The sequence below is a fragment of the Ascidiimonas aurantiaca genome (assembly GCF_037646345.1).
Classification (GTDB): Bacteria; Bacteroidota; Bacteroidia; order Flavobacteriales; family Flavobacteriaceae; genus Ascidiimonas; species Ascidiimonas aurantiaca.
Window position 1 is genome coordinate 1 of the sequence record NZ_JBBEWR010000013.1, and the last position, 115,343, is coordinate 115,343.

A 115,343-nucleotide genomic window follows, 5' to 3' on the forward strand; every position below is an offset into this window, starting at 1 on the left:
ATACGTTATTAAAAAGCTTTTGTAGGTGCCGTCTGCCTGCAGACTTACCAGAAGGTTTTCAAGCGCCCCGCTGCTACCCTCTCGCAGTACCTGAAAGGTATAGGAGTGGTAATGGCTGCCAACCGACAGATAGGTAACCTGGTCTGTTAAAACGGTAAACGAAGTGGTATCTCTGGCTATAGGGCTCTTTTTAAAGGTAGAAAGGGCAACGGTTACGGCTTCTTTTTCGGGTAAATTATCAAAGGTAAACTGTTGTACTTCCAGCCCCGGAAGGCCGGCAGCAGGCTGGGAAGTTTCCGGGGTTTCGGTCAATAAGGTATCTTGCTGGCATTGGGCAAACAGTAATACGGCTACCCAAAGCCCTAATAAACGGATTAGGAATTTAGTATGCATTCTTTTAATTTTTATGGTTAATGAATGCTTGTACCCGGATGCAAAGCAGGTGCAAAATAGAAAGAAAAAGTAGGAAAATAAAAATCTCTTAAAAAAACAGCTTCCCTAATTACTAGTGCTTTTTTAGCGAGTTTTTAGAGAATATTCTTAAAGCATTATTGCTGTTGGGATGAACGAATTTTCAAAAAAAATAAAAAAAATAACCGTTTTTTATAACATGTTAAGAAAGTATGCTATTTCACAGTAAAATTCAATGGCTAAGCCATAATAAAAGTAAAATATTCACATAATAAAAATTCAAATGGAATATTGATATACTTATGCATGGTAAAAAAAACAGAGCGAACTAACCTTTTGTAGTTGCTTTTTTATCGAATTGATGCCAAAACAGAATCCATTTTGACCTCCATCCTTCAACTGAGGTTAATATATGCAAAACCCTCACTTCACAGTAGTTTATCTATGCTAGTTAAAGCAACAAACGAAATAGGTTACTTCGGAATAGAACATTTTCCTTGGATAATCAGCATTTATGATTTAATAATAATTGCTGACTTATTTGATAATCCAATGTTATTATTTCACTACATCAAAAGAAGAAAACGATTTTTGAGTGAAAGGACATTTTCTACATTCGAAGAGTTGGACCTTATTGCCTATTTTCTTTTAAATGGACTATATATTGAACATACTGTTAAGGATGTAAAAAAAGAAAATGTAAACATGGTATATTTTGCTCCAGAAACGGATTATATAAATGATTATTATATGTTTAAATTTGGGCATAAAGAAAAGAATACGGTAAAACCTAGTAGTTTTTTGACAAAAGAATTCAATAACTTTTTAAAGCATATTGATGAATCAAATATTAAGTATAAGATAAAAATTAGTCTATTACTTTTAGAATTCAATAAAAAATCAATAGATCAATTGATGTCATATGTGGAAAAAGTAAAAAGGTAATTTAAAAAGATAAACAACCACATAATTGTGCTATTTATACTGAATCTCAAAAAGGAATAGGATTTACTTTATGGTAGGCACTGATAAACCTGAATTAGATTTTAGACTTTATAACTATTGTATGTATAAATTGAATCAACTGAATTCTAATATTTGGATCGGATTAGGAGATACGTCATTAGTCAAGGATAAATACAATTTTGAATGTATGTTTTTTGCTTCCAAAGGTCTTGATACAAAATGATGAGGCAAGTTGACAATAACGTATACAGTTAGTAGCTAATTTTGATCGCACAGCTTCCTTGGCAAATGCCTTCAACGAGATTACAGTTCTATTCCAGGACAAGATCCAAGTTGTTTTTATCATGTATTTAGGCGGCGTATTACTTCGATTGTAATAGTCAGGATGTAATATGATAATGATAGTTATTCCTTATCGGATGCTTAGAAAAGTACTTTTATGCTTATGGTATGCATACTTTTTCCCGTAACTCGCCGGAACCATATTCACATATCACCGGACGGATGATACGAAATGGTACTCACAGAGGCGACTTTGTAAACGGTATTTCTTAAATCAATACTCATTGTATCTAAAAATAAGGGATCGGGCCATTGCGAACCCCTGGAATGTAGTAACCCCCCGGGTTTTTTATCCAATATCCATAACCGGAAACCCACAAATATTTAAAAATATATTCGTACAGCCCCTGCTATGTAACGTTCATGTATTTTTTCTTTCCTTTGTTTAAAGGAATATGTTCTTTTACAAAGGCATGAATTTCAATAGTAAATCATCACAGGAAACCAAATCAACCTCCCTTTACTGGACCTGCCAGTTATTGGGGTGGGGCATCGTTTCCATGTATTGGGCTTATACCGTTTATACACGGGATAACTATAGTGTGTTATACACGTTTGTAAATTATATTTTAGATATAGGTATTGGTATTTCATTAACTCATTTTTACCGATGGCTCGCTATAAAATTCAGATGGAGCGAGTTAGTCATTAAAAAGTTATTGTTACGGGTAATTCCCATGATTAGCATCCTCTCCCTGCTTTATGCCTTTTTATGCAATGTAAAATGGTATATATACTGGACCTGGGTAGCAGGCGTATACAAAGATCTATGGAACGCTTTATTGTATTGGGATCCGGTTTTTATTACAGGTCTGCGATTAATGTCTATCTGGATCTTAGCATATCACCTATATCATTATTACCGCAAAGAAATACAAACCGCTAAAGAAAATGCACAGTTGTCTGTAATTGCGAAACAAATACAACTGGATAATTTATCTGCGCAATTAAATCCTCATTTTTTGTTCAATTCTTTAAATTCCATTAAATCTTTAGTAATCGAAAATCCAGATAAGGCCAGAAGAGCTATAGATCTGTTATCAGATCTATTGCGTTCATCATTGTATGAGAAAGATAAAGATGTAATTTCAATTGAAGAGGAACTGGCTCTGGTAAAAGATTATATAGAAATAGAAAAGCTGCGTTTTGAAGAACGATTAGCGATTGATATTCATGTAGATCCGGGTCTGAAACCATATAAGATCCCTGCTTTAATGATTCAATTACTTGTAGAGAATGCCATAAAACACGGTATTGATAAAATTATGGATGGCGGATTGATCAAAATGATCATTTCAAAAAATAAGGATCAGGTAAGTATTCAGGTTCAAAACCCTGGTAAACTAAGCACCGTAAATTCAAAAGGAGTGGGATTAAAAAATTTAAGAGAAAGATTGCATATTCAATATAAGGGCAAAGCTTCTTTTAATATCGGCATGTATGATGAGAACACCGTTTCAGCAAACCTTTTAATACCTTATCAAAGCAATGAAAACTTTTAAATCTATTATTGTAGATGATGAACGTCTGGCCCGTGAAGAAGTAAAACGAGCTTTGCAAAAGTTTCTGGAGTTTGCAATTGTGGGTGAAGCTACTAATGTAGATCATGCTATCGATTTAATTGAAAAGCAAAAACCCGATGTTATTTTTTTAGATATCCACATGCCGGAAAAATCAGGTTTTGATTTATTGGAAGAGTTGAGTACCGTTCCGGAAGTAGTGTTTACCACCGCTTACGATCAATATGCAGTTAAAGCATTTGAGTTAAATGCTTTAGACTATTTAGTAAAACCCCTGCGGGAAGAACGATTTGCCAAAACTATTGAAAAAGTAAAACAGGAATTACATAAGAAAACCGCAATACCGTTAGATGTTTTGCCTATGCACCGAAAAATATTTATCAGGGATGGCGAAAACTGTTATTTTATTCTATTGTCTGAAATTCGATTTATAGAATCTTTAGACAATTATGCCCGTTTGTATTTTGGCGATAAAAAAGCCATGATCAAAAGGTCACTAAATCTGTTAGAGAAAAGGTTAGATCCTGCCGTATTTTTTAGAGCAAACCGAAATCAAATTATCAATACGCAATATATTGCAGAGATCCATCCTCATTTTAATAACCGGCTTCACATCACCTTAACAAGCGGAGAAAAAATTGAAGTTTCAGGTCGGCAGTCAGTAAAATTTAAAAACCGGAACAGTTTGTAATTTATATTAATAGCTGTAAAATAACGCTTACCTCTGTTTTGGGGCACTCCTGTACTTTCTCTTTTTTTCCAATTAAAGATTTGGTTTTTTTACACCATCAATACTACGAGATAATTAAAAAGGTCAGTTTTATGAATAAATTAGTGCTTCTTATCATATTATTAATTGTGTTTTCCTGCGGAAATCACAGAAGTCAGGAAACCGGTAAACCCAACCTGAATGATTACAGTGTTGGAGAAAAATGGACCTGGAAATGGGAAAGCGCAGTTAATGGAGAAGTTCGGGGAGAGGGAAAGGATATACAGGAAGTTGTAAATTACAAGGGAGCTTTAGCACTTTGGAATGGTTTCGATACCGTCCGGATTTCTGATATTCTAAACAAAAAAACCAGTAGTACCCCTTTTAGAGACTGGCCTTTAAAGGTTGGCAAAAAATGGAAATACGAATCTGAATGGGTAAATGAATCAGGACAAAAAGGAATAACCAGTCAGCAGGCTGAGGTTGTATCAATTGAAGAACTGGAGGTAATAGCAGGAAAATTTATGACGTATAAAATTAAATACAACGGATTTATAGAAAATTATGAAGCGGGAGGAAAAGGAGAAGTTACCGATACTTTTTGGTATTGCCCGGAATTAAAAACGAGTATCAAACACATTCAAAAAGGGGCTAATAATTTTATGTACACAAGTGAGTTAATTGAATATGCAAAGGAAAAATAAACAGCTTTTGCAGGCAGCTTCCCGGAGTATTTATACCCCGGGTATCGGGTAAATTTTAGTTAGAAAAGAATCCTTATAAAACATGAAGCATATAATTTTAAAAATCAACATATTCAGTATTGTTTTTATTTTGTTTACGGGCTTAATACAGGCACAAAATAAACAGGCATATAGTATTGGAGAAGTTTATCAAATGGATTCAGAAATACTAAAGGAAAAAAGAGAATACATAGTTGAACTTCCGGATTCTTATTTTACTTCCACTAAAAAATACCCTTTGGTAGTACTATTGGATGGAGAATTTAATTATCATTCTCACTCCGGTATTTTAAAACATATGACACAGGCGCGTCAAATTCCTGAAATGATTCTTGTAGCCATAAAAAACGTTGACAGAGTACGAGATTATACACCCACAAAATATTTGGTGAATTTAAACGGTACTGACGGCACAGAAAGTAATAAAACAAGTGGTGGGAGTAAACAGTTTTTGGCGTTTCTGGAAAAAGAGTTGTTGCCAAAAATTGAAAATACGTATAGGGTCAATGCTTTTAAAATAGTAGTGGGCGTATCTCACGGAGGGTTATTAGTAGGGTCCTCTTTTTTATCAAAAGACACGTCATTTACCGGATTCATATCTATGGACCCCAGTTTTTGGTGGGATCATCAATATATTGTAAAGCAGTTAGAAAAAACAGATATAGAACAACTTCGCAACAAAAGATTGTATTTAACTACCGCAGATACATTTGAAAATTTTGAAGGCATAGAACATGTCTATCAGGCAAACCTCAATAGCCAGGAAAGATTTAATACCGAACTGAAAAGCAAGGGATTTTATCCGGGAAATATTGAATTTGAATATTTTAAAGAAGAGAATCACTGGACAGTAGCTTTATTGAGTCTTTATCACGGGATGCAGTTTATGTACAAAGATCTGATAATGAAAAATATGCGAACGAGCAGTTTAGAGGACATAAAAAAATACTATCAAACTCATTATAACGGCGCGTTTTTACCTCCCGAAAATGAAATTAACAGGATAGGTTATCATTACCTTAAGACCAACCCTGAAAAAGCCCTGGCATTCTTCAAATTTAATGTGGAAAACTACCCGGACTCCTGGAATGTTTTTGACAGCCTTGGCGAAGGGTATTTGGAAATGAATAATAAAAAAGAAGCTGTAAAAAATTACAAAAAGTCATTATTGTTAAACCCAAATAATGAAAATGCAAAAAATGCTATTTTAAAACTAAACAAGCAGTAACATATGTTTTGTCATAAATTAATGAAACAAAAAGTGAAGGATGGATTTGGTTCAGAATAACGTTTTTCTTTAAATCTCCTTAATTACCTACAGTTTTGTTTATACAGATCAGCCCATTATTGGCTATGGAAAAGCTAGTTATAAGTAATTCTTTAATTGTAAACTATATGCTACAAAGGTTTTTTTCCAAAAAAGGGCATGAATTTTGCAAACGTTATAATACAAAAAAAACCGCGTATCATGAAACCCTGCATACCATATAATACTCGTAAAACACGGGCATACAGAAGTATATTTTTTGGAGTGTTGCCTAATCGTATGTTCTTCGCAGGCGCAGAGGCTTTATAACTTCGCTACCCATCGCATTCTTTTGAATTTTTAGCACCCAAAGCTTTAAAAGGACCCTTGTTTTTGCCAGGCACCAAATAGAAAAATGCCCCGTCATAAACAAAATGTAAACAATACTTTACAAAAAAATGTATTTTGATAAAAAAATCCGTCGGTTGAGATGCCCGTGCCTGTGTGATAAGGCATAGTAAATGACCGGGTTTCTGGCCCGGTTTTGATTTCTGCTGTTAGCAAAACTCCCGGGTGTCTGGATGTATAGATTATGTGGCCATTTTTATAAAAAGCATATGGCTCTATACAGAAAACCACGGCTTTTATAATGATAGCTGTGGTGTTTAAAATTTGTAGAAAATGTAGCGCCGGTTTTTACTTTTCAGGCTTTCCGCTTTGGTTCATCGCCATATCACGATCGTACTTACAGCATTCCGGAAGCTCATTATACGCGTCTTCATTGCCTGTATATTCCTCGGTATCGTAACCGGATGAAGCAATAGCTTCGTGAATAGCGGCTACCGATACCAGGTTATTATCAAAAACCACTTCAATTCTCTTTTTATCCACATCCCATACAGCTGAGGAAACACCTTCTAGGGAAGCTGCTTTTTCTATAGTGGCCTTACACATGGTACAATTGCCCCTAACGCCAAAAGCAGTTTCTGTTATGGCTGCGGTTTTGGTTTCTTCAGATTGTTTCACCGCCGGGTCAGTTACCTGCTCTTTGCTTTCTTTTTTACAGCTAAAAACAGCTATTCCTGCTAATACAATAAGTAATAAGATTGTCTTTTTCATAGTATAGTGTAAGCGTTATTAAATGGTTTTTATGATTTTACCGAATTGCCAAAATACGGATTTTTTCATTTTTTTTGTTGCCTGACCAAGAGGCGTTTTTGGATTTTTGTAACAAAGATAATGCTGTGTTAAACACATTATATTGCAGTTATATATTCAAGAAGTATTCTGTTATCAAAAAACGTTTTTGTCGCTTCAATAGTTTCCATTTGAAAATTGAGTTTTAGTTCCAGAATTTCAAGGAGCTCCTGGAAATCTATTTTGGAAGTTTGATAGGTAGTTAAAAAAACGTTTTCCGCTTTTTCTGCCTGTTTTGTATTTTCTTTAAGGGTCATTATTTTCCGGTAAGCATTGGTCATAGCACTTATGGACTTGTCAAAAAGTACTTCCAGTTCGTTTTTTACATTGGTTTTTTTATTTTCCACAGCCTGTTGTTCCCATTGCAATTGCTTTTGTCTTGAAGAGTATTTCTTAGAAAACAGCGGTAAAGAGACGGAGACCATAGGCATAATAATATCCCTTCCGTTATCGGGAATATTACCTGCAGGTTGCTCATCTACCCAAATATAATCTAATCCTACCCCTATGGAAGGAAGCCCTTCTTTTTTGGATACGATCTCAGACTGGACCAGCGCTTCTTTGCGTGCATCCAGTTCCAGAAGTGCCGGATTATGGATAATATTCTCTTTTTTAAAATCTGGAGTTACCACAGCCAGTGAATCAGGAATGATAACCGGTAAAGTAATGTCGCGATTTAACAGAAGATTAAAAGCTTTGATGCCGGTTTGCAGGTTCTCTTCTGAGGTTTCAATAGTGTTTTTCAGGTTATTTAAACAAATACGTATCTTAAGTATATCGATCATAGAAGAACGTTTGTTTTCCAACTCTTTAAGAGCCAGTTCTTCATACGATTCCAATATTTTTAAGTGCTTTTTTTGAGTGGTAAGTGCAGTATTATCCAGAAAAAGAGCATAATAGTGTTGTTTTACATCTCTGGTCAGTACTTTTTCTGCTATTTGTACCTGTAAAGAAGTGGCCTGAGCGGCAGATCGGGCGCTTTGCTTTTTTGCATGAAGTGTGCCAAACCAGGGAAACTGTTGCTGTGCAGATATCCGGGCCCGCATGGGGCCTATGGGTGTTTCGGTTTCCTGAATAAAATACCCTGCCGAAAATGTGGTATTAGGCAGACTGCCCGCTTCATTAACGGCCTCACGGGAACTTTCGTAAAAATTTTGGGCAGTTTTTAATTTTGGGTTGTTAGACCGGGCGATGTATAAATAATGATCGAGATCCTGACTATAAAGCGAGGTGGTGATAAGGCATAGCAATAGGGAGGAAACTTTTTTGAAACCTTCCCTTAAAAAACGTTTTTCCATTTTAATCATATTTAGGTTAGCTTTTTTATTTGGGGGTACAACTATGTTGAAAGCCTGAATTTCTGGCAAAAAACCGGCTTTACAAAAATAGTAATCAAATTATAAGCATTACACCAAAAAAATAAAGAGCCTCAAAACTGCTTTATTTTCAAAAACAACTACCGATAGTAGGGTGAGCAGGTAAGTAACTGTTACCATTATTAAAATCACCGCACAAGCGTGGTAAAAAGTTCGTAACTTCACCGCATGATCCAAGAGCTTACAGATAGGTATGGTCATCTGTTTGAAGAAGACCTTCTTTACGAAATTAATCAGGTAGGTACGTATAAAGAAGTACCAGAAGGGTTTACGCTGATGGATATAGGAGAGTATATTCGGTCGATGCCTTTAATGGTTTCCGGAGCTATTAAAATATTACGTGAAGATCACGAGGGAGACGAGTTGCTTTTGTATTTTCTTGAACCGGGAGATACCTGTGCCATGACCCTTACCTGTTGTATGGGGCAAACTAAAAGTGAAATAAGAGCCATAGCCGAAACCAATACTACCTTAATAATGGTACCGGTACAGAAAATGGATGAGTGGATGGCAAAGTATAAGAGCTGGCGCAGTTTTGTAATGGAAAGTTATCAGGACCGGCTTAATGAAATGCTGGAAACCATAGACAGTATTGCCTTTTTAAAAATGGATGAAAGGTTACTTAAATATTTGGGAGAAAAGGCACGTATAAACAAGGATGCCATTATAAATACAACCCATCAACAAATAGCGTATGACCTGCATACTTCGAGAGTAGTAATTTCAAGATTGCTTAAATCTCTTGAAAAGATGAATAAAATAAAACTACACCGAAATCACATAGAAATTCTCAACCTGTAACTCCTCGAATTTGTACGGACCTGATAGACAGATTTGTAACTTTAGTTACGCTGTCATAAACTGGTTTGCCGTATTTTTGCGTCAATGATACAGCATATTTTATGAAAATAGAACAAATATATACAGGTTGTCTTGCCCAGGGGGCATATTACATAGAAAGTGAAGGAGAGGTAGCTATTATTGACCCTTTGCGGGAAGTAAAGCCCTATATAGAAAAAGCCCAAAAAGAAAACGCAACTATAAAATACGTGTTTGAAACACATTTTCATGCCGATTTTGTGAGCGGTCACCTTACGCTTTCTAAAGAAACCGGAGCCCCTATTGTGTACGGCCCAAATGCCAACCCCTCCTTTGAAACTATTATAGCGGAAGACGGAGAAGAGTTTGCCATAGGCAAAATAACACTGGTGGCCCTGCATACCCCGGGACATACTATGGAAAGTACCACTTACCTTTTACGAGATGAGAACGGCAAAGACCATGCTGTTTTTACCGGAGATACTCTTTTTCTGGGAGATGTGGGAAGGCCCGATCTGGCGCAAAAAGCGGCTGATATGACAAGGCAGGATCTGGCCGGGCTTTTGTATGACAGCCTTAGAAATAAAATTATGCCTTTGGCAGACGATGTAATTGTATATCCTGCCCACGGTGCGGGTTCGGCCTGTGGTAAGAATATGATGAAAGAGACCGTAGATACTCTGGGGAACCAGAAAAAAGTAAACTACGCACTTCGGAGTGATATGAGTAAGGAAGAGTTTGTGAAAGAGGTAACCGAAGGGCTGTTGCCACCACCTCAATATTTTCCTCTTAATGTTAAAATGAATAGAGAAGGATATGAAGATATTGATGAGGTACTAAAGCGCGGAGTGCGAGGTCTGTCGCCCAATGCTTTTGAAGCTATTGCTAATGAAACCGGAGCTATCGTGCTGGATGTGCGCAACCAGGAAGCATATGCAAAAGGGCACGTGCCCCGTTCTATATTTATTGGCCTTGGAGGTACTTTTGCACCGTGGGTAGGTGCTTTAATTGCCGATGTGAAACAGCCCATACTATTAATAGCACCCAAAGGGAAAGAAGAAGAAGCCATTACCCGACTCTCACGGGTAGGTTTTGACCACACACTCGGGTATCTGGAAGGAAGTTTTGAAGCCTGGAAAATGGCAGGTAAGGAATATGATACCGTAACATCTGTAGATGCTTTTGCGTTTAAAAAAGCTGTTGAAGAACACGACGCACTTGTTTTCGATGTGCGAAAAGAAGGAGAATATACGGCGGCCCACCTTGAAAATGCCCGACTTACTCCTCTGGATTTTATAAATGAGCACCTCACTGAATTCCCGTCAGATAAATTATTTTATATACACTGTGCCGGCGGTTACCGAAGTATGATAGCAGCCTCTATTCTTAAAAGCAGGGGAATACACAACCTTATAGATGTAGCCGGGGGCTTTAAGGCTATTAAAGAAGCAGGTATCCCGGTCACCAATTCCGTTTGTCCCGGTACATTGGGCTAGGTAGTACTGAAAATAAAGATAAGTTCCGGTTTTTAACCGGAATTTTTTTTTGATGCGTTTCTTCTTATTAAAAAAGAGCCTTTTAGAGCATTTCTTTTAACCTCCTGTTACCAGATAGGTATTTAAACCATTTACAGGACATACGTATCATCTAAGAATATTTTTATAGTATTGTAAGTAATTGTATAAACAAAAATACTATGAATAAGATTATGGAACCGTGGCCGTGGTACATAGCAGGCCCTTTAATAGCTCTGGTCATGTTTTTATTACTAATGATGGGGAATAGGTTTGGAATGTCTTCCAACCTAAGAACACTTTGTACTATTTGCGGTGCAGGTAAGACCAGTAGTTTTTTCAGATTTGACTGGAAACAGCAAAAATGGAACCTCCTGGTTATTGTGGGGGTAATTATTGGTGGAGGGATCGCCTCCTTTTTTATGACACCTTCTCCCGAGGTGGCCATTCACCAGGACAGTATTATGAGTTTACAGCAAATGGGTTTTGAAAGTGCAGGAAAAGCCTATTTACCTCAAAAGCTTTTTGCCGATGAAGCATTACTCAATGTAAACAGCTTACTTATTTTAATAGCAGGAGGGTTTCTGGTAGGTTTTGGAACACGTTATGCCGGGGGTTGTACTTCCGGACATGCTATTTCGGGGCTTAGTGAATGGCAACTGCCTTCACTTATAGCTGTTATTGGTTTTTTTATAGGTGGATTGATTATGGTACATGTTCTTTTTCCATTAATTTTTTAGTAATATGAAAAGTATAGGTTATTTAAGTATAGGCGTTTTTTTCGGGATCGTTTTGTTTAAGTCAGAAGCGGCTTCCTGGTTTCGCATTTTTGAAATGTTTCAGTTCAAATCGTTTCACATGTATGGCATTATAGGCAGTGCTTTACTAGTAGGCACTATGATGGTTCAACTTATAAAACGGTTAGGGATAACATCTTTTTTTGGAAAACCCATTGTGTTTATACCTAAACAAAAGGATTATACCGCGAATCTGGCAGGAGGTATTATTTTCGGGCTGGGCTGGGCACTGGCAGGCGCATGCCCGGGGCCTATGTTTGTGTTGTTGGGCTCTGGCTACGTATCATTACTTCTTGTTATTCTGGCAGCTATGCTGGGTACTTTTGTGTATGGATTGTTAAAAGACAAACTGCCACATTAAATTAACAATGGGATGCCATTTTTTCTCCAGGGAAAGGAGGTAATATGTATTATTTGCAATAACGGGATATTTTGAATACTCGTAAAGGCCAAAGGAAGCAGCGGTCAAAAAATAGAGACAAAACTTTGATTTATTGTAAATAATTTCTTAACTTTTAAGAAGTTATTAACCACTAAATAATAAATTATGAAGAAAAAAAGTTTTTCAAGCTTAAGCCTTGGTAAGAGTACCGTTTCAAAATTTGGCAAAGCGCATGTAAAAGGAGGTCGAAGCGTTGCCTGTACTTACGGAAGCCCGAGTTGTCAGTCTTTGGCGGGGGGATGTGGTACTCAGCCCACGCAGGGAGCAACCTGTGCAGATACCTGTACCGTTGATAGTGTGAATTTGTCTAATTGCGATTTAACAAACTGTTTATCTACCGGAGGTGCCTGCGCCTAAACAACCGTAAATTATGTAACCGGTATTTCTTTTCTATAGAAATACCGGTTCATTTTTTGGCAGGTGTTATGACAAAAGAGAGTCTTGTACTCAAGAGTACATGGCCCGCATGCTATATAACTTTTACGTTTAGACTGGAGAATAAGTTTTTGGTCTGGTCAAGTTCTTCTTCCTTTTTTAAACTGCTAAGATCTCTTATTTTACCGTTTTTTAATTGTAGGGAGAGCCTTTTCTGGCCTAATATGTTTTTTTGTTTTAGAGCCTCTATCTCATGTATAGATATGGTATTTGCCGATGTTTTCTTGAAAATAAGCATAAGCAGGACCACTAATGAAATAGCACCTAAAAACATCCATATATACTTAAAAAAATCACTTGTTTCGTTATTAAACCCTAAGGTAAATGCGATTCCGTTAAAAATATTTAAGATCATTAGAAATTTAATGACCAGGTAGTTTTTCTTTAGGGTATCTTCGATTTTTATCTTTTGGGAAGTCCCATCGTAAATAACTTTCATAAGCTTATTTTAATTGAAAATGGTGAAAACTATTGTATAGATCAAATATATAAATAAGAAAAATAGTCAAGAAAATCTTAATCATTTGGGTTAGGCAGGGAGTTCATTTTTATAAACCAGGTTCAAATCCTTAAGGTGTCTTTTTATATGCGCCGAGACAATTTCCAAATGTTCAAGTCTTGTATAAGCCCTTGATCCTTTTTTATATGGAATACTTTCTATTTCTGTATTTACTATATGCGTATCAATACATTGTTGCGCTCTTTGAAGCCTTTTTAGAAGTACCGAAACCGATTCTTGCCTGGTTGATTGAATACTCATAAGGTTTACTTCAGAAAGCTTTCCCTTTAATGGCGCAGGGGTATGCCCTAAAGAGAGGTCTTTAAGATTTCGGGCAAAACTTTCATGCCAAAATACAAGATGCCCTAAAACATCTTTTCCATCCCAATGTGTATATACTTTACGTGATGTATTAAGGGGTTTTTCAAAAAAACTGATCAGTTTTTGTACACTTTTGTGGAGTTCGGTGTATGCCAGATGTACTTTTAATTCGTATTCTGAACTTTTCATTTTTATATCTAATCGATAACTAATTGAAAACAGCTACCAATATACAAAAAGTTCGTTTTTAATAGAGTGAGTTTGAAGATAGCACTTTGATTAAAGCCAAAAGTGCTAACGCTCAGTATGGACATACTTTTTTTTATATGAGTTGTATTCGGCTATAAACATAATAGCAGTAATAAGGTACATGATTATCCATAGCGTTTCCAAATTAAAATCTATAGGCATAAAAGGGTTATAAAGTGTGGCCACAAGGGCAAATAGCACAACCCAGTGTGCTTTTTTGTCCAAACGCCTAAAAATGACCCATAAGGCACTGGCGAAAACTAATATTCTTAAAAAAAAATAATACGCTTCGGGAAGGTCAATAATGGCTGCCAGGATGAGCATACCTGAAGAGACAAAAGAAAGTATTTTTGTGCTTTGTTTAACTAGTGTGACATTCATTGGAACATTTTTTACAACCATTGGCATGTGTGTAGGTTTTTTTTGCTTTGAGGAGTGCTTGTTTACAATTGAGATGTTCTCCCAAATACGTTTTGCTCATAACCAACGAAAGCCAGAAACAGCCTTCTTTATGAACTTCGTGATCTCCATTGGGCTGAGCAGTCTGATTTACATAGTACTTAGGCATTACCTGTAATTGTCAAAAATTTTAGGTTACTTTAATACGCTTTCCCATTTTGGTTCCGCTCCGGTTATAATGCAGAGGCTTAAGAAGCGTAATGATAAAGAAAAGGAGGTGTAACAAATTTCATTATTAGCTGTTTTCGATTTAGCGGTGTAAACTTACTATACTTAATCCAAAAAACGTTACGGGTTTCCGTAAGGATACGTACTTTTTTGTAAAATAATACGCTAAATTAACCCGAGGTCCTTTACAATAGCAATGAGGTGTGTAGTGTTAACAGCGTTAAAATGTACTTTGAGCCGGTTAATTTTTTTCTCAACGGTGCTCAGGCTGTTAGGCACTTTATTGTTTTTTTTGAGGGCTTCTGAGATTTGTTCCTGGGTATATCCTTTAGCCAGATAATCAAGGAGAAGAATGTCATAAGGTTCTATCTGTAAACTATTGGTTCGGTTCACAGCACCGGCTACCTGAGAAGAAAAAAAAACCTTATTTTTTACTACTTTTTGCAATGCCTGTTGCAGGTCTCTTAACCCATTACGACCCTTACATACATAAGCATTAATATGGTAGAGCTTCATTAGTTTCTTAACGGTTTGGATACGATCTTCTACAGAATATACAATTACTTTAATGTTGGGTTGTTCTCGTTTAGCCGCCTCAATAAGTTCTACTCCAGATCTGAGCTTTTGATTTCTGTGGTCTTTGGTAAATGAGAGGTCACTTATTAAAAGATCATACGGAATATTATCCAATTGCGCTTTTCGAATTTTTAAATAAGCATCATCACAGTATTGTGCAAAATCAGGAGGATCAATACTGAGCTTTTCAAACATAGCTTTTATCCCTTCATTAATGTTGTCCACATCTTCGGCAATTAATATTTTTTGAAACATAATACTTGGTTTTATACAGGAAAAGACATCATTACTTTAAAGCCTTTTTCCTTATTTGTTTCAAAAGTAAGAGTTCCGTTTATGCCTTTAATACGGGTTTCCGCATTTTGCAATCCATTTGATAAAACCAGACGTCCCATTGACAATCCGTGTCCGTTGTCACTATAGAGTATATGTATATTTCCGTGATGCTTTGAAAACTTAACCAGCACCAGAGTAGCCTGGCTGTGTTTACGCATATTGATCATAAGTTCCTGAAGTACACGATACGTGGTCATTTTTTTTAATGATGATATTTTTTTCCATTTAATACTATCTAATCCTGTAATAGAGACCTTAACATCTAACCCTGCATAGAACTCTAATAATGATCGTAATTCTTCTTCGTAATCTTCTCCCGTGTTTATGGAATTGGTTTCTCTTGAAATATCTCTTGCTTTGGAGTAGATAATCTCAAGTTTATCTAAGGTTTGGTCTTTAGGATTTTGATTTTCTCTTTGAAGGTATGCCATAACCTGATAGATCTCGTTAGCCAGTTCATCATGAATTCTTTTGGATAATTGGGCTTCTGCTTCATAGGCCTTTTTTTCTTTTTCTCTTTTTGCTCTTTCTTTAATGAGATAGTATAAGAAAACACCTATTAATAAAAGTAACAGAATAATACCTTTATATATGGTTTTCATGTTTTTCTCTTTCTCGATAGTGAGCTCATCCCGGGCCCTTTGGTTTTTTAAAAGCAGATTTTCCTCAAGGGTCCGGGTATTGTCATAACGTATCTGTGCATATTTGTTTTTAGCTCTGTCACGGGCATTTACAATGCTGTCATTAAGGGTGATATAACGTTTAAGATATTCTTTTTGAACCCCGGCATCTTCCGAAAGTTCTCCCAGATACTTAAGGGCATCCAGAATGGCGGGCATAGCTTCTTTTTGTTTGGCCAGTGTAAGGTATTTATTAGCATAGAACACAGCTTTTTTCTTTTGGCTTTCTGCATAGTACTCAGTTAAATGTTTATAGCTGGGAATAAGGCTACTAATATCATTAAGACTGTCTTTAATACGCAGTGCTTCTTTCATATCTGCCAGCACATTGGTATCACCGTTTAACCATTGTGTATATGTAAGGTTATCGAGGATACGGGCATATTCAGTTCTGCTTTTTTTTACTTCGGGGTGAGTAAGCAATTGTTGCAGCTCTTCAATAGCTGTTTCGTAATTCCGCATTTCTCTGTATATAAGGGCCCTGGTATTAAGATAAACCAGTTTGCTCATAGGAGAAACGGCCAGTTCTATGGCTTTTGAAATGTTATCTATAGCATTTTTATACTTTTCCTGCTCCCTGTTTATAATAGCCAGTGTATGGAAAGCGCTGGAAAGGGTTCTCTGATCTTTATGAGGAACCAGGTATTTTACAGCCTCTACAGCCATATATTCTCCTTCTGTAAAATCACCTACATCATTTAAAAGCCGGGCAATCGCAGTGAGTTTTCTGCCAATTTCAACACTGTCATTTACCGCTTTATAAGCTCCCAGTGATTTTGAAAAATAGTAATATGCACTATCCTGAAGGCCTATGGCTTCATAATGGAAGGCAAGTTTAAAGAATGCTTTTCCAATATTAGTGGTGTCACTTACCTCACGGGCTTTTTTAAGCATTTTTCTGGCATAATACAAGGCACTATCACCAGTGCTGGTTTTGGAATACAAGGCGTTTTTAAGCGAGTACAGAGCAATTTCCACAGAGTCTCCTTTTTCTTCTTTAAGAAAAGAAAGAGCCCGGTTTGTAAGGTTCAATCGTTGTTCAATGGTAAGAGAAGTGTTTTTAGCTTTAAGCAGATAGAGGAAGCTACTATCCCTGAGGCGGGATGGTAGAACATCTTTTTTTTTATTAATGTTTGGGTTACAGGCTGTAAGATGTAAACAAAATAGAAGTATGCTTATATAATAAAAATTCTTTTTCATATAAGCAAAATACAAAAATGCCGCATAATATTATGCGGCATTTTTTGTTAAGATTATTCTTCATTATTTTGAATAGTCTTTCCATCTTCTCCAACGATTGCCTGGATTTCTTTTTCTTCTTCCTCAACCAAAGAAGGAGGTGTGCACGAAAAAAAATACAGATTAATAGCGAATGTAAGTATCAATAAAACAGTTTTTCTCATTTGTTAAAATTTTGGGATTAAACAATAGGGGGCTTTCCGGTAATGATCCGGATAGTGTTTTAAAAACCCCTTTGGCTTCAATGGGAGTACTCCTTTGTTTTCGGGAAGCGAAAATTCGTAGCGGTAGCAAGGGTTGCTTCCCCTGCACCTTTTGCCAACCGCATTACGGATTTCCTCAATGATTAGTGCTGCGCATTACTTTAATTGCACCTTAAAGCATTCACTAATCACGATTCAAAGTAACCAAGGAAGCATTGGACAATTGCAGACAGAATTTGTACAAGATTTTACAAAAAGTGTCCTGAGAAAATATTTGTGTTGAAACCTCCATTTTTTGGAAAAACCAGATGGGTATTGATTCTAAAAAAACTAAACATATACACATAACTATGATTGAAAAATTAATAGCAATGGCATTTGAGAAAGCTAAACTGCAAACAGGAAATGATTCGATTAACGGCAGGGCCGAATACCTTGCCTATGTAATGACAGAAGATTATGATACCGCTATAACAGGGAAGTCTATGACGAGATATTACCAGGGGAAATCCAGTCCTAAACTTAAATTAAGAAACGCACTTGCTAATTATCTGGGTTATGATACCTATGAAGGTTTTGTTCTGGATAATTTACCGGAAGAAGAACGAGAAGTAATTGATAAAGCAGAGAAGGAAGTAGAAAAAAAAAAATACTTTTTGGATAATTGTATTATTCCTGGCTACCGGGGGTATTTTTTGTTTTGTATTTTTTTATAAAAAATAACAGGGAACCAATAAAAAAACATTAATACGCTAAAAATTATCAGATCACAATTTTTAAGCTACCCTATATAAACATCAATCTTAAAAAAGATACAGGCTCTACAAAACTGAAAGTAATTACTCAATAAAAAAGATTTAATATTTCTTAAAAATACATTTAACGGCATTGAAAGATGGTTAAAAGGCTTGCATAATTATTCAAATTTTAAAAATATCCTTGCAGAGGCTTGAAGTGAATAGAAAAGTATTGCTAAATTCGCAACACTTTTTTGGCCCCGTAGTTCAATGGATAGAATAGAAGTTTCCTAAACTTTAGATGCAAGTTCGATTCTTGCCGGGGCTACAAAAAATGCAAAAAGGCACCTCAGGAAAGGTGCCTTTTGTTTATCGTTTTTATTGAGTAAACTATTTGCAGATTTTGCTTTTTAAAGCATTGATCATTACGTCACTCATAGTATCCAGGTCAAAGCGGTGTTTCCAGCCCCAGTCATTCCTGGCTTCTGTATCATCAATGCTTTCGGGCCACCCGTCTGCTATTTGCTGACGGTAATCCGGAGTATATGTTATCTCGAATTCAGGAATATACTTTTTTATGCTTTCTGCTATATTTTCCGGAGCAAAGCTTATGGCAGCCAGATTATAAGATGACCGTATTTTTACTTGATCGGGGTCTGCCTGCATGATCTGTATGGTAGCCGCAATCGCATCATCCATAAACATCATGGGGAGTATGGTGCCCTGTTTAAGAAAACAGTCAAAAGGTTCTCCTTTAACTGCTTTGTGATAAATATCTACTGCATAGTCTGTAGTCCCTCCGCCGGGAAGGGTTTTATGACTTATAATACCGGGATACCGAATACTCCGTATGTCTATCCCAAACTTAGTATGAAAATACTCGCACCAGCGCTCTCCGGCCAGTTTTGATATACCATATACCGTAAGGGGTTCCATAACGGTTTTTTGCGGAGTATTTTTTGGTGGAGTTGTCGGGCCAAAAACAGCAATAGAACTGGGCCAGAATATTTTTTTAATATGACGGTCACGAGCCATATCTAATATATGCGACAAAGAGGCCATATTAAGATCCCAGGCACGTTGAGGATGTTTCTCTGCCGTGGCCGAAAGCATAGCGGCCATTAAATAAACATCGGTCACTGCATATTTTTCTATAATCTGCTTAATACGTGTCTTGTCTGTAGCATCCAGTATTTCAAAAGGGCCTGATGCCATAAGCTCGTCACTGCCTTCACGTATATCGGAAGCAATTACATTATCATTTCCGTAATTTTCCCGAAGAGCCAGCGTTAATTCGGAGCCAATTTGACCACAGGCTCCTATAATAAGGATTCTGGTTTTCATTCAATATTTAAAAAGTGACCAAATATAATTATTTCACATGGTATTTTACATCAGGATACTGGTTGTTTTCTATGAAAACCACAAAAAGGCATGGCATCCTCCCGCAAGGGATGCAACATACACAAAAGAATTTGGGTTTTGTTATCAAATTCATGTTTAGACCTGCTTAAAGAATTGTTATTAGAAATGCTATATTAGCAACTGGAAATAAAATATTTTCCACGCTGTTTTTTGATTAAGGGATATCAGGGTTAAAGACCCTTTAGATTTTATGAGAAAGATTTTACCATTATATCTGATATTTATTTTGATTTTTACCGCTTGCAGGAAGCATTCCAGTGAGCCAACGGCTAATACAGAAACATTGGTGGTGGTATCAGACTCTGTAAAGGTTACTTTACCCACGCTTATAGATATAAAAGGAGATGCTAACGGGTATCTTAACATGTGGACCCAATACAAGGACTTCGATACGGAAATGGTAAGGTTTTATGAAGAGGAAGAGGAGACAGAGCCATTAGTGGATGAGCTTATACGATTGGAACAGGAACTCGGAAAATCAACTTTCCCCGATAAATTTAATGTGCCACAGATAAAAAGCCGTTTGCTGGTGCTTAAAACATATCTGGGAAAAGCAAAAGCCGCTTTTCCTGAAAATGACTCTTTGTATGAAAAACAACTGAAAGTTGAGATCTTAAAAGCCTATAATGCATTGAGGAAACAGTTTATGGAAGTATGCGAACGCAATATGACAGAAACTCTTTTTGTCGATGATTCTCTCTAATATCTCTAACTAACAAACACTCTTTTACCTATGAAATCGCTTTGTTTTTTTTTCATTTTTACGGCTACCATGACCGGAGTAATGGCCCAATCTAATGCTGAAGAGCTCAAAGCGGTGAACCATGTTATCAATACATGGCACGAAGCTGCTTCTGTAGCAGATTTTGATGCATATTTTGATAAAATGACCAATGATGCTGTTTTCATTGGTACCGATCCCACGGAAAACTGGTCGTACCACGATTTCAAAACCTTTTCCAGACCTTATTTTGAAAGAGGAAAAGCATGGAGTTTTCAGGCAGTAGATCGCAATGTATTTTTTGATCAGAACTACACCCTGGCATGGTTTGATGAATTGCTTGATACCCGCATGCAATTATGTAGGGGAAGCGGAGTACTTAAAAAGATAAATGGCACCTGGAAAATAGCACATTATGTGCTTTCCATTACCATTCCTAATGAGAATGTAGATGATGTAGTAGCTCTCAAAAAGGTGTTTGACATAAGAGTAAAAGATTCTTTGCGGCAATGAAATGAGAACCATGAACAAAAAAAGATGCCTGAAAGCATCTTTTTGTATTAATTGTTGTTCTGCGGATTTTGAGGATTCTTTCTCTGTTCTAATGCCTGTTTTGAAAGTTTTGCCAGATTAAAATTGGGAGCAATAGCAATAGCTTGATCCATAATTGTAATAGCACTGTCTATATTGTTGGTTTTATCTTTATTAAATTCTACCAGGGCCTTTAGGTGCAAAAAAGCTGCTTTTAAGGGTACCTCGTAAGGTACCTGTGTTTCGTAAAAGCCGTATTTCATATCATCTTTTGCATTTGAAATACCATACTCAATAAATTCATTGGCTTTATCAAGCTGTTGAAGTTGAATACTCAAATCAGCCATTTCATATGCCATAAAAGGATTGGGTTTACTGCTAAAAAGAATTTCATACTGTTCCAGTGCGCGTGAGGCCTGCCCTATAGATTTTAAAGAAACGGCTTTTACTTCAACAGCAAGTTCAGAATCCTGAGGGTTTTTTTCATAACCAATAGTATTTAGGGCCTGTAAATATTTACCGGCATTGGCATATAAATAGGAAAGTGTATCCCTTCGGGCCTGAGAAGGCTCCAGTATGTTAAGATGGGTCATGGCGTTGATGATACCCTGAACATCTGCCTGTTTTCGCATTTGCTCATAATATTCCTTAAAATGTGCAGTAAGTGCATCATTGGTTTGCGCATTTAAATGCCCCCAGGCAAACAACACAAAAATTATAAAAACTCTTCTCATAAAGTATTTTTTAATAATGTTCAAAACTATTAAAATTATTGGATAAACAAATAATTAGTAGCTCAAAGGTGTATGTCACGCTTAAACGAATATCCCAGATTTTCCAAAAGGTATTGCGGCCGTATTATTTTGCCCGTTGCCTGATTTCCCGGGACAAATAACGGAACCGGTAATGCCTTTTTTTGGGCCATTACCGTATAATATTCTTTTCTTGTGGGGTGGTTGGGATATACCGCATTTATAATAGTGTCCCATACGTTTTTGGTGAGTATGGTTTCAATAACGCCAATACAGTCATCAAGATGAATAAGGTTCACAGGGCTATCAGGGTTAGGAAGATCGGTTTTCCCCGAAAGGTGTGTTACCGGATGTCTTTCAGGGCCAATGAGCCCCCCAAATCGCAATACAGTAGTCTTAAAAGGTTCACATTGTAACAAATTCTCTGCTTCTGCCAGTTGTTTACCACTTTCAGTTTGAGGTCGCAAATTCGTTTTTTCAGTAATTACCTCCTTGCTGTCACCATATACGGAGGTACTGCTAATGAAGAGAACGTTTTGTATTGAGGTATCTTTTAAGGCAGTTACCAGATGCCTTATCTTTGCTACGTAATTTCCTGTTTTTTTACCCCGTAAGCCTGGAGGAATGTTTACTATAAGTGTTTGTGCACTTTTAAGGAACGTATGGGTTTCATCAATACCTTCTTCGGTAATACGTATGTGAAATGGAACGATACCTTTTGAAAGCAAAACCTTTAGCTTTTCAGGGGAGGTAGTAGATCCATGTACGGTATATCCAAGATCTACCAGACGTATAGCCAAAGGTAAACCCAACCATCCGCATCCCAGAACAGCAATTTTCTTACTCAATGTTCACTGTTTTTTTAGTAATAATGGCATCATTTAATACAAACGGTTTGGGAATGGCGTTTTCTGGCCTTTCGGGAACAGTAAACAGGCTGTTTTGTAAAAGGTCATTAGAAGCTTCATAGAAAGTAAACTCGGTTTTTTGATCGGCAGGTATTTCCAACAGAAGTTCTGTATAAACATTATTGCTTATATAATGCGTGAGTAACCTTCCGTACTGAGGTACTGTACTTAGAAATTCGGTTTCTAAAGCAACACCATTGGCCTGGCAACTTAGTATTTGTGCATCTTTGTTAACAAAGACCTCTAGCCGGTTCACATTTCTTCTGGGAGTTATACATAATTCAAGTAATCTTTTTTCACCGAAAACAGAATCCTTTACAATTTCTACCAGTGGTGCTGGAATATCTTTAACAGCGGTTTCTGTGATCTGGCTAAACCGGGTGGCATACTTACTTGAGAAAGTATATTTTGATGCTTCTTCATTAGTAGGTGGTTTTGTACCTACATACTGTTCCACCCATTTATCCGGTACTTTATCATAGGTAGCCCAGAAGGCTTTTTGGTGATCATCGTCCAGCATATATACCAGGCTGGTGGGTTTGGGGTTATTTTTATTAAAACCGGAATCAAAATGAGCAGATGTGAAAAATATAAGTGCGAGTAACAAACCAAAAATTCCAAGTTTATAGGTTTGTTTTAAAAACCTGAAGACGGGAAGGTGTAACCCGATCAGAAAAACAATAAGTAACGCTGATAGTACTAAAGGTGAAAACTCTAAAGTTCCTGCGCGCATACCCAGTCCCAGCCCAACGGGGAATAATTGAATAAAAGGGCTTATTATCCACAGAGACGGAACAGCAAATACAACCAATAAGATATAGGGAGGTTTTTCCTGAATGGTGACTATATAAAACACTACGAGGGATGCGAATAACGGGATAATAAAAAAACTGGCACCTTTAAGGTAGAAAGCGGTAAGTGCACATATGAGCAGCCAGAAAAAAAGAGGCGCTACAAAAAGGTTTGGGGTAGAGATGTGTTTAAAACGTGTATAGATAAGAAAGCCTATGGCAATAAAAAGTGTGGAAAACGCAGCAATATAAGTGTGTCCGTTATAAGTAAAGCGGTGTAACATATCCTGATATTGAGGATACATGGCTTTTAAAATCGTCCAGCTATAGAAACCAACTACACAGCACAGTAAAAAAGTTCCTGTAAAAGGAACAAAACCAATGGCAAGACTTTTGAAAGACAGGCTCTTTTGTTTAAAACCAAAAAACAGGATACCGGCGAAAACTAGCAGGCCTACTGTAAACAGAGGGATAACCCAGGAAAAGGGGTAATACACCATATTGAATAAGGGTACGGTAAAATATACATAATCTTCTTTATCTCTAAGATCGGAAAGGTCTGCTTTCGCAAAATGATCGAGTAACGGCATGAGGTAACTACCCTGATGTTCCAGAGAAGTTCTGTCCAGTCTTTCATAGGTGTCGAGTGCGGTATGATAATCATAATGATCGTCTATAAAAGCAAAATTAAAACCTTCAATGTTACCGTCTTCTCTAAAAACTGTGAGATCTGTATCATTAGGTAATAGTTTATAAATGCTATATGCCAGTGAATTGGCTAAGGGATACGAAGGGTTGGCCTGTACAAACTGTTGTATCATTTTGGCATTCCCTCCATTGGTTTCAATAAGCATGATGCTGGGGCCGCCACTACCGCGTGCTTCGAAATTTAGTACGAGCCCTGTATTTTTTGCCCACGGATGTTTATTTACAAAGAGTTCGGCACCATTGAGCCCCAGTTCTTCGGCATCAGAAAATAGAATGATAATGTCATTCTTAGGGAGAGTACCCTGCGCCAGAAAGGCGCGTACACCTTCTAAAACAGTAGCCACCCCGCTGGCAGCATCACTGGCCCCGGGAGAAGAGTGTGGGTTACTGTCGTAATGCGACAGTAATAATAGAGCTTTGCCTTTTCCTGTTCCTTTTATTCGTGCCAGAACGTTGGTCGCTTTGCTGAGATTTCCCCATTTGCCTGCAGTCATTCCTTCCTGTATTCCGGCCTGTAACCCCATTTTTTTTAATTCTGTAAGCAGATAATCACGTACGTTTTTATGGGCCTCCGTACCTACAAAATGGGAGGATCCAGACATATTTTTTACATGCACAAGAGCTCTTTCGGTAGAAAATAAGGTTTCTGCCTTATTGCTCTTTCCGTAACTGTTGGGCATTTGCGCATAAAAGCTCCAATACACAATGGCTGTAATAAGAAGCAGGATAATAACAGTAGTATATTTTTTCACGGTGTTGGCTTTGTTTTAGTATTTAGGTAAAGAACTTATAAACAAGAAGGTTATCATAGAGCTTTTATTCGTGATCTTATTCAAAAGAATAAAAGATACCATACATCTGTAAAAATAGGGAATTCGGAATTTTTAACATCGGGAGGGAGTAATTATTTCTTTTAATTAAAGCAAATTAAGTAACTTTATAAACTAACCTTAAAAATAAGCAGATGGGAATCAAGAGTTTTCAGGGGGCAAGAGAAGAGGTAAAGAAAGAGTACAATGCTCCCATCCTTGTAGAGGATTACATGACTAAAAACCTCGTTACGTTTACACCGCAACAGTCTATTCTCAATGTTATGGAACTGTTTCTAAAACACCGTATTTCAGGAGGACCGGTGATTGATGAGAAAGGAAATCTGGTAGGTATTATATCGGAGGCAGACTGTATGAAGCAAATTTCGGAAAGCCGATATTTTAATATGCCCATTCTGGATAAAAGCGTGGAAAAGTATATGTCTAAAAGTGTGGAAACCATTCCTCACGATACCAGTATTTTTGATGCAGCTTCTACTTTCTATAAAAATAATCGTAGAAGATTACCCGTAACCCAGAATGGCAGGCTGGTAGGGCAAATAAGCCGTAAGGATCTAGTGGTGGCGGCATTAAAACTGCAAAGTATGAACTGGAAATAGGGCAGACGCAGATCATTTCTTTAACGCTCTCTCTTGACAATCATATAAAGATCATTGTCAAGTGGCCTGTAACCCATGTCGTATATAAAGTAGTAGGATGTGCCGTTTTTGGTGGTATAGATGTTGGTAAAGTATTCGAAATCGAAACCTTTATCGAGCAGTCGTATTTTGGGAGTGGTAGTCTTCCCATCCGGATTCAACGATTCCAGTATTCTGTAGTTTTTACGTAAACGGTTGTTAATATTTCGTATCAGGTTTTTGCTGTCTTTGTTAATACGGTTGTTGTATGCATTGCGACAATAATCGCTGCAAAATTTTTTGTCAATGCGGCCCACTAGTTTTTCTTCACATTCCAGGCAGTTTCTATCCATAAAATTATACTTTTTTGTAATGAAATGTAATTTCGGTACTCTGTTCTTTTATTAATACGTGAATGTTAATTTCCTTATTATATTATTCACTTTTTCAATGGTGAATCCGTTAAAATAAAATACATCATTAGTAGCTTTTGCCGGGGGAAATCTACAGTTTCTTTTTTTTCCTAACTTCTCAAATCTTGTGAAAATATTTTAACTTTAATACCAGGGTTTCGCCGGTTTGCTTAATGGCATCCGGTTTATAAAACGAAATTTTGCCTTCTACAACCAGTTTAAAGATAAACATCATGAATTTCCCAGTGGCGGGCTCCATAGCTCTATGACAATACCCCCAAAAGCTTTCCCACGCCAGTGCCCGCCTAGCTACCCAATGTTTTCAATGAAGGCAGACTGGTATTGCATTCCTTCTTTAAAAGAAAAGGTACTGGCTTCCTGCCCGTATGTACCAAGCATAAGGAAGTCGCTTATGAGTGTGATAAAAATTTTCATTTTATTCTTTTTTAATGAGTACTGCGGGTAAACCCAATTCTTTATACAAGGTATTGAATTGCCTCATTTGTTGGTTAATCAGCTCATTTTTTTGATCGGCAAACACCTGCCATTGCTTTTTAAGATCACTAAAACGCTCGGCAGCTCCTTTGGTAAGACGTGGGGCTGCGGCATCTGCATAACTTTTAAGATATAAAAGTTCTGCATTGAGCTGGTTGTTGAAATTTATGACATCCTGAAATGTTTTTTGTTGAGGTTGGATAAGTTGTTCTTCCCATGCTTCGATATCTTTTTTCAGGTTTTTGGCAATGTCCATCAATTCATCAGCTCCTTTTTCATCTTCCAGAAGTGAGAGGTAAGCCGTTAATTGTTTTTTAACTGAGCGCATGGCATTGACTGACTGATGAATTTCTTTTACGGTATTTTCAATTGCACTCAAAAACTGTTGTTGCTCTTTAAAATGTTCTGTGGTTGCATTGATACGAGGGTCTGGAAGGATATTTATTTTTGTAGAGACTGAATCATTTTCCATAATGAGCCTTACCTGATAGATACCGGGGCCCACACGCGAGCCGTTGTAATCTCCGAAAACAAAAACATTATCTATAGCGGGAAGTTTTTCTTTTCTAAAATTCCATGTAAACCGGTTCACTCCTGCTTTCCCGGGTAACACATCTGGTTTGGAAGGCCCTCCCGGCCAGGTTTTAAAGTTTTTTGGTGTTTGGTTGTTATAGGTTCGTAGCAGTTTACCCTGGTTGTCTAAAATTTTGAGAGTAAGTTTGGTGCTGTCAGCATTTTCTTTGAGGTAATAATCTATGGTAACCCCGTTTGCAGGGTTTTGTCCGAGTCCGGGGGTGAACTCTTTGACAGATCCTCCAAACATGCGATAGGTATCTTTAGGTGTGAAAATTGCGAGGGGGGCTTCCGGCATTTTTCCGGCGGTTTGCTGAATGGCACTCAGGTCATCTAATATCCAGAAAGAGCGTCCGGCAGTAGCCACTACAAGATCATTATCCTGAATAATAAGGTCGTTAACGGGCACTACAGGGAGGTTACGCTGGAATTTTTGCCATTTTTTACCATTATTGAACGAAATATAAAGTCCGGTTTCGCTTCCGGCATACAGAAGCCCTTTCACTTTAGGGTCTTCTCTTACTACTCTTACGAAAGTATGCGGTTCTTCAATACCATTAGTTATAAGCTCCCAGCTTTTCCCATAATTATTGGTTTTGTAAATGTAGGGCCTAAGGTCATGAAACTTATAGCGCATTAAGGTGATATATGCGGTAGCAGGATCATGAGGAGACACCTCTATGGAGTTTACTATACCTTCTTTCATTTTTGCCGGTGTCACATCTACCCAGTCTTTACCGCTATTTTGAGTAAGATGCACGAGACCGTCATCAGAACCGGCCCAGAGAACCCCTTTTTCATGGGGGGACTCTGTAAGATACATAATAGTATTGTAGTTTTCGCCACCTGCGGCTTCGTTGGTAAACGGCTTACCGCCGGGTCCCTGTTTGCTCTTATCATTACGTGTAAGGTCAGGGCTTATGACTTCCCAGTATAACCCTTGATCTTCTGTTTTAAAAACTACATTGCCGGCATGATATACGGTATTCCGGTCATGTGGAGATGTAATAATTGGAGCGTTCCAGTTGTAGCGATATTTAAAATCTTTTGGAGTGTTACCTAAAGAAAGCTCGGGATATTCTTTTATTTCTTTTGATTCACGCGATACCTGTTCCCATCTTTCTATGATCCCCTGGTAGCATCCGCCAAAAATAACTTTGGGATCATTGGGATCGAAGGCAAGATAGGCACTTTCACAGCCCGCCACAGAGTACCAGTCTTTCCAGTCAATTCCCTGATCATTGGTGCGGCTCGCAATAGCTATAGCAGAATTATCCTGTTGCCCACCATATACATAGTACGGCATCCGGTTATCGGTAATAACCCGATAAAACTGAGCGGTAGGTTGATTTTGTTGAGTGGACCAGCTTTTTCCACCATTGAAGGAAACATTAGCCCCACCGTCATTGGCATTGATCATTATATCGGGTTGGAGCGGGTTGATCCAGAGGTCATGATTATCACCATGAGGTGTAGATACCGTGGAAAAAGTTTTTCCGCCGTCAATAGATCGCATCATGGGAGCATTGAGTACATATACTGTATTTTCATTAACCGGATCGGCAAATATTTCCATATAATACCAGGAGCGGGTAATATTAATACGGTCCTTGTTTATTTGTTTCCATTTTTTTCCACTGTCATCAGACCGGTACACTCCTGCTTTGTCGCCTTCTGCTTCAATAACGGCCCATACCCGGTCTGGCTGGGCACGGGATACAGATATACCTGCTTTACCTATAGTTTCCGGCAGCCCGGTTTCCATTTTTTCCCAATTCTCACCACCATCAACTGATTTGTACAACCCTGATTGTTTTCCTCCTGATTCCATGGCCCAGGGGTACCTTCGGTGTTCCCACATAGCGGCATAAAGAATGCGCGGGTTGGTCATATCCATAGAAAGAGATGAGGCTCCTGTATTTTCATCTATAAACAGCACTTTGCGCCATGACTTTCCGCCGTTCTCACTTTTGTAAATACCTCTTTCACTGGAAGGGCCATACTGTGCTCCCTGTGCAGCTACATACACTACATCAGGATCTTTAGGGTGAACAATGACATCTGAAATATGCAGGGTATTATCGAGCCCTATGTGCACCCATGTTTTTCCGGCATCAGTAGATCTATATACGCCATCGCCACTGGAAGTCATAACCCCTCTAATGGCATGTTCTCCCATACCGGCATACACCACATTGGGATCGGATTCTGCCACAGCCAATGCACCAACGGTTCCTGTTTTAAAAAAGCCATCGGAGATGTTGACCCATTCAATACCACCATCGGTTGTTTTCCAAACACCGCCTCCCGTGCTCCCCATATAATAGGTAAGAGTGTTTGACACCACCCCCGTTACGGCTACACTCCGGCCACCTCTAAAAGGGCCTATGTTACGCCAGGAAAGTTGGGAAAAAAGTTCGTCTAAAGAAGGGGGCTCATTTACATCTGCATTTTTGCGATCTTGTGCGGATAGGGTAAAAAGCAGTGAAAAAAAAGAGATAATAAAAAGTTGAACTGACTTCATAATAGAGTAATGTTTGGAAGGTTTTTTTGATATAATAGGTGTTTACATAATCCTGTAAACAAAGTATGTTTTTTAGAGTTTTGACATTCATGTATTAAACGTTTACAAACGATTACAAATGACTACAAACGAATTTAAGCGAAAGCAATTATTTTTTAACCGGATTTGCTTACGTGGCAGTCACATCTTTGCAGTGTTGATTTTTGTAGGAATCAACCGCATACTAAAATAATCATTAACTTTTAAATTACATACAAATGAATGCATTAAGAAACAAAGTACAGTTAATTGGCAATCTTGGTAACGACCCTCAGATCATTCAACTTGACAATGGAAAAAAACTGGCTAAATTTTCTTTAGCCACTAATGAATCGTATCGTAACAGGGAGGGCCAGGTAGTAAAAGACACGCAATGGCACACTATGATAGCCTGGGGGAAAATAGCGATTATTATAGAAAAATATCTGGCTAAGGGTAATGAGATAGCTGTAGAAGGGAAGCTTACCAATCGCTCGTGGGATGATAGTGACGGTAAGAGGCATTATGTGACTGAGGTTATTATAAACGAGCTTTTGATGCTTGGGAAGTAAATACTCAAAAGTATAATGAATGTAAACAAAGGCAGGTAATAGCATTACCTGCCTTTGCTGTATCTCATCTGCTCTAAAGGGAAGCGTATTTATGAAGATGTGTTTTCGGTACCGGTATATTTTCTTTATATTTAGTCTTAAAGCTACTTTTCATGATAAATCTTCCAATTGTTGCCGGGACCCTTGCCTCTATGTTACATGTTATTTCTGGTCCTGACCATTTAGCGGCAGTTACACCTCTGGTTATAGAAACAAAAAGAAAGGCGTGGAAAATAGGTCTGTTTTGGGGGCTTGGGCATTTGTTAGGAATGCTTTTAATAGGTGTTTTGTTCCTTCTATTTAAAGAGGTCATTCCTGTTGAAACCATTTCATCATATAGTGAGCAATTGGTAGCCATAGTTTTAATAGGTGTTGGGCTTTGGGCATTTTATCGCATTTTTAATGAAAAGAAAAAGCACACTCATCCTCATATTCATGATGATGATGAAGTATATGTGCATATACACGAGCATAAACATAACCATGAAGGCCACCAACACACACATGATAAACTGATAAAACAAAATGTTTTATCTTCTTTGGGAATAGGCTTTTTACACGGACTGGCCGGGGTGGCCCATTTTTTACTACTATTACCTGTTTTAGGTTTTGAGGATAATCTGGAAGGTACGCAATATATCGTTGGTTTTGCTATTGGAACCGTTTTGGCCATGTCTGCGTATGCATTAATTTTGGGTAAATTAACTTCATATTCAAAATATCAGCACAGTAAGAATTTTTTTCAGGGTATTCGTTTTGCAGGCGGATTGTTTGCTATTGTTATTGGTATCTACTGGTTGTACCTAAGTCTGTAAATCACAAATAACAAGCCTGTGGTTTCCGGTATCTGCAATAAATAATTTATCATTTTGTGTTGTAATTGAAAACGGCCAGTACAGAGCACTTTTAGTTCCTGTTAGGTTACCCTTATACTCACTACCGGTTTGAAAATTTGGTCTCCCTATCAACCCATCTGCTGATACGTTATTTACTATGGGGGTCTTGTTAAAAATTAAAATCCTGCTGTTGCCCGTGTCATTTACTAAAATCCCGTCTTTGTAAAAACAGGTATCATACGTCCAGTTTAAAGTATTGGCTTCCGGTGCTAATCTGAATTGATTTTGACCGCAGGCATCAAAGTTTTCCTGTCCAATAATAGTATCGGCCTGTTGGTTAAAGGCTTTATTCTTATCCTTCCAGATCAAAGTTCTGTAGAATTGGGTATCTGCTATGGCAAGGGCTCCCTGTTTGTTTATTTTAACCGAATATGGCCAAACAGGGTTGTTGTTTTCATAATCTCTTGTATTGAAATCGGGCTTACCGATAACCTTATCGGCTTTTGCAAAGTTTTCGGAAGGAATTTCATCAAAAAACAAAACACGCCTGTTCCCTGTGTCGGCAACCCATAGGCTCTTTCCATCGGAAAAAATACCGTAAGGCCAGTTTAAAGTATTGGCTTTTGGGTTTTCAGCCTGTCCTTTTACGTTGGGCTGGTTGGTTTCAAAACTGGGCTGGCCTAGAACTACATCGGCGGGTTGTGCATTTTTTACTGGCATGGTATGCCATATTAACACACGGTGATTCCAGGCATCGGCAACTATGAGTTTTTTCCCATCACTCCAGATGCCTGAAGGGTAATGAAGTGTTTTAGACGAGACGGCAGTGTTAGCATTTCGCCCGGAACCTGCAATACCTTCCTGGCCCAAAATAACGTCTGGTTCCTGAAATTGGGATGTGGGGATGGTATTCCAGAGGAATACACGATTCTGTCCCGTATCAGAAACAAACAATTTATCGTTGTTAACAAATACACCTCTGGGGGCTAAAAAGGGTTTGTATTGTGAACCCCTAAAAATATAGGCATTGGCAACTTTATCTCCTAAAGTATCGTAGTTCATGTACTAACAAATTCTGGGTAATTGTTCCCCGGGAAGCATGTTTACCACACGTTTTCCCCCTATAGCACTTTCTAAAATAACCTGTTTGGGATGAGCATGAACAACAGTGCCTATAATCCTGGCATTTTTACCATTTTCATCGTTTTGCAATACTTCTAAAAATGAATCAGCAATAGAAGCATCAATAAAACTTAAAAACAGACCTTCGTTAGCCACATACAGGGGGTCTAACCCTAATAATTCGCAGGCATTTGCTACCTGGGTATCTATGGGTAAGTCTTTTTGAAAAATATCAATACCCATATTGGCCGAGAGTGCAATTTCTTTTAATACGGTAGCAACTCCACCTCGTGTGGGGTCGGTTACCAGGTGGATGTCTTTTCCAAATCTGTCAATTAAATGGAGAAGGGTATGATTCAGATTGGTCGTATCACTTTCTATGGTCGAATCAAATTCCAATCCCTCACGAACCGACATAATAGCCATTCCATGTGTAGCTATATTGCCATTAATGACTATCTTATCGCCTGCCTTGATATTTTGTTTATGAATATTTGCTTTTGGGTGTATGTTTCCAACGCCGGAGGTGTTAATAAATATTTTATCTCCTTTTCCTTTTTCAACAACTTTGGTGTCTCCCGTAACTACTAATACATTGGCTTTTTCGCATGCGTATTTAATGGTAAGTAAAATTTCCCAAAACTCGGTCATTTTCAGCCCTTCTTCAATGATAAAGCTCAATGACAGGTACTTTGGTATAGCGCCACACATGGCTAGATCATTTACGGTACCATTTACTGCTAACTCGCCTATATTTCCTCCGGGAAAAAAAATTGGCGACACCAAAAAACTATCTGTAGAAAATGCCATCTGGCCCTTCATTTCCAGAAAGGCTCCATCATGTCTTCTGTCTAAAATATCATTGCTCAGGAGGTCAAAAACGCCACTGTCAAGTAACTTATTGGTTAAGGTCCCACCACTGCCATGTCCAAGTGTGATAACGTCAAAATCCAGCTTTGGCATGGGGCATTGCAATTGCATTCGTAATTTTTTTGAATACGACATTTATAACTGTTTAAGATGGATTATGCTTCAACCAAACCTGAAAAATGATAATAAGCAGCACAGGCCCCTTCACTACTTACCATGGGAGCTCCCAGCGGAAATGATGGTTTGCATTTTTTACCAAACTGAGAACATTCAAAAGGCTTTTTAATACCTTTCATAATCTGCCCGGATATGCAATCCGGGTGCTCGGGTGCTTCTTGAATGGTAATATTAAATTTTTTATTAGCATCAAAAGAAGCGTATTTCTCTTTTACTGCATAGCCACTTTCCGGGATTTCCCCAATCCCTCTCCAAAATTGATTTTTAATTTCAAAGACCTCAAATATCATTTTTTGTGCTTCGGTATTACCATTTTCTTTTACAATTCTTGAATATTGATTTTCAACTTGGGCTTTGCCTGCTTCCAATTGATGGATTACCATTAGAATACCCTGTAAAACGTCCAGAGGTTCAAAACCGGTAACTACAATAGGAACTTGATACGTTGCGGAAAGCGGATGATACTCGGAGTTCCCCATGATAGTACAGACATGACCGGCTGCCAAAAAACCATCTATTTTACTTTGATCATCATCAATTACAGCTTTAATTGCCGGCGGGACCAGCACATGTGATGCTAAAATAGAATAGTTGGTCAGGCCTTTTCTATGTGCATGAACAACCGATAAGGCATTTGCCGGAGCTGTAGTCTCAAAACCTACTGCAAAAAACACCACTTCTCTGTCGGGATGCACTTCTGCAATTTTAACTGCTTCCAGAGGTGAATAAAGAATACGTATATCGGCACCCTTTGCTTTTGCTTCCAGCAGGCTAATTTTTGAACCTGGTACGCGAAGCATATCGCCGAAAGAACACAAAATTACATCTTCATTTAAAGCTAAATGAATGGCCTTATCAATTAAGTTAACAGGGGTTACACAAACGGGGCACCCCGGGCCATGGATCATGGTTACTTCTTTTGGTAACATATCAATGATACCATTTTTGACCAGACTATGTGTCTGCCCGCCACAAACCTCCATAATAGACCAGGGCTGTGTAACAATTCTTTCTATTTCTTCGAGATACTTTTTAGCTAATTCAGGATCTCTGTATTCGCTCATGTACTTCATATTTCTCCTTTTTTAGGGAGATACTCGTCAACATCTTCTAACTCCCCCAACTCTCCAATTTCTTCTAAATATTCAAAGGTTTTTTTGGCTTCTTCTTCATTTACTTTACTAATAGCTACGCCTACATGTACCAATACATAATCACCTACGGCAGCATCTGGTAAGATCTCCAAACTGGCCTCCTTAGTGATACCTCCAAAAGATACTTTTGCCATTTTTACCATGCCATTATGTTGTAATTCAATACTTTTTATTTTACCAGGAACTGCTAAACACATAGTTTTTAGTTTTTGATATGATTATAATACATCAATTGCCCAAATGATATATTCTCATCATTAACAGACAATTTACGATTTAATTTTAAACTAATTCTTTCTTTTTTAGCCATCTGGCGTAAAATGGAAACTAACAAAGCGTTTTGAAAAACACCCCCGCTGGAAGCAATGATCTTTACATGATTTTCTTTGGCCATTTTTATAATGCACTTTGCCAGTGTATAAATAAAGCTATAGGCCAGTTGTTCCTTACTGAATCCCTCCTGATATGCCTTTACAATAGTATGAATAAGCTGTTTTGACGGAATGTTTACGTAGGTGGTTTTTTGTAGAAGATCTATATAATTACTTCCGGAATATCTGCCGGCACAGTTTTCGAGTTGCATGGCTGCTTCTGCCTCAAAAGTATTTATATCTACAATATCTAATGCAGATGCCGCGGCGTCAAATAATCTGCCAACAGACGATGTTTTTAATGTGTTGTTTTTAATGGTTTTTGAATAAATATTCCACTCTGTTTCTAAAAACTTATTTTTTATAATATCTCTATGTTTCGTATTTAAAAGGCTAAACAATGCTAACCGGGGTTCTTTTGCCATTTTTTCATTAGCCAGCCAGTCGTAATGATCAAAGTGTGCCAATCGCTCTATTTTATTTTTATGGTAAATAAAAAACTCACCCCCCCAAATGGTATTATCATCTCCGAGCCCTGTTCCATCCCAAACAACACCTAATACTTTTTCGTTAGAGTCAAACAGATCATGTTCTCCTAAAACACTTGCGAAATGTGCTTTATGATGTTGTATTGCATACATTTTAGCATTTTTTTCTTTGGCTAATTCATTACCTAAAATGCTGCTTTGGTATTGAGAATGTTTGTCAATAAGTATGGTCTTTGGTATGGTTTCAAACACATCTATGTATTGTTCAATGGTGGTTTTGTAACGCTCCAGCACATCATAATTATCTAAAGTTCCAAAGTACTGACTTACGTATGTCTGGCTATTGGGTACAAACGTAAATGTACTTTTTAAATGTGCACCCATAGCTAAAACAGGTTCTTTTGAGCTTTTCTTTCTATACATGTAATTGGGGGCCAGGCCTCTTGAACGCCTTAAGATAAGTTGCCTGTTATTAACAAATTTTACTACGGAGTCGTCTTGCGGGAATTGAATATCGAGATTGTGGTGCAGGAAATAATCAGCAATCGCCATTAATTTTTCTGCTGCCTCTTCTTTTTTAGATGTAATTGGTGAACTGTGTATGTTTCCACTTGTAGCGACAACAGGCTTTTGTAGTTTTTGCATAATACACTCCAAAAGAGCAGAAGACGGAAGCATTACACCTGTTTGGTTTAAGTTGGGTGCGATCGCAGGGGTAGCGATCTGTGTTCTTATTGTATTTTTTAGGATCACTATGGGTGCTACTACAGATTGCAGTGCTTTACTTTCATGTTCACTTAGGTCAAACTCTTCTTTAATCGTTTTTAAAGTTGGATATAGTACGGCAAATGGTTTGTTGGGACGTTTTTTTCTCGATCTTAATTCGTGGATCGCTTTAGTACTGTAAGCATCGCAGCATAATACATAGCCGCTGGTGTTTTTTATGGCAAGAATTTTTCCTTCGGAAAGAAATTGTGCCGCTTTATTTATGATTTCCTGTTGGTTTACGGTAACTGATTCGCCAATATGATTTGTCAGTTCCATTCGTATCCCGCAGGAAGCACATGAATTGGTTTGTGAATGAAAACGTTTGTCACCTGCGGTGGTATATTCTTTTTTGCATACCGCACACATGGTAAAATTGTGCATGGAGGTGTGGGTTCTTTCAAATGGGAATTTTTGTGTGATGGCATAACGCGGACCACAATGTACACAGGTAGTAAAAGCATACGCATGACGTCTGTTTCTTAGATCAGAAATCTCAATTTTGCATGACTGGCAAATGGCGAAATCGGGTGTTAACGGGATATTGATTTGAGCATGCCTTTTGGTAGGAATAATTGAAAAATCATTGTATTGAGTAAAAGGGGCCTCTACTATTGAATATGCAGTTATTATGGCTATTTTTGGTTTCTTTTCAATAATTTCTTTTAAAAACTTTGTTGCATATTTTTTGGAAGTATTGCAAAAAACAACAACGCCCTCTTCGTTATTTGAGACGGTTCCCTTTAGCGTATTTTTAATGGCGAGATTAAAAACAAAAGGACGAAACCCTACCCCCTGAACTCGCCCTTTGATTTGTATTTTAAAAGTTAAACTCACCAGGAAAACCTCTAACCCAGTTGCTTCTGTTTTACTTTTTCAAGTAACCAGTCACACCATGTATTAATACCTTCTTCTGTTAGGGAAGAAATTTGTATTACTTCTAGCTCATGATTAACCTCACGGGCATCTTTTGTTACCGCTTCTACTGAAAAGGGCAAATAGGGCAACAAATCGGCTTTCGACACCAGCATCATATCACTGGTAAGGAACATGCGCGGATATTTTTTGGGTTTATCGTCTCCTTCGGTAGTTGCCATAAGCGTAACCCGATAATCTTCGCCTAGATCGAAAGAGGCAGGACATACCAGGTTCCCTACATTTTCTATAAATAACAAATCAATATTTTCCAAATCGAACTTATCCAGTACCTGATGTACCATTTGGGCCTCCAAATGGCAAATGCCTCCCGTTACGATTTGTAATGCAAAAATGCCTGCTTCACGAATACGGTCGGCATCACGCTCGGTTTCCAGATCGCCAACCATAACAGCCATGGTGAGTTTATTTTTTAGTTTTTCGGCTGTTTTTTGCATCAGTGTGGTTTTTCCACTTCCTGCAGAAGAGGTAATATTCACTAAAAGGGTTTTGGTTTTTACCATTTCTTTGCGGATAATATCAGCCACAAAATCATTGGCTTTCAATAAGTTGATATTGGTGTTCTCGCATTGTGCTGTGCCACGGGCCGCTTTTGTTGATTTTTCTACACTCATAACTTTTTAGTCTTCAAATTCTACTTTATGTATTAACATTTCTTCGCCCTGAATGATATTTTTACTGGGACGTTCACAGTTTTCGCAGAGAAACCGATAGTTTTCTACTTTGGTAATGTGATTACAGATCTCGCATTGAATTTTTATATCGGTTGATACGATATGTAATGCTACATTATGATATTTTGAACCACAATAATTATAGGCACTGTAAGCATTATGCAACAATCTGGGTTCTATATTAGATAAAATGCCTACTTTAAGATGGATCGCTTTCATTTTTTGAAGCTTTTCTTCTTCAAACTCCATCTCTAAAGTGCGTATGATGCTGTTTACTATTGATGTTTCGTGCATTTTATAATATCGTTTTTAAAGATTGTAATTTGGCTTCGTGAAACGCTACTTTTTCTAACATACCGATATCCTCAACCAACGTTTTTACTTCGTTTATTTTATGGCGCATTTCATCAAGACGTTGGGCTTCGTCATCATGTGTTTCGTTATGCAGTAACCAATACAATTCTAACTGATTGATCAAGGTGGAGGCGCGCTCAAATGGATATTGCTCTGCTGTTCTAACCTGTAATGCATTTTCAAATAACCTTAAAGCTTTGTGCAGATTGTTGTGTAATCTCGCTTCAGGAAAATTAATTAAAGCTGTGGCATAGTTATGGCTTATCATAGCATTTTCATAGGGATATTTGTCTTTTGTGTAAAATGCCAGTGCTTCTTTAAAGGATGACGCACAAAAAGCGGTCCACATAGGTTTTTCTTCTGCTGAAACGGGGATTTCAGAATAAATCAATGCCATATTATGGTGTATATCTGCAAATTTTTGCGGATGTGTATCCCGTTTAAACACTTTTAAGGTATCCTGAAAAGCATTAATGGCAGGTTTGTAATATTGCGCATGTCCGTTTTTGCTCCAGGTGTATAATAAGGTTGCTTTGCGTAACCCCGCTTCGCCTAAAAACTCTGGTACATCTTCTTCTTTAAAAATTAGAAGTGCTCTGTTAATGAGATCTTTAGATGTGACAAAATCCTTCTGATAATTTGCAATTTCGGAAGCATCAATCAGTAACAACCCAGAATTTACATATAGTTGATGTTTGTCATAGAATGCAATACTTTTTTGAAATAGATCCTGAATGGTTTCCAGCTTTTTGGTATCAAAAGGAATTTGCAATTGCTGCATCATAGCGGTTGCCAGTTGTACATTCAATGCATTTTTAGCCTCTTCTGAAATTGCGTTGTTCAGTAATGAATGGATCAGGGCCTCTGCTTTTGAAAACTTTTGAACATCCATTAATAAATTGATGTAATGTTTAGCAGTAAATATTTTTAATTCATCATTTTCAGCAGTTTTTATAGCGTCTTCATAGTTTTTCTCCAGTTGCTCTAATGACCAGCGATTGGCAATACTTCCATAGTGATGTATCACACATTTATTGTGTTTTACGGATATGTTTTCATAAAGTTCCTGGTTAATTTCATATCCAAATCGAATGTTTGTTGCGGCAAGCAGGTTTTTATAGAGTATGCTGGTTTGGGGAACATATTCAAATGCTTCCTGATGATTTCCCAAACTATAAAATATAATTGCCAGTAAGTGATATTCTGAAAAAATTACCGGCGGAATGAGATAGGGGGGTTCTGTATCATGCCAGTCTAATGACTTTTTAATGGTGTTATTATCAACAATGATCAACTTTGAAGCCTGTTGTATATCTCCGTCATTAGTAACAAGGGTAACCAGTTCATGCAATCGGTTTACCGATGCTATGGTACTTTCAACTTCCGGTTGATGATCAGTTGTTGTTAAAATTGTAAGCATTTTTATCTACTTTTTGGGTTCCGCGAGTATCTTTTGCTGCGGCATTTTTCATGTGTAAGGCTGCAATTTCTGCAAGCCGCTCTGAGCGATAATCTCCAATCTCTCTAATGAGTATGCGATTAGGGTCTTTAGTGTCAATAAAGATCAACGATACGAGCCAACGCCCTTTTATGTACTCAACTTTGCTTTGTACTTCTGCATTTAGTAACCAGGTATCGTCTTTAGATAAGGTCATATTTTAATTTTTAGCAGGCTTGTTTTTTCAATGAGCTCAAATTCTAACTCTCTGTCAAAAAAAGCCAGATCATTATCAATCAAGATCTCATGAATAGCCAATGTTTTGTCGCCTTTTAAATTGCGCTCCTTTAATAAAAACTGCACCGGATTTTCATACATTTTTATAAACCATTGGCTTGATACCGGGGTTACTAACAAAAGTTCCTGTTCGGTATTGTAAACTGCATAGGCGTAATGAATATTACCAAATACGGTTTTTACTAACTCATTTTCGATATAAATATGTGAGGACTTTAGTGATATCATCAGTTTACAGAAATATGCAAATCATCTAAAACATATTGTACCACTTTATCGCCTGCATCTTGTACTTCTTTGCTTAACTCTATCTCTAACCTTGTGTTTTCAACAGCAATTAAATATACCTGAATATCATTAGGATACTCATCCTGTAATATCTTTTTGGCATATGATAATGCCTGATCCCATTTCATGCCGTGCAAGAAAACCATAGGGTCATCTTGTGGTGCACGCATCACTTCTTCTGCCGGTAGTTTAAATAAGGTACCTGCGGGTTCGCCGGAATTAATTACGGCATCGACTAAAATTATTTTTTGGTGTCCTTTCAACCCGAATAGTACTTCAAAGGCAGCAGTTCCCATATCGAAAATGCTTATATTCTGGTTATCTCTAATGCTTTTTTTTAGTTGCTCAATGACATAAATACCTATGGCATCATCACTTCGAACCGGATTTCCAAACCCCATAACGGCCGTTTTCATACTTTTTTATTCTTTTTTTGCCTTTTGGAAAAGCAAGACCCGCTGGCTAATAAGAGACAGCAGGCCTTAAAATATATACTCAGTTTTTTTAATTTCTTTGTGAACTTATAATTTGAATTTGGATAATTCAATGCCGCTTTTCTCATCGTGTGCATGTACTGTACATACTAAACACGAGTCAAACGAGCGTGCTACCATACCTACTTCTACAGGATCGTTGAGATCTTCAATATTGGTTCCAAGAAGCGCAGCTTCAATGGGCCCTGAATTGTCATTTCCGTCATTTGGCCCTACGTTCCAGGTGGTGGGCGCTAGTACCTGATAGTTTTTAATGACGCCGTTTTCAACTTCAATCCAATGTGCTAATGCGCCACGGGCAGCTTCGGTTGCTCCAAAACCTTTACCGTCTTTTTCGATGGGTTTGATATAGAATTCTCCGTCTAAATCAATTTCAGATAACCATTGACCAACTAATTTATACAGTCTGGGGGCCTCATGCATTCGTGCTAAAACACGGGTGAACACACTTGCACCGCCCAGTTTTCTGTAAGCGTCAATAAAAAACGGGTCTCTAATTTGATGATCTAAATTATTGGGGTTACCATTCATGATACAACGTGCCATGGGGCCTGCTTCGACCACCTGCCCGTCATAACGAGGTGCTTTTGACCAACTGTATTTTCCATCAAAGTCTGAATGATGTAATGGTTGTGATTTAACGGGAGTTGGTATGGGTTCATCCCAGGGATGCAGACCGTCTTCCTGGTTTCCATACCAGGAATGTTTTACGTCTTCACTTACTTTTAAGTGATCAAACTCATGCCAGTTTTCACCATCAAAAAATCCGCTTGAACTTATCAAAGCCTTATTGCGGCCTTCAATGGTTGGATGGTTATACATATCTTTATGCAGGTATGTGCCAAATGCTATGAATTTGCCAACGCCTTTGCCAAAATTATCTAAACCAAATTCTAATCCTGCTCTGATATATAAACCCAGGTCACTGTTTTTGTGAGCATCACTTTCTTCCAGCCATGCTAACATGTCTTCCCATGACTTGATCTCGAGATAACGTTCAATAGTACAGCCTAGCCACACAGGTTCTAACCAGTCGTTTTTAAACTGTGTTAATATGGCATGTGCACGTGTAATATCTTTTAAGGTAGGAGCACACATTACCCCACCAGGCACCATATAACTTGAATGAGGCCATTGCCCGCCAAATAGTGAATAAATTTGAACCGGAAGCCCACTTGCTGTTAAACCTATTTGAAAAGTTTCTCCCACGTAAGCAGACCATCGTTTTACCACTTCTTTATATAAAGGCTGGCTGGCATATTTTTTATTGGCCATATCTGTTGCAAAAATGGCATAAAACCAACGTGGAATACTCTGCAGGGTCTCTGTAGCCTGGCCTATAGCTCTAAGTAATAAGGCATTGGGTGATAATTTGGTGCCCCAGGCAGTATCTAAAGCAGAAGACGCACAATATAAATGCGAACCTCCGCAAATACCACAAATACGAGGTGTTACTATTAAACCCGATTGAGGGTCCTTACCAGCCATGATTTGTTCAAAACCCCTAAACATGGCAGCTTGAGTATGTGCTCTTGTGACTTTACCGTTATCAATATAAACCTTTACATCTAAATCGCCTTCAACACGCCCTACGGGGGAAATATTTAATTCTTTTACTGACATTATCTTGTGTTTATATTATTTGGAAGTTTCCATTATACGCTTATTTTTGGGCATTACTTTCTGGAAACCTGCTTCCATATAGTAGGCTAGTTTGGTTCTGCCATGCGGTACTTCTTTAGGCAACACACCTAAATACTTCATGGTTTTAAATACGCTTCCTTTTTTAAGATCGTGATGAGGAAAACCGGGTTCTGTACATCCCAGGCATGGGTGGTTGGTTCGTGTTTTGCTCGATTGGCGATTCCACAATATATTATTACAACTGGCACGTGTCATTGGCCCGCGACAGCCTACTTCGTAAAACAGGCATCCTCCGCGTTTGCCAAAGTTTCCATCTACTTTTTGAGCAAAATTGGTTACGTTGGTACAGCCGTCCTGTACAAAATTGGTAAAGAATGTTTTTGGCCTGTGATAATCATCAATAACCACATCCCCGATACGTCCAACCGCAATAGCTACCAGAATCTGAGTAATCCAATCAGGGTGTGCAGGACAACCAGGAATGTTTATTACAGGCAAACCTCCTTTTGAAATATAGTTTTCTCCCAAAAAACCGCCTTTTTCCTTTTTGTGGAATTGCAGTCCGGTAGATTCACTTGGGTTGGGTGGCACTGCAGGGATACCGCCCCATGTGGCGCAGTCTCCAATAGCAACTACGTAACCGGCAACTTCAGATAATTCCTTAATCCAGTCCATCATGGGTCTGTCGGCAAAATAATTCATCGTTCCCGTTCCGTTTGGGCCCTGCACTAAGGAGCCCTCGTAAACCAAAATATCCATTTGAACTTTTCCGTCGAGAATATCCTTTAGTAAATCCTGCACCTGATCACCAATTTGTAACCCTGTTGTTGGATGCCAAAGAATGTTTAGCCCAAAGTCAGTGATCAACTCTACTACGGTAGGTTCTTCAGCGTTGAGAAAAGACATGGTATTCCCGCTACAGGCACCTCCTTGTAGCCATAAAACATTTGCCATAATGTGGTTGAGTTTAAAGAATTAAGGGTTTAAGCTACTAAAAAAGGAGAGTTTGAACAAATAAAAAATATTAAAAAAGTAAAAAAGAAGTTAAAAAAATAAAATTTTGTGATTTCAAGAGTTGAAAACATATTAAATTATAATTTTTCATTCTGAAAAAGCTAATTTTTATTATTTGCGCCACTTGAAAATGACATTTAAGAAAACGGTGTTTATTAAAGAAAAACATCTATTAACAAAACTTACATGACCTTAGAAAAGAAATTACATTCCTGCAGTCACGAAACTAAAGAAAATGAAAGCAGTGTATTCTCGAACGGTTGATATCCAGGGAAGTCATGATACGGTTTTAAATGCAGAGGCTTCTTTTATTTAAGAGTTTTTTTCTTTTTTATAAAACGGGAAGGGTAGGGTTTTGACCTTTTAGCCTGTTTTATTGTAAAGGAACCATAAAAACTGAAACTATGATGAAGTTAACAAGTATTACTGGTATTTTGCTTTTCATTTTATTCTGGTCTCCCGCGGTATTCGCACAAAGTGCTGAAGAACCATCTCCTCAGGATAAAACATCTTACTATGAAAACAGAGCACGGGAAGACGCAGCTTTTGAACAACGTTTTAGTGCCAAAAGTGAGGAGGAAGAAGATAAGTTCTGGAAAGAACAAAAGGCTTATGAAAAGAATTTAAAAAAACGGGATCGAAAAGCATACAGAGCGTATATGAGAGGAAAGCGCGCAGCATACAGAGAGCATATAGAACACTGTGATGCACATTGCCACCATAGTGCTTTTTACTATGAACATGCTTCTTTTTACTATCACGGTTATCATGGGTATGGAAGGCGCTATCCCGCAACGCATGGGGTAAGGGCTCGTGTGAGATTAGGAACGCCTGCTATTCGTATTGGTTTATAAGATAACTACTCTATTAAAAACCGGCTTCACAGCCGGTTTTTTAAAAATAGATATCGGTTGCCAGTCTGTAGGTATTTGCGTGTGCTTCAACAATGGTTTTAATATCAGGTGAGTAGCCGCCTCCCATACTGCATTGTACGGGTATTTCAAGCTTTTTGCAGGTTTCCAGTACAATTTCATCTCTATGCATACAGCCTTCCATACTTAAAGCCAGTTTTCCCAGTTTATCATTTTCAAGTATATCTACTCCGGAGAGATAAAAAATAAAATCAGGCATATGCCGGGCAATAAGTTGGGTAAGCGTCTTTTTGAGTAGAGACAGGTATTCATCATCCCCGGTTTTATCGGGGAGAGCAATGTCCAGATCGCTCTTTTCTTTTTTAAAAGGATAATTGCTTTTTCCATGCATGGAAAAGGTAAATACAGCAGTATTATTTGCAAATATTTCGGCGGTGCCGTTTCCCTGGTGCACATCCAGATCTACAATCAGGATTTTTTTAGCCTGTTTTCGATATTGAAGATAGCAGGCTCCAATGGCCTGATCATTCAGCAAACAGAAAGCTTCTCCACGATTGGAATACGCATGGTGCGTTCCACCTGCAATGTTCATGGAAATGCCGTATTGTAATGCGTATTCACAGCCCTTTAGGGTTCCGTTAGCAATACGCAATTCTCTTTCAATAAGTTCTTTTGAAAGCGGAAACCCTATTTTACGAGCCTCTCTCGCACTTAACTGTAGTTGTTTAAGGTTTTGATAATAGGTAAGAGTATGTGCTCTTAAAACATGGGCATCGTCAGGAATCTCGGGGGAGAAGAAATTTTCTTTGGTACAGGTGCCTTCATGTAGCAGTTGCCTGGGCAGCAACTCGTATTTAAGCATGGGAAAGCGATGCTTTTCCGGCAGGGGATGTTTATATAAAGGGTGGTACGCAATTTTAAGCATATAAATTATAAATGCTAAATAAAGATACTTACTTTTAAAACGTCATCAGGGTATGGGTCTTTTCTTTTTTTATCATAAAAACCATATACAAATATGACTCCTGTTTAAAAAGGTTTTCGTAAGAGTGTGTTAGTTAATGGCCGTACCGTTTTCAACGCCTTCTTCATCAGGATTCACAAAAACCAGTTTACCTTCACTGTTCTCAGTAAGTAAAAGCATGCCTTCACTTACCACACCCCGTAACTTTCTGGGAGCCAGATTGACCAGAACGGTCACTTTTTTACCTACTATTTCTTCGGGGGTAAAGTGCTCTGCAATACCGGATACTATGGTGCGGGTATCCAGTCCGGTATCTACTTTGATCATGAGCAGTTTATTGGCTTTGGGTACTTTTTGCGCTTCAAGTACGGTACCGATTCGCAGGTCTATTTTGGTGAAATCGTCAAAAGAAATGGTTTCTTTCTGAGGTTCAATATGCATAGATTCTGAGGTTTCATTGGCCTTTTTAGTGGCTTCGAGTTTATCAAGTTGTGCCTGAATTTGCAGATCTTCTATTTTGGAGAACAACAGTTCACTTTTTCCAATGCTGTGATAAGGTGGTAACAGGAATTTTGCATGTGTTACATCTGTCCATTGAGGTGTTCCGGTTTCCAGGTCCTGAAATGCCAGGATGTTTTTTAATTTTTGAGAAGTAAACGGTAAAAAAGGTTCACTAAGTACGGCGAGTCCTGCGGCTATTTGCAGTGCGGTAAACATAATAGTTTTTACTCTTTCTTCATCTGTTTTGATCTTTTTCCAGGGTTCTTCATCTGCCAGGTATTTGTTCCCGAGCCTGGCGAGGTTCATAAGTTCTTGGCTGGCCTCACGAAACCGAAACCTCTCTACAGATCTGCCTATTATCTCGGGAAAGGCTTGTAGTTGCCGGAGTGTTTGATTATCAATTTCTGAAAAAGATGCAGGTTTGGGTATGACCCCGTTGTAATATTTCTGGGTTAGTACGCCCACACGATTGATAAAATTCCCGAAAATGGCAACCAATTCATTGTTGTTGCGCGCCTGAAAATCTTTCCAGGTAAAATCGTTGTCTTTGGTTTCCGGCGCGTTTGCTGTTAGTGTATAACGCAACACGTCCTGCTGGCCGGGAAATTCTTCCAGGTACTCATGCAGCCAGACGGCCCAGTTTTTGGAAGTAGATAATTTGTTGCCTTCCAGATTGAGGAATTCATTGGCGGGTACGTTTTGAGGGAGTATATAACTGCCCTCAGCTTTTAGCATGGCGGGAAAAATGATACAGTGAAAAACAATATTGTCCTTACCTATAAAGTGAATAAGCTTTGTGTTTTGATCTTTCCAGTAGGGTTCCCAGTCTTTTCCTTCTCTTTGTGCCCATTCTTTGGTAGAGGAAATATAGCCTATGGGGGCATCAAACCATACATAGAGTACTTTTCCTTCGGCTCCTTCTACGGGAACGGGAATGCCCCAATCAAGGTCACGGGTAACGGCTCTGGGCTTAAGGCCGTCATCTACCCAGCTTTTAACCTGCCCATATACATTAGGTTTCCAGTCATTTTTATGTCCGTCAAGTATCCATGTCTTTATAAAATCATTGTATTGATCCAGCGGAAGGAACCAGTGTTTTGTTTGCTTTAATGAAGGTTTACTCCCTGAAAGTACAGATTTGGGATGAATGAGATCGGTAGCATTTAATGAACTACCGCAACGTTCACATTGATCTCCATAGGCTTCTTCATTACCACAAACGGGGCAGGTACCTGTAACGAAGCGATCTGCAAGAAATTGTTGGGCCTCTTCATCATACAGTTGTTCGGTTACTTCTTCTGTAAACTTACCGGCATCATACATTTTTTTGAAAAAGTCTGAGGCGGTTTTATGATGAACAGGTGCCGAGGTACGGGAATAATTATCAAAAGAAATACCAAAATCTTCAAACGATTTTTTGATAATGCCATGGTACTTATCTATAATTTCTCTGGGCGAGACACCTTCTTTTTTAGCTCTCATGGGAATAGCCACACCATGCTCATCACTGCCACATATATATAATACATCACAGCCAATACCTCTAAGGTATCTTGCATAAATGTCGGCGGGAATGTACACACCTGCCAGGTGGCCTATATGAATGGGTCCATTGGTATAAGGCAATGCGGCCGTTATGGTATATCTTTGCGTATTTTCAGCAGACTTTTCAATTGTTTCTGACATGGGTTTTCACTTAGCTGTGCAAAAATACAGATTTTGACATAGCGAGTGGAGCATGTTGTAAATAAAAAAGACTTCTGTAACCGGGAGGTTTTACTGCTTATGACCGTATAAGGACTGATTTACTGTATTTACGATTTTTGTAGTCTATACGATAAATGTATTGACCTGTGGATAATCGCGTGGCTATATTATCTTTAATAGGGATGGTATAGGTACCCTCTGTCATTATTTCATTTTTCACAGTTCCTATGCGTTGCCCCAGAATATTATATAATTGTATATCGATAAGGCCTGCCTCTGGTACTTCAAGGTACACTGAAGGTTCTCTGTTTTCTTCGTAAACGGGACGATGTTCAAAACCCTCTACCAGAACCGGAGGCTCGGGAGGGTTGGTAACCCCGTTACAATCAAAGCCAATTTCTATATTTTGCATGGGCCTTCCCAGTAAATACTCTTCAACCATTTGCTGGTCTATACATAACCATTTATTCATGACGGTAGCATACAGATCTCTAAAGTCGGTAGTGAAACGGAGGTTGCCACGATCCGGATCGGAAAGATCTGGGTGTTCTCCTATAAACCCGTTACCGTTAAGTGCGGGGCCAAAAAAGAGGGTAGGGGCTGCAGCGCCGTGGTCGGTCCCTAAAGAGCCATTTTCAAAGATCCTGCGTCCAAATTCTGAGAAGGTCATACCAAGCACTTTTGATTGCATACTTGCAAAACCGAGGTCTTCATAAAAATGCTTTACTGCGAGGGATAATCTTGACATAAGACGCTCGTGGTTTATAGGCTGATTGGCATGTGTGTCAAAACCGTTTAAACTTACCATGTACACTCGGGTACCGAGATTTCCTTTAATGAGGCGTGCCAGAATGGCCAGTTGCTTGGCAAAATTATTGTCGTCATATTCTACATCATTTCTTCCGCGTTCATAGGCATCGTGAATAACACCTGCGTATTTATAAGTGGTATTGGTGGTGCCTCTCAGGAAACGCAACTGATCTCCATACATACAATCGGGCATATTTTCTACGGGATATACCTGCCCCTGTTGAGCGATACGTTCTAATTGATTAGGATTGGCCGTAACAAAAGCATAGTTGGTTTGCGTTCCTTCAAAAATGAGGTTCCCAAAACTTCCAATTTGTATAGCTGCCGGAGTTTCCGGAGGCGTTACCAGATAATCGGGATAAATATCTTCAAAATAACGACCCATCCACCCGGTTCGTAAACGGGTAAGGTGTTCTGTAGAGGCCCAAATATCTGATGAAGTAAAATGCGACAGGTTTTGTTCGGGATAGCCAACGCCATGCACTACTTTCATGGCACCTTCTCCCCATAGAGGTTCCAGGTTCTTCATATATCCGGCCATACCAAACTCATCGGTAAGGTTAATTACTTTACTTTCAGGAATGTATATGGAAGGGCGATTGTTGGCATACACATCAAACTGATTAAGGGGTACAATGGTATTAAGACCGTCATTACCACCATTAAGCCTTATGAGTACGAGAATATTATCGGTTTCTGCATTGTTAATGGCCATAGAAAGAGGAGACAATGATGAGGCACTCATAAGATTGTTACCTATCATCATGGTACCGGCACCGGTAATACCCAGGGCCTGTAAAAAGGACCGCCTACTCCAAAACGTGTGTTCCAGATCGTGTCTTTCTTCCTTTGTTAATTTTTTAGGGTGAATATCGCACATGGTGGGGCTATTTTAGTTGAAATTCGGGTTCTTTGCTAATGTGTTGTAAAAGTAAGAATACTTGATAAGGCCCGCTGTCCCAGTACAGGTTCCACGAACCATCATCATAATAATTATCAGGTACATCACTTTTAAAAACATCACCGGCAATTTTGTAATCATCTTCGGTAAGCAGGCCTTTGGGTACCAGTGTATCAATAATTACACGTGCTACATAATAAGGGTCTGAAGAAGTACCTGCAAGTGAAACGCCAAAAGTGCGAAATTGTTCCTGATCTCTATCCCAGTTACTAAACAGGTACCATTCTAAAATAGACCATCGGCCTATAAGTGCATTGGCGTTTATCCAGTTGCGGTTACGTTGCCAGCCGGCCACATCAACCGGGTCAAACAAGCGCTGCCCGATAAGGCTGCAAAAATAGATCATCCCTTCCATCAGTTCATCATCATACCCCAGGGAAGTTTCATTAATGAAATTAAGTGCCACATCAAAGGGACTCTTTATAATAACGCCTATGGATTCATCGTGAAAAAAGTGTTCACTTTTAAAAAGTTGCCTTAAAACGGGAGCGAGTTCCCAGTTGGCATCTATAAAGGTGGTAGCCATAGCATTTATAATGGGTTCCTGAGGCTCAGGATGTACAAAAAACTTATAGAGTTTTGAACAGATAAAATGTGCTATTTCATTTGCTCTTTCTTCAAAAAGAATATCTATCACATCGTTGTATCCCCAGTTTCCGGTTCGGCCAAATATGGTTTTAGGTCCGGGATCAAACTGGGCCTCGTCAAAGAGATAACCGCTCCAACGGTCGTCTTCTATGACGCTTTGCACATATCCCGTAAGGGCTTTAGACGTTTCTACAATATCTTCTTCCGTATAACCAATACCTTCACCCAGGGTGAACAGTTCAAAAAGTTCACGGGCATAGTTTTCATTGGGTCGGTTCCTCCGGTTTCGGTTCCCATCCAGATAACGTAACATAGCACTGGTAAGTCCTACTTCACTTACGAAGGTTTTAAAATTGCCAATGGCATGAACCTGTAAATTGTGTATGTATCCGTAGAGATAGGAAGGGGCATCATAAATGTTTAATTCGGTCACAAAGTGATTACTCCAGAAAAAACTAAGACGGTCCCTTAGGTTATTAGACAACATATTTTGAGTGTAGGTAAGAGCCCAGCTTTCTTTTTGCAGGTTTACCATTTCATTTCTCAGGTCATTATCTTCAGGGTAATCTGTAAGAGACCAGGTACCCCATTCGGGAGCCGGGGTTGGAGCCATATTTATGGCTTCATCAATAAGCTCATCTACGAGGTTGGCAGGTGTTTTTCCCAAGCCCTCATTGATCTTTGAGACAGAAGCACTAAAACCTATTCTTCGATAAAGGTGGTGTACTTTGGCTTCATTCCAGGGGTTTTCCGAAGAAGGAATATACGGGTCAAGAGAAGCGGTGTTGCAGTTGACAAATAGTTCCATAAGATTTTGGGCAATGTTTTTGGTTGACTAAGATATTAAAAATTAGTTTTTTACAGTATGGTTATCTTTTTAACGTTTATCTACCCTAAAATCGTATTTTAGTTTATGGTGATGTTGGGGCATTTAAGTATATACGATCAAACCAGCCGGCTTGGATCATATTTTGAATGTGGGAGCAAGGTTTCCCATAAAACGTATTTAACCTGACCATATGGCAAAACATTTTGAATTTGGTAAACAGGCTGAAGAAGCTGCCTGTAAATATTTAATGAAGAAAGAATATAACATACGGGAACGTAATTATTATTTTGGAAAGGCTGAGATAGATATCATTGCAGAAAATGATGATTATATAGTTTGTGTTGAGGTCAAGGCGCGAAGTAGTTCTTATTTTGGGAACCCTCAGGAGTTTGTAACAAGAAAAAAAGTACAGCAACTAGTCAAAGCCATGCATGAATATATGCAAACTAAAGAGGTAGATAAAGAAGTTCGTTTTGACATCATAGCGGTAATGAAAAACAAAGAAAAACTGGCGATAGAGCATCTGGAAAATGCTTTTTATCATTTTTAATATGGCAACTAATTGTTGTATTTGAAACAAAATGTGTTATTTTTGCATCAAAGATCATATGAGATGAAAACAATTTCTTCTGTTGTTGAGGTGTATATTAAGTCGAAACCTTTTTTACAAAGTGCCCTTTCCCAGGGTATTATTAACCTTACGTCTCTTTCCCGGATAATTAAGGATGATATAGAAGGCCAATTAGGAAAAGAAGTTCGTAATGGCGCAGTGGTCATGGCGTTAAAAAGATTATCAGATGATCTGGAATTCAGAGCCACGCATAAAATTGTCAAAACACTTAAGAACATTGGAGAAATAACTGTACGCTCTTCTCTAAATGATTATACTTTTAAGGTTTCTGATACGCTTTTGCATAACATGGCGCTGCTTATTACCAAGATACAGGAAAACAAAAATGCATTTTACACATCGTCCCGGGGGGTAAATGAGACTACTATTGTGGTGAGTAATAACATTGCAAAAGATGTGGAAGAGGTTTTCAGGAACGAAACGCTTATTGAAAGAATAGAAAACCTGTCATCTATAACTGTTAAACTTCCCAAGGAAAATGTTTCTATTCCCGGTATTTATTACTTTATTTTTCAAAGGCTATCATGGGAGGGGGTAAACATCTATGAAGTGATCTCTACTACGTATGAGTTCACGATCCTGGTTAGTGAAGAGCAGATTGATAAAGCTTTTAAGGTGATAAAAGACCTGAAGTCAATTTAAAGGTCTTTGCCCGTAGATCCCGGTTGCACAGCCAAAAAAATATTCGCAGTACGATACTTTGAGTCCACTTTCTTTAAATAAAAGTGCTGTTTTTTGTGCGTTTTGAAAGTTTTTGGAATAAATACCCAACATTTTATAACTTTCTTCACTTGTTGTGAAAAGGCGGCTTAAGAATGGGATTACTTTTGAAATGTAAAACAGGTAAAGAGCCCTCATTGAACGAGGCTTTGGCAGTGATACATCTACAAGGCTAAAGCTGCCACCGGGTTTTAAAATGCGGTGTACTTCTTTCGAGAAATCACGTATTTGTTCATGTGTAAAGGTTTTCATACCGTAGGCACAAATAACAGCATCTTGTGAGCTATCAGGAATGGAGTTATTAAAAACACTTTCCTGTAGTATGTGTATTTGATAACTTGAGTATTTTAATGAGCGTTTTTGTGCTTTTGCCAGCATACCTTCGGAAAAGTCAAGGGCAGTAAGACAGCCCTCCGGACCAATTTTTTTCAAGATGGCACTCCAGCATTCGCCAATACCGGTCATGAGGTCTGCTACATGGTCTCCAGGCTTTAAGGCAATTTTTTTTACGGCCTGTTGCCGCCATAAGGGGTAAAAGCCAAATGAGGTTAGAGTATTCATACGCTCGTAAGACCCACTCATTTGATTGAACAGGTTTGAAACAAAAGCTGCAGTATAAATACGATTATCCATCATTACAAGGAATATTTAAAGATACCTTAAATGAGAAAGAATGCCGTATGGATTAAAAGAAATATTTGTTAAAGTTTGGTTTGCCCGGGGTTTTGTTATGAATTGGCAGGGCTTTCTTTTTGGTTTACTTGAGGTAAGCTTTGTGTAAAGGGCGACAGTTGGTTCAACGCTTTATTTATGGAAGTTACATTTTCAAAAACCAATAACAGGCGTAAACCGTTACGGGTTTCTTTTTCTTTCATTTTACAGAGTTTCGGGTTGGCCTGTACAAACTGTAGTATTTTTGTGAAAGTATTGCTTTGATAAAAGCCACTTTGTTGGTCTGCAATAAAATACCCTATCATTTTATTTTTTTTCAGGACAACTCTTTCAAGGCCCATACGGGTAGCTACCCATTTAATTCGTACACTGTTAAGCAGGTCTTCTGCGGGAGGAGGCAACGGGCCAAAACGGTCTATAAGGTTTTGTTCATACAATGTGAGGGCCTCATCGTCTTTTAACTGGCTTAACTGGTTATACAGGTTGAGTCTTTCTGAGATATTGTTAATGTATTCATCCGGATATAATAACTGGAAATCTGTATCGATCTGGGTATCTTTCAGGTATTCCTTTTCTTTGCCTTCTTCCTGATAAAGCTCTTTAAATTCGTTTTCTTTGAGCTCTTCTATGGCTTCATTGAGTATTTTCTGGTAGGTCTCAAAACCAATTTCATTAATAAAACCACTTTGTTCTCCTCCTAACAGGTCACCGGCACCTCTAATTTCAAGATCTTTCATGGCAATATTGAAGCCGCTGCCCAGAGCAGTAAACTGTTCCAGTGCCTGAATTCGCTTTCGGGCATCTTCGGTCATGACACTGTAAGGGGGCGTAATAAAATAACAAAAGGCTTTTTTATTACTTCTTCCCACACGACCCCGCATTTGATGCAGATCAGATATCCCAAAATTATTAGCGTTGTTTATAAAAATGGTATTGGCATTGGGTACGTCCAGGCCGCTTTCTACAATACTGGTGGAAACCAGAATATCAAAACTTCCGTTCATAAATGCGAGCATTAAACTTTCCAGCTTCTTACCCTCCATCTGGCCATGCCCGATGCCTATTTTAGCATCAGGTACGAGACGCTGTATCATACCTGCCATTTCTTTAATATTCTCTATTCGGTTGTGAATAAAGAACACCTGCCCGCCTCTTTGTATCTCATAGATTATGGCATCACGTATCTGGTCTTCGTCAAAGCGTATGACGTTGCTTTCAATAGGGTAGCGGTTGGGAGGAGGTGTTGTAATTACAGAAAGGTCCCTTGCGGCCATAAGGCTGAACTGAAGGGTCCTGGGTATAGGGGTGGCGGTAAGGGTAAGTACATCTACATTTTCTTTAAGGGTTTTGAGTTTCTCTTTAACAGCAACTCCAAACTTTTGTTCTTCATCTACAATAAGCAGCCCCAGGTCCTTAAATTTTGTTTTGGGATTGGCAAGCTGGTGGGTGCCAATTATAATATCGATGGTACCTTTGGCCAGTTTATTGAGGATCTCGTTTTTTTCTTTACTGGTGCGAAAACGGTTAATGTAATCTACAGTTACCGGGAAATCTTTGAGTCTTTCTCCAAAGGTTTTGAAGTGCTGAAAGGCCAATATAGTGGTAGGTACCAGAACAGCTACCTGTTTCCCGTTGTCTATCGCTTTGAAAGCAGCCCTTATAGCGACTTCTGTTTTCCCGAAGCCTACATCTCCGCATATAAGGCGATCCATGGGGCGCTCACTTTCCATATCGGCTTTAACATCATCTGTTGCTTTACTTTGATCGGGAGTATCTTCATATAAAAAGGAAGCTTCCAGCTCGGTTTGCATATAACTGTCAGGCGCATATTGAAACCCTTGCTTCATTTTACGTTTAGCATAGAGGTTTATAAGGCTAAAGGCAATTTCTTTAACACGGGTCTTGGTCTTTTGTTTGAGATTCTTCCATGCATTGCTCCCCAGTTTATAGATTTTAGGAGGTTTCCCGTCTTTACCGTTATACTTGGTGATCTTGTGAAGGGAATGAATGCTCACATATAAAATATCACGGTCTCCATATACCAGTTTAATGGCTTCCTGCATTTTACCTTCAACGTCTATTTTCTGGAGTCCGCCAAATTTTCCAATACCGTGATCAATATGGGTAACGTAATCGCCTACTTCCAGATTGGTAAGTTCTTTTAAAGTAATAGCCTGTTTTTTGGCGTAGCCGCTTTTAAGATGGAATTTATGGTAGCGCTCGAAGATCTGATGATCGGTATAACAGGCAATTCCCAATTCTGTATCAATAAAGCCCTGGTACATACCAAAAACCAATGTTTTATAGGGTACGGGGTCTTCCATCTCTTCAAAAATATCATGAAAACGTTTCGCCTGTTGTTCGCTGGCACAACACAAATAATTGGTAATACCTTTTTCATGATTGTCCCGCAGATTGGCCATAAGAAGGTCAAACTGTTTGTTAAAAGAAGGCTGAGGGGTGGTTTGAAAACAGATTGTTTGTTCTGAAGATTTTGGGCCGGTGGAAGTGGCCATCTCTAACCGGGTAAAGTTTGCCAGTTGTGTTTTTAACAGAGAGGCAGTACAAAACAATTCTTCAGGTGCCACATGTTTTACTTCTCCTGATAACTGGAGAAAAGCTTCTTTGGCTTTTTCAAAGAGTTTGTCGGTTTGCCCCAAAAGAAGTTCTGTATTTTTTATACAAACCACTGTTTTCTGGGAAATATATTTTAAGAAACTTTCCCGCGATTCTTCCAGCAGCTTATTTTCCACATTGGGAATGATGCTTATTTTTTTAACGGGTTTGGTAGATAACTGGGTCTCGACATCAAATGTACGAATACTATCTACCTCATCCCCAAAGAATTCTATACGATAAGGCTCATCGTGCGAAAAAGAAAAAACATCTACAATACCACCGCGTACGGAAAATTCTCCGGGTTCGCTTACAAAATCAACCCGCCGAAACCTATACTCAAACAACACTTCGTTTACAAAGTCCAGCGAAACCCGATCTCCCTGTTGTAATTTCAGAGTGTTTTTTTCCAGTTCTTTCCGGGTTACGACTTTTTCAAACAGAGCGTCGGAGTAAGTTACAATAAAGGCCGGTTTTTTTTGTGAATTAATGCGGTTCAGTACTTCAGCTCTCAGGAGTACATTGGCATTATCGGTTTTTTCTATCTCATAAGGACGGCGATAACTCCCGGGATAGAACAAGACCTGTTTTTCACCAAGTAACTGCTCAAGATCATTAAGGTAATAGGCAGCCTCTTCCTTATCATTTAGAATGAATAGAAAAGGCAAATGGACCGATTCAAACAAACCGGCCATGACAAAGGAAAGTGATGAGCCGGTAAGACCTTTGAAATGAGTACGACTTTGGCTAACAGATATAGCATTCTGCAGTTTTTGCTGTGGCAAAGACTGTGTATAGTATTCCTGAATACGATGTATTGACAACTTAGCTATTTTGTGCAAATATAAGAAGTGCTTTGATTTTTAATAAACAAATTACATTTCCATATGGTACCAACATCCTGTAAAGAACATACAGGCTGTTATGATAATACCTTTTCAAAACAATGCACCAGCTTTTCTATTTCGTATGTTGTATTATAAACACTGGGAGAAACCCTGATCACTTTCCCTCTGAAAGAAATAAAAATATTATTTTCTTTAAGTAACCTGTTGAGCTTTGAAAGATCAGTCCCGGCAGGGGGAAATACCCCGAATAAATGATGAGCACGGTGACGATCGTCTTCAACAAAGCATCCCATAGTTCTGAGTTTTGAAACACTATCTGCAGAGATCTTTTGACAATATTCCTGAATGTTTTCAATGCCCCATTCCAGAAGCTGTTCTATGGCTTTGGTAAGCATGGGCAACAAAATAAAATTACTGGATTCACCCACAGAGAACCTGCCGGCTTTTGGCTGATAAGTATCTTTATAATCTACGAGACCTGCAAAATCATCACTTCCCAGGCGGTTCATCCAGTTCTGTTCAATGGGTATGCCTTTTTGCAGGCTCTTTGCGTAGTAGGCCATACCTAAAGCATAGGGCCCCAACATCCACTTATAGCCGCCACACACCAGGGCATCGGGTTGTATTTCGCTAACGGAAAAAGGAAGTGCCCCAATACTCTGTGTACCATCTATAATTAGAAATGCGTTGTATTCTTTTGTCTTTGCTCTAATGGCTTTCAGGTCGTACATAGTGCCATCTGCCCAATGTATATGGGGAATGGCTACAACTTTTGTTTTAGGAGTGATGGCCTCCAGTATAGCTTTGTTCCATGTAACGGCCCTTTCTGAAAAAGTTTCGGGAGGCATTACATTTTTTACGATTGCTCCGGTTTGTAAGGCTCTCTCATGCCAGCAATATACATTACTGGGAAACTGTTCTTTTAAAAGTACGATCTCGTCTTGCGGACCCAACTCAATGTTTTGAGCAGCATTGGCCAGGCCGTAAGATACTGAAGGAATTATGGCGGTGTCTTCAGGATCGGGAGCATTTATGAGGCTGGCGAAGCGCTGTTTTAACAGGGTTCTCCCTATAAAAAAATCAGTGCTTTCTATTTCATAGGGCCTGCTCTTTCTGTGTATTGCCTCTATTCCGGCCTGTGTAACGGCTTTTAGTTGCGGGGACATATAGGCCCCGTTTAGATAAGTAACCTGTTCGGGTAATTCAAAAAGATGTTTTTGATGATCCATTTGCTAAATTTTGAAAATGAAAAGTACCGATTTTTCCGGTTAGCAGAAAACTTTTTACAGGGCAGCGGGGAACTATCCTGAAATTAAAATCACTTCTTCGGGAGTAATTACATATACCTCATCATTTTTCTGCGGAGCTAACACATGACTTCCGGTAAAGTCTCCAAAAGCAGGTAAAATTAGCTGGTGTTCTTTACGAATAAAACACGGGAGTTTGAGCGTCTGTTTTCCGGTACCTTTGAGCCGGATACCCGGATGTATATGTCCACAAAAATTAAAAATATCTTTTTGTGTGTCCTGAGGGTGGTGTGTGAAAAGAAAAGGCCCTTGTTGCCAGGTCTCTGTTAAGGTAAACCCGAGGTTTTCAAAATGATGGGGGCTAATAATATCATGATTTCCTGTAATAAGAATAAATTCCAAAGGGTGTTTTTTTACCCATGCTTTAAACAAATGCCATTCTTTATTAAGGTGACTGTGAAAAAGATCGCCTAAAAAACAAACAGAAGCTGGTTTGAAAATTGCTATGCAGGTATCCAGCCGGCTATAGTTCTTTAGCGTTACTTCCAAAGGTACAGGAACTCCGTTTTTTCTAAAATGGGTACTTTTCCCCAGGTGAACATCGGCAATTAATAGCATAGAACGTTCTTCCCAGAAGATAACTCCTTCCGGATGGAGTATAAAATGATGCCCGTGAAGTTTCAGTTTCTGGGTCATACTACAAATATATGCGTTTGAGAAGTATTGTATAAAGCCTTTTGGAGGTTATTTTTCCAATTGAAGCGTCATGCGTTTAATACGGTCCTGAAGTTTTTCAGAGGTAAGTTTTTCACGTAACCGGTCGGTTATGATCGGGAAGGAAAAAGGAGTGGGTTTTTGACATTTTTTCCAAAGCAGTTCCTGGCTGGTAATTCGCTCCATAGCCTGAATAAGGCGGCCTTCTTCCAGCGAATGCTCAAAGGTTTCTCTAAATGCCTGACGATAGAGCAGATTATCTGGCTCAAAATCTCTAAAAACATTAAACAGGAGCTGTGAGCTGGATTGTAAATGTTTGTTTTTAACCAGTTTGTCTGGGTACCCTGTAAACACTAGCCCACCTATCACGGCAATATCCCGAAATTTGCGTCGTGCCATTTCTGTGGCATTCAGGCTTTTTTGCAAATCATCGTTTACGAAACGAGGCGTAAACAGATCATTGTCCAGAACCGCCTGCATATCTATGGGTTTATCAGCCAGCAGTTCGAAACCGTAATCGTTAAAAGCAATAGAAAAGGTAATAGGCTGTAAAAGGCTGATGCGATAGGCCAGTAAGCTACTCATGGCTTCATGCACTGCCCTCCCTTCAAACGGATAAAAAATAGCGTGATAGCCTTCTCTGGTTTTAAAGGTTTCTATAAGAAATTGCCGGTGTGAAGGAATGACAGACTCAAGCTGTTGCCGTTCAAAAATGGGTTGTAATGCCTTCGCCTCGGGTGTGGAAGCGTTAGTATCCTGCAATGCGTATAATTCTTCTCTTAGCAAATCACTCATTTGTGAGGAAAATGACATTCTTCCTCCCATCCAACTGGGTACTTTAGAGGTTTTCTGGCGGGACTTTTTAACCAGAACCTGCATTTGTTTGATCCTGAAAAGCTCCAGGTTTTTTCCGGCAAATGTAAACACATCACCGGGGGTGAGTTTGGATATAAACCATTCTTCTATAGTACCTATAAACCCTCCGGAAACGTATTTTACAGTCATAACCGCATCGCTTACAATGGTGCCTACAGACATACGGTGGCGCATGGCAACTCCTCGGTTATTGACTTTAAATTTACCATCATCTTCTATTTCAACCTTTTTGTATTCATCATAACTTTGCAGGCTTTTTCCGCCTTGGGTGATAAACAGTAGGAGTTCCTGCCACTGGCTGTCGGTAAGTGCCTGAAAGCAAAAAGTGGATCGTACTTCGGGGAGTATTTCTTCTGGATAAAAACCCTCTGAAACGGCCAGCGTAGTGAGGTATTGTACCAATACGTCAAAGCTGAGGAGGTACGGAATACGATCTTCTACTACTTTCTGTTTTACCGCTTTTTTTAAAGCAGAAGCTTCAATGAGTTCTATGGCATGCGTGGGCAGAAAGTAAATTACACTTTCTTGCCCGGGGCGGTGCCCGCTTCTTCCCGCGCGTTGTAAAAATCGCGCAACGCCCTTGGGGCCGCCAATTTGTATAATAGTTTCCACAGGTGCAAAATCTACTCCCAGATCAAGACTGGAGGTGCAAACTACTGCTTTAAGGGTCTCATTGCGTATGGCCTGTTCTACCCATTGTCGGGTTTCTTTGTTAATACTTCCGTGATGCATCGCAATTTCACCGGCCAGTTCAGGGTATTTTTCAAGGATGGCCTGAAACCAGATCTCACTTTGTGACCGGGTATTGGTAAACAGTAGGGTGGTTTTACTTTTTTTGATGATGGGAATAACCTCGTCCAACAGATGTATTCCCAAATGGCCACGCCAGGGGAATGTTTCTGTTTTTTTAGGTATAATCGATTTTACGGTAAGTTTCTTTTTAATGTTAGCCTTGATCAATACTGCTTTGGAAAGGGTGTCTTTATGGGTGCCTAAAAGTACGTTCATGGCCTGTTCCAGGTTGCCAATAGTAGCAGAGATACCCCATATACGCATTTCAGGACTTACCGTTTTGAGGCGGGAAAGGGCAAGTTCGGTTTGTACACCTCTTTTAGACCCTAACAATTCATGCCATTCGTCTATCACTACAGCGGTAAGCGAAGCAAATATTTTTTGGTATCCTTTGGAGGCTAATAATAAATGCAGGCTTTCGGGCGTGGTAATGAGAAGATCTGGCATATGCCGTTTTTGAGCTGCCCGCTCTTTCTGAGAGGTATCACCAGTGCGAATGCCTATTTCAAAAGGTACTTCCAGATCATTACAAAAACGCTGAGCAGCCTGTTGTATCTCTACAGAAAGCGCTCTTAAGGGAGTGATCCAAATGGCTTTAAGCCCTTTTTTATGGTTTTGTTTGTAATCGGGATGTTTGTACAGGTATTCTAATACTATAGGAACCCACAGCGCGTAGGTTTTCCCGCTTCCGGTGGGTGCGTTCAGGAGTCCGTTCTTTCCTTTTAAAAAAGCTTTCCAGCTTTGTTCCTGAAAAGGGAAAGGCTGCCATCCCTGATTTTGAAACCAGGTAACGGCAGGTTGCAGGATCTCTTTTTCGGTAGCCATGTTTTACTCGGTCACATTTTTGAACGAGAAAGTTACGGGATTTAAAGCGTATACTAAAATCCTGATGCGGCGGTGGTTCCCTGTTTCCTCACAGTTCATAAAGAACGGTAGAGGCCTACCGAAACAGTAGCCAGGTCACTATTGGGAAATTTCCTGAAAGTAGAGGGGTCTGCTTCAAGCCCTGCTTCTTTTAAAGCAGTAATAAATTCATCTATTTCAAGAATATACTGATCAGAGTATCCATGAGTGGCATCGTAGGCGGTGGCTGCGGTTTTACCGGGCATTTTTGCCACCAGTTTAGGATCTACCGTATGTAACTCTATAAGAAGCAGACCAAATTCCTGAACATAGGGTTTCCATTTTTCAAAATGCTGTTTGAGGGATGCGAACACCCGATTATTAGGGAGTCTTTTCCCATTGCTCACATAGGCTCCTGTAGAATGACTGGTTCTTATGGGAGCTGAATTTTGAGGTTCTTCCCATATGCGATTGTGATCTAAAAAAGTTCGCACATTGAGAAGGTCACTCAAGGTAATATTAAATTTTTCTTTAAGGTCAGATGCAAGCTGCTGAGGATTACCAATATCTCCCCAGATTATTTTGGCCCACACATCGGCCTGCACCAGGTTTTGTCGGGATACTTTTAAAGCCGCTTCGTTGTAGTCAACACCAATAAGAGTGAGCGGATGTTCATCCAGAACGGTACCGCGGTAGGTTTGTGTTTCAATTACCTGAAACAGATGTTTTAGGAATGCCCCGTTTCCACAACCCATATCCAGTATTCCTCTGGGTTGTTGCTCAATAGGTTTATTGAAGAGGTTTATGACCATTTCATCTACCACTTTAAAATAGGCCGCATGCGCACCGCCACTTCCCCAAACGTTCATTTCTCTGTCCACGTGTTTTTCTTCGGCACCTTTTTGTGTGTTTTTAAGAACTATAGGATTCCCAAAGAGCAACTCGTTCAGTTTTCTTAGGGTGGGAATATAAGAAACAGTTACTCCATAGGCACTGGCCCTTTTTGCAAAAAAGAGCCCCTGTTCTGTAAACTCATACACTCCGTTTGATTTAACAAACCAGTTGAGTTCGGTAAGAATATCCAGAAGTCGGCCAAAACCTGTTGGGTCCTCGTGAAATTCTTCAGGCATGAAACGCGTTTCCATAAAGTATTTGTGAAACATACCGGTCATACCCAGATGTACCAGGGTGGGGCCTAAAAGCATGCCTTCTATATGTGACGCGATCTGTTCCTGAACAGCTCTTTCTGCAGGATCTGATGACAGGTCCTTTAAAAACGTATCCATGAGTTCTCTAAAGGTGCTTTCCATGATGAGAAAAGGCTCCATTTGAAAAACTCTTGGGTGGTATTTTCCTGATAAACGCAATAAGTGTACGGCATTTTTATACCATGTTGCGTATTTAAAAGCTATTTCTGATACGTCGTTTATATGATAGGTTACGGTATTCTTTTCATTATTTATTTCCTGTTCGAGCCAGCCCTGGGAACACAATATTCGTAAAGCTACATTCAAATAGCCTTCATTGGCATTAAATTGCCGGGTTAAGGTATGTATGGAAGCGGTTTTTTCCGAGAGTAAACAGGCCAGAACGCCCTGTTCTTCCAGAGTATATACGGTAGGCCCTGTAACAATACCGTCAAGATGACGAAACAGTTTATTTCTAAGTTTGGATTGTTCTGATTTTGATAACATATTCAAGCTTTAAGATAAAGAATACTTTTAGTTTGAGATGAAAGTATAAATCTTTTCTTACAAAGCTATCTTTTTAGATCAAATATTACAAGAACCGGAAGAAGATGAGTTTCTTAGATATCATGTAAGACCTAATTTAATTTATAAGATCTTTTTAATTTGATGTGCTTTCAGATTCCAGTTTTTCAAGGCGTTGTTGTAATTGGGATACAATTTCGGTAAGCGCTTCCAGTTTTTTGATTTTCTTTTCCTGAGCAATGGTATAAAGGGTGATCTCTTCAATTTTTTTCAGGAGGTTCATGTTCATCTCCGATAGCATAATTCCGTTTTGTTCAAACTCGATAGCAGATGGTATTTCTGGGAGATGACCATTCTTTTTTATAAAGCTTTCAAGGGTTTCCAGACTCATCAGAATATAATCTTTGGTAAAAACATAATCAGGAGCAGGAACGTTTAGATCCACTTTTACCTCTTCTGCGTGTATTTTTCCTTTTACGGTAAGTTCCATATCGGGATTTGCTGTGCCGATCCCAACTTTATTTGAAAAAAATACAGGGTATCGTGTACTGGCCATACCCTGTACTCTTCCTGAGATCTCTATTTTTCCGGTAAGCGTATCTGTCGGGTTATATATGGGGGTGGTTATTACGGATATGCCCGTATCTGCAGTTATGGTTATGTTAGAGGGGTTATCAATACCTTCCAACTCTATATCTAATACATATTTACCATTTATGCTGCCACCTCTTATGTTAGCCACATGATTCTGATTAAAAAAAGTGTTATTGGCAATATGAATAGATCCACCCTGGTCAAACTCCATTAATGAGATATACATGGTTACATTGGTATTCCTATTGTTTCCGCTAAGTCCGGATATGGTTACCTTTCCGTGAGCGAGCCAGTCTCCTTCAAGAATTCGGTACCAGCCATCTCCGTTAGTAAGTGAGAATTGAGTAGTGGTTTGTGCCTGAGAGGTGAATGAAAAGAGAAGGGATAAAAAACAAATGGGGAGTAGTTTTTTCATAATCATCATTGTATTTGGAATTTTACGAGCTTTTTAGAAAGAAAAAAGATATAGTTACTCTCTAATGTTTTTATTTCTGTTAGGGATGTATAAAAATGAAAAAAGGAATCTAAAAAGATGTTTATAGATCTGGAAAGTTCCTGAAACAGATCCAAAACAAAAGGCCTCCTGGAGAGGAGGCCTGCAACTTTGTAGAATGCTGCTAAAATTTCCAGCAATTGCATTGTGAGTGAGGAAGTGACAATTGATCTTCCCGGCAGGTACGTGCCTGTGTATAGATGTCTGCCTCCTGCCCGGGAGGGTTGTTTGCTGCGCCACCGTTAAGGTGATCAACTCTGGAAATTAAATACTTTTTCAATGGTAATTTTGTGAAATTACTTTTCTTTTTCATAATATTATTTTTAATGTCTTAACAAATTAACAAAAAAAACCATAAAAAAATAAAAGAAAAAAATTATAATTATAAGAATATACGTTTTTCTATTTTGTAAGAAAGGCTAGAGGATATCTTTTTTGTCTAAAACTAATAAATAAGGCTTTTTAAGTCTTCGAGTGTATTAGCTTCTTCCGGTTTTTTGTCTTTGCGCCATCTGGCCATTCTGGGAAAGCGAACGGCTACACCACTTTTGTGCCTTGCAGAAGGGGCAATGCCTTCAAAAGCGATTTCAAATACCAGTTCGGGGACAACCTGGCGAACGGGACCAAAGCGGTCTAAGGTATTCTTTTTTATAAATTGATCGATTTTTCTGAATTCTGCATCTGTAAGTCCTGAATAAGCTTTGGCAAATGTTACCAGTTCTCCCTCGTGCCATACGGCAAAAGTATAATCAGTATATAGATTGGTCCGGCGACCATGGCCTCTCATAGCATAGGTAAGTACGGCATCTATAGTGAGCGGATCTGTTTTCCATTTCCACCAGTCACCTTTTTTTCTTCCCACTCCGTAGGTGGCATCTTTTCTCTTAAGCATTAATCCTTCGCTTTTTTTCTCACGAGCCTGCTCTCTTTCAATAGCGGCATCTTCCCATGAAGTAAATGTTATCGTTTCTGATAGTTGTATGGGGAGCGATTGGTGTTGTAAACTTTTAAAAAGGATTTGCAGTTTTTCTCTTCGCTTTGAAAAAGGAATGTTTCGAATGTCACTACCCTGCCATTCCAGAAGATCATACGCTTTAAGGATCACAGGTGTTTTTTCAAGCAGTTTTTTTGAAACGGTTTTACGGCCTATCCGGGTTTGCAGATCCTGAAACGTACCTATCTGTCCGTTGGGGAAAGGCAGTAACTCTCCGTCCAGTACAGTACCGTGGGGCAGGTGCCTGGTAAAAACCTTGAATTCAGGATATTTATCAGTGACCAGTTCTTCGCCCCGGCTCCACACAAATACTTCCTGGTTTCGTACTATTACCTGTGCCCTAATACCATCCCATTTGTGTTCGGCAAACCAATGGTTTACAGACCCCAGTTTTTCCGGGGTATCTTCTAAAGCATAGGCAAGATAAAAAGGATACGGGCGACTGTGCAGGTCCTCAGGGTTTTCTTCAAGTATCAGTTGTTGAAAGGTAGTTGTATCGGGCGTCCAGTTTCCCATAAGTTTGTAAGCCAGCAGGTCTTCTTCAATGCTGGTGGCTCTTGAGAGTGCCCTTGTCATTAATTTTTGACTTACTCCAATACGGAACCCTCCGGTAAGTATTTTGTTAAAAACAAACCGTTCATAATACCCTAATTGCTGCCAGTGAGACTGTAAATAGGTTTTTTTTTCGGTTTCTTCGGCGCTGTGCAGGGCTTTGATCTCTGTGATTATTTGAGTAAGGGATTTATGAGTTTCTTTTTGTGCGGTAGGAACTACCAGGGCAATGGTTTCGGCCAGATCGCCCACAATGTGATAGGATTCTTCAAACAACCATAGGGGAATATTTGATATTTCTGATGCCCACTGTCTTAAAAGTGTGGTGTTAACAGGTCTTTTGGGTCTGCGATGGGAGAGCAGAGCAATGGTCCAGAGTTTGTCTTCATCATGAGCACTCTGAAAATAATTTGCCAAAGCTTCTACTTTGGTATTGGTTTTATTAGTGCTGTCCAGTATCTTAATGAGTTGTGCAAAATCTTTCATACAAATTCAGGCAGATTCCGGTAATTTTTCAGTAGCATCGGTGCTATCGAGGTTTTCACCTTCATACCGGGTATTTTCTGTAAAGGCGTCATAACCCTGTTCGCGAAGATAGCGGGCAAAGATATCGGTATATCCATGGGTAGTGATTACCTGTTCACAACCGGTGGTTTTAATAGCAGAGAGGAGCCCTTCCCAATCGGCATGATCTGATAATACAAACCCCTTGTCAATAGCCCTTCGTCTTCTCGCCCCCCTAAAAGCCATCCAGCCGCTTGCGCTAGCGGTCACATAAGGGGTGAATTTTTTGAGCCATACGGTACCATGGGCAGATGGAGGAGCCAGTATGAGATTTCCGGCTACTGCATTTTTATGGGTGTCACGGGTAATTTGTTCGGTAACCGGAAGGTCGAGTTGGCAGCGTAAAACATGGGTCATGTTTTCAACGGCTCCGTGGGTGTATATTTTTCCTATGGAGGTGTCGAGATATTTGAGAAGGCGTTGTGCTTTGCCTAAGGTATAAGCAAAAAGTACTGATGTTTTTCCTTCGGCTTTGTTAGTGGCCCACCACTGATTAATATCAGTAAACACTTCTTCCTGTGGGCGCCATTTAAAAGCAGGGAGCCCAAAGGTACACTCGGTAATAAATGTATGGCACTTTACCGGCTCAAAGGGAGCAGAGATACCATCGTTCATCACTTTGTAGTCACCTGTAAATACAACTATCTGGCCTTTGTGTTCTACCCGTATCTGGGAAGATCCCGGAATATGCCCGGCCGGATGAAAACTAAATTTTACATTTTTTATAACAAAGGTTTCACCATATTTCCTGCCGCTGGCATTAACGGGTCCCAGACGGTGTTTCATAATGGGCAGATTGTCATGATGCGAAATATAATTTGTATGCCCGTAGCGCGCATGATCTGCATGCCCGTGTGTAATTAAGGCATGTTGTACTTTTTTCCACGGGTCCAAATATACTCCGGCAGCAGCACAAAAGATGCCTTTATCGGTAAACGTAAGCAATGGTTTTTTCATAGATGTTGAAAGTTATAAAAAATATACGGGAATAGATTTTAAAACCCTGTATTAATAATTATCTTTGCCATTGCAAAAAATAAATAAACATTATGTCAATTTCAGATCTGTATTCAAGTGGTTTCAGAGAACGTAACCGAGATCATTTCGCTGCAATTATAAGAGTGGCTCTCTCTGATGGGGTCATTACTGATACTGAAAAAGCATTTTTAGATCGTCTTGCGAAGAACCTGGATATTTCAGATGAAGATTATGAATTAATTCTGGAGAATCCGTCTGCTTATCCAATTAATCCTCCGGTTTTGTATGATCATCGACTGGAACGTCTTTATGATATTGGCAGAATGGTGTATGTTGATCATCTTGCTAATGAAGATGAGATGAGGCTTATGATGCGAATGGGTATTGCTTTAGGATTTACCCCTGGAAATGTGGAGTTTATTGTAAAAAAAGCTATGTATCTGCTTAATTTGGGAGTAGATCTGGATGATTTTAAAGATGAGATAAAAAATATGAACAGATAATCAAAAAAAACCCGGAAAGCTCCGGGTTTTATTTTTTTGGTAACTCACCATCGGGGTCCTCTTGCCCAAACTCCTGCAAACATGGTTTGTGCCTTTAACAAATCTACTCCAGATGCCAGCATGGCTTCATGAAATACCCAGTGTACATCTGTCCAGGGTCTATTTCTTCGGTCGCAGGCATAATCGTGAATCACCGATGCTTTACGATATTTACCTGAGAAAGGCCCGCCAATAATACCCCAGAGTTCCTGAGGTATGGAAGCACCATCTACTATCCAGCCTGCGGGAGTTACCCATTGTATCCCGTGAGGGTCTGTAAAAGAAAAATCTCTTAAGATCTGCATACGCCTTCCATCCGGCAGCCATTGTGCTTCTACTTCGCCCGAAAAGGTACCGAAGGAAACCGGACTGGAAAATGTAGAATCAGGTACATCAAATTCTCCCCACATGTTTAAACCGTTGTGTATACATCGTGACGGTTTGTGAAAATAATGACCCCTAACAGTTGCAGGCATATGGGCACAGGTATCTTCCCAACTTACTCCTGATGGGATATCCCATAAAATGGAAGAATATTGTCGATATCCCGGTTTTGACTGTCCGTCTTTTTGAAAATCACCCCATTTTGGCATATGATATTGTTTTGTTTTGAATTTTACTTCTTACTTTTATTTAAGCTTTAGTAAGACCGTAGTTGTTTTACCAAATTTGATTTTTTTAACTGATATATTTTTTCTGACAGTCCATCTTCATGATTCTTTTTAATGGTATTTTGAGTATCATCCAATTTTTGCTTAAAAATTTCAGGGGTTACGGAATACGAGATTTTTTGAACGCTAAAAGTGTTGAAATAATCTTCGGCCCATACTACCAGCCCGGGCAGGCCAAGATAATTTGAAGGGCCGGTATTTACCGGAATCTCCTGAGTAAACCATGCTGTTAATAATAATTTTTCATTTTTAGAAACTGCTTTTGTGCAGGTAAAACCTAAAATTTCCTTTTGTTCGTTGGTAATTTCCCATTCTATATCGCCTATGTTTCCATTAATAAAAAAAGTTTGGTCAAACACCGATTCATTCCTCTGGTAAAAACCATCACTTTTTTTTAAACAATATGCTATTTTGTTCTCGGGGTCGGTCCAGTAATCTTCTTTTCCTTTTACTTTAGTGATTTTAAGTGTATCAAAAACAAATATTGACTGATTAGTGGCAGGATTTATATGTAATGTGTAAAAATGTTCATATCCGGCCCGTAATGCATAATCCAACTCTATTTTCTCCTGAGAATCGGTGTCAGAATGATTAAAGTAATACTGACTAAAAGGAATGGATTTATAGGTTACGGTTATTATTTTCTCTTTGGTAGATTGAGAAAAAGCATAATTAAAAATTAAATTGAGAACTGCTAATAGAAGTATTTTTTTCATAATTAGTTTTTTAGAATTTAAATTGTAGACCTGCTATTAAAAAGCCCAGTATATTTGGGTTTAGGGTTTGCTGACTAATACCCTCGTTGGTACTGATATTGAGACTGGATATATTGTCTGGCACTATATTAAACAAGGTTAAAAGAGACGACGAACGTAATGTAATGTACAGATCATCCTTTATTTGAAACCTGGTATCAAAATCAACATCTTTTCTTGAGAACCGGGTACCATCAGAATTAAAGAAATTTAAAATAAACCGTACATCATAATACACTTTTCCTTTCTCACCTATTATTTCAAAATAGGATATAAAATCCTTTTGTTCGTTCAACAGATCATCATCCAGATAAAAGATATTTTTATTGTAGGTAAGCGAAATATTCATTTCGTTAAAAAACCAGTTTTGAGGCTCAAAAGAAGATGTAAAGCGATATTGCAGATTACTTGTTTCAAGTGGTACCTGTTGGTTGTTTAAAAGTGTTTCACTATCGTAAAAGGTATAGTTTATAAGAGATCGTAACGATATTTTATGGAGGTTCTCTGAAAAGTAAAACCCCTTACTTCCATATATGGAAGAATTGTAGATCACCTGTGTGGGAATTAGAAAGCTTTGAAATAAAAGGGTGTTGTTCTGCACAGACTCAAAAACACGCTGTATTGTGTTTTTTTGTTGGGTTATGCTAATGTTTGTTGACAGATAAGAAGATTTTGCAATGCTTTTACTTCTGTATTGTGCATTAAAACCCGTACTTTTTTTTAAGGTGAAGTTTAGAAGGCTGTCTGACAGAAATACATTATTGAAGGAATTTACGATCGTATCTAGCGTCATAGCAATATTCTGGCTGTCATAACGATTGGCAAAAGATAAATTGATGTTTTTGTTTCTACCTATTTTAGTGTCTAGAGAAATATTGGCAGGAAGGTATCTGAAGGACTTCTTACTTCTTAGATCAATCTCTCTATAGGTGGGAGCCAAACTGATAAAATAATTAAGCCTATCATTATCACCACGTATTATAAGAGTTCCGTTTACCCAGCTGTCATTCCTCACTTTTCTTTCTGTAGATATAGTGTTTAAAGATGTTTCATTAAGAACGTGATCGCGTGCTTTATAGTAATTAAGTCCCACAATTAGATTTAAAAGGTTTTTAATTTTGTAATCGTAAAAATTCCTCAGAATTATCTGTTGATTTTTAATGTCTATTTGTTGACTTAGACTATCTGTTTCCAGAGAGCTTTCAAAATCAGATTCTAATTTGCTGGATGAGGTTTCATGAAGGGATTGCAGCTCACTTGTGAAAATACTTTTACTGTTAATCAGGTACTTATATAGTGTTTTATTTGAAAAACCAATAGTGTTTGTTTTTACCATATCTTCGAAGGCAGATATGTTTTCATTAGGGGAAAAAACAAGCTGTTCTGTGGTGTTTACTATATTTTTATTCCCTATAACTGTATTAAAACGATTTGTAATTACAGAGTTCTGGTTAATAACCAGATCCAGGGTAACATCGGTACTTACTAAATTGGCCTGGTTGTTATTTTGGTTTGTTTCTTCGTTAAGTAATTGTTCTTCACTGTCTCTGCGTATGCGTGAGATCTCAAATGTGCGTTCTCCATTATTTAGGTACACAACAGCACTTATTTTTGCATTTTGGAAATTACGCCTTAGTGTAATGCTGGTTCCATTAAAGAAATCCCGCGAAACGCCCAAATTTTGATCTGCTTCAAAAGTATTGATTATATTGGTAAATGTATTGGAAAGCTTAATTTCTGTATCATTATTAAATATCTCATCAGAGAAAGCCTCTCTGTTAAGAACGTTATTCGTATTTTGAGAAGCAAAGGCGTTGAGTTCATCAGAAAAATACATGCCTTTAAGTCTCCCCAGATATTTGTTTTTGTACCCGTAATTGGCATTAGCATCAAACTTCATAATACCTTTAAAGGCATCTTTGGTTTCAATATTGATGACCGAAGTCTTTCTATTGGCAAACTCTATATCAAATTGATTTTTATAATTGTTTATAATCTGAAGACCTTTTATCATATCATTGGTAATGTTGTCTAAAGCAATATTATTCTGATTTATGAATACTTCCTTTTTATTAACCAGTATCTTGTTAATTGGTTTTCCGTCAATCATAATAGCTCCATTATCTGAAACTTCCATTCCGTCATTCTTTTTCAAAATGTCTCTGAGAGTTGAGTTTTGTGTAAGATTTAATTTTTCGAGATCAAGATCAACCGTGTCTTTTAACTCTTTGGCAACTACCTCTACTTCTTTAAGCCTGAAGGTTTCTTCTTCGAGTATGACCTGCAGATTTTTTTGATTTTTCTCAACCAGCACTTCTTTCTTTTTAAAACCCATTGAAGAGAACTCTAAGATCACTTGATCCGTTTCATTTATCTCCAAACTAAACTCACCTTTTGTATTGGTTATGGCATATGTAATTATTTTTCGGGATTCCATATTCATAGCCACAACGTTTACATACGGTAAAGCATCGTCGTTTATATCGGTTACTTTCCCCTGTAATATGTTTTGTGCCCCAGACCATTGGTAAAAAATAATCATGAGAAAAAAGAAGGATCTAATTTTTGGTTTTAAATCTAAAATCATCGTAAAAAGCTACCAAATTCCAACTTATCATAACCGCTGCAAATGAAGAAAGCCCCATAAGTAACCCGATTCCCATATGCATTAGAATTACATGTATAATGGTTAATTTCCTGAGTTTTGTATAAATTAAAAAAGGATAAAGCAACTCGAGTAGTACGGTGGCTACAGAGAGCATTGCAAAGAAAATAGGGGGTACATAAGGAAAATCATTCATATTGGCCAATGCCCGCCATATTGCATTACCATCCCACCAATTAGGATCTACAGCTTTGGCAATTCCTGACGTGAAATATACAATACACAAGTGCACCTTAAGAAAAAAAGTAAGCTTAAAAAACGAGTGTTTGTATGCGGGGGTTTCTGTTTTTTTGGTTATGGAAAAATGTTGATCAACCGGAAATAATAAACAGTAAAACAAACTCATTGTCATAAAATGATCATAGCCGTAGTTATGATTGGGCATAGACCGGAACAACAGTATTTGAAATACAATGGCGAAAAAAAATGAAATGTATTTTTTGAACCCTATAAGACATAGAACCAAAAAGAGAAGGTATAGAAAACTCAAAGTGTAAATGGTTGTTGCAAGGGACAGACCGGTTACTTTTATAAAATCATGTATCGGGTAAATAATATGATAATATTCGGTTTCTAATAACCCTAACTCCAGTGGAACTATAGAATGAGGTGATAAAAAAAGACGGAGATCACGAAAAACAGATATAAAGTCTATAATAGCCAGAGAAACTACTATTATTCTGAAAATTGCACATATTTTATAATAATCAATATGTGAATTAAAAAAAGCAATCTTATTTGATTGCAAATTCCAAGCTTTCATAAATCCCTAATTTTTTAGATGTATTGTATGTAGGGGAAGACCATATGTCTTCCGGCATCATAGTGTAAAGGGTAGTTTTGTATGAAGTACTGTGTTGATGTTTTTTAGCCTCAAATAATCCTATGTGTTTAAACATTTTATTTACATACAGTTTTCTCAATTCCAAAAGTCTTTGATTACCATTTTCGGGAAACTCCTTATTGTCACTAATATAAAGTGACATTTTAGAAGCCAGTACATCAAAACGGTCTAGATTGTTTTTATTTTTAAAATCAAAAGATTTGGTTTTATGAATTAGGTTTTTGTTTTCGTCATACACTTCTACTGTAAAAAACTTATAGGTCGCGACGTTAATGCCATAAAACCCGTATCCTGTATTAGTACCTGTAAAAACGGCATAAGTGTGATAAATGGGATTATGGAGTACCCTTTGGTAAAAACTGAAGTTTACAGTCTCATAATCTTTGAATTCTGCATAAGAACTTATAACAGACATAAAAGCAATGCCTGCTATAAAGAAGAAGTGTACGAAAAAGTAAATCTTGTATCTCATAAAAAAAAGCTAATGGGTATGTACCCATTAGCTTTATTAATTCATTAAATTCTAGAATCTTGCAAGAACATCTTCCGTCTGATCAAGCTGTTGTTCTTGTTGAGCTGGCTCTTCAACCCAAACACGTCTGGCTCTGGTAAACTTGTCTGGAAAAGTTTCTACCGATTCAACGAAACTGGTAGCTGCAGTTGTGTTGTAATCTACAAAGTCCGATATTTCAGCATTTGTTTCTGCTTTGTCAATACCTCTAAAAGAGAACAGCGTAAAAGAAACTGCTACGGCGGCAAGAATTAAAACATTTTTTTTCATAATGTTAAAAATTTAGTTAGTATTTAAGATTAATTAGTTCCGTTAGAAAAAACTCTTTAAGATTTATTAGAGGCAAATAAGACTTCAATAAAATTAAATTCAACACTCTGATTTTAAGATAAATATATTCTTTTTCTTTCAAAGTAGCAAGAAAAATAGCATTCAATTTTTATTTTTACAGATAGTAAAGGGAAGAATTTATTTGTTAATACTATAGTAATACTCTATAATTATCTAAAAGAGGAATAAGAAAGAATGCTTCAAAACAGCCAGGAGCAATGGTTAAGGGCTTTTGAGTGGCAGATTTTATAAAACTTGGCACGTGCCTTTTATCTACTGGCAGAGAACACTTAATACAATACTAAAGTTCTTTTTAAGAGATATGTTTATGGCAGAGGTACAGAAATGAAAAGGATTTAGATACTAAGAAGAAGCCCTACTCATAAATTCCTCTGCTTTTTCTACCATTTTACGACTTCCGCAGAAAAAAGGGACACGCTGGTGTAACTCTTCGGGTACAATATCCATAATAGGGCCAAAACCATCACTGGCTTTTCCGTGAGCCTGTTCGGCCAAAAATGCCATTGGGTTGCATTCGTATAAAAGGCGTAGCTTGCCGTTACTGGCTTTACTGCTTTTGGGATAAATATAGATACCGCCCTTTATCATATTGCGATGAAAATCAGATACGAGTGAGCCAATGTATCGGGAGGTATAAGGGCGATCTTCTTCTTCCATCTGGCAGTATTTTATATAGTCTTTTACACCCTGAGGGAAGTGGATGTAATTCCCTTCATTAATAGAATAGATCTTTCCGGTTTCGGGAAACCGCATATTGGGATGCGAAAGATAAAAAGTACCGATGGCGGGGTTTAGAGTAAACCCGTTTACCCCATGCCCTGTGGTATATACCAGCATGGTAGAGGTACCGTAAATAACATAACCGGCAGCCACCTGCCTGCGTCCCGGTTGTAAAAAGTCTTCCAGGGTAACAGGAGTACCCACCGGGGTTACCCTTCGGTACACCGAAAAAATGGTACCTACTGAAACATTTACATCTATGTTGGAAGAGCCGTCCAGAGGATCTATCAGCACTACATATTTGTTCTGGTGATTACGGTCATTACTGTTAATGCTTATGAAATGATCTTCTTCTTCTGAAGCAATACCACAAACAATCTCACGGTTGGAAAGGGTTTGAATAAACTTCTCATTGGCCAATACATCCAGTTTTTGCTGGTCTTCTCCCTGAACATTGGTATCACCGGCAGCCCCAAGTATATCTACAAGCCCCGCTTTGTTTACCTCGTGGTTTACTACTTTGGCAGCAAGTCTAATAGCGTTTATTAGTTTGGAAAGTTCTCCCGAGGAATATTTAAATTCAGATTGATTTTCAATAATGAATTCACCCAGGGTTTGATTTTTTCTCGACATGGCAGATAAGGTTGTGAATCTGCTCACAAATATCGATAAAAATGTGAAACTATACGATTTTGTGCTTGAGAATGTTTTTTACATTTATAACTTTGTGTTTTATTTGAAACAAAAATTGTGTCATGAGAATACGAACAGCGCAAAAAGATGATATGGGTGCAGTATTAGACCTGATAAAGGAACTGGCCCATTTTGAAAAGGAGCCTGATGCGGTTGAAGTAACCGAGAGTCAGTTACAAAAAGATGGCTTTGGGAGCTCTCCGCTTTTTCATTGTTTTGTGGCAGAGAACGATGATGATGAGATCTTAGGAATGGCATTGGTTTACCCGCGATATTCTACCTGGAAAGGGCCAACCCTGCATTTGGAAGATCTGGTAGTAAAAGAGTCTGCGAGGGGAGCAGGTGTGGGCAGTGCACTTTTTGAAGCGGTAATACGGTATGGCCATACTATGGGAGTAAAGCGAATAGAATGGGCTGTGCTAGACTGGAACACCCCGGCCATACGTTTTTATGAAAAGAATGGCGCAAAGGTTTTACGTGACTGGGACGTAGTACAAATGGATACACAAGGAATACAAAATTATCTGTCGCAACCGGAAAAATGAGAATATTTAAATTTGGAGGAGCATCGGTTAAAGATGCCCAAGGTGTAAAAAACCTGGTAAAGGTATTGCAAACCGTAGGATATGAAAATACATTGCTCGTGGTTTCGGCTATGGGTAAAACTACCAATGCTCTGGAGCAGGTCGTTAAGAGTTATTTTGAAAATGCAGACCTGTTGGAAAATAGCCTGCAAACGGTGAAAGAGAACCATTATCAAATGCTGGTTGATCTTTTTGATCCGGATAATAACCGTGGAGAGCAACATCCGGTTTTCTGGAAGATAGATGGCCTTTTTGCCGAGCTTTCTTCTTTTCTCGCCCGTAATAAATCTCCCAATTACAGTTTTGTATATGACCAGGTAGTAGGTTTTGGTGAGTTATTATCCACAACTATTATTCACCATTATCTTTTAGATACGGGAATTAAGAACACCTGGCTGGATGTGCGGAACCTTATTAAAACCGACATGAATTACAGGGACGGTAATGTAAACTGGGAAGAAACTCAGCTCAATATAAGTGAAGGTATCAATACATCTTTACTAAACATTACTCAGGGCTTTTTAGGTAGTGATCCAAACAATTTTACCGTTACATTGGGGAGGGAGGGATCTGATTACACCGCGGCTATTTTTGCATACTGTCTTGAAGCAGAAAGTGTGACTATATGGAAAGATGTACCCGGAGTGTTGAATGCAGACCCCAGGTATTTTGATCAAACACAACTGTTACATCAAATTTCGTATAGTGAAGCGATAGAACTGGCTTTTTACGGCGCCTCGGTAATTCACCCCAAAACCTTACAGCCCTTACAGAGAAAGGAGATACCACTTTTTGTAAAGTCTTTTGTAAAGCCGGAAGATAGCGGTACAGCGGTGAGTAAAGGCATACATCTGGATCCCCCTATTTCGTGTTTTATCGTGAAAAAAGCGCAGGTATTGTTATCTCTGTCTTCGCTAGACTTTTCCTTTATTATGGAGGAGCATATAAGCGAGATATTTTCTCTTCTGCACCGTTACAAAATGAAGGTAGATCTTATTCAGAATTCTGCCATTAGCTTTTCGGTATGTGTGGATAATAAATATGACAATTTGGGTAAGCTCGTTTCAGTTCTTAAAGAAAGGTTTCAGGTACAGTACTACGAAAATGTCTCTCTTTATACTATAAGGCATGCCACCCAGGACGCTATAGGTTTTGTACAGAACGGAAAAGACATACTGCTAAAACAAAGACTTCAAGATACAGTACAATTGGTGGTGAGATAGTAATTTTTTATCGGTAAGGCCTGTAGGCATCTAATTTAATGAATTCATTACGTTAGCAATAAATCGATGCTGCAAATTTGCTTACATTTGTAATTCGCCTAACGTAAAGTAAATGGGACTTGTTACAGCCAAAGAAGTTGCACGAGTAATTAAAGTGGAAAAATATGGTATTTTAGGAACTTTCCTGGGGTGGTTGCTCATGAAAGTGCTTAAGATATCAACCCTCAACAAGATATATAATCGCAGTAAACACCTTACCGATACCGAATTTTTAAATGCTATTCTGGAGGCATTTGAAATACGTTTTGAAATTCCGGAAGAAGACCTGAAAAGGCTACCCAAAGACGGAGCGTATATTACGATCTCCAATCACCCTCTGGGAGGCATAGATGGAATATTGTTGTTGAAACTCATGGTAGAGCGTCGCCCCGATTATAAGATCATTGCGAATTTTCTGCTGCATCGTATTGAACCCTTAGTGCCTTATATTATGCCGGTGAACCCTTTTGAAGATCATAAGGATGCCAAAAGCAGTATTGCCGGTTTTAAACAATCATTTAAACATTTACAGGAAGGGCACCCTTTGGGTATATTTCCGGCAGGAGAAGTATCAACTTATAAGGACGGAAGGCTTATTGTTGACAGACCCTGGGAAGAAGCTGCTATGAAACTCATAAAAAAGGCCGGGGTGCCTATTGTTCCTATTTATTTTCACGGTAAGAACAGCCGACTGTTTTACCGGTTATCAAAAATAAGTGACACCCTGCGTACTGCGAAACTCCCATCAGAGTTGCTTACCCAGAAAAACCGTCTTATCAAAGTGCGTATTGGGAACCCTATTACCGTAGAGTCCCAAAAAGAAATGGAAACCCTGGAAGAGTTTACAGAGTTCCTTCGTAAAAAAACATATATGCTGGCAAATGCATATGAAAAAGAAAGCCTCCTGAAAAAGGTACCTACTACTCTTAAAATACCTAAACCTCCCCAAAAAATAGTTACTCCTGTAGCAGCAGATCTTATGGAGAAGGAAGTAGAGACCTTACGTGAGAATGATTCCAAACTTTTGCAAAGTAAGAACTACGAGGTATTCCTGGCCACTGCTTCCCAAATGCCCAATCTGCTGCAGGAAATAGGCAGGCTCAGAGAAATAACTTTTCGGGAAATAGGCGAGGGTACCAACCAGTCTATAGATCTTGATAATTTTGATCTTTATTATCATCATATGTTTCTTTGGGACAATGAAACCAAAATGATAGTAGGGGCTTATCGTATGGGATTGGGAGCCAGAATATTTGAGCAATATGGAATAGATGGTTTTTACTTGCAGGATCTTTTCCGGTTTGAACCGGAGTTGTATAAAATGATGAGTGAATCCATTGAAATGGGAAGGGCCTTTGTGATCAAAGAGTACCAGCAAAAACCAATGCCTCTTTTCCTCTTATGGAAAGGTATTGTGCATACAACCCTTAGATATCCCGAACACAAATATTTAATAGGAGGGGTGAGTATCAGTAATCAGTTCTCAAATTTTTCGAAATCACTGATGATCGAATTTATGAAATCTAATTATTATGATCCGTATGTAGCGCAGTATATAAAACCCAAGAAAGAATTTAAGGTAAAACTCAAAGATGCAGACAAAGACTTTATTTTTGACGAAACTATGGCCGACCTTAATAAATTTGACAAGCTGATCAATGAAGTAGAACCCGGAAGCCTTCGTTTGCCTGTACTTATCAAAAAATATATAAAACAAAATGCCAAAGTAGTGGCTTTTAATGTAGATCCCTTATTTAACAACTCCGTTGACGGCCTCATGTATATTCGTATTGCCGATCTTCCTGAGAGCACTGTGAAACCGGTAATGGAAGAATTTCAGGCAGAACTGGAGCGAAAGTTTAATGACGGAAACTGATTGTTTACAGCTATGAAAAAGCCACTGTTCTTTCTAATACTCATATTCTCATTCATAACCCATGCACAGGAAATAGTTTCGGGATATGTGTATGACAAGATCTCACAAGAACCTTTAATGGGGGCTACTGTGTATTTTGATGGCTCTACCTTTGGGAGTACTACCAATGAAGAAGGTTTTTTTATCGTGCGTTTACAAGACCAGATAATGGCACCGCTGGTAATAAGTTATGTAGGCTATGAAACCTATCTTGTTCCCAATGCTTTTGATACAGATCTTTCGGCTATCTATTTAACTCCCAAAGCAGTACCTCTTGATGAAGTAGTGGTGGGTGCTGATCCTTTTTCAAGAAGACAAAAACTGGCAGCTTTTCGAAGGGAGTTTCTGGGTGAAACCCAGGCAGCCCGATCCTGCCGTATTTTGAATGAAGATGCTGTAAGACTCCGGTATGATACCAGTAGCAATACCTTACGTGCTTTTGCCGATGAGCCTATTATTATTGAAAACCGATATTTGGGCTATCAACTAAATTTTAGCCTGTATGATTTTGAAGTGAATTTCAGGTTAGTGAGCCTGGCTCCCTTTGATGTTCACAATATGTTTTTTTCAGGGACTACATTTTATAAGGATCTGGCTAAGGATAAAGAAAAAATCCTCAAAAGGCGTAAGGAAGTTTATCTTGGGTCAGCTTTGCACTTAATGAGAACGATAGCGGCAGGTAACTGGACCGATACAGATTTCAGGTTCTTTATACAAAGAGGTACACATCAGATGTCAGTTAATCCCGAAGAGTTTTTTGTCGTTGAGGAGGAGCAGGGCTTTAAAAAAGTTACGCTTTCTGAAAATCTTACTTTTGTGCATAAAGGTAAAAAACAATCTACCCTTATGAGTAAAAACAAAGAATGGTATATTGGTGCCTATGGTAATTACGCACCTATAGAAAACGTTAGATTTAGCGGATGGGTAGGCCGCCAACGTGCTGCCGATCTCTTACCGGTCGATTTTGATCTGAAGCTCAAAAAAATGGAAAATTGATAATAAATTACGGTATTTACTTCAAATTTTTCAGTTTATCACGCATATTCGTTCGTCTTTCTGTAAATCGATGCTTAAATTTGTAGAAATCAAAAAAGCATGCATATGAAAAAGCACATATTACTTACTCTGTGTATTTTGGGTACCCTTTGGTGTTATGCTCAGGAAATGGTAGAAGGCTATGTTTTTGACAGCTCTTCACAAAAACCTTTAATGGGAGCTACCGTATATTTTGACGGTTCTACTATTGGGGCTATGAGTGACGAAAACGGTTATTTTAGCATAGAAACTGAGCAAAAACTGAGCGCTCCTCTGGTTATAAGTTTTATGGGTTATCAATCATTCGCGATTTCAGACCCTTATGGGTCTGATCTTTCTAAAATATATCTGACACCTGTATCCATACAATTAAGAGAAGTAGTGGTAACTGTTAAAGACGACCCTTTTACCCGGGAGCAAAAATTACGGGTTTTTAGAATAGAGTTTTTAGGAAAAACGAAAATGGGCAGATCCTGCCGTATTTTAAATGAAGATGCTATTAACATTTATTTTGATGTGACAGATAATACCTTAAAAGCGTACTCATATGACCCTATTATCATACAGAATGACTATCTCAAATATAAATTAACCTTTAATCTCGACAATTTTGAGATACCTTTTAAGACCAAAAGCCTGGACCCTATAGATATGGGAGATGTGTACTATATAGGTACATGTTTCTATGAAGATACTTCAGAGGGGTCACAACAAGCTATAAATAACAGGGAAAATGCCTATTTGGGTTCTACTTTGCATTTTATGAGAGCTACGGCCAATCAGGTATGGAAAGAAGAAGGCTTTCGTTTTTTCTTGGAAAAAGGCTGGAAAAAACGTATTAAACCGGAAAAGTATATTACGGTTACAGATGAAGGTGATAGAAAAAGAGTAGAAATAACCGAAAAAATTACATTTAGCCTTAAAAAGAAAAAGTATTCTAAGATTTTGGCAGACGATAGTATCTTTTATATAGATCAATACGGGAACCACAGTCCTATTAAAAAAGTGAGACTATATGGATGGGCCAGAAATCAACGTATTGGCGGACAATTACCTTCGGACTTTGAATATAACCCGGATAGGGATCTCTAAATAATAACTTTCCTGATTTTATTGCTTTATTTTATTGGGTGCTTCTAAAAAAAGAATTTGCCATTTGATGCGTTTCGTACCAGTTATCTATATTGATGGTGTAGTGTATTTTTTTGCCATAGGAAACCCCTTTTATAAAACCGGCTCTTTTCAATTCACTTAAATGTTGTGATATAGTGGCTTGTGCAAGTTCCATTTCATTAACAATATTGTGGCAGGTACACCCCGGGTTTTTACTAATAAACTCCATGATGGCAATTCTTGCCGGATGTCCCAGAGCCTTAAACAAACGTGCAGTTCTGTTTTGTTGTATGGTATGTGCAAAAAACTTGGAAACTCCCATTTATAAATAAGATATTATTGCAATGTTACGATTATAAAAACAAGTAAGTTTTTCTTGATAAAAAAAAGAGAGCTTAAAACCAGGGCTTTCTACCAACCTGATAGGTGTTGTAAAAATCATCATCAGACTTAGTGAGGTAAATAATACCTTCTACCAGTCCTATTATCCAGGTTACCGAAGCAGCAAATCCACACGTAATGGCACCAATAATAATAGTAACTACCAAGAGAATGATCCCTTCTTTGTTATATCCTAGTATAAACTTGTGTACGCCAAACCCTCCTAATAAAATAGCAAGAACCCCGGCTAGTATTTTCTTATTATTCACACTTTGGAAAGTTTCTTTTGCATTGTCGGCAAACTCTTTGGCGGTATCTTTAATCTCGTCTCCAAGATCCTTGTTTTCTTCTGACATAACGGCTTTAACTTTAAGATGGTGATGATAATGGTTTTAAAGGTAGAAAAAAAATGTAAATCTTAAAAGACTCATTTGTACAAATCGATCAATCGCAACGTGACAGGGTTTAGTAGCCTGTATATAATTCCATATTAGAGCAACTCTTCATCTTTTGGTTCCCAAAGCTCTATTTTATTTCCCTCAGGATCAAGTATCCAGGCAAATTTCCCATAGCTGTACTCTTCCGTTTTTCCCACAACAGAGACCCCTTCTTTCTTCAGTACTTGAAGAAGTTGTTCCAGCTTCTCTACCCTGAAGTTCATCATAAACGGTTTTTCACTGGGGTCAAAATAGGTGGTATTGGCTTCAAAAGGGCTCCATTGTGTAAGAGCTTTTTCGTGCGGAGGCTCTTCTTTGCGCCATATAAAACTACATCCGTGTGCATCAACAGGCAACCCCAGATGATCTTTGTACCACTCTTTTAAGGCTTTGGGATCTTGAGATTTAAAAAAGAACCCGCCTATTCCGGTAACACGTTTTTCCATAATTCGTTTTTTAAATATTAGCTGTTTGAGACTAAATTATTTACGTTGTAAGATAAGCGCAGAAAGTAAAGAAACCACAAAACCGATCACAAATACGGTAGCAAACATGATAAAACCGGCAAAGAAAGGGCTGCTGTAAGCAGCCATTTGTTGCTCCATGATCGTTTTTTGTGCCTGAAACTCTTCAGGACCCATGGTATTTTGCATACTCTCAAGGGTATAGGCCAGATAATCTTCTGCAAAATCGGGATTGATGTATTTAATATAGATGGCATCAATAATACCAAAAGCGAGTGACGCGAACAAAGAGATAAGGATACCTATTAGCAATGCTTTTCCAAAACGCACAGAACCATTATTTTCTTTATCCCTATAGTGTTTTATACCAAAAAACACGAAAATAAGAGATGCAAAAATGGTAATGTATCCCAAAAGTTCCTGGGTGGCAAAATCCAATTGTAACCCTAAAACAAGTGCAAGTGTAAATAATAAGGCGGCGGTAAGTGCAGCATAGCTGCCAAATTTTCTGATCGTTGTATTCATTTCGTTTGTATTTATAGGTTGGTAAAACTACTTTGAAAGCGGGGTATCGCACTCATACTAAAGTACCAAAATACCAAAAAAGGTACAAAAAAGATTAAAATGGAAGCAGGTGCAGGTCTTTTGCTTTTTGGATAGCCTGGGTACGCCGTTTCACATCAAGCTTGAGAAATACGTTGGAAACGTGGGTTTTAATAGTGCTTTCGGTTACGAAAAGTTTATGGGCAATCTCAAGATTGGAGTGCCCTCTGGCTATTTCGATCAACACTTCATGTTCTCTGCGACTTAAACCCAGCTTTTGGATCATTTCCTGATTTACTTCAACAGAAGGCTCCCGGGGCGGGGACGTCTTTTTTTTACGAAAGTAAATACCCATTATAAAAAAGGCGATAGCAATACCTGCAATTACCATATCCAGTTTTACATGCCCTGCCATAAAGGAATATTTGCTAAGCTGAAACAGAACCAGTAATGCAAATACCAGTGCCCCAAAAATGAATATTGTTTTTTTCACTTTTTAAAATTAATAAAAAACCGAAAAAGAATAGCTGCCGGAGGGTGGCGGGGGCATTTGTAAAATGTGTGTTTTTGATAATATTTATGAAAAAAAATGCTGTTTAACTTTTTCCACAATTACTTCGGCGAGTTTTAGTTTGCTTTCATGTGTCCATCCTGCAACATGAGGGGACAAAAGTACGTTAGGCGCTTCCAGCAGATATTTAAATGCATCGGGAATGGTACTGGTATCTGTAAAAAGTTTTTCAAACGATGATTTTTCGTACTCAAGGACATCGAGTCCGCAGCCAAGCACTTTTCCAGATCTAAGAGCTTCCACAAGATCTGCTGTGATCACACTTTTTCCTCTGGCGGTATTAATGAACCAAAAAGGCTTTTGGAAAGCATTGATGAAACTCTGATTGATCATGCCCAGGGTTTCAGGTGTTTGCGGAGTGTGTAAACTCACCACATCGGCAGTTTTTTGAAATTCAAGGATACCTACCTGGCGTGCGTATTTATCACCCACACCGCCTACAATATCATAACAAATTACTTTGGCATCAAAACCGGTAAGTTTTCTGGCAAAGGCTTTACCCATATTACCATACCCAATAATGCCAATAGTTTTTCCTTCAATTTCGTGGCCTCTGTTCTCTTCACGTAACCAATAGCCTTTTCGTATTTCTCTGTCGGCTGTATGCAATCGATTAAAGAGTGATAACAGCATGCCCAACGCATGCTCACCAACCGCATTACGGTTTCCTTCTGGGGCAGCTATAAGAATGATGTCTTTTTTCTCAGCATATTCGGTATCAATGTTCTCGAGGCCGGCACCTACCCGGGCAATGAATTTTAGGTTTTTAGCTTTATCCAGAAAAGCATTGTCTATTTGAAACCTGCTTCTTATTACCAGCCCGTTGTACTCATGAATATGTTTTTCAATCTCTTCTTTGGTAGCGGTATAGGCCTCCTCATTATGGATACCCAGCTCTGCAAGGCTATTGTAAAGAAAAGAGTGGTTAGTATCTACGTGCAGTACTTTCATTATATTTTAGGATAGTGTGTTTGTGTTTTTTTGTGCTGTACTTTACCGGTATGGGAAGTGGAGAGTTTTTCAAAAAGGAGCACATGTACCTCTTCATTATTTTTAGTCATAGGGTTGTGTTCTACGCCTTTGGGCACTACGATGATCTCACCTTCTTTTACCTCCTCGATACGGTCCCGAAACTGCATATAAAGAGTTCCTTTGAGCACCTGGAACAACTCGTCTTCTTCTTCATGTGCGTGCCATACGAGTTCGCCCTTTAACTTGGCCAGGAGTACCTGCATATCATCTACTACGGCAATTTGATGCGGGTGCCAGTGCCCGTTAATAAGCTGGTATTTTTCTTTAAGGTTGATAACATTCATATTTTATTTTTTTTTGGTTTTCGGGTATATAGATTTTTGCAGAAACAGTAAAAGGTTTTAAAAACCTAAAATTACTTTTGCAATGTAGAAAAACAGGAATATGCCAAAAATGTCGTTACTGGTAGTAATAAAAGGGCCGGTAGCTATGGCGGGATCTATCCCTTTTTTATCGAGAATAATGGGTACGAAGGTACCTATAAGGGCAGCTACTATGATCACACAGAGCATTGAAATGGCAATGGTTAAACTAAAAATTATGTCCATATTGGTGATTACACCAAATAATATGACCAAGACACCCAGTGTAACACCACTTATCAGGCTTAACCCTATTTCTTTTAAAAGTCGGTCAAAAAGGCTTCCTTTTACATTGTTATTGGCCAGTCCCTGTACAATAATAGCCGATGATTGTACACCTACATTACCGGCCATGGCCGCAATAAGGGGTGTGAAAAAGAAAAGCTCCTTGTATTTATTAAGGGCTTCCTCAAAGCCTTCCATAATAAACACACTGCCAAGCCCCCCAAAAAGACCGAGTACCAGCCAGGGTAATCGTGCCCGTACCAGCTCTTTTATGTTATCATCGGCCTCCACTTCCTGGGTGATACCTGCAGCAAGCTGATAATCTTTCTCGGCTTCTTCCCGAATTACATCTACAATATCATCAATAGTTATCCTCCCTGCCAGACGCCCCAGCTCATCTACCACTGGAATGGCTTCCAGATCGTATTTAGACATTACTTTGGCTACTTCCTCGGCTTTATCATTTATATTAACATAATCTACTTTAGGAATATATATATCGGCAATTTGTGTTTTAGTTGAGGTGGTAAGTAGATCTTTTAGAGAGAGGCGACCTTTAAGGCGGTCTGCATCATCTACTACATAAATGGAATGCACCCGAGTCACATTTTCGGCCTGGGCCCTCATTTCTTTTACGCACCGCAATACACTCCAGTTTTCGTTTACTTTTACCAATTCTTTTGCCATAAGACCCCCGGCGGTGTCTTCGTCATAACGAAGAAGCTCCATAATATCCCGGGCGTGTTCTTCATCTTCAATTTGGGAAATTACTTCCTGCTTTCGGGATTCGGGTAGTTCTGCAATAATATCGGCAGCGTCATCGGTATCCAGTTCCTGAAGTTCTCCGGCAATTTCTTTATCTGAAAGATTTGCGAGTATTTGTTCTCTGATATCTTCATCCAGTTCGGCAAGTATATCGGAAGTTTTACCGCTGTCCAGTAGTTTAATAATATGGGTGGCTTCCTCCAGATTGAGCTCACCAATGACTTCGGCAACATCGGCATAGTGATAGTCGCCGAGAATTGACAAAAGTTCTTTGTCATTTCGGTTTTGAATAAGCGTTTCAATTTGCGCTATAAGGTCGTCAGTGAGTTGAAACGGAGTCATTATCTATCTTTTGGGTTAAGCCGATGAATTCTGAAACACTCAGTTGTTCCGGTCGTTGCCCAAAGATAGCATCTTCTTTTAAATTTTCAGAAAGTTGAAAACTTTTTAAACTGTTACGAAGGGTTTTACGCCGTTGATTAAAAGCAGTTTTAACGACTTTAAAAAAGAGGACTTCGTTACAGGAGAGTGTACAGGGTTCTTTACGGGTAAGACGCAATACACCACTTTTTACTTTTGGGGGTGGTGTGAATACATGTTCTGCTACGGTAAACAGGTACTCGGCATGATAAAATGCCTGTACCAGTACAGACAGGATACCGTAGGTTTTACTGCCTTCGCGTTCACAAATTCGCTGGGCAACTTCTTTTTGGAACATACCTGAAAACTCGGGTACTACATGCCGCATCTCGAGCATTCTGAAAACAATTTGAGAAGAAATATTATAAGGAAAATTACCAATAATAGCAAAAGGCTTAGCTCCTAAAATACGGGAAAAATCATATTTAAGAAAATCTTCATTAATAATATGGCCTTTTAGAACAGGGTAGTACTCCTCAAGATAGGCAACAGATTCTTTATCGATCTCTACTACCCAGGTAGTCACCGGTTTTGCCAACAGGTATTTGGTAAGTACGCCCATACCCGGACCAATTTCTACAACATCATCATACCCTTTAAACGATAGCGAATGGGCAATTTTTTCGGCAATAGACTCATCGTTGAGAAAATGCTGCCCCAAATGCTTTTTTGCACGAACCCTATCCATATTATTGAGATAAGCTGCTTACTTCGCGGGCTATGGCACTTTCAATTTCAACCCGATCGGTTTTGCGTAACCAGGAAAGTTCCAGGTCTATTTGTTGGTTGCTATGGGTAACTACAAAAGGCTCGCTGCCTCCTTTTGAAGGGTAGAATATCTTGATGTCTTTAAAGAATATTTTACGGTTTTTGTAACGCAAATGATCTTTTTCCAGTATGATTACCGGCTTATTGGAGGTAATCACGATGTACATGGCAAACAGGGCGAGTAGTAGAAAAACCCCCAACAGAACAAACATAATAACCTGTGCCCACAATCGCTGTATGTTCCCTAAGAAGGTGTAGATTATAAAATCATACAGTAAATATGTAATACCAATACATATCACCAGGAGGCCCAGTTTCAGATAGTACACATTATTGGCTTTATATATTTTATTCATAATGATGTTCACTTTTAATTTCAAGTTCGGTTCTAAAGGCAACAAACTTATTGGCAAACCGTTGCATACCGTCTTTTCGTAAACGGTCTGCATCTTCATCGTAATACCGCTGAAGTGTTTGTTTGTTACCGGTAAAGTATTGTACAGAGTAGGTAGTACCCCCCATTTCTTCATCTGCCAATACTTTTAGCATACGTGCATGTGTAAATTTTCCGGTAGCCAGCATATCGGGAATATGTATAGTATTCATCCACTCATACCAGTCATCATGAACGTCATTGTCAATATTTATAGTTACATTATAGATGTACATTTATGTTTTTTTAAGTGTGCAAAGGTACAAAGATTATCAGGCCTGAGATTTTTAATTTATGGCATCTCCACGCAATGCGCGGTATCGTTTTCTTGAGGTTACGTAATAAATACTGTCTGGGTGATTAAATATAATTTTTTCATAGAACTCCCGTGCTTTTTCTGGGTTCCCCAGTTTGTTTTCATACAACTGTGCCAGTGCAAACAGCGCATCATCTGCCAGAATATCATAGCCGTAAAACTCTATGATCTTAAGGTAATTGACTTTTGCACGTTCGTATGCACCTGTTTTTTCAAGCAGAGTGGCCTGTTTAAACAAAGCTTCATCTTCAATTCGCGCTCCTTTATGATCTTTTAAAATAGCATCGAGCAGGGTAATCGCTTCTTTATTTTTGTTTTGATAGGCCATAAGATCTGCCTTTGCATAGATCCTTAGAGCTGTTTTTGTTGAGTCTTCGAGCGAGTTGTCGGAAATAAGGAGACTTAACTGCATGGCATCATTGGCAATAAGCTGTGTGGTTGATGAACGCAATACTTTTAGTTGTGTAAGCGCCCAGTCAAAATCACCTTTATAAAAACTGGTTTTAGCTACTTTAAAGCGTGCGGTTTGGGCAATTACATCATTTTTTAGGGCTTTTTGAACCTGTGAGAAATAAATAAGAGCCTTATTAAACTTTTCATCATATACTAAAATGTCACCAAGGTTGATCTTAAGTTTTGCTAACTCAAACCTCGAAACCCGCAAGTCCAGGCTTTCGGTTAACATTTTAATGGCCTCTTGTGTTTTGTTTAAATGAAAAGCCAGAAAGCGGGCATAGGCAATCTGGAGCGAAATAGTTTCTGCCGAAGTTCCGAAATCAAGTATCAAAGTTTTGAACTTCTCTTCTATATTCCTGTAACTTTTTTTATCGGCATTCGCAATTTCCAATTCGGTAATATACAAATGCGCATCGAGTTGTATGGAACGGTCTGCACTGTTTTCTATAACATAATTAAAAACATCGATAGCTATTTCGTCTGCTCCTTGTTCCATACATACTAACCCCAGGCTCATGACACGCTTTACGGTAGAAACCTGTGAACGTTTGAAAATAGCCTTTTCCTGGATAAAGGCATTCTTGTATTGCTTTTGTTGTACGTACAACCAGCTTAAGATCTCATTCCACAAAAGATCTGGTGTGGATTGTAGTTTTTCGAGTAATACTTTTTTTAAAATGAGATTGTTTTCACTGGAAGGGTCTTCATCCAAAAACTGACTGATCCGGTTGGTGATGGTTCTCAGGTAGCTTTCGTTTTTCTGTATAAGTTCCAGATAACTGGAAAACATTTTCTCAATATTCCCCATTTCCCCATAGATGCGGGCAATTTCCAGTTGAATATTCGTGTTGGGCTTAACGGCTATAGACCTTTCGTAAACCCTGAGGGCGTAGTCTAATAAGGCTCTCTTTTTGAAAGCACTGCCAATTACGAAAGCAAAATTGGGACTTTGTTCTACATGGGCTGCTGCTTTTTCGTAATAGTAAACGGCTTTTTCCTGTTGTCCCTGAAGTTGATAGTTGTACCCTAACTCTACTAAAAGGTTAGGTGGGAAAAAAGAAGATTCTTCCCGAGAGCGTAAAAGTTGTTCGGCTTCCTGATATCTTTCCAGTTGTTGGTGACTTTCGATGAGATATTGCAGAAAATCCATTCGCCCCGGATTCTTTTGATACAACTTTTCATAAAGCACTAAAGCCTTTTCAAAGTCTCCATCTTCAAAATACTGCATGGCAAGGGCATCACTTTGGGAAAAAAGGAAGCCACTGCACAAAAGGGCAATAAATACCGTGAGTTTCTTCAAAATGGGTATGGTTTTCTCCAAATATAACATAACCCGGGCAATTTATAAGTTAATTATTTTTAAAAAGAAAAAGACCCGGAATCAGATCCGGGTCAAACCAACCAAAAAAATAATAGTGCTATTAATCAATATACTTAACTCTTGATTCTACTATTGATCTGGTTATATTCTAGATTGATTAAAACCTAAAAAATACTTATTGCCAAATCCTTAATCTATACGTGTTGAGATGAAATGCGAAAGATGGAAAATAGTTACACATCATAGTATTAAGTAAGATTTGGCTTATCAAATATAGGAAAAATATAGTGAAAGGCAAACTTACTCTATCATGTCAAAGCCGGTGTAGGGTATAAGTATTTCGGGAATACGTATTCCTTGATCGGTCTGGTAATTTTCCAAAATGCCGGCAAGCACTCTGGGCAATGCCAGTGAGCTGCCATTGAGGGTATGAGCAAGCCTGCTCTTACCATCAGTATCCTTAAACCGGAGTTTTAGCCTGTTGGACTGATAGGTCTCAAAATTAGAAACAGAGCTTATTTCCAGCCATCGTTGTTGTGCGGTAGAGTACACTTCAAAATCATAGGTAAGCGCAGCCGTAAACCCAAGGTCGCCACCACAGAGCCGTAAAATACGATACGGTAATTTTAGCTCCCGTAATAATGTTTTCACATGGTCAACCATACCATCTAAAGCCTGGTAAGAGCGATCGGGGTGTTCTATACGTACAATTTCTACCTTGTCAAACTGATGTAGCCTGTTGAGCCCTCTTACATGCGCGCCGTAACTTCCCGCTTCCCGTCTGAAACAGGGTGTAAAAGCCGTGCAGCAAATAGGAAAATCATTTTCAGATAAAAGGGTGTCCCGGAAAAAATTGGTCATTGGTACTTCAGCGGTAGGAATTAAATAGAGGTCATCTTCACCAATATAATACATTTGTCCTTCTTTATCGGGAAGTTGCCCCGTTCCGTAACCAGAGGTCTCATTTACCACATAAGGAGGTTGGTATTCTGTGTAACCGGCTTCAGTATTCTTATCCAGAAAATAAGTAACCAGCGCCCTTTGTAAACGCGCTCCCTTGCCTTTGTAAACCGGAAATCCCGCTCCGGTAATTTTGGTGCCGAGCTCAAAGTCAATAAGGTCATATTTCTTGGCCAGTTCCCAATGAGGAAGTGCTTCTCCGGGTAGCTCGGGAATATCTCCTTCTTTAAACACCTCTTCATTGTCCTCATCGGTATTTCCCGTAGGAACAGAGGCATGCGGGGTATTCGGTATTTTGTAAAGTACTTCGGTAAGTTCGGTTGCTGTTTGACTAAGCTTTTCCTGAAATACTTTTGATTGTTGTTTTAGCTGTGTAGTTTGTTCTTTTAAAGCCTGGGCCTCTTCTTTCTGGCCGTTTTTAAAGAGGTCTCCTATCTGTTTGGATAATTTATTGGACTGTGAAAGGGTGGTATCCAACTGGGTTTGCAAACTTCTTCGCTCTTCATCCAGTTTAATAACGGTGTCTATCAGGCTTTCTGCATCCATATTGCGTTTGGCAAGTGCCTGAACAACTGCTTCCTTGTTTTCCCTAATAAATGGTACCTGTAACATAATTGTGTATTTTAATAAATTACCCTGACTGTAGCAGGTTTAAAATCCGGCAACAAATTTAGGGCAAATATCAGATAAAATATTGCGTATTATTCTTTTTCTGAGGGTAATATCCAGTCATGGTGCTTAAAGTGGGACCAGGGTTCTGCCGCAAGGTCCACTTCGGGGTCAATAAGGGTTTTAAGAGTTCCCTGATTCACACGTACTTTGCCTTTAGCATAGATAGCCACATCGTTGCCCAGTGCATTTTCATTTTTCTTGATCCTTTGCGCGAACTGCCATATCACATCGGGCTTTGAGGCAATCATACGCGACTGTTTAGGACTTAAGAATTCTTTGGGATCGATAATTTTGGTTTTACCGGTATCCTTGTTTACTACTTTAAAAGAGATGTAACCGCTTTTGGTACGCAGCATCATACGCCAGCTCATGCGGTGTCCCTCTTCGGTCCACAGTACATCATCTTTTATAACCCAGTGTCTTAACGGAAGCAGAATATGGATCACAAAATAGATCACAGCGAGACTCAGGTACAGATTGCGTTTTTCAGGTATTTGTATCTCGTTTCCTTCATATTTGGGCTTACGAGGCAAAAAGAGCCGGCGAATGGTTTCCGGAGGATAGAAAAATACGGTAAAAGCCAGGGAAAGATAAGGAAAGATACCTATCTGAAATACAATAGAGTTAAATATGTGGAAAAACACCGAAGCCGCAAAGGCCATATTTCGGGTAGGTTTCCAAAGCAGTAACGGTACTATAAGTAAATCGAATAAAATACCGGAATACGCAATAAAGTAATGCGTAGATTTTTCCTGTAACCAGGCACCAATTAACGGATAATCTGCTTTTGAGGCCATAAGGCTCTGTACGGCAGTGGTATCTAACCAGTCCGGATAAATCTTGGCTACAGATGCATATGTATATACCACCCACAGTTTTACAACAATGATCACGATACACCATCTGGGCATAGAAAGAGACTTTAAAGAAGGTTTTCTTTTTACATCCCATGAATAATACCGGTGTGCCGGAAGGATCAACATCAGCAAACAAATAAAAATTAGAAGGTAATAATGGTTGTTATAGGAAGCTTTTTGCATTAAATAGGTGGCCGTCCACATAACGGTAAAAATGCTAAGGCTCAGGCGGTACCGATACCCAAACATGACCATAAGCCCCATAATACTCATGAATGCATAATAGTAATACATACCATTTCCGGGTAAGGGCTGTAGCCATTCAAGGCCTATAAAATTAAAAGTAAACTCCGGTTCAACCAATGTGTAACCTATCCATCCGGTAACAATGGCCCCTGCAGTCTCAAGAAATAAGAGCAGGCCAAAGAGTATTCTGAAAACAATAAGGGGAGCATTGTCAACCTGAGTAAAAAGAAGTCTATTAAGTTTTTCTTTCCCTAACATGGATCAAAGCATTTTTTTTGTCTGTTTTCAACTGTTCTTTAAGTGCATGAATGGAGTCAAACCTTTTTTCATCTCTCAGTCTTTCCAGGAGGTGAATACGCAGTTTTTTTCCGTAGAGGTCCTCATTAAAATCAAAAAAATTGATTTCTATGGTCTTGTTAGTGCCATTAACGGTGGGATTAAACCCAATATTCATCATTCCGTGAACCATACGGCCGTCAATATCGCATCTTACCACATAAACACCGTTTTCGGGAATGAGTTTGTACGGTTCTTCTATGTGTAAATTGGCGGTGGGAAAATCAATTTGGCGCCCAAGGCCTTTTCCCTTTTCAATGCGCCCGGTTAACATAAAGTCATATCCCAGGTATGCATTTGCGGTAGCAATATCGCCTTCACTAAGGGCTTTTCGTATTTTGGTGGAGCTAACAGATACTTCATTGATCTCTTCTGCCGGGATCTCTTCAACATCAAAGTTATAGGCAGCTCCAAATTCGATAAGGTCTTTAATGGTAGCTGTTCGGTTTCTACCAAAACGATGGTCATAACCAATAACTACTTTTTTTGCATGCAGTTTTTTTACCAGAAGATCTCTTACAAATTCAAGAGCGGTAAGTCTTGAAAAATCTTTAGTAAAAGGATGTATTATGAGTTGGTCAAGACCTGTGGTTTTCAGGATATCTTTTTTTTCATCAAGCGTAGTGATCATTTTGAGATCTGCATTTTGTTGCAGGACCATACGCGGATGAGGAAAAAAAGTTAATATGGTGGATAATAGGTCGTTAGCATTGGCTCCGGCTACTAACTTTTCTATGATTTTTCGGTGTCCGATATGTACTCCGTCAAAAGTACCAATAGTAACAATTGTATGAACCGGATTGTTAAAATTTTCTATGTCGTTAAATGTTATCACTTAAAAAAAGAGTTCAGAATAAAATAAAGACTTATGTTTGTGATAGTAAGATACTAAAAGTAAAAACTTTTCTTTTCCATGAAAACAAACTTACGGTATGTTTTTACAATAACCATAATTTTTCTCAGCTTTTACCATATCAACGCGCAAAGCGGTTATTGGGAACCTTACAGCGGGAATAAAAAATCTGAAAATTATACGTTAAGGTCACTTAAAGAGGAAGGGTACACCCTACTTACTTTGGATGAAAAGGCATTTGTAAACGCACTTGCCCAGGCACCTGCAAGGGGTCGGTTTTCGGGCGTGTCAAACACCACAATGATGTTGCCAGACGATACGGGTAAATTGATCTCTTTTGACGTGTATGAAGCCCCGGTGCTTTCCCCAGAACTTTCGGCAAAATATCCGGATATACGTTCCTACGTGGGCTACAGTACAGATGGTGAGCAAACAAAAGTACGTTTTAGTGTTTCTCCCCAGGGTATTCAGCACATGATGCGTTTTTCAGGGCATCATACTGTTTTTATGGAAAAACTTTCCAGAGAAGGAAGTCAATACATTGTATATACCAGAGATGCAAGAGAGACCCCAAAAGAGATGGTGTGTAGCACCGAAATGCGAAAAGAAGACAGAAAGGTTGCGGCAAACAGGGATACAAACGACCAAACCCTGCGAAGGTACAGGCTGGCTGTTTCTACCACTGGAGAATATACCTCTTTTCACGGAGGTACAGTAGCAGGAGCACTGGCTGCCATTAATGCCACGGTTACCCGGGTGAACGAAGTATTTGAAAATGATTTTTCGGTTACGTTGGAAGTGATTGCGAATACCGAGCAGGTAATCTTCACCGATGCTGCGACCGATCCTTACAACGAAACCGGTTTAAATTCGGCATTACAGGCTACATTAAGTACTACTATTGGGGAAGCTGCGTATGATGTGGGTCACCTGTTTCACCGGGCAGCAAACGACGGGAATGCAGGTTGTATTGGTTGTGTATGTATTAACGGGCGTAAGGGAAGTGCCTATTCATCTGCCACCAGCCCCACGGGAGATACATTTGATATTGATTATGTAGCGCATGAACTGGGTCATCAGTTTGGGGCCAATCATACCTGGTCCTTTGATACGGAAGCCACAGGCGTAAATGCAGAGCCGGGAAGTGGTACCACCATTATGGCCTATGCAGGCATTACCGGGGCCAATAATGTACAATTGAACAGTGACCCGTATTTTCATTTCTGGAGCATTTTTCAGGTAGCCTCTTATATTGCGACCACTACCTGTGATGTAGAAACTGCACTTACCAACAACCCACCTGCAGCCAATGCAGGTACCGATTACAAGATACCCAGGTCAACTGCATTTTTACTTGCCGGTACAGGGAGTGATCCCGATACGGGTGATGTGCTCACCTACACCTGGGAACAAATAGACGATGGTATTATACGAAATACTACTTTTGGGCCTACCAATACCCGGGGGGCCAATTTCAGATCATTACCTCCTTCAACTCAACCAATAAGGTACATGCCCAGGCTTGAAAGAGTAGTGAACGGAACCCTTACCCAGGTAAACCCTATGCTTAATGATGCATGGGAAACCGTTTCCAATGTGGGGCGTACCATGGATTTTGCATTTACCGTTCGCGATAATGCAGCGGGTGGCGGACAAACAGCTTCCGATATCGTTCGGCTTACTGTTTTGGAGGAAGCAGGGCCTTTTGCCGTAACTTCACAAAATGCTCTGGAAACCTGGAGTGCAGGTACCGTAGAAACCATAACCTGGGATGTTGCCAATACCAGTACAGCTCCCGTTAATGCACAACAGGTAGATATATTACTTTCTACTGACGGAGGACAGACATTTCCCGTCACTCTGGCACAAAACACAAATAATGACGGGGAACACAAACTCATTGTACCCGGTGGTATAGCCACTACTTCCGCCCGTATCATGGTAAAAGCTTCCGATAATATTTTCTTTGCCGTAAATGGAGACAATTTTGCCATAGAAGAATCCGAATTTGTATTGGCTTTCCCGGAACTGGAAGGACTGGCGTGTCAACCGGACGATCTGGTGATCAATTTTGAATATCAGTCTTATGCGGGCTTTAGTGGAGAAACTACGTTTTCTACTTCCGGTTTACCCGCCGGGCTTACGGCCAGTTTTGTACCTGCGAGCACCTCTACAGATGGAACAAATGTACAAATGACCGTTTCAGGTACAGCATCTGTACCTACGGGAAGTTACTCTTTTACCATCACGGGAACCTCAGGTGCACTCGTACAAAACCTGTCTTTTGACCTTAATGTCTCAGAAGATTCCCTATCTCCGGCAACTTTGCTGGCACCTGCCAACGGCGCTACCGATGTTTTTTTTGATGTGGCTCTGCAATGGCAGGAAGACCCTTTGGCCGAGACCTATCTTCTGGAAATTGCGACCGATGCTACTTTTAGTGCTCCTCTTGTGAGTGCCGGCGTTATTGATACTTCCTATTTACCGGAAAACCTGCAACAGTCAACCACCTATTTCTGGAGAGTAAAGAGCCGGAATGCCTGTGGCGAAGGAGACTTTAGTCCCGTATTCAGTTTTACCATGGCTCCCGTAAATTGCAATACTTTTATATCGCGATCTACCCCAGTAACGATCTCAGAAAACGGAACCCCTTCTGTTTCCGCCGTTTTAAATGTAATAGATGATCTGCAGATTACCGATATTGATGTCTCTGTAGATATTACACATACCTTTGTTTCTGATCTTACTATTCGTTTGCGTTCTCCTTCTGGTACAGAGGTGGTATTGTTCTCCAGAAGTTGCGGAGAGCTGGAAAATATCGTAGCTGTTTTTGATGATGACGGGCAGCCGGCGACCTGCCGAGTAAACCCTCCGGCACTTGCGGGTGCTGTAGAGCCTGTACAATCACTTTCTTCTTTCTTTGGAGAATCTGCTGCGGGCCAGTGGACACTGTTGGTCGATGACTCTGAAAATATAGACGGGGGGAGTATTAATGATTTTAGAATATCGGTATGTGCTGCAGGGGTTTTTATTCCCGATCGTGACGCAGACGGTGTAGAAGATGATGATGATAACTGCCCCGATACGCCTAATCCTGCGCAGGAGGACCAGGACCAGGATGGAACAGGTGATGCTTGTGATACCGATGATGACAATGACGGGGTTAACGATGTAGATGATAACTGCCCGTTTACACCCAATGCGGGGCAGGAGAATGCCGATAATGACAGTGCAGGCGATGTCTGCGATCTGGATGACGACAATGACGGTATTGTTGACACGAATGATAATTGCCCGTTAACTCCTAATAATGACCAGGGAGATAATGATCTGGACGGATTGGGCGATGCCTGTGACCCGGATGATGACAATGACGGGATACTCGATGAGCAAGACAATTGCCCGTTTACTTTTAATCCCGATCAGTTAGATATTGATAATGATGGTGAAGGGGATGCCTGTGACGAGGATGTGCTGGTCTCAGAAGCCCTTACGCCTAACGGAGACGGTATTAACGATACCTGGACCATTATTAATATAGACCGGCACCCCAATGCAGTGATCACGGTATTCAACCGTCTCGGGAATGAGGTTTTCAGAACTACCGGTTATAATAATGACTGGAACGGAGTGTATAAAGACAGAAGCGAACGCCTTCCCGCCGGTTCATATTATTATCAGATAGATCTTGAAAATAACGGGTCTGCAGATTTTAGTGGCTGGATATATATAACCTATTAATGTTTGTTAAAAGCGATTATTCTGAAATGAACTATACTATAAAACGGTATGTTATTCTGGTTTTTTTCATGCTTACGGTAACCACGCAGGCACAGCAGGACCCGGATTATGTTTTTTACCGATATACTATGAATGCGGTGAATCCTGCTTATGCGGGATCGGAAGGAATTACCAGTGTGGTTCTTAACTTAAGGAACCAGTGGCAGGGTGTAGAAGATGCCCCCCAAACACAAACCTTTTTTGCCAGTACCACTTTAGGGGAAAAACTGGGTACCGGGCTTTCTATTGTAAACGACCAGACCTTTATTGAAAAGCAAACCGCTATTTATGTAGATTTTTCATATAAACTCCAGGTCTCAAGGGAAACCCATTTGTTTTTAGGGCTTAAAGCCGGAGGGAACTTTTTTGATGTAAATGCAGGCGGTCTGCAGACCTTTAACCGTACAGGAGATCCGCTGCTTACAGATCAGAGTAGTTTTAATCCTAATCTGGGGGTTGGGGCCCTGTTACAGCATGAAAAATACTTTGTGTCGCTTTCGGTACCGCGTCTTTTAAATATGACCAGGTTTGATGAAATAAACGGTACGGTAGTAGAAGCGACCGATGAGGTTCACATATATCTGGCCGGGGGATATGATTTTGAATTGTCTGACGAATGGCTTTTCAAACCTTCGGTGATGACGCGCTATGTAGCCGGGGCTCCTGTATCGGTAAATACGATCGCCGCATTTTCATACGATCAGAAATTTGAGTTCGGCCTGGCCTACCGTACAGACAGTGCCCTTGGCGGGCTTGCCCTTTTCAAAATAGCCAACTGGTTGCAGGCAGGATATGCCTATGAAAGCTCATTACGATCTGAGATCACTGAAGCTGCCAGTGGTACGCACGAACTTATTCTCCGGTTTTTTATAAACACTGATAATTAAATAAAAGATCAGGTATTATTAAAGTGATTCATGGTTCGTGAGATCCCTGACAATACAAATGATTTAATAAGTTCGCAGGAACGGTCCATACGTTCGGGTAGTTTTGAAGTTTCTTCATCAGACCAGTTTCCCAGTACATAATCTACTTGTCGCCCTTTAGAGAATTCGGCTCCTATACCAAAACGAAACCGGTTGTATTGAGTAGTTGCCAGCTTTTCCTGCAGGTCTTTAAGTCCATTATGGCCCCCGTCACTTCCTTTGGTCTTTACACGTAGGGTGCCAAAAGGCAGATTAATATCATCAGTGATCACAAGAAGGTTCTCCAGAGGTATTTTTTCTTTATCCAGCCAGTACTTTACTGCTTTGCCACTAAGGTTCATATAGGTGGCCGGTTTGAGAAAAATGAGTTTTCGGCCCTTAATACTGTAAGAAGCCAGTGCTCCCAGTTTTTGGTTCTCAAATATAAAATCTTCCTGAGAGGCAAAGTGATCCAGTATTTTAAAGCCAATATTATGGCGTGTGTTTTCGTAGTCACTGCCTATATTACCAAGTCCCGCAATGAGAAACTTTTTCATATTATCGGTTTTTGAGTGGGCTTCAGTGCTTTTTGGTGTATTGAAAAACTTAAAAAAACGTTTCATAAAAAGAGATCAAAACCTAAAAATAAAACATCCCGGCATGCCGGGATGTTTCTTTACTATGAAATACGCAAAAGGTATTATGCTTTTGCCGATTCTTTTTCTGCTTTTGCAGCATCCTGGGCAGCTTTCATTGCAGCACGCGAGATTCTTACCTGGCAAACTACCGTATTGTCCGGGTGCATAAGCTTGTAATTGTCATTCGTAAGTGAAGTAACATATAGCTTGTTCCCGATCTCTAACTCTGAAATATCTGCATAGATATAATCTGGCAGGTTTCCGGGAATAGCTTTTACTTTTAGCTTACGCTTGTTAAGACGTAAAACACCACCTCCCATTACTCCGGGAGATTTTCCGGTAACTTTAACAGGTACCTCCACGGTTACTTCGCGGTTTTCAAGTAACTCATAAAAATCTACATGTAGAATTTTATCAGATACCGGGTGAAACTGGATATCCTGAAGTATGGCTTTTACTTTGGTTCCATCTTCAAGATCAATTACTACCGTATGTACATCGGGCGTATAAACCAGTTTTGAAAATGATCGTTCATCTGCTGAAAAATGTAATGGTTTGTCTCCTCCGTACACTACGCAAGGAACCTTTCCAGCATTACGTAAGGCTTTTGTCGAGGACTTGCCCACGCTTTCTCTTTGAGATCCTTTAATGGTAATTGACTTCATTATAAATAGAATAAAAATTAAAATTTACATTAAAAATTTAGAACTTATTGAGGTATTGTGATGTACACGTTGCATCACATCGGCAAAAAGATCGGCACAGCTCAGTACTCGTATTTTTGCACTTTTTTGTCTAAGCGGTATTGAATCGGTTACAATAAGCTCTTCCAGTTTTGAATTCTCAATACGCTCATAGGCTTTACCCGAGAGTATGGCATGTGTGGTAATGGCCCGTACGCTTAAGGCTCCTTTTTCCATCATAAGGTCTGCCGCCCTGGTTAAAGTACCTGCCGTATCTACCATATCATCTACCAGCACTACATTTTTACCGGTTACATCACCAATAAGTTCCATATGGTCTATAATATTGGCTTTTTTACGGTGTTTGTAACAGATCACTACTTCACTTTCCAGATACTTTGAATAAGCATATGCCCGTTTGGACCCCCCCATATCGGGAGAAGCTACGGTAAGGTTAGACAGGTTCAGGTTTTTCAAAAATGGCAAAAATATGGTAGAGGCAAATAAATGATCTACCGGTTTTTCAAAAAAGCCCTGTATCTGGTCGGCATGCAGGTCCATTGTGATAATACGGGTGGCACCTGCCGCTTCCAGTAACTTGGCTACCAGTTTGGCCCCTATGGGTACACGGGGTTTATCCTTACGGTCCTGTCGGGCCCATCCAAAATATGGCATTACTGCGGTAATATGCCTGGCAGAAGCTCTTTTGGCAGCATCGAGCATAAGCAGCAATTCCATTAAATTATCGGTACTGGGATGCGTAGAACCTATTAAAAATACCCGGGCGCCTCTCACAGATTCTTCAAAAGAAGGTTGAAATTCACCATCACTATATCTGGAAAAGGATACTTTCCCAAGCTCGGCCCCAAAGGAATTGGCAATATTTTGTGCTAATTCCATACTTTGGGTACAGGCAAATATTTTAGGTTCAGGCGCGGCGTACGGCATGCTTAAAACGGTGTTCAGTAGTTAGTTACTAGTCGTGTTTTTATAAACGAGGTGCAAATTTAGAAATTTATTTGGAGACGGGAAGGAAATCGCTGCTAATTTTAAGGCTTATTGAATTTTATTTTTTAGATTTGCCCTCGCAAATGCTCGAGTGGCGGAACTGGTAGACGCGCTGGATTCAAAATCCAGTTTCTTCGGAAGTGTGGGTTCGATTCCCACCTCGAGTACAGATGGATAAAAAAAGCTCAGATAAAGATCTGGGCTTTTTTTATGGGCAATATTCTTCTTATTGATATATTGTGAGTTAAGTACGTTTAGCGGGAATGAGCTATGAGAAATGAATTTATAGCTCGATATAGCAGCTTTTAATAACGCTTTTAAGAATAAGACCTAGTTTTGTACATCAATAACAATAAAAAATATTTGTTATTTCAAGATATTATTTTATATTTGTACACTGATAACAACAAAATAAATGAAATTATCTCAATTAACAAATATTGCTTCTGGGTTAAATCAGAAAAGGCATCCTCAGGGAACCGTCTATTATTTGCAGGCGCGAGATTTTGTTGAAAACGATAAGCTAGACAAGCATTTAAAACCTTCTATTGTTGAGTATCCAAAACTAGAATCACACTACCTATTAAAGGGTGATGTTCTTGTTTTAGCTAAAGGACATCATGGATTTAATGCATTTGTATATAATAAGGAGAAAGCGCCAGCTGTAGCATCCTCAATTTTCTTAGTATTAAAAGAAATTGATGATAAGGTGTTGCCGGAATACCTGATGTGGTATATCAACTTGGAGTCAACCCAGCAACAGCTTATAAATTCTGGTAGAGGTAGCGCATTGCCGTCAATAAATAAGAAAATCTTGGCTGACTTGGAGGTTCCTGTTCCCGAATTACAAATTCAAAAAGATGTGGTCGCTTTAAGTGAACTTAAAGCCGAAGAATCAAAACTGGTAAAGCAATTGGACTTCCTTAAATCAAAAGCCTTACAAATCAATTTGAAAGAATGCATTCAATAATTAACTATGAGCAATAAAGTAAAAACAAAAGATATCAACGCAGTAGTCTGGAATGCTTGCGACACCTTTAGAGGTGTAATAGACCCAAGCCAATACAAAGATTACATTTTGGTAATGCTATTCCTCAAATACGTATCTGATGTGTATTCAGAAAAGCACAAAGAGTATTTGGAAAAGTACAATGGCGATACAGAACGAGCTGATAGGGCAATGCAACTTGAACGTTTTGTGGTGCCCTCAAATAGTCATTTTAATTTTCTCTACGATAGTCGCAACGAAGACAATATTGGAGAGTTGATTGATATTGGCTTGGCAGATTTAGAGGAAGCCAACAGAGAGAAATTGACCAGTGCCGATGGTGCGGGAATCTTCAGGAACATAAGTTTCAATAGCAGTAATCTCGGGGATAAAAAGCAGAAAAACACACGCCTTAAAAATTTGCTCCAGGACTTTGTAAAGCTGGATCTGACACCTTCCCATCTTGAGGAAAAAGACATTATTGGGGATGCCTATGAATATCTTATTGCAAACTTTGCCAGTGATGCCGGTAAGAAGGCGGGTGAATTTTATACGCCGGCCGGAGTATCTACTCTTCTGGCCAAATTAACCAAATCAAAATCAGGAGCACGCATTTATGACCCAACCTGTGGTTCTGCCTCATTATTGATCAAAGCAGCAAGAGAAGTTGAAGACAACAACTTTTCATTGTACGGGCAGGAAGCCAATGGCAGTACCTGGGCGTTGGCGGTAATGAACATGTTTTTACATGGTTTTGACAGTGCTTCTATCCGTTGGGGAGACACTTTGCGAAATCCAAAACATATTGAAGGGGATACTTTAATGAAATTCGATACGGTTGTAGCCAATCCTCCTTTCTCGCTGGATAAGTGGGGGCAGGAAGAGTTAGAAGATGATAAGTTCAGTCGTTTTTCCAGGGGCCTCCCTCCCAAAAGCAAAGGCGATTGGGCATTTATCTCCCATATGATTGAAAGCGCCTATGAAGTAACGGGCATAGTAGGTGTGGTAGTACCGCATGGGGTATTATTCCGAGGAAGTTCGGAAGGACGTATCCGAAAAAAAGTGATAGAAGATAATTTATTGGATGCCGTCATTGGGCTTCCTGCCAATCTCTTCTTTGGCACAGGGATACCGGCAGCCATTCTCATTTTCAACAAAGGAAAACAGGAGCGAAAAGAAACCTTGTTTATTGATGCAAGCGCACATTTTGCCAGTGGTAAGAACCAGAATGAACTGTTGCCGGAACATATTAATCGCATTGTTTTGACCTATGAAGATTTTAAAACAAATAAATTAAAGCCAGGGGTTATTGAAGATAAATACAGCTACGTAGCTACTTATGAGGAGTTAGAGGAAAATGAATTCAACCTCAATATCCCAAGATATGTAGATACCTTTGAAGAAGAAGACGAAGTTGATGTCGCAGCGGTACAACAGGAAATAGATACCTTAGAAGAAGAGTTGGCCAGGGTACAAGAGGAAATGAAGCAATATTTAAAAAAACTGGATCTGGCTTAATCGCAACAAACAACCTTATGGAACTACCAAAAATTATCATTGAACTGGATAAGGAGAAAGAAAAGCTGGATACACTCAGGCCGTTAACTCAAATACAACGGGAACGACTTGAACAAAAACTGCGGCTGGACTGGAATTATCACAGCAACAGTATTGAAGGCAATACATTGACTGCGCATGAAACCAAAGCTTTTATTCTCCACGGTATTACAGCTAAAGGCAAACCTTTTCGAGACTATATAGAAATGCGCGGACATAATGAGGCCCTAAAAAAACTTTTAGGTCTGGTTGACAAAGATGTTCTGATTACCGAAAAGTTAATCAAAGAACTCCATGAGATCATTCTTGTAGAACCTTATCAGGACGAAAAAACAGAGATCAATCCCGGTGTATATAAAACCAAACCCAATTATTTATATACCATTAACAATGAACGTATTGATTTTTTACCTCCGGAAGAAGTACCAGAAGCCTTAAATACTCTTATCAACTGGCTTAACAATCAACTCGTAAAACCCAAACGGAAAAAGAAAAAATACAACCTACACCCCGTTTTGGTTGCAGCCGCCTTTCAGGTACGTTTTATTAAAATACATCCTTTTGGTGATGGCAATGGCAGGTTATCGCGAATTTTAGGTAATCTTATCCTGATGCAATGTGGTTACACGCCAGCCATTATTAGGTTGGAAAATCGCGAAGAATACTATCGAATGTTGAATTTAAGCTCGCTGGAAGATCCATTACCCCTAGCCGAGATGATTGCAGCAGAGTCTTTAAAAACTACTCAACAGGCTATTAAAGCCGCCAGGAACGAGCCTGTTAACGAGCCTGAAGATCTGGACAAAGAACTACAGTTATTAGAACAAAAGATAAACAATCCTGATTTTACGGCCAGCGTGCCAAAAAGGTCAATAGCCCTTATTAATAAAGTTTTGTTAGACGCGTTTCTACCAATGATGTTTGAATACGACCGTCAATGGGCCAGGTTACGTGATAAATTTGCTCAAACAGTTGCTGAAATCAGAATAGCAGATAAGCCCCCTCAAAAATATGAGTGGTTACCAGACCAAAAAGAGGAATACTGGAAGGGACATGATCTGGATAAGATAAAATACTTTGATTTCCTGATTCTTTTAAAAGATTTCAAGCCTCTGCTGCCTGAACAAAAAGATTTCAGCATGGGTTTTGCCTTATATTTTTACGATTACAAATTTGAAATTGAACATCATTATGGCGATCCTGAAAGATCAACTTTTGTATATGGGCAGGAAATGGATAGAACGGCATTGCAAAATGTCGTGAAAACCAGTGTGCATCAATTAATAAAAAACCTATCCCTGTTGGTGGACAAAAAAAACAATGGTATTCAAAATGAGTAAAGTGCTAAAACCTATACCGGATACAGAAAAAAGACCTGGCTACAAACATACCAAGTTAGGTTGGATTCCTGAGGATTGGGAAATTTTTCGCTTTGATGAAGTTTTCCAATTCATCCCTACTTATTCTTATTCTAGGAATCAACTAATTAAGTGTCAACCTAATGATAACGATATTTTTAACATCCACTATGGTGATATACACACTTCTTTTCACAATGAGCAACTAGACTTTGATAAAGATATAGAGGTGGCAAGCTTATTAAACCCTGTCATTGACATTAAGAAACTAAAATTATTAAAAGAAGGCGACTTGGTGATAGCGGATGCTTCGGAGGATTATGAGGGGATTTGTGATGCTATTGAACTGAAGAATGTTAGGAACAGAAAAATCATTGGTGGACTTCATACGTTTGCGGTTCGAGATAAAAATGGACTAACAGCAAATGGATATCGCGGGTTCATATTCAAAAATGAAATAGTAAAACACAACCTTAAGAGGGTTGCAACCGGAATATCTGTTCTTGGCGTATCAAAATCTAATATTTCTAAAATATTGATTCCTCTTCCATCTCCCTCGGAACAAGTAGTGATATCTAAGGTACTTTTAAAATGGGACAGTGCCATTACCAAACTCAATGAACTTATTAAAGCCAAACAAAAGAGTAAAAAAGGCTTGATGCACCTATTGCTTACAGGAAAAAAACGCTTACCTGGTTTTGATGGGGAGTGGCAAGAACAAAAACTATCGGTTTTTTTTACTGAAAGAAAAGAAACAAATAGGGATGATTTAGAACTTCTTTCAATTGGTGAAGCCGGGGTATACCCACAATCGCTATCTAACAAAAAAGACACCTCGAATAACGATAAATCCAAATATAAAAGAATATGCCCCGGCGATATTGGTTACAATACTATGAGGATGTGGCAAGGTAGAAGTGCATTAAGTCATTTGGAAGGTATTGTAAGTCCCGCTTACACAATTGTAAAGCCAAAGGAAGAAGCTGACTCTGTATTCTTTTCCTATTTCTTCAAAGTGCCTTCTGTAGTACATAAGTTCTATAGAAACTCCCAAGGTTTAGTAAGTGATACCTTGAATTGTAAATTCAAAGATTTCGCAATGGTAAAAGTATTGTTGCCCAAGAATAAGGATGAGCAAACTGCTATTGCTCAAATATTAAGTGCAGCAGATAAAGAAATCTATTTGCTGAAAGAACAACTAGAACAATTGGAACAACAGAAAAGAGGTATGATGCAACAGTTGTTGATGGGTAAGGAACGCTTACCTCTGTAAACATTATAACTATGGAAACACCCTCATTTAAAGAAGACCATATTTCGCAAATACCGGCATTGCAACTGCTGATTAAAATAGGATATACCTATTTAAATCAGCAAGAAGCTACCGAGACACGAGGCAACAAACTTTCTAATGTAATCTTAGAAGATGTATTGAGAAAGCAGTTGCATAAAATGAATGCAGCAAAAGTATCCTCTACCAAGGAAGTCCCTTTTAGTGATAATAATATTGAAAGTGCCATCATTGCATTACGGGATATGCCGATGGTAGATGGCTATTTGACCACATCGCAGAAAATATATGAACTACTTACGCTAGGGAAATCTTTGGAGCAAATTGTAGAGGGTGACCGCAAAAGCTTTGACTTACACTATATAGATTGGAAAAATCCTGACAACAATGTATTTCATGTAACCGAAGAATTTAATGTCCTCCGGAGCGGACGAAAAGACCATTATCGCCCAGACATTGTCTTGTTCGTAAACGGTATTCCTCTAGCAGTCATAGAATGTAAACGTCCTGACATAAAAGAACCTTTAGAGCAAGCTATTTCCCAACAATTACGAAACCAGCAAGACGATGGCATTAGAAGTTTATATGCAATCTCGCAATTACTCATGGTTCTCACGGTAAATGAAGGTAGCTATGCCACTACAGGCACCGAACCTAAGTTTTGGGCGAAATGGAAAGAAAATTTCCGCTCTCAAAAAGAGGAGACCGCATTCAACCAAAAACTATTTCGGCTCAAGAACAAAGCATTACCCAATGAAATTAAAGACAGATTATTTGTGGAGCGTTTTAAATATGTCAGAGCCCATTTTGAACAACTAGAAGGTGAAGAAGTGCAACCGACGCCACAAGACCAGTACTTATACAGTTTGTGTAGACCAGAACGATTGTTGGAACTGGCATATGATTTCACCTTATTCGATAATGGAGCAAAGAAAATTGCTCGTTATCAACAATATTTTGCCATTAAGAAGGCTATGGCACAACTTACAAAAATGGCTGATGGTAAACGCCAAGGAGGTGTAGTTTGGCATACCCAAGGTAGCGGAAAATCATTGACCATGGTGATGTTGGCACAGGCAATAGCCATGGAACCCTCGATAAAAAATCCAAAAATTATATTGGTCACCGATAGAACAGATTTAGATAGACAGATAACAGGGACCTTTCAAAAATGCGGTTATGATGATGTTGAAAATGCAAAGACAGGTGCTCAGTTGGTAGAGCTGTTGGAGAGTAAAAGTGATGCTGTGGTAACTACCATAATCAACAAGTTTGAAACAGCAGTTAAACGAATCAAAATACCGTTGGAAAGCCCTAATATTTTTGTTTTAGTTGATGAAGGCCATCGTACCCAGCATGGTACTTTTAATATTGAGATGCAAAAAACACTACCCAATGCGTGTTTTATAGCATTCACCGGAACACCCTTATTTAAAAAAGACAAGAATACATTATCCAAATTCGGAACTATCATCGATAGCTATACCGTTGACCAGGCGGTAAAGGATAAAGCCGTTGTTCCTCTACTGTACGAGGGAAGGCATGCACTTCAAGATGTGAATGCGGCTCCGTTGGATAACTATTTCAATATGATATCTGAACCATTAACACCTTATGAAAAAGCAGATTTAAAAAAGAAATTTAGCAAGGCAGACCAACTAAATATTGCCGAGCAAAAGATTTATGCCATCTGTTGGGATATATCGAAACACTTTCAAAAAAACTTTCAGGGAACGGGGTTCAAAGGGCAGGTCGTTTGTCAAAGCAAAGCATCCGCTGTTAAATACAAAAATTTCCTGGATAGTATTGGCTTAGTTACTTCAGAATTGGTGATTTCACCTCCGGACGAACGTGAGGGTGAAGATTCGGCTTATGGCCAAACTCCTGATTCTGTAAAACAATTTTGGCATCGTATGATGGATGAACATGGTTCGGCCGTTAAATACCAGCAGAACATTGTAAATAGATTTAAAAATGACAATCATCCTGAGTTGGTTATTGTTGTTGACAAGCTATTAACCGGATTTGATGCACCCAACAATACTGTGCTATATTTAACTAGAAAGCTCCTTGGTCATACGCTTTTACAAGCCATTGCCAGGGTTAACCGTGTTTACCCAGACAAGGACTACGGGTATGTAATTGACTACTATGGTGTACTCCAGGAATTGGATAGTGCTATAAAGACCTATTCTACATTTGAGGATTTTGACGAAATGCAATTACAAGGTACAATCACCAACATAAACGACGAAATAAAACGCTTACCACAGGTCCACTCAGATATATGGCAGTTGTTCAATACAATTAAAAACAAGAAAGATGCGGAAGCGTATCAACAATTGTTGAGGGATGAAGCTGTCCGAACCAAATTCTACAATAGACTATCAAACTATGCCCGAATCTTGAAACTGGCATTGTCTTCCATTGAATTTTATAAGACCACTCCTGAAAACCAATTGAAGAGATATAAGGAGGATTTGGCATTTTTTGTAAAACTTAGAAACTCGGTGATATCCAGATACTCCGATAAAATCAACTATAAAAAATACGAGGGACAGATTCAGAAATTAATCGATACACATATTCCAACCGAAGATGTTGTGAAATTAACAGATTTGGTCAACATTTTTGATAAAGAAGCTTTTGAACAAGAAGTAGAAAAAGTAGTGGGTAAAGCAGCTAAGGCAGATATGATTGCATCCAGAACTTCAAAGCACATAAGTGAAAAAATGGATGAAGACCCTGCCTTTTACAAACGTTTTTCGCAGTTGATTAAAGAAACTATAGATGATTATTTACAAAAGAGAATCAATGAAGCTGAATATCTCAATAAAATGGAAGAAATTATGGATGCAGTATTGAATAGAACTGATTCTGAGTTACCAGAATCATTAAAAGATAAAGATATTGCAAGAGCATTTTACGGTATCTCTTTAGAAGAGTTTGAAACTAAGATACCCGACAATGCCCAGCTCGTCTCAGTATCTGAACTATTAGCTTTAAAGTGCGATGAGATAATTCAAGGATTGAAAAAAGTGGATTGGGCAAAAAGTGTTGATATTCCAAAGAAAATGATATTTCTGATTGGCGACTTTATTATTGACGAAATAAGGGATAAACATAATTTGAAATTAAGTTTTGAGGATATAGATAAGATAGCGGAAAGGATGGTTGATGTGGCTAAAATTCGATACAAATGATGAGATCGGCATGATTATAATAATCTTTAAACATTAAGGAAAATGATTATTTCAATTATCAAAGATTACATGTGACTAATGAGAAGCAATAAAAATGAACACATGAAACAGGTGTTGCAGTATGGGTCAGAAGAGATTGAGTATCACCTAAGTTTTGTTGAAAGGAGAACCCTGGGGATTACCGTTCAACCCAATAGGCATGTTTTAGTTAAAGCTCCTTTAGGAAGTTCTATAGATAAAATACAGGCAAAAATCCGTAAAAAAGCACCATGGATTTTAAAACAAAAAGACCATTTTTTATCCTTTGAGCCTAGAACGCCTAAAAGGCGTTATGTTTCGGGTGAAACACATTTATACTTGGGTAGGCAATATCAACTCAGAATTGTAACTGATATTAATGAGGAAAGAGTTAAATACACTGGCCGTTTTATTGAAGTTCATACCCAAGAAAAAGCCAAAGCCGAAAAAATGCTTTTAGATTGGTATAGGACCAAAGCTACCATTTGGTTCAATAAATTAGCTAACCATCCAATAGATAGATTCAAAAAATATAATGTTTCCCCTAAAAATATTGAAATTAAGTTTATGAAGTACCGTTGGGGCTCGTGTTCAAACAATGGAAGAATTCTATTAAATCCAGAATTGATTAAAGCGCCTAAAGCTTGCATTGAGTATGTAATTATACATGAGCTTTGTCATTTGGTGCACAGGGACCACACTAAAGCTTTCTTCGATTTACAAACTAGGGAAATGCCAGACTGGAAAAAGTGGAAAAACAAACTGGAAAATATCTTGGCTTAAACCAACTGATATGAAATTCATATACTGTCAAAGAAAAATTGATACCAATAAAAGAAAAGCCTTTTAAACTTGAAAAAGAAATCCCAATTTCTTTTTAGAACATACTTTAGAAACCATAATGGGGCGTATTAAACGTAACAATACTTTTTTTATGAAAATAGTAAATTTGATAATCTTACTCCCCCAAAAGCGAAAAAAACCGATAAACCCTAAAAAGAATAAAAACGATAGAGAGGATCGCGATAATAACCTGAATCACCATGCTTACAATTTCACCTACGATCCTGCCTACGATATAACCAATAAACCCGCCTATTAAAAACCCGGCAAATGCATTGAGCTCAGGATCTTCATTGGCGATACCCACACCCATAAAGGCCCCTACAATGGCTACGATAATGCCCAATCCTTTTGAAAAGCTGTTTTCGTCTTCGTTTCCCATGTTCAATTAGTTTTATGATCTTACAATACTAACAAATCGTGTTGCTGTGATCAATCGGGGTATTTCCTTAAATATGCTTCTGCCTGCTAAAAACTTTTGAGTACCCGCTCCAGGTGGAGATAGGCCATAGACAATAGCGGACTCGCATTTTTATCCCAGTTATCAGGGTCTTTTTTAATAAGCTTTGCACAGTTTTTGAGTCCTCTGGCAATTTCATGTATTCCGGTCCTGAGTTGTTTTTGGGTGATTCCCAAAACGTCTGGAAGGTTTTCATAATAGCTGTGTTTTTCCTGTATAAATCCTTTAAATTCTTCTGCCAGTTGCAGGCTTTCTCCATTCTGTACCTTTTTAAAATAGAGATCCAGATACGCAAGGTCGCTTCTCAGGATGTTTTTGGTGTATTCCAGAAATATCTCCCGGTCCTTTATTAAAAGTTGAATATAGGCCAGTACCCATTCTTTATCTTCGGCTTCGGGATGGAGATCCAGATATTTTTCAAACAGGGCTATGGCGGCTGAGTAGTAATCATGGGCTTCGTACATGAGCGCCAGATTAAAGAGGGTGTTAGGATCCTCAGGAAAACGATCGGCCAGTGTTTTAAATACCTCTTTGGCACGGGTATATTTTTCTTCTTTAATATGAAAAACCCCTTCCCGGAATTTTTGAAGGCTCTCCGTATCCATATCAGTAAGTGTGGGTGTTTCTTTGGGGCGGTAAAGCCTGAAAAACCGCTGGAAGGCTCGTGTGAGCTCGTATGCATTCTGAGCATTCAAATACCGGCCCCCGGAAGATTGGGCGAGGTATTGCAGATCGCGTTCGGCTTCCGATCCCGGTTTGATATCAAAACCAATGGTATAATAGGTAACTGCTACGGCAATGGGGGTGGGGGCCTCACTGTTTTTTGAGAGGTTTGTTGTGGTATTAGCGGTAGGGCCGGTGCCTGTAAAATTCCGGGCAAAACGGGAAGCGTTGCCCGGTGGGGCCGGGATACCCGTACCATATACCGATAGCGGACGGATCTTACCACAGGAAGAGACCCCGTCACTCATTATAATGAGTTTTGGGGTAGCCGTAGTTCCGGAAGCTATGGCATATTCCTGAAGTCGGCGGGTGGCGGCATCAACTGCTTCTTTTAGAGGGGTACCCCCACCGGGACGCGGAATCGTACGTATGGCACTTTCCAGTTGTTGTTTATCACTGCTAAACGTAAGGAGTTGTGAGGCGGTGGGGTCATTGTTACAGCCTCCCGAAAACGTTAAAAACCCGGCTTCCTGTTGTATGCCGGATGTATTTTGTAACGATTGCAAGCTGTGAATGGCGGCATCTTTGGCCTCTTCAATTTTTGCCTTTCCGCTTATTCCTTTATTGGCCATACTCCCCGAACGATCAAAAAGAAAGAGGGTGGTAGATTTGTTGTCTTTACAACCGCAGGGATAACTTGCATCATGAGTGACATATTTTTCACCCCATTCTTTATTTCTATGTGGTTCAATGTCTAAGAAATAATGCAGCAAGGCACTAGAGGTCTTTCCAAAATTGTAGGTTCCCCCATATGGGTAAGTTATTACATTGCAACCTTTTAAAATGTCAGATGTGATTTTTTTTCTATGGAGTCCTTTTATGTTAACTTTGTATTTAAATTCATCAGGACATAATTCTCGTATGGTTTCGTATTCTCCTCCCTCTGGTAAAGGGTGTAAAAATTTAGAATTTTTGGCAGGATCGTGAAGAGCATTTTTAAGATCACTTTGAAGTATCCATTCCATACCATCTTCATCCACAAAAATATTTCCCGATTTTCGGATAAGATTTCCTCTGGCAACCTTATTAAACAGATTTCTATTTATATGAAGATGTTTTGTGAGAACAAATATGGTTCCCTTTGCTTCTATACTACTTCTTTGCGTATTGACATTAAAAAATAATTTGTATTCTCCCGTTTCTCCTTTAAATGTATCTCTTAAATTATTTAATGGATAGGTTTTCCCGTCTTTTTCAAGTACCAGAATCGTTTTTTTGAGTACCAGAGGATATTTTTTTATTACTAACCCTAAAACCGGATCAGATTGATTGAAATAACCATATGGATATATTTTTTTATTGATCTTAAGTGGACTTATATTGATATGATACTTCGCTCCTTTTTCCATATGGATCACCATACCATTTGTAATAGGTTTGATAAGATCTTTATGCGGAGGTCCTTTTTCCTGGGCCGTTATACTTAAGGAAAGCAGAAAAAACAGGAGGGTATATGTTAGCGTTACCGTTCTCATTCCTTAATGGCGGCCATATAAGTGTCAAACGCTTCTTTTCCGGTACTGTACTGAGTAAAATCAATTTCTTTATAACTGGTGGCCAGTAGCTTATTAATATCTCCAAAGCGTTTTACAGAAAGGGGGTGTGAGGTATAAACGGTTTCCAGGATCTCTGTAACCAGTACGTTAGACCCTTCTTCTCCCAGGTTTTTTAAAAGATCTCCGTCAAGTTCGCCTTCTACCGTATTGAGTATCTCCCAGGCGTTGCTGGTAAGGTTGTTCATAAAGGTTTCATTTTTGGTACTGTTTACCATGATCTGCCAGAATCTGGCGGCTTCCCGTAGGTCATACCCGCTGTTATACATATAAAACAGTCCTACCCGGTCTGACTGGGTCTCTTTCTTTTTATCGAAAATGTTCATTATGTTTTTAGGGGTAGTATATTCCATAGCTTTATCAAAAGCGCTTCCCAGTATGCCGTCGTCAGACACCCGGGCTTTTTTCTTTATCAGCTTTTTTACCCATTTCACTCCCTTTTTGCCAATATTGCTTTCGGTATATTTGCTCGCTTTAAAGCGTTGGGCGGCATGTTCATACGTTATATGTGCTATTTCATGGCCCAGTACGGTAGCGAGTTGCGCTTCGTTTTCCATAAGTTTTAAGAGCCCTGTATTAATGAAGATCATACCATTGGGGAAGGCCATGGCATTGGGAATATCGTTTTCAATTACATAAAACCTAAAGAACACTTCATGCTCTTTGGCAAAGGCCTCCTGTTTGACATATTCGGGCAAAAGCTGGTTCCCCACGAGATTGATATATCCCTGTATTTTGATATCGTCCAGCAGTTTGTAGTCAATTTTGCCTACCTTAATATTGCCTTCATGGAGTCCGTAAGCAGGGCTAAAAGCATTGTCGGGGATATGAGTGATACGGTTCATTTGGGAAGCATCAAAACTTTTGACTACCTCTTCCATAAGTAATTGATCGTTTTTGGTAAAACTGTTTTTACAGACTTCAATTTTCACGGCCTGATAGATCCCGTTGGTATTGGGCGAACCGGTAACGGTTAGAAAACTTCCTATGGGAACTTCCTCCATATCCAAAAAGCTTCTCCCTTTGCTACAGTTGCATTCGCCTCCTTTTTTACAGGTAATGGCAGCTTTACTGGTAAGTATTACTTTGCGCCCGTCTATATGGGCAATCCCATTTTCAAGTGCTTCAAAAACCCCCTCAAAGGTATCGCCATCACTATCATCTTCCGCAATTACTACTTTGGTTAAAACACGTTTTCTGTTCTCAATACTAAAAGAAACGGTAGCTGTAGTGCCGGGAAAAATAACATCTTTACTTACAGGCTTGTTCTTAGACTTGAGGAATTGGGTTTTTTCATTGGCCAGTAGAGTAAACTCTTCTTTATCAAAACTTATGATCATTTGTTCATAAGGTGCTGTAAACTCAAAAATGGTCACTTCTTTCCAGGTCTCTTCTTCCTGTGCTGGTAAAACATGAATAAAAAAGAGAATAAGGAGAGCGCTGCACAAAAAGTGTAGCGTTTTGTTGGTTTTGGAAATGCTTTTCATTGTCAATACTGATTTTGGTGTTTACATATCATTCATCCGCAGAAGGCTTGAGTAAAGAGTATCTGAAAAGGGGCAGGGTGATAATTGAGAATGCTTTTATAGGATTTTATAAAAACCTTTTTTTACACTCTGGGTTACAGTGTAATATTATTGAATATTAAGATGTAGTTCAATGAGGGAATTTCCTTAAATTTATGATCCTACTTGGATTCCCCTTCCAATATTATTTATTTTAGAAATATGAAACAGGTATGTATTTTCTTAAAGAGATCCTTACGGGTTTTCCTGCTATGGTATGCTCCCTTTGCACTACATGCACAGAATAAGGCCACCGTTGATAAGCTAATGACTACTGCAGACAGCCTTGTTACTGAGAAACACTATAACCAGGCTTTTGAAGTATATACCCGCGTATTGCCTTTACTTGAAAAACGGAAAGACCCTGAAAAAAAAGCAGATGTACACAATGAACTGGGGAAGCTGTTGCGCAGGCAGAAAAATTATGAAGAAGCCGTTTCTCAATTTTTAAAGAGTACAAAAGAAAGCCCTTTATCACTACAGGCAGCGTATGCATACCAGAGTATAGCCCTTTTAAAACGCAAGCTTCAACAAAAAGACAGTGTTTTGTACTACCTGCAAAAGGCACTGGTGATCTATAAAGAGAAAAAACCGGGAGAAGAAGCTTATAACGCATTTTTAAATGCGGGAATTATTTATAAAAACTACCAGAAATACGAAGAAGCACTTACCTGTCTGTTACTGGCAGATCAAGGATATACCCAAACCGGGAACTTTAAAAAGCTGGGAACCGTTAATAATACCATTGCCCAAATTCAGGATGCCCTTGGGGATACTGCAAAAGCTGTGGAGTATTACTTTACTGCTTTAAATTATCAGGAACTGGTAAAAGATACAACAGGTATTGCCATGAGCTATAATAATATTGCTAATACCTATAAAACCAGAAAAGTTTATGATTCTGCCTTGTTTTATTACGAAAAGTCACTGGAGTTGGTTGATAAAAGAACGGCAAGATACCCTTCTACTTTATATAATTTAGGAGTCACGCATTACCTAAGGGGAGATTTGGAAAGTGCCCGTTCTTTCTATGAGAAAGCATTAACCATAAATACAGAGCAGAACAATACCATATCCGTTTTATACAATGGTAATGAACTGGCTCTGCTGGCGATAGAAAACAATGACCTGGTAGCCGCCAGACGCTATTTAAAGATCACATCTTCTGTACTAGACAAAGTAGAGAATCAGGAAGCGGTTTATAGAAATCATGAAATAAATGCGCTTTATCATTACAAAACCGGTAATTATAAAAAGGCGTTTGATTTCCAAAAAAAATATTCAGACATGTATCAGTCAGTGTTTAATGCCAAACAGGTAGAGGCCATACAGAATATTCAGGAACAATATGAAACAGAAAAAGCACAGAATGAAAATTTAAGGCTCACATTGCTCAACCAGGAAAGTGAAGCACTTATTAATAAACAAAGAGAAAGAATAAAAACCAATAACCTGTTACTCGCCATATTAGTGCTATTCCTTTTATTAATGATGATTGCCTATTTATTGTTACAGCAACGACAAAAAACCTTAAAGAACAAACAGGCCATTGCACAATTAAAAGCCATGTATAAAGGGCAGGATACTATAAAAGAAGTTATAAGTAAGGACCTTCATGATATTATTGCCACCAGCCTGGATGGTATCCGCTTAAAAGTACAGGCGCTCTCCCTGTCAACAGACGAAAAAAAAGATAAGCTAGCCACTGAGATCACCAATAATATCCAGGAAGTCAATCATCAAATGCGGTTGCTTTCACACCGGTTATCGCCTTTAGACCATAAAATTAAAAAGTATTCACTATCAGAAATTATTATTTCCCAACTTACCGAGTTTCAGACCTATCGCAAAATACTGGTAACGATCAAAGATGAGATCCCCACCGTGTTAAATGACCTGAGGCCCGAGGCCCAGACTAACTTTTACGCCATTTTGCTGGAGGCCCTAAACAATATAGAAAAGCATTCTAAAGCTACCGAGGTAGTGATCTCCCATCAAATTGATGCTGCACAAATTATGTGTTTTACCATGACCGATAACGGCATTGGCCTTGCCGATGAGAATCGTGAGGGCATCGGCCTTTTTAATATAAAAGAGCGGGCACGCCTCTTACAGGGTATCTGTTCGGTTTTTCAAACGTCCGTAGGCACCGAACTCAAATTAGAATTTCCTTTAAAAATGCATTTACCATGAATACTAAAGTAACCGTACTTATTGCAGATGACTCTGTGGTGTTTTCAGAAGGCCTGGAGCAGTTATTGTCACATAACCCTATGGTAAAAGAAACCATTTTGTCTCATGACTATACGACTATTATGGAAACCTTGAGAACGGGTATGATCGATATCATCATACTGGATCTCAATTTTGATGATGCCCATTATGACGGATTCAAAATAGCCAAAGAAGTAAAAGCCCTTTTCCCCGAAGTAAAGATCATTATACTCACCCAGCATGCCAAAGTAGATCACTATGAAACGCTGATAAATGATTATGAAGTAGATGGGTATATTGATAAAAAACTATCAGTACAACAATTGTTTACCGCTCTGGAAGAAGTATATGCCGGGATGAAGTATATAGATCCCAATGTAGCAGATATGGTTCAGGCCGGCCGGTGGCTAAAGCTTTCGGCGAGGGAAAAAGAAGTATTGAGTGAACTGAGTAAAGGTTATACCCAAAAAGAGGTAGCTGCCCGGTTGTTTATAGGCCCCAAGACCGTAGAATCGCATATCAGGAACTTATGTGAACGCTTTTTTGCAAAAAATTCGGTAGAACTGGTAAGTATGT

107 protein-coding genes, 2 tRNA genes and 1 pseudogene (1 of these 110 running past the window's edge) are annotated in these 115,343 nt (G+C 38.9%); 37 read left to right on the plus strand and 73 right to left on the minus strand.

The genetic code is table 11. From position 1 onward, the window contains the following. Positions 1 to 393: hypothetical protein (locus WAO84_RS13230; protein ID WP_340066369.1), on the minus strand; the 393-nt coding region annotated here is incomplete at its 3' end. A gap of 399 nt (positions 394 to 792) precedes the next feature. Here WAO84_RS13230 and WAO84_RS13235 point away from each other — a divergent pair. The 5 genes from WAO84_RS13235 to WAO84_RS13255 all read left to right on the plus strand — a co-directional run bounded on the left by WAO84_RS13235 (position 793) and on the right by WAO84_RS13255 (position 5,919). After that, positions 793 to 1,356: a hypothetical protein gene (locus WAO84_RS13235; protein ID WP_340066370.1), complete on the plus strand. Its 564-nt coding sequence runs from the start codon at positions 793 to 795 to the stop codon at positions 1,354 to 1,356. Between the two features lie 776 nt (positions 1,357 to 2,132). Then, a complete protein-coding gene (locus WAO84_RS13240) occupies positions 2,133 to 3,221 on the plus strand; it encodes a sensor histidine kinase (protein WP_340066371.1) in 1,089 nt (362 codons plus the stop codon). Further along, complete coding sequence (locus tag WAO84_RS13245; RefSeq protein WP_340066373.1) at positions 3,208 to 3,930, plus strand: LytR/AlgR family response regulator transcription factor; 723 nt, start codon at positions 3,208 to 3,210, stop codon at positions 3,928 to 3,930. Before WAO84_RS13240 ends, WAO84_RS13245 begins: the two co-directional genes overlap by 14 nt. Before the next feature lie 131 nt (positions 3,931 to 4,061). After that, positions 4,062 to 4,652, plus strand: coding sequence for a hypothetical protein (locus WAO84_RS13250; RefSeq protein WP_340066374.1), 591 nt, complete (start codon positions 4,062 to 4,064; stop codon positions 4,650 to 4,652). Between the two features lie 82 nt (positions 4,653 to 4,734). After that, a complete protein-coding gene (locus tag WAO84_RS13255) occupies positions 4,735 to 5,919 on the plus strand; it encodes an alpha/beta hydrolase-fold protein (protein ID WP_340066375.1) in 1,185 nt (394 codons plus the stop codon). Between the two features lie 714 nt (positions 5,920 to 6,633). Here the strand turns inward: WAO84_RS13255 and WAO84_RS13260 are convergent. Together WAO84_RS13260 and WAO84_RS13265 are read right to left on the minus strand one after the other, a co-directional pair. After that, the gene (locus WAO84_RS13260; RefSeq protein WP_340066376.1) at positions 6,634 to 7,056 is read right to left on the minus strand and encodes a heavy-metal-associated domain-containing protein; all 423 of its coding nucleotides are present in this window, start codon (positions 7,054 to 7,056) and stop codon (positions 6,634 to 6,636) included. 137 nt (positions 7,057 to 7,193) lie between these two features. Further along, positions 7,194 to 8,432: a TolC family protein gene (locus tag WAO84_RS13265; protein ID WP_340066377.1), complete on the minus strand. Its 1,239-nt coding sequence runs from the start codon at positions 8,430 to 8,432 to the stop codon at positions 7,194 to 7,196. 246 nt (positions 8,433 to 8,678) lie between these two features. Here WAO84_RS13265 and WAO84_RS13270 point away from each other — a divergent pair, with 246 nt between their 5' ends. The 5 genes from WAO84_RS13270 to WAO84_RS13290 all read left to right on the plus strand — a co-directional run bounded on the left by WAO84_RS13270 (position 8,679) and on the right by WAO84_RS13290 (position 12,439). Further along, on the plus strand, positions 8,679 to 9,311 hold the full coding sequence (locus WAO84_RS13270; RefSeq protein WP_340066378.1) for a Crp/Fnr family transcriptional regulator: 633 nt from the start codon (positions 8,679 to 8,681) through the stop codon (positions 9,309 to 9,311). A gap of 101 nt (positions 9,312 to 9,412) precedes the next feature. After that, complete coding sequence (locus WAO84_RS13275; RefSeq protein ID WP_340066380.1) at positions 9,413 to 10,825, plus strand: MBL fold metallo-hydrolase; 1,413 nt, start codon at positions 9,413 to 9,415, stop codon at positions 10,823 to 10,825. A 200-nt stretch (positions 10,826 to 11,025) separates the two neighbouring features. Continuing rightward, positions 11,026 to 11,583: a YeeE/YedE family protein gene (locus WAO84_RS13280; protein ID WP_340066381.1), complete on the plus strand. Its 558-nt coding sequence runs from the start codon at positions 11,026 to 11,028 to the stop codon at positions 11,581 to 11,583. A gap of 4 nt (positions 11,584 to 11,587) precedes the next feature. After that, the gene (locus tag WAO84_RS13285; protein WP_340066382.1) at positions 11,588 to 12,001 is read left to right on the plus strand and encodes a DUF6691 family protein; all 414 of its coding nucleotides are present in this window, start codon (positions 11,588 to 11,590) and stop codon (positions 11,999 to 12,001) included. 186 nt (positions 12,002 to 12,187) lie between these two features. Beyond that, positions 12,188 to 12,439 (plus strand): hypothetical protein, encoded by a 252-nt coding sequence (locus WAO84_RS13290; RefSeq protein WP_340066383.1) that lies wholly within the window; start codon positions 12,188 to 12,190, stop codon positions 12,437 to 12,439. Between the two features lie 112 nt (positions 12,440 to 12,551). On the opposite strand, the gene WAO84_RS13295 is transcribed toward WAO84_RS13290, so the two are convergent. The 7 genes from WAO84_RS13295 to WAO84_RS13325 form a co-directional block, all read right to left on the minus strand. Further along, complete coding sequence (locus WAO84_RS13295; RefSeq protein WP_340066384.1) at positions 12,552 to 12,956, minus strand: hypothetical protein; 405 nt, start codon at positions 12,954 to 12,956, stop codon at positions 12,552 to 12,554. Positions 12,957 to 13,046: 90 nt separating this feature from the next. Further along, positions 13,047 to 13,526 carry a hypothetical protein gene (locus WAO84_RS13300; protein WP_340066386.1) on the minus strand — a complete coding sequence of 160 codons (480 nt, stop codon included), beginning with the start codon at positions 13,524 to 13,526 and terminating at the stop codon, positions 13,047 to 13,049. 105 nt (positions 13,527 to 13,631) lie between these two features. Beyond that, on the minus strand, positions 13,632 to 13,967 hold the full coding sequence (locus WAO84_RS13305) for a DUF6804 family protein (protein WP_340066388.1): 336 nt from the start codon (positions 13,965 to 13,967) through the stop codon (positions 13,632 to 13,634). Beyond that, positions 13,948 to 14,154 carry a hypothetical protein gene (locus WAO84_RS13310; RefSeq protein WP_340066389.1) on the minus strand — a complete coding sequence of 69 codons (207 nt, stop codon included), beginning with the start codon at positions 14,152 to 14,154 and terminating at the stop codon, positions 13,948 to 13,950. The genes WAO84_RS13305 and WAO84_RS13310 overlap by 20 nt, the downstream gene beginning before the upstream one ends. A 224-nt stretch (positions 14,155 to 14,378) precedes the next feature. Further along, entirely contained in the window at positions 14,379 to 15,044 is a 666-nt protein-coding gene (locus WAO84_RS13315; protein WP_340066391.1) for a response regulator, read from the minus strand. A gap of 11 nt (positions 15,045 to 15,055) precedes the next feature. Then, positions 15,056 to 17,005, minus strand: coding sequence for a tetratricopeptide repeat-containing sensor histidine kinase (locus WAO84_RS13320; RefSeq protein ID WP_340066393.1), 1,950 nt, complete (start codon positions 17,003 to 17,005; stop codon positions 15,056 to 15,058). A gap of 53 nt (positions 17,006 to 17,058) precedes the next feature. Continuing rightward, complete coding sequence (locus WAO84_RS13325; protein WP_340066394.1) at positions 17,059 to 17,208, minus strand: hypothetical protein; 150 nt, start codon at positions 17,206 to 17,208, stop codon at positions 17,059 to 17,061. A gap of 410 nt (positions 17,209 to 17,618) precedes the next feature. Between WAO84_RS13325 and WAO84_RS13330 the strand changes: the two genes are divergently transcribed. Together WAO84_RS13330 and WAO84_RS13335 are read left to right on the plus strand one after the other, a co-directional pair. Beyond that, positions 17,619 to 17,963: a hypothetical protein gene (locus WAO84_RS13330; RefSeq protein ID WP_340066395.1), complete on the plus strand. Its 345-nt coding sequence runs from the start codon at positions 17,619 to 17,621 to the stop codon at positions 17,961 to 17,963. Positions 17,964 to 18,240: 277 nt separating this feature from the next. Further along, a tRNA-Arg gene (locus WAO84_RS13335) sits at positions 18,241 to 18,312 on the plus strand. A gap of 62 nt (positions 18,313 to 18,374) precedes the next feature. Here WAO84_RS13335 and WAO84_RS13340 read toward each other — a convergent pair. Continuing rightward, complete coding sequence (locus tag WAO84_RS13340) at positions 18,375 to 19,328, minus strand: NAD-dependent epimerase/dehydratase family protein (protein WP_340066396.1); 954 nt, start codon at positions 19,326 to 19,328, stop codon at positions 18,375 to 18,377. Positions 19,329 to 19,599: 271 nt separating this feature from the next. Here WAO84_RS13340 and WAO84_RS13345 point away from each other — a divergent pair, with 271 nt between their 5' ends. Continuing rightward, the gene (locus tag WAO84_RS13345) at positions 19,600 to 20,112 is read left to right on the plus strand and encodes a hypothetical protein (protein WP_340066397.1); all 513 of its coding nucleotides are present in this window, start codon (positions 19,600 to 19,602) and stop codon (positions 20,110 to 20,112) included. A 30-nt stretch (positions 20,113 to 20,142) separates the two neighbouring features. After that, on the plus strand, positions 20,143 to 20,643 hold the full coding sequence (locus WAO84_RS13350; RefSeq protein ID WP_340066398.1) for a nuclear transport factor 2 family protein: 501 nt from the start codon (positions 20,143 to 20,145) through the stop codon (positions 20,641 to 20,643). 47 nt (positions 20,644 to 20,690) lie between these two features. On the opposite strand, the gene WAO84_RS13355 is transcribed toward WAO84_RS13350, so the two are convergent. From WAO84_RS13355 to WAO84_RS13365, 3 genes are all read right to left on the minus strand, one after another. Further along, complete coding sequence (locus tag WAO84_RS13355; protein WP_340066399.1) at positions 20,691 to 21,395, minus strand: hypothetical protein; 705 nt, start codon at positions 21,393 to 21,395, stop codon at positions 20,691 to 20,693. Positions 21,396 to 21,457: 62 nt separating this feature from the next. After that, complete coding sequence (locus WAO84_RS13360; RefSeq protein WP_340066400.1) at positions 21,458 to 22,261, minus strand: SDR family oxidoreductase; 804 nt, start codon at positions 22,259 to 22,261, stop codon at positions 21,458 to 21,460. Next, on the minus strand, positions 22,254 to 24,572 hold the full coding sequence (locus WAO84_RS13365; protein WP_340066401.1) for a M20/M25/M40 family metallo-hydrolase: 2,319 nt from the start codon (positions 24,570 to 24,572) through the stop codon (positions 22,254 to 22,256). The genes WAO84_RS13360 and WAO84_RS13365 overlap by 8 nt, the downstream gene beginning before the upstream one ends. Positions 24,573 to 24,784: 212 nt before the next feature. On the opposite strand from WAO84_RS13365, the gene WAO84_RS13370 reads away from it, so the two are divergent. Further along, complete coding sequence (locus tag WAO84_RS13370; RefSeq protein WP_340066402.1) at positions 24,785 to 25,249, plus strand: CBS domain-containing protein; 465 nt, start codon at positions 24,785 to 24,787, stop codon at positions 25,247 to 25,249. A gap of 20 nt (positions 25,250 to 25,269) precedes the next feature. On the opposite strand, the gene WAO84_RS13375 is transcribed toward WAO84_RS13370, so the two are convergent. The 4 genes and pseudogenes from WAO84_RS13375 to WAO84_RS13385 all read right to left on the minus strand — a co-directional run bounded on the left by WAO84_RS13375 (position 25,270) and on the right by WAO84_RS13385 (position 29,272). Further along, a complete protein-coding gene (locus WAO84_RS13375) occupies positions 25,270 to 25,620 on the minus strand; it encodes a hypothetical protein (protein WP_340066403.1) in 351 nt (116 codons plus the stop codon). Between the two features lie 178 nt (positions 25,621 to 25,798). Beyond that, a pseudogene (locus WAO84_RS17225) lies at positions 25,799 to 25,953 on the minus strand (DUF6265 family protein). Between the two features lie 36 nt (positions 25,954 to 25,989). Continuing rightward, positions 25,990 to 26,115 carry a hypothetical protein gene (locus tag WAO84_RS13380; RefSeq protein ID WP_340066405.1) on the minus strand — a complete coding sequence of 42 codons (126 nt, stop codon included), beginning with the start codon at positions 26,113 to 26,115 and terminating at the stop codon, positions 25,990 to 25,992. A 1-nt stretch (position 26,116) separates the two neighbouring features. Further along, positions 26,117 to 29,272 (minus strand): VPS10 domain-containing protein, encoded by a 3,156-nt coding sequence (locus WAO84_RS13385; RefSeq protein WP_340066406.1) that lies wholly within the window; start codon positions 29,270 to 29,272, stop codon positions 26,117 to 26,119. Positions 29,273 to 29,529: 257 nt separating this feature from the next. On the opposite strand from WAO84_RS13385, the gene WAO84_RS13390 reads away from it, so the two are divergent. Next, positions 29,530 to 29,862 carry a single-stranded DNA-binding protein gene (locus WAO84_RS13390; RefSeq protein ID WP_340066407.1) on the plus strand — a complete coding sequence of 111 codons (333 nt, stop codon included), beginning with the start codon at positions 29,530 to 29,532 and terminating at the stop codon, positions 29,860 to 29,862. Positions 29,863 to 30,014: 152 nt separating this feature from the next. Further along, positions 30,015 to 30,716, plus strand: a complete 702-nt coding sequence (locus WAO84_RS13395) for an urease accessory protein UreH domain-containing protein (protein ID WP_340066408.1) — start codon at positions 30,015 to 30,017, stop codon at positions 30,714 to 30,716. Here the strand turns inward: WAO84_RS13395 and WAO84_RS13400 are convergent. From WAO84_RS13400 to WAO84_RS13460, 13 genes are all read right to left on the minus strand, one after another. Then, positions 30,705 to 31,799 carry an NHL repeat-containing protein gene (locus WAO84_RS13400; protein WP_340066410.1) on the minus strand — a complete coding sequence of 365 codons (1,095 nt, stop codon included), beginning with the start codon at positions 31,797 to 31,799 and terminating at the stop codon, positions 30,705 to 30,707. The genes WAO84_RS13395 and WAO84_RS13400 overlap by 12 nt on opposite strands. 3 nt (positions 31,800 to 31,802) lie before the next feature. Beyond that, positions 31,803 to 32,864 carry a hydrogenase expression/formation protein HypE gene (gene hypE, locus WAO84_RS13405; RefSeq protein ID WP_340066411.1) on the minus strand — a complete coding sequence of 354 codons (1,062 nt, stop codon included), beginning with the start codon at positions 32,862 to 32,864 and terminating at the stop codon, positions 31,803 to 31,805. 20 nt (positions 32,865 to 32,884) lie between these two features. Next, positions 32,885 to 33,979 carry a hydrogenase formation protein HypD gene (gene hypD, locus WAO84_RS13410; protein WP_340066412.1) on the minus strand — a complete coding sequence of 365 codons (1,095 nt, stop codon included), beginning with the start codon at positions 33,977 to 33,979 and terminating at the stop codon, positions 32,885 to 32,887. Continuing rightward, entirely contained in the window at positions 33,976 to 34,257 is a 282-nt protein-coding gene (locus WAO84_RS13415) for a HypC/HybG/HupF family hydrogenase formation chaperone (protein ID WP_340066414.1), read from the minus strand. The genes hypD and WAO84_RS13415 overlap by 4 nt, the downstream gene beginning before the upstream one ends. Before the next feature lie 5 nt (positions 34,258 to 34,262). Next, a complete protein-coding gene (hypF, locus tag WAO84_RS13420; RefSeq protein ID WP_340066415.1) occupies positions 34,263 to 36,521 on the minus strand; it encodes a carbamoyltransferase HypF in 2,259 nt (752 codons plus the stop codon). A gap of 11 nt (positions 36,522 to 36,532) precedes the next feature. After that, positions 36,533 to 37,234, minus strand: a complete 702-nt coding sequence (hypB, locus tag WAO84_RS13425) for a hydrogenase nickel incorporation protein HypB (RefSeq protein ID WP_340066416.1) — start codon at positions 37,232 to 37,234, stop codon at positions 36,533 to 36,535. 6 nt (positions 37,235 to 37,240) lie between these two features. Next, positions 37,241 to 37,588 carry a hydrogenase maturation nickel metallochaperone HypA/HybF gene (locus tag WAO84_RS13430; RefSeq protein ID WP_340066418.1) on the minus strand — a complete coding sequence of 116 codons (348 nt, stop codon included), beginning with the start codon at positions 37,586 to 37,588 and terminating at the stop codon, positions 37,241 to 37,243. Position 37,589: 1 nt separating this feature from the next. Next, positions 37,590 to 39,068, minus strand: a complete 1,479-nt coding sequence (locus tag WAO84_RS13435; protein WP_340066420.1) for a hypothetical protein — start codon at positions 39,066 to 39,068, stop codon at positions 37,590 to 37,592. Continuing rightward, on the minus strand, positions 39,043 to 39,303 hold the full coding sequence (locus WAO84_RS13440) for a hypothetical protein (RefSeq protein ID WP_340066422.1): 261 nt from the start codon (positions 39,301 to 39,303) through the stop codon (positions 39,043 to 39,045). Before WAO84_RS13440 ends, WAO84_RS13435 begins: the two co-directional genes overlap by 26 nt. Continuing rightward, entirely contained in the window at positions 39,300 to 39,611 is a 312-nt protein-coding gene (locus tag WAO84_RS13445; RefSeq protein ID WP_340066424.1) for a hypothetical protein, read from the minus strand. The genes WAO84_RS13440 and WAO84_RS13445 overlap by 4 nt, the downstream gene beginning before the upstream one ends. Further along, on the minus strand, positions 39,611 to 40,087 hold the full coding sequence (locus WAO84_RS13450; protein ID WP_340066426.1) for a hydrogenase maturation protease: 477 nt from the start codon (positions 40,085 to 40,087) through the stop codon (positions 39,611 to 39,613). Before WAO84_RS13450 ends, WAO84_RS13445 begins: the two co-directional genes overlap by 1 nt. Before the next feature lie 105 nt (positions 40,088 to 40,192). After that, on the minus strand, positions 40,193 to 41,788 hold the full coding sequence (locus WAO84_RS13455; protein WP_340066428.1) for a nickel-dependent hydrogenase large subunit: 1,596 nt from the start codon (positions 41,786 to 41,788) through the stop codon (positions 40,193 to 40,195). Positions 41,789 to 41,803: 15 nt separating this feature from the next. Next, the gene (locus WAO84_RS13460; protein ID WP_340066430.1) at positions 41,804 to 42,763 is read right to left on the minus strand and encodes an NADH-quinone oxidoreductase subunit B family protein; all 960 of its coding nucleotides are present in this window, start codon (positions 42,761 to 42,763) and stop codon (positions 41,804 to 41,806) included. Between the two features lie 464 nt (positions 42,764 to 43,227). Here WAO84_RS13460 and WAO84_RS13465 point away from each other — a divergent pair, with 464 nt between their 5' ends. Beyond that, positions 43,228 to 43,677 (plus strand): hypothetical protein, encoded by a 450-nt coding sequence (locus WAO84_RS13465; protein ID WP_340066432.1) that lies wholly within the window; start codon positions 43,228 to 43,230, stop codon positions 43,675 to 43,677. 40 nt (positions 43,678 to 43,717) lie between these two features. Here the strand turns inward: WAO84_RS13465 and WAO84_RS13470 are convergent, their stop codons facing one another. The 4 genes from WAO84_RS13470 to WAO84_RS13485 form a co-directional block, all read right to left on the minus strand. Further along, a complete protein-coding gene (locus WAO84_RS13470; RefSeq protein WP_340066434.1) occupies positions 43,718 to 44,620 on the minus strand; it encodes a histone deacetylase family protein in 903 nt (300 codons plus the stop codon). Positions 44,621 to 44,749: 129 nt separating this feature from the next. After that, a complete protein-coding gene (gene metG / locus WAO84_RS13475; RefSeq protein WP_340066436.1) occupies positions 44,750 to 46,846 on the minus strand; it encodes a methionine--tRNA ligase in 2,097 nt (698 codons plus the stop codon). Between the two features lie 97 nt (positions 46,847 to 46,943). Further along, positions 46,944 to 48,557 carry a DUF1501 domain-containing protein gene (locus WAO84_RS13480; RefSeq protein ID WP_340066438.1) on the minus strand — a complete coding sequence of 538 codons (1,614 nt, stop codon included), beginning with the start codon at positions 48,555 to 48,557 and terminating at the stop codon, positions 46,944 to 46,946. Between the two features lie 7 nt (positions 48,558 to 48,564). Further along, a complete protein-coding gene (locus WAO84_RS13485) occupies positions 48,565 to 50,034 on the minus strand; it encodes a DUF1800 domain-containing protein (RefSeq protein ID WP_340066440.1) in 1,470 nt (489 codons plus the stop codon). 211 nt (positions 50,035 to 50,245) lie between these two features. Between WAO84_RS13485 and WAO84_RS13490 the strand changes: the two genes are divergently transcribed. Next, positions 50,246 to 50,605 (plus strand): YraN family protein, encoded by a 360-nt coding sequence (locus WAO84_RS13490; RefSeq protein WP_340066442.1) that lies wholly within the window; start codon positions 50,246 to 50,248, stop codon positions 50,603 to 50,605. Between the two features lie 63 nt (positions 50,606 to 50,668). Continuing rightward, positions 50,669 to 51,328: an aspartate kinase gene (locus tag WAO84_RS13495; RefSeq protein WP_340066444.1), complete on the plus strand. Its 660-nt coding sequence runs from the start codon at positions 50,669 to 50,671 to the stop codon at positions 51,326 to 51,328. On the opposite strand, the gene WAO84_RS13500 is transcribed toward WAO84_RS13495, so the two are convergent. From WAO84_RS13500 to WAO84_RS13545, 10 genes are all read right to left on the minus strand, one after another. Beyond that, positions 51,320 to 52,042 (minus strand): class I SAM-dependent methyltransferase, encoded by a 723-nt coding sequence (locus WAO84_RS13500; protein WP_340066445.1) that lies wholly within the window; start codon positions 52,040 to 52,042, stop codon positions 51,320 to 51,322. The two genes, WAO84_RS13495 and WAO84_RS13500, sit on opposite strands and share 9 nt — an antisense overlap. 92 nt (positions 52,043 to 52,134) lie before the next feature. Further along, positions 52,135 to 55,518 (minus strand): transcription-repair coupling factor, encoded by a 3,384-nt coding sequence (mfd, locus tag WAO84_RS13505; RefSeq protein ID WP_340066446.1) that lies wholly within the window; start codon positions 55,516 to 55,518, stop codon positions 52,135 to 52,137. A 98-nt stretch (positions 55,519 to 55,616) separates the two neighbouring features. Further along, the gene (locus WAO84_RS13510; RefSeq protein ID WP_340066447.1) at positions 55,617 to 56,771 is read right to left on the minus strand and encodes an aminotransferase class V-fold PLP-dependent enzyme; all 1,155 of its coding nucleotides are present in this window, start codon (positions 56,769 to 56,771) and stop codon (positions 55,617 to 55,619) included. 72 nt (positions 56,772 to 56,843) lie between these two features. Then, positions 56,844 to 57,485: a ligase-associated DNA damage response endonuclease PdeM gene (pdeM, locus tag WAO84_RS13515; protein ID WP_340066448.1), complete on the minus strand. Its 642-nt coding sequence runs from the start codon at positions 57,483 to 57,485 to the stop codon at positions 56,844 to 56,846. Between the two features lie 48 nt (positions 57,486 to 57,533). Beyond that, entirely contained in the window at positions 57,534 to 59,996 is a 2,463-nt protein-coding gene (locus tag WAO84_RS13520; RefSeq protein ID WP_340066450.1) for a ligase-associated DNA damage response DEXH box helicase, read from the minus strand. Positions 59,997 to 60,091: 95 nt separating this feature from the next. Beyond that, positions 60,092 to 61,708, minus strand: a complete 1,617-nt coding sequence (locus WAO84_RS13525; protein WP_340066452.1) for a class I SAM-dependent methyltransferase — start codon at positions 61,706 to 61,708, stop codon at positions 60,092 to 60,094. Positions 61,709 to 61,862: 154 nt separating this feature from the next. Further along, entirely contained in the window at positions 61,863 to 62,735 is an 873-nt protein-coding gene (locus tag WAO84_RS13530) for a hypothetical protein (RefSeq protein ID WP_340066454.1), read from the minus strand. 202 nt (positions 62,736 to 62,937) lie between these two features. Further along, a complete protein-coding gene (locus WAO84_RS13535) occupies positions 62,938 to 63,126 on the minus strand; it encodes a hypothetical protein (protein ID WP_340066455.1) in 189 nt (62 codons plus the stop codon). Between the two features lie 132 nt (positions 63,127 to 63,258). Then, positions 63,259 to 64,845 carry an ATP-dependent DNA ligase gene (locus WAO84_RS13540; RefSeq protein ID WP_340066456.1) on the minus strand — a complete coding sequence of 529 codons (1,587 nt, stop codon included), beginning with the start codon at positions 64,843 to 64,845 and terminating at the stop codon, positions 63,259 to 63,261. 6 nt (positions 64,846 to 64,851) lie between these two features. After that, a complete protein-coding gene (locus tag WAO84_RS13545) occupies positions 64,852 to 65,880 on the minus strand; it encodes a ligase-associated DNA damage response exonuclease (RefSeq protein ID WP_340066457.1) in 1,029 nt (342 codons plus the stop codon). Between the two features lie 92 nt (positions 65,881 to 65,972). On the opposite strand from WAO84_RS13545, the gene WAO84_RS13550 reads away from it, so the two are divergent. After that, the gene (locus WAO84_RS13550; RefSeq protein WP_340066459.1) at positions 65,973 to 66,404 is read left to right on the plus strand and encodes a TerB family tellurite resistance protein; all 432 of its coding nucleotides are present in this window, start codon (positions 65,973 to 65,975) and stop codon (positions 66,402 to 66,404) included. Positions 66,405 to 66,448: 44 nt separating this feature from the next. Here the strand turns inward: WAO84_RS13550 and WAO84_RS13555 are convergent, their stop codons facing one another. The 7 genes from WAO84_RS13555 to fbp form a co-directional block, all read right to left on the minus strand. Next, on the minus strand, positions 66,449 to 67,036 hold the full coding sequence (locus WAO84_RS13555; protein WP_340066461.1) for a DUF1353 domain-containing protein: 588 nt from the start codon (positions 67,034 to 67,036) through the stop codon (positions 66,449 to 66,451). Positions 67,037 to 67,083: 47 nt separating this feature from the next. Beyond that, entirely contained in the window at positions 67,084 to 67,830 is a 747-nt protein-coding gene (locus tag WAO84_RS13560) for a GLPGLI family protein (protein ID WP_340066462.1), read from the minus strand. A gap of 10 nt (positions 67,831 to 67,840) precedes the next feature. Beyond that, the gene (locus tag WAO84_RS13565; RefSeq protein ID WP_340066464.1) at positions 67,841 to 70,411 is read right to left on the minus strand and encodes a carboxypeptidase-like regulatory domain-containing protein; all 2,571 of its coding nucleotides are present in this window, start codon (positions 70,409 to 70,411) and stop codon (positions 67,841 to 67,843) included. Positions 70,412 to 70,427: 16 nt separating this feature from the next. Then, on the minus strand, positions 70,428 to 71,297 hold the full coding sequence (locus tag WAO84_RS13570; protein WP_340066465.1) for a hypothetical protein: 870 nt from the start codon (positions 71,295 to 71,297) through the stop codon (positions 70,428 to 70,430). Then, a complete protein-coding gene (locus tag WAO84_RS13575; RefSeq protein ID WP_340066466.1) occupies positions 71,269 to 71,850 on the minus strand; it encodes a hypothetical protein in 582 nt (193 codons plus the stop codon). Before WAO84_RS13575 ends, WAO84_RS13570 begins: the two co-directional genes overlap by 29 nt. 51 nt (positions 71,851 to 71,901) lie before the next feature. Further along, positions 71,902 to 72,159 (minus strand): hypothetical protein, encoded by a 258-nt coding sequence (locus WAO84_RS13580; protein ID WP_340066467.1) that lies wholly within the window; start codon positions 72,157 to 72,159, stop codon positions 71,902 to 71,904. Positions 72,160 to 72,582: 423 nt separating this feature from the next. Continuing rightward, positions 72,583 to 73,593 (minus strand): class 1 fructose-bisphosphatase, encoded by a 1,011-nt coding sequence (gene fbp, locus WAO84_RS13585; protein ID WP_340066468.1) that lies wholly within the window; start codon positions 73,591 to 73,593, stop codon positions 72,583 to 72,585. A 122-nt stretch (positions 73,594 to 73,715) separates the two neighbouring features. On the opposite strand from fbp, the gene WAO84_RS13590 reads away from it, so the two are divergent. From WAO84_RS13590 to WAO84_RS13610, 5 genes are all read left to right on the plus strand, one after another. After that, positions 73,716 to 74,198, plus strand: coding sequence for a GNAT family N-acetyltransferase (locus WAO84_RS13590; RefSeq protein WP_340066469.1), 483 nt, complete (start codon positions 73,716 to 73,718; stop codon positions 74,196 to 74,198). Then, positions 74,195 to 75,460 carry an aspartate kinase gene (locus WAO84_RS13595; RefSeq protein WP_340066470.1) on the plus strand — a complete coding sequence of 422 codons (1,266 nt, stop codon included), beginning with the start codon at positions 74,195 to 74,197 and terminating at the stop codon, positions 75,458 to 75,460. The genes WAO84_RS13590 and WAO84_RS13595 overlap by 4 nt, the downstream gene beginning before the upstream one ends. 112 nt (positions 75,461 to 75,572) lie before the next feature. Further along, the gene (locus WAO84_RS13600; RefSeq protein WP_340066471.1) at positions 75,573 to 77,375 is read left to right on the plus strand and encodes a GNAT family N-acyltransferase; all 1,803 of its coding nucleotides are present in this window, start codon (positions 75,573 to 75,575) and stop codon (positions 77,373 to 77,375) included. Positions 77,376 to 77,387: 12 nt separating this feature from the next. Continuing rightward, positions 77,388 to 78,410: a carboxypeptidase-like regulatory domain-containing protein gene (locus WAO84_RS13605; protein ID WP_340066472.1), complete on the plus strand. Its 1,023-nt coding sequence runs from the start codon at positions 77,388 to 77,390 to the stop codon at positions 78,408 to 78,410. Positions 78,411 to 78,515: 105 nt separating this feature from the next. After that, on the plus strand, positions 78,516 to 79,541 hold the full coding sequence (locus WAO84_RS13610; RefSeq protein ID WP_340066473.1) for a carboxypeptidase-like regulatory domain-containing protein: 1,026 nt from the start codon (positions 78,516 to 78,518) through the stop codon (positions 79,539 to 79,541). Between the two features lie 31 nt (positions 79,542 to 79,572). Here the strand turns inward: WAO84_RS13610 and WAO84_RS13615 are convergent, their stop codons facing one another. The 15 genes from WAO84_RS13615 to WAO84_RS13685 all read right to left on the minus strand — a co-directional run bounded on the left by WAO84_RS13615 (position 79,573) and on the right by WAO84_RS13685 (position 91,962). Further along, entirely contained in the window at positions 79,573 to 79,884 is a 312-nt protein-coding gene (locus WAO84_RS13615) for an ArsR/SmtB family transcription factor (protein ID WP_340066474.1), read from the minus strand. A 73-nt stretch (positions 79,885 to 79,957) separates the two neighbouring features. Beyond that, a complete protein-coding gene (locus WAO84_RS13620) occupies positions 79,958 to 80,299 on the minus strand; it encodes a TM2 domain-containing protein (protein WP_340066476.1) in 342 nt (113 codons plus the stop codon). Positions 80,300 to 80,433: 134 nt separating this feature from the next. After that, entirely contained in the window at positions 80,434 to 80,826 is a 393-nt protein-coding gene (locus WAO84_RS13625; protein ID WP_340066477.1) for a VOC family protein, read from the minus strand. A gap of 36 nt (positions 80,827 to 80,862) precedes the next feature. After that, a complete protein-coding gene (locus WAO84_RS13630; RefSeq protein WP_340066478.1) occupies positions 80,863 to 81,369 on the minus strand; it encodes a DUF4199 domain-containing protein in 507 nt (168 codons plus the stop codon). A 94-nt stretch (positions 81,370 to 81,463) separates the two neighbouring features. Beyond that, entirely contained in the window at positions 81,464 to 81,880 is a 417-nt protein-coding gene (locus WAO84_RS13635; protein ID WP_340066480.1) for a response regulator transcription factor, read from the minus strand. 84 nt (positions 81,881 to 81,964) lie between these two features. After that, entirely contained in the window at positions 81,965 to 82,909 is a 945-nt protein-coding gene (locus tag WAO84_RS13640; protein ID WP_340066481.1) for a 2-hydroxyacid dehydrogenase, read from the minus strand. Next, the gene (locus WAO84_RS13645; RefSeq protein WP_340066482.1) at positions 82,909 to 83,274 is read right to left on the minus strand and encodes a cupin domain-containing protein; all 366 of its coding nucleotides are present in this window, start codon (positions 83,272 to 83,274) and stop codon (positions 82,909 to 82,911) included. The genes WAO84_RS13640 and WAO84_RS13645 overlap by 1 nt, the downstream gene beginning before the upstream one ends. 57 nt (positions 83,275 to 83,331) lie before the next feature. After that, positions 83,332 to 84,684 carry a magnesium transporter gene (gene mgtE / locus WAO84_RS13650; protein WP_340066483.1) on the minus strand — a complete coding sequence of 451 codons (1,353 nt, stop codon included), beginning with the start codon at positions 84,682 to 84,684 and terminating at the stop codon, positions 83,332 to 83,334. Next, positions 84,662 to 85,450, minus strand: coding sequence for a 16S rRNA (adenine(1518)-N(6)/adenine(1519)-N(6))-dimethyltransferase RsmA (gene rsmA, locus WAO84_RS13655; protein ID WP_340066484.1), 789 nt, complete (start codon positions 85,448 to 85,450; stop codon positions 84,662 to 84,664). Before rsmA ends, mgtE begins: the two co-directional genes overlap by 23 nt. A gap of 1 nt (position 85,451) precedes the next feature. Next, positions 85,452 to 85,886, minus strand: a complete 435-nt coding sequence (locus WAO84_RS13660; protein ID WP_340066485.1) for a hypothetical protein — start codon at positions 85,884 to 85,886, stop codon at positions 85,452 to 85,454. After that, on the minus strand, positions 85,879 to 86,199 hold the full coding sequence (locus WAO84_RS13665) for a DUF4286 family protein (RefSeq protein ID WP_340066486.1): 321 nt from the start codon (positions 86,197 to 86,199) through the stop codon (positions 85,879 to 85,881). Before WAO84_RS13665 ends, WAO84_RS13660 begins: the two co-directional genes overlap by 8 nt. Before the next feature lie 51 nt (positions 86,200 to 86,250). Beyond that, entirely contained in the window at positions 86,251 to 88,035 is a 1,785-nt protein-coding gene (locus WAO84_RS13670; RefSeq protein WP_340066487.1) for a tetratricopeptide repeat protein, read from the minus strand. 321 nt (positions 88,036 to 88,356) lie between these two features. Continuing rightward, positions 88,357 to 89,628, minus strand: coding sequence for a serine--tRNA ligase (serS, locus tag WAO84_RS13675; RefSeq protein WP_340066488.1), 1,272 nt, complete (start codon positions 89,626 to 89,628; stop codon positions 88,357 to 88,359). A gap of 89 nt (positions 89,629 to 89,717) precedes the next feature. Beyond that, complete coding sequence (locus WAO84_RS13680; RefSeq protein ID WP_340066489.1) at positions 89,718 to 91,049, minus strand: HTTM domain-containing protein; 1,332 nt, start codon at positions 91,047 to 91,049, stop codon at positions 89,718 to 89,720. After that, complete coding sequence (locus WAO84_RS13685) at positions 91,027 to 91,962, minus strand: bifunctional riboflavin kinase/FAD synthetase (protein WP_340066490.1); 936 nt, start codon at positions 91,960 to 91,962, stop codon at positions 91,027 to 91,029. Before WAO84_RS13685 ends, WAO84_RS13680 begins: the two co-directional genes overlap by 23 nt. A 78-nt stretch (positions 91,963 to 92,040) precedes the next feature. Between WAO84_RS13685 and WAO84_RS13690 the strand changes: the two genes are divergently transcribed. Both WAO84_RS13690 and WAO84_RS13695 read left to right on the plus strand, forming a co-directional pair. Then, entirely contained in the window at positions 92,041 to 95,721 is a 3,681-nt protein-coding gene (locus WAO84_RS13690; RefSeq protein ID WP_340066491.1) for a reprolysin-like metallopeptidase, read from the plus strand. A 26-nt stretch (positions 95,722 to 95,747) separates the two neighbouring features. Beyond that, positions 95,748 to 96,647, plus strand: coding sequence for a PorP/SprF family type IX secretion system membrane protein (locus WAO84_RS13695; protein ID WP_340066492.1), 900 nt, complete (start codon positions 95,748 to 95,750; stop codon positions 96,645 to 96,647). Positions 96,648 to 96,655: 8 nt separating this feature from the next. On the opposite strand, the gene pth is transcribed toward WAO84_RS13695, so the two are convergent. The 3 genes from pth to WAO84_RS13710 form a co-directional block, all read right to left on the minus strand. Continuing rightward, positions 96,656 to 97,288 (minus strand): aminoacyl-tRNA hydrolase, encoded by a 633-nt coding sequence (gene pth / locus WAO84_RS13700; RefSeq protein ID WP_422614490.1) that lies wholly within the window; start codon positions 97,286 to 97,288, stop codon positions 96,656 to 96,658. Between the two features lie 77 nt (positions 97,289 to 97,365). After that, on the minus strand, positions 97,366 to 97,968 hold the full coding sequence (locus WAO84_RS13705; protein WP_340066494.1) for a 50S ribosomal protein L25/general stress protein Ctc: 603 nt from the start codon (positions 97,966 to 97,968) through the stop codon (positions 97,366 to 97,368). Between the two features lie 24 nt (positions 97,969 to 97,992). Next, positions 97,993 to 98,934, minus strand: coding sequence for a ribose-phosphate pyrophosphokinase (locus tag WAO84_RS13710; protein ID WP_340066495.1), 942 nt, complete (start codon positions 98,932 to 98,934; stop codon positions 97,993 to 97,995). Positions 98,935 to 99,079: 145 nt separating this feature from the next. Between WAO84_RS13710 and WAO84_RS13715 the strand changes: the two genes are divergently transcribed. From WAO84_RS13715 to WAO84_RS13745, 7 genes are all read left to right on the plus strand, one after another. After that, positions 99,080 to 99,161 (plus strand) — tRNA-Leu (locus tag WAO84_RS13715). Between the two features lie 248 nt (positions 99,162 to 99,409). After that, complete coding sequence (locus WAO84_RS13720; protein ID WP_340066496.1) at positions 99,410 to 99,964, plus strand: restriction endonuclease subunit S; 555 nt, start codon at positions 99,410 to 99,412, stop codon at positions 99,962 to 99,964. Positions 99,965 to 99,970: 6 nt separating this feature from the next. Continuing rightward, positions 99,971 to 101,500, plus strand: a complete 1,530-nt coding sequence (locus WAO84_RS13725; protein WP_340066497.1) for a type I restriction-modification system subunit M — start codon at positions 99,971 to 99,973, stop codon at positions 101,498 to 101,500. Between the two features lie 17 nt (positions 101,501 to 101,517). Beyond that, positions 101,518 to 102,879 (plus strand): Fic family protein, encoded by a 1,362-nt coding sequence (locus tag WAO84_RS13730; protein WP_340066498.1) that lies wholly within the window; start codon positions 101,518 to 101,520, stop codon positions 102,877 to 102,879. Further along, a complete protein-coding gene (locus WAO84_RS13735; protein ID WP_340066499.1) occupies positions 102,872 to 104,170 on the plus strand; it encodes a restriction endonuclease subunit S in 1,299 nt (432 codons plus the stop codon). The genes WAO84_RS13730 and WAO84_RS13735 overlap by 8 nt, the downstream gene beginning before the upstream one ends. 11 nt (positions 104,171 to 104,181) lie before the next feature. Next, positions 104,182 to 107,391, plus strand: coding sequence for a type I restriction endonuclease subunit R (locus WAO84_RS13740; protein WP_340066500.1), 3,210 nt, complete (start codon positions 104,182 to 104,184; stop codon positions 107,389 to 107,391). 102 nt (positions 107,392 to 107,493) lie between these two features. After that, positions 107,494 to 108,192 carry a M48 family metallopeptidase gene (locus tag WAO84_RS13745; RefSeq protein ID WP_340066501.1) on the plus strand — a complete coding sequence of 233 codons (699 nt, stop codon included), beginning with the start codon at positions 107,494 to 107,496 and terminating at the stop codon, positions 108,190 to 108,192. Between the two features lie 175 nt (positions 108,193 to 108,367). Here the strand turns inward: WAO84_RS13745 and WAO84_RS13750 are convergent, their stop codons facing one another. From WAO84_RS13750 to WAO84_RS13760, 3 genes are all read right to left on the minus strand, one after another. Further along, the gene (locus tag WAO84_RS13750) at positions 108,368 to 108,634 is read right to left on the minus strand and encodes a hypothetical protein (protein WP_340066502.1); all 267 of its coding nucleotides are present in this window, start codon (positions 108,632 to 108,634) and stop codon (positions 108,368 to 108,370) included. Between the two features lie 86 nt (positions 108,635 to 108,720). Then, on the minus strand, positions 108,721 to 110,910 hold the full coding sequence (locus tag WAO84_RS13755) for a VWA domain-containing protein (RefSeq protein WP_340066503.1): 2,190 nt from the start codon (positions 110,908 to 110,910) through the stop codon (positions 108,721 to 108,723). Continuing rightward, on the minus strand, positions 110,907 to 112,475 hold the full coding sequence (locus tag WAO84_RS13760; protein WP_340066504.1) for a M48 family metalloprotease: 1,569 nt from the start codon (positions 112,473 to 112,475) through the stop codon (positions 110,907 to 110,909). The genes WAO84_RS13755 and WAO84_RS13760 overlap by 4 nt, the downstream gene beginning before the upstream one ends. Positions 112,476 to 112,715: 240 nt before the next feature. Between WAO84_RS13760 and WAO84_RS13765 the strand changes: the two genes are divergently transcribed. Together WAO84_RS13765 and WAO84_RS13770 are read left to right on the plus strand one after the other, a co-directional pair. Continuing rightward, a complete protein-coding gene (locus tag WAO84_RS13765; protein ID WP_340066505.1) occupies positions 112,716 to 114,746 on the plus strand; it encodes a tetratricopeptide repeat protein in 2,031 nt (676 codons plus the stop codon). After that, positions 114,743 to 115,343 carry the 5' portion of a LuxR C-terminal-related transcriptional regulator gene (locus WAO84_RS13770; protein ID WP_340066506.1) on the plus strand. It continues 68 nt past the right edge of the window, so the window shows 601 of its 669 coding nt (coding positions 1-601); its start codon is at positions 114,743 to 114,745; its stop codon lies beyond the right edge, outside the window. Before WAO84_RS13765 ends, WAO84_RS13770 begins: the two co-directional genes overlap by 4 nt.

Excerpts from the sequence above, each read along its gene's own strand:
- WAO84_RS13240 (WP_340066371.1), top strand. The coding sequence starts at position 2,133 with ATGAATTTCAATAGTAAATCATCACAGGAAACCAAATCAACCTCCCTT.
- WAO84_RS13245 (WP_340066373.1), top strand. The coding sequence starts at position 3,208 with ATGAAAACTTTTAAATCTATTATTGTAGATGATGAACGTCTGGCCCGT.
- WAO84_RS13250 (WP_340066374.1), top strand. The coding sequence starts at position 4,062 with ATGAATAAATTAGTGCTTCTTATCATATTATTAATTGTGTTTTCCTGC.
- WAO84_RS13255 (WP_340066375.1), top strand. The coding sequence starts at position 4,735 with ATGAAGCATATAATTTTAAAAATCAACATATTCAGTATTGTTTTTATT.
- WAO84_RS13260 (WP_340066376.1), bottom strand. The coding sequence starts at position 7,056 with ATGAAAAAGACAATCTTATTACTTATTGTATTAGCAGGAATAGCTGTT.
- WAO84_RS13265 (WP_340066377.1), bottom strand. The coding sequence starts at position 8,432 with ATGGAAAAACGTTTTTTAAGGGAAGGTTTCAAAAAAGTTTCCTCCCTA.
- WAO84_RS13270 (WP_340066378.1), top strand. The coding sequence starts at position 8,679 with ATGATCCAAGAGCTTACAGATAGGTATGGTCATCTGTTTGAAGAAGAC.
- WAO84_RS13275 (WP_340066380.1), top strand. The coding sequence starts at position 9,413 with ATGAAAATAGAACAAATATATACAGGTTGTCTTGCCCAGGGGGCATAT.
- WAO84_RS13280 (WP_340066381.1), top strand. The coding sequence starts at position 11,026 with ATGAATAAGATTATGGAACCGTGGCCGTGGTACATAGCAGGCCCTTTA.
- WAO84_RS13285 (WP_340066382.1), top strand. The coding sequence starts at position 11,588 with ATGAAAAGTATAGGTTATTTAAGTATAGGCGTTTTTTTCGGGATCGTT.
- WAO84_RS13290 (WP_340066383.1), top strand. The coding sequence starts at position 12,188 with ATGAAGAAAAAAAGTTTTTCAAGCTTAAGCCTTGGTAAGAGTACCGTT.
- WAO84_RS13295 (WP_340066384.1), bottom strand. The coding sequence starts at position 12,956 with ATGAAAGTTATTTACGATGGGACTTCCCAAAAGATAAAAATCGAAGAT.
- WAO84_RS13300 (WP_340066386.1), bottom strand. The coding sequence starts at position 13,526 with ATGAAAAGTTCAGAATACGAATTAAAAGTACATCTGGCATACACCGAA.
- WAO84_RS13305 (WP_340066388.1), bottom strand. The coding sequence starts at position 13,967 with ATGAATGTCACACTAGTTAAACAAAGCACAAAAATACTTTCTTTTGTC.
- WAO84_RS13310 (WP_340066389.1), bottom strand. The coding sequence starts at position 14,154 with ATGCCTAAGTACTATGTAAATCAGACTGCTCAGCCCAATGGAGATCAC.
- WAO84_RS13315 (WP_340066391.1), bottom strand. The coding sequence starts at position 15,044 with ATGTTTCAAAAAATATTAATTGCCGAAGATGTGGACAACATTAATGAA.
- WAO84_RS13320 (WP_340066393.1), bottom strand. The coding sequence starts at position 17,005 with ATGAAAAAGAATTTTTATTATATAAGCATACTTCTATTTTGTTTACAT.
- WAO84_RS13325 (WP_340066394.1), bottom strand. The coding sequence starts at position 17,208 with ATGAGAAAAACTGTTTTATTGATACTTACATTCGCTATTAATCTGTAT.
- WAO84_RS13330 (WP_340066395.1), top strand. The coding sequence starts at position 17,619 with ATGGCATTTGAGAAAGCTAAACTGCAAACAGGAAATGATTCGATTAAC.
- WAO84_RS13340 (WP_340066396.1), bottom strand. The coding sequence starts at position 19,328 with ATGAAAACCAGAATCCTTATTATAGGAGCCTGTGGTCAAATTGGCTCC.
- WAO84_RS13345 (WP_340066397.1), top strand. The coding sequence starts at position 19,600 with ATGAGAAAGATTTTACCATTATATCTGATATTTATTTTGATTTTTACC.
- WAO84_RS13350 (WP_340066398.1), top strand. The coding sequence starts at position 20,143 with ATGAAATCGCTTTGTTTTTTTTTCATTTTTACGGCTACCATGACCGGA.
- WAO84_RS13355 (WP_340066399.1), bottom strand. The coding sequence starts at position 21,395 with ATGAGAAGAGTTTTTATAATTTTTGTGTTGTTTGCCTGGGGGCATTTA.
- WAO84_RS13370 (WP_340066402.1), top strand. The coding sequence starts at position 24,785 with ATGGGAATCAAGAGTTTTCAGGGGGCAAGAGAAGAGGTAAAGAAAGAG.
- WAO84_RS13375 (WP_340066403.1), bottom strand. The coding sequence starts at position 25,620 with ATGGATAGAAACTGCCTGGAATGTGAAGAAAAACTAGTGGGCCGCATT.
- WAO84_RS13380 (WP_340066405.1), bottom strand. The coding sequence starts at position 26,115 with ATGAAAATTTTTATCACACTCATAAGCGACTTCCTTATGCTTGGTACA.
- WAO84_RS13385 (WP_340066406.1), bottom strand. The coding sequence starts at position 29,272 with ATGAAGTCAGTTCAACTTTTTATTATCTCTTTTTTTTCACTGCTTTTT.
- WAO84_RS13390 (WP_340066407.1), top strand. The coding sequence starts at position 29,530 with ATGAATGCATTAAGAAACAAAGTACAGTTAATTGGCAATCTTGGTAAC.
- WAO84_RS13395 (WP_340066408.1), top strand. The coding sequence starts at position 30,015 with ATGATAAATCTTCCAATTGTTGCCGGGACCCTTGCCTCTATGTTACAT.
- WAO84_RS13400 (WP_340066410.1), bottom strand. The coding sequence starts at position 31,799 with ATGAACTACGATACTTTAGGAGATAAAGTTGCCAATGCCTATATTTTT.
- hypE (WP_340066411.1), bottom strand. The coding sequence starts at position 32,864 with ATGTCGTATTCAAAAAAATTACGAATGCAATTGCAATGCCCCATGCCA.
- hypD (WP_340066412.1), bottom strand. The coding sequence starts at position 33,979 with ATGAAGTACATGAGCGAATACAGAGATCCTGAATTAGCTAAAAAGTAT.
- WAO84_RS13415 (WP_340066414.1), bottom strand. The coding sequence starts at position 34,257 with ATGTGTTTAGCAGTTCCTGGTAAAATAAAAAGTATTGAATTACAACAT.
- hypB (WP_340066416.1), bottom strand. The coding sequence starts at position 37,234 with ATGAGTGTAGAAAAATCAACAAAAGCGGCCCGTGGCACAGCACAATGC.
- WAO84_RS13430 (WP_340066418.1), bottom strand. The coding sequence starts at position 37,588 with ATGCACGAAACATCAATAGTAAACAGCATCATACGCACTTTAGAGATG.
- WAO84_RS13435 (WP_340066420.1), bottom strand. The coding sequence starts at position 39,068 with ATGCTTACAATTTTAACAACAACTGATCATCAACCGGAAGTTGAAAGT.
- WAO84_RS13440 (WP_340066422.1), bottom strand. The coding sequence starts at position 39,303 with ATGACCTTATCTAAAGACGATACCTGGTTACTAAATGCAGAAGTACAA.
- WAO84_RS13445 (WP_340066424.1), bottom strand. The coding sequence starts at position 39,611 with ATGATATCACTAAAGTCCTCACATATTTATATCGAAAATGAGTTAGTA.
- WAO84_RS13450 (WP_340066426.1), bottom strand. The coding sequence starts at position 40,087 with ATGAAAACGGCCGTTATGGGGTTTGGAAATCCGGTTCGAAGTGATGAT.
- WAO84_RS13455 (WP_340066428.1), bottom strand. The coding sequence starts at position 41,788 with ATGTCAGTAAAAGAATTAAATATTTCCCCCGTAGGGCGTGTTGAAGGC.
- WAO84_RS13460 (WP_340066430.1), bottom strand. The coding sequence starts at position 42,763 with ATGGCAAATGTTTTATGGCTACAAGGAGGTGCCTGTAGCGGGAATACC.
- WAO84_RS13465 (WP_340066432.1), top strand. The coding sequence starts at position 43,228 with ATGATGAAGTTAACAAGTATTACTGGTATTTTGCTTTTCATTTTATTC.
- WAO84_RS13470 (WP_340066434.1), bottom strand. The coding sequence starts at position 44,620 with ATGCTTAAAATTGCGTACCACCCTTTATATAAACATCCCCTGCCGGAA.
- metG (WP_340066436.1), bottom strand. The coding sequence starts at position 46,846 with ATGTCAGAAACAATTGAAAAGTCTGCTGAAAATACGCAAAGATATACC.
- WAO84_RS13480 (WP_340066438.1), bottom strand. The coding sequence starts at position 48,557 with ATGTGCGATATTCACCCTAAAAAATTAACAAAGGAAGAAAGACACGAT.
- WAO84_RS13485 (WP_340066440.1), bottom strand. The coding sequence starts at position 50,034 with ATGGAACTATTTGTCAACTGCAACACCGCTTCTCTTGACCCGTATATT.
- WAO84_RS13490 (WP_340066442.1), top strand. The coding sequence starts at position 50,246 with ATGGCAAAACATTTTGAATTTGGTAAACAGGCTGAAGAAGCTGCCTGT.
- WAO84_RS13495 (WP_340066444.1), top strand. The coding sequence starts at position 50,669 with ATGAAAACAATTTCTTCTGTTGTTGAGGTGTATATTAAGTCGAAACCT.
- WAO84_RS13500 (WP_340066445.1), bottom strand. The coding sequence starts at position 52,042 with ATGATGGATAATCGTATTTATACTGCAGCTTTTGTTTCAAACCTGTTC.
- WAO84_RS13510 (WP_340066447.1), bottom strand. The coding sequence starts at position 56,771 with ATGGATCATCAAAAACATCTTTTTGAATTACCCGAACAGGTTACTTAT.
- pdeM (WP_340066448.1), bottom strand. The coding sequence starts at position 57,485 with ATGACCCAGAAACTGAAACTTCACGGGCATCATTTTATACTCCATCCG.
- WAO84_RS13520 (WP_340066450.1), bottom strand. The coding sequence starts at position 59,996 with ATGGCTACCGAAAAAGAGATCCTGCAACCTGCCGTTACCTGGTTTCAA.
- WAO84_RS13525 (WP_340066452.1), bottom strand. The coding sequence starts at position 61,708 with ATGTTATCAAAATCAGAACAATCCAAACTTAGAAATAAACTGTTTCGT.
- WAO84_RS13530 (WP_340066454.1), bottom strand. The coding sequence starts at position 62,735 with ATGAAAAAACTACTCCCCATTTGTTTTTTATCCCTTCTCTTTTCATTC.
- WAO84_RS13535 (WP_340066455.1), bottom strand. The coding sequence starts at position 63,126 with ATGAAAAAGAAAAGTAATTTCACAAAATTACCATTGAAAAAGTATTTA.
- WAO84_RS13540 (WP_340066456.1), bottom strand. The coding sequence starts at position 64,845 with ATGAAAGATTTTGCACAACTCATTAAGATACTGGACAGCACTAATAAA.
- WAO84_RS13545 (WP_340066457.1), bottom strand. The coding sequence starts at position 65,880 with ATGAAAAAACCATTGCTTACGTTTACCGATAAAGGCATCTTTTGTGCT.
- WAO84_RS13550 (WP_340066459.1), top strand. The coding sequence starts at position 65,973 with ATGTCAATTTCAGATCTGTATTCAAGTGGTTTCAGAGAACGTAACCGA.
- WAO84_RS13555 (WP_340066461.1), bottom strand. The coding sequence starts at position 67,036 with ATGCCAAAATGGGGTGATTTTCAAAAAGACGGACAGTCAAAACCGGGA.
- WAO84_RS13560 (WP_340066462.1), bottom strand. The coding sequence starts at position 67,830 with ATGAAAAAAATACTTCTATTAGCAGTTCTCAATTTAATTTTTAATTAT.
- WAO84_RS13565 (WP_340066464.1), bottom strand. The coding sequence starts at position 70,411 with ATGATTATTTTTTACCAATGGTCTGGGGCACAAAACATATTACAGGGG.
- WAO84_RS13570 (WP_340066465.1), bottom strand. The coding sequence starts at position 71,297 with ATGAAAGCTTGGAATTTGCAATCAAATAAGATTGCTTTTTTTAATTCA.
- WAO84_RS13575 (WP_340066466.1), bottom strand. The coding sequence starts at position 71,850 with ATGAGATACAAGATTTACTTTTTCGTACACTTCTTCTTTATAGCAGGC.
- WAO84_RS13580 (WP_340066467.1), bottom strand. The coding sequence starts at position 72,159 with ATGAAAAAAAATGTTTTAATTCTTGCCGCCGTAGCAGTTTCTTTTACG.
- fbp (WP_340066468.1), bottom strand. The coding sequence starts at position 73,593 with ATGTCGAGAAAAAATCAAACCCTGGGTGAATTCATTATTGAAAATCAA.
- WAO84_RS13590 (WP_340066469.1), top strand. The coding sequence starts at position 73,716 with ATGAGAATACGAACAGCGCAAAAAGATGATATGGGTGCAGTATTAGAC.
- WAO84_RS13595 (WP_340066470.1), top strand. The coding sequence starts at position 74,195 with ATGAGAATATTTAAATTTGGAGGAGCATCGGTTAAAGATGCCCAAGGT.
- WAO84_RS13600 (WP_340066471.1), top strand. The coding sequence starts at position 75,573 with ATGGGACTTGTTACAGCCAAAGAAGTTGCACGAGTAATTAAAGTGGAA.
- WAO84_RS13605 (WP_340066472.1), top strand. The coding sequence starts at position 77,388 with ATGAAAAAGCCACTGTTCTTTCTAATACTCATATTCTCATTCATAACC.
- WAO84_RS13610 (WP_340066473.1), top strand. The coding sequence starts at position 78,516 with ATGAAAAAGCACATATTACTTACTCTGTGTATTTTGGGTACCCTTTGG.
- WAO84_RS13615 (WP_340066474.1), bottom strand. The coding sequence starts at position 79,884 with ATGGGAGTTTCCAAGTTTTTTGCACATACCATACAACAAAACAGAACT.
- WAO84_RS13620 (WP_340066476.1), bottom strand. The coding sequence starts at position 80,299 with ATGTCAGAAGAAAACAAGGATCTTGGAGACGAGATTAAAGATACCGCC.
- WAO84_RS13625 (WP_340066477.1), bottom strand. The coding sequence starts at position 80,826 with ATGGAAAAACGTGTTACCGGAATAGGCGGGTTCTTTTTTAAATCTCAA.
- WAO84_RS13630 (WP_340066478.1), bottom strand. The coding sequence starts at position 81,369 with ATGAATACAACGATCAGAAAATTTGGCAGCTATGCTGCACTTACCGCC.
- WAO84_RS13640 (WP_340066481.1), bottom strand. The coding sequence starts at position 82,909 with ATGAAAGTACTGCACGTAGATACTAACCACTCTTTTCTTTACAATAGC.
- WAO84_RS13645 (WP_340066482.1), bottom strand. The coding sequence starts at position 83,274 with ATGAATGTTATCAACCTTAAAGAAAAATACCAGCTTATTAACGGGCAC.
- mgtE (WP_340066483.1), bottom strand. The coding sequence starts at position 84,684 with ATGACTCCGTTTCAACTCACTGACGACCTTATAGCGCAAATTGAAACG.
- rsmA (WP_340066484.1), bottom strand. The coding sequence starts at position 85,450 with ATGGATAGGGTTCGTGCAAAAAAGCATTTGGGGCAGCATTTTCTCAAC.
- WAO84_RS13660 (WP_340066485.1), bottom strand. The coding sequence starts at position 85,886 with ATGAATAAAATATATAAAGCCAATAATGTGTACTATCTGAAACTGGGC.
- WAO84_RS13665 (WP_340066486.1), bottom strand. The coding sequence starts at position 86,199 with ATGTACATCTATAATGTAACTATAAATATTGACAATGACGTTCATGAT.
- serS (WP_340066488.1), bottom strand. The coding sequence starts at position 89,628 with ATGTTACAGGTACCATTTATTAGGGAAAACAAGGAAGCAGTTGTTCAG.
- WAO84_RS13680 (WP_340066489.1), bottom strand. The coding sequence starts at position 91,049 with ATGTTAGGGAAAGAAAAACTTAATAGACTTCTTTTTACTCAGGTTGAC.
- WAO84_RS13690 (WP_340066491.1), top strand. The coding sequence starts at position 92,041 with ATGAAAACAAACTTACGGTATGTTTTTACAATAACCATAATTTTTCTC.
- WAO84_RS13695 (WP_340066492.1), top strand. The coding sequence starts at position 95,748 with ATGAACTATACTATAAAACGGTATGTTATTCTGGTTTTTTTCATGCTT.
- pth (WP_422614490.1), bottom strand. The coding sequence starts at position 97,288 with ATGAAACGTTTTTTTAAGTTTTTCAATACACCAAAAAGCACTGAAGCC.
- WAO84_RS13705 (WP_340066494.1), bottom strand. The coding sequence starts at position 97,968 with ATGAAGTCAATTACCATTAAAGGATCTCAAAGAGAAAGCGTGGGCAAG.
- WAO84_RS13710 (WP_340066495.1), bottom strand. The coding sequence starts at position 98,934 with ATGCCGTACGCCGCGCCTGAACCTAAAATATTTGCCTGTACCCAAAGT.
- WAO84_RS13720 (WP_340066496.1), top strand. The coding sequence starts at position 99,410 with ATGAAATTATCTCAATTAACAAATATTGCTTCTGGGTTAAATCAGAAA.
- WAO84_RS13725 (WP_340066497.1), top strand. The coding sequence starts at position 99,971 with ATGAGCAATAAAGTAAAAACAAAAGATATCAACGCAGTAGTCTGGAAT.
- WAO84_RS13730 (WP_340066498.1), top strand. The coding sequence starts at position 101,518 with ATGGAACTACCAAAAATTATCATTGAACTGGATAAGGAGAAAGAAAAG.
- WAO84_RS13735 (WP_340066499.1), top strand. The coding sequence starts at position 102,872 with ATGAGTAAAGTGCTAAAACCTATACCGGATACAGAAAAAAGACCTGGC.
- WAO84_RS13740 (WP_340066500.1), top strand. The coding sequence starts at position 104,182 with ATGGAAACACCCTCATTTAAAGAAGACCATATTTCGCAAATACCGGCA.
- WAO84_RS13745 (WP_340066501.1), top strand. The coding sequence starts at position 107,494 with ATGAAACAGGTGTTGCAGTATGGGTCAGAAGAGATTGAGTATCACCTA.
- WAO84_RS13750 (WP_340066502.1), bottom strand. The coding sequence starts at position 108,634 with ATGGGAAACGAAGACGAAAACAGCTTTTCAAAAGGATTGGGCATTATC.
- WAO84_RS13755 (WP_340066503.1), bottom strand. The coding sequence starts at position 110,910 with ATGAGAACGGTAACGCTAACATATACCCTCCTGTTTTTTCTGCTTTCC.
- WAO84_RS13760 (WP_340066504.1), bottom strand. The coding sequence starts at position 112,475 with ATGAAAAGCATTTCCAAAACCAACAAAACGCTACACTTTTTGTGCAGC.
- WAO84_RS13765 (WP_340066505.1), top strand. The coding sequence starts at position 112,716 with ATGAAACAGGTATGTATTTTCTTAAAGAGATCCTTACGGGTTTTCCTG.